This is a genomic window from Niveispirillum sp. KHB5.9, from assembly GCF_048066115.1.
In the GTDB taxonomy this organism is placed as follows: Bacteria; Pseudomonadota; Alphaproteobacteria; order Azospirillales; family Azospirillaceae; genus Niveispirillum.
The window spans coordinates 54,805-170,147 of sequence record NZ_JBLTYX010000016.1 but is presented as its reverse complement, the minus strand read 5'-3'; the positions used below and the strand labels follow the sequence as shown (position 1 = coordinate 170,147).

Below are 115,343 nucleotides of genomic sequence, written 5' to 3'. Positions count from 1 at the left end.
TGTTCCACCGGCTTCAGCACGTCGGGCGCCTTCAGCAGGCGCGGCGGCTCCGCCGACACCGACCCGCAGGCGGTCAGCAGCAGGCTGGCGCCCAGCAATGCGCCACCACGGCAGCGCCAATTCCGGTTGCGTCCCATCCCCATCCCCTCTCTCTATCCTGGGTGCGGATGGTACTATGACCAAACATTTGTGACGGTCGCAACCGCAATCATTGAGAGAAGATATTTCTGATTTATACGCGCGGAGCGTCCAGGGCTTCCGCAGCATCCCCCGGCACGACCAGCCCGCCGGACACCACCATCTTCAACCCATCCTCCACGCTCATCCGCAGCGGCTTCACCGACGCCCGTGGCACGAAGATCAGATAGCCGGAGGTGGGGTTGGGCGTGGTGGGGACGAAGACATTGACCATGTCATCGGCCGCCTCCCCGGCCAGCACCCTGGCCACCTCGCCCCGCGCGGCCCCGGTGACAAACGCGATGGACCAGGCGCCGGGATGGGGGAACTGCACCAGCACCACCTCGCGGAACGCGTCCGACTTCTGGGCCAGCAGGGTTTCGAATATCTGCTTGGTGGCGGAATAGATGCCGCGCAGCACCGGCATGCGGCCCACCACCGCCTCGCCGAGTCGCACCATCAGGCTGCCCACCATGCCGGCCGACACCATGCCGACCAGGATCAGGAAGACCAGCAGCAGCAGCAATCCCAGGCCCGGCAGGGTGAAGGGCAGCAGCTGGTCCGGGTGGAAGGATTGCGGCAACACATTATCGACCAGCCGGTCCACCCCATCCACCACCAGCCAGGCGAGATAAAGGGTGATGGAAATCGGTGCGGTGACCAGGATGCCGGTGAACAGATAGGCCTTCAGCCGCGCCGCCAGCGTCAAATGCAGGCCCGCGAACAGCGCCAGTCCCCGTCGCTTCCCGCCCCCATCCGTGCCGCCCATCATGCACCCCCGTCACCGTCGCTGGAAAAACAATGGCATAACCGTAGCGGTTTGCAGCGGGCGGGCCTAGATATACATTCCATTAACGACCACCCACCCCGGATGGAAGACGTGAGCGACGCCCATAACGCCAATCTCGACCGGATCGACCTGTTGCAGAGCCTGACGGCGGAGGAGCGGGTGTCCATCGCCCGCCAATGCAGCTGGCGGCATTTCCATCCCCAGGAACAGATTGTCGACCGCTCGTCCGACAGCCGCGATGTCTGCCTGATCGTGGAAGGCCGGGTGCGGGTGGTGAATTATTCCCTGTCGGGCCGGGAGATCACCTTTGATGATATCGAGGCCGGGGGATACCTGGGGGAATTGTCGGCCATCGATGGCGGCCCGCGCTCGGCCAGCATCGTGGCGCTGACCGAAACGCTGGTGGCCTTCATGTCGCCGCGCCTGTTCCTGGAAACGGCGACCCGCCATCAGGGGGTGGCCGCCAAGGTCATGCACCGGCTGACCCAGATCGTGCGCACCTCCACCGGCCGCATCATGGACCTGTCGACGCTTGGCGCCAACAACCGCGTCCATGCCGAACTGCTGCGCCTGGCCAAGGCCGGGTTGCGCCCCGACGGCAAGGCCGACATCACCCCCATCCCCATCCATTCCGACATCGCGTCGCGCGTGTCCACCACGCGCGAGACCGTGGCCCGCGTGATGAGCGACCTGTCCCGCGACAATATCGTCATCCGCCAGGGCAACAGCCTGTTCGTGCCGGATTTCGAACGGCTGGAGGAGATGGTGGAGGAAGTAAGGGGGGATTGAGGGGGCGTCCAACCCACCCCTCGTCATCCCGGCGCAAGCCGGGATGACGGTATAAGGCCGGGATGACGGATTTATTGTGGCTCGATCCCTACCCCCGCCCCGCCATGAACCCCGCCAGCGCCGCCGCCTCCATCGGCCGGCCGAAATGCCAGCCCTGGCCGATGTCGCAGCCGATCTCCGTCAAGATCTCGGCGATGGCCGCATTCTCCACGCCTTCCGCGACCACCTCCATCTCCAGGTCATGGGCGAGATTGATGACGGCGCCCACGATATGGCGGGACCGGCGGCTGTCGGCCAGGTCGCGGATGAAGCCCTGGTCGATCTTGATCAGGTCGGCCGGCAGGTGCTTCAGATAGGAGAGCGAGGCATAGCCGGCGCCGAAATCATCGATCGCCACCTTCACCCCCGCCGCCCGCAGATGCGCCAGCACGCCGGCCGTGCGGTCCAGGTTCTCCATCACCGCCGTCTCCGTCACCTCGATCTCCAGCCGGCCGGGCGGGATGCCGGCATCGCGCACAATGTCCAGCAACCCGTCTAGCCAGACCGGATCGGCCAGTTCCTTGACCGAGGCATTGATGGAAATCACCGCATCGCGCGGCAGGCAAAGCCGGCCGTCGGACATCTGCTCCAGCGTGCGCCGCGTCACCAGCCGGTCGATATCCCCCACCAGCCCCAGACGTTCCGCTACCGGAATGAATATTGCCGGGCCGGGACCGGGCGTACCGTCAGCCCGGCGCCAGCGCACCAGCGTCTCCACCCCGCGCACGGACCCGTCCTTCAGGCGCACCTGCGGCTGGAACACGGGGTACAGCAGGCCGGCGGCCATGGCGCCCGGCAGCTCCGCCGCCACTTCCGTCCGTTCCCGGATGGCGCGGGACACATGGTCGTCATAGGTGAAGACGGGGCTGGCGCGATGTTCGGCCGTCTGCGCCGCCCAGCTGCCGCCGGCATCCTGGGCCAGGACCAGCGCCTCCCGCCCGCCGAACAGCTGGGCCTGCGGCATCACCACGAAATGCACGTCGGGCAGCATGGACAGTCCGCCCAGATCCACCCCGTCATGGAACGACGCCGCCAGCGCGTTGGTCAGATAGAGCGGCGCCTCCCCGCCCGGCGATGACACGGCATAGGCCAGTTGCCGCCGGGTCAGCCGGGCCGTCAGTTCGCAATCGCTCAGCAGCGCCTGGATGCGCCGATGCACGGCGCCCATCACCGGTGTTTCCACCTGCGGACCGAAGGTGACGGCCAGATCGTCCAGATTGCGGACATGGGCCAGCAGCACCCAGAACTCGGCACCAGCGCCCAGCATATCCTCCAGCCCCGTCTCCCACGACCGGCGGTTCAGGATATCCAGGTCGGGATCGCGATGGGCCAGGCGGTGCATCTCGATCTCCGCCTGCCGGTCCGCCGTCACGTCGCGGATCAGGGCGGTGAAATGCAGGCCCGAGGGCAGTTCCAGCCGCCCCACCGACAGCCAGGCCAGGAAGGTGGACCCGTCGGCCCGTTTCGCCACCACCTCCCGTCCCTTGCCGATGACACGGGCATGGCCCGTCTCGATATAGCTGGTCACATAGGTGACATGGCGGGCGGCGTCCGCCTCGTTCATCAGCATGGCGACGGACTGGCCCAGCATGGCGCCCACCGGATGGCCGAACAGGTCGGCGGCGGCGCGGTTGGCCTGCAGGATCGTGCCCTGGGCATCGATGGTGACGATGCCATCCACGGCCGTGTCCAGGATCGACTGCAATTCCCGCTCCCGCCGGCGCAGCGACGACAGGGCGTTGTTCAGCACCAGGGTGAAATCGCGCAGTTCCCGGATGCCGGTACCGGGCAGGGCGATGGGCTCGTCCGTGGCGCCGGCCCTTGCCACGCGGGCGGCCAGCACCCTGACCGGCCGCACGATCAGCCGCACCGACAGGAAAACCAGCAGCGCCACCAGCACCAGCAGCACGATCCCCAGCCGCAGCCCCTGGTTCAGCAGGTCGGTACGGGCCATCGCCATGGCCTGGTCGATGCGCCGGACCAGCAGCAGGTGCCCACCATTTTCACCTGTCAGCGCCCAGCAGCCGGCAACCAGCCGGTCACCATCGGCAATCACCAGCCCGTCGCCGCAGTCCCCGTCCGCCACGGCCAGCCGCAATTCCGCCGGCACCGGCCCCAGCCCGGCCAGGGCCATGTGGCGCAGGCCCTCATCACTGGCGAAGGTGATATGGCCGGCCGGATCGGTCAGCACCACCAGATCGGCGCGCGACCGCAGGCCGGCACGGGCGACGGCCCCTTCATCCGGTTCATCCGTCCCGCCGATCCGGTCGGCCATTTCCGACGCGGTGACGGCCCCGGCCTGGGCAAAGGCCAGCCGCTCCCGTTCCCGCACCTCCGCCATCAGGCCGGGATAAAGGAACAGCCAGCCGGCAAGGGCGATGACCAGCACCCCCAGCAAGGGTGGGAACAGCATCAGCACCAGAAGGGATGGATGACGCATGGCCGGTCCCTCACCGTACCGTGTGGCAAGCGGCGGCCATGGCTGCGAAATATTTCATCCCCTTCCCCCCGGCAGGTGCCTGGACGCAACCAGGACCTGTATGAATAGTACAACCGCGCGCGGCGAAGCAGAAGCGCCTTCACGTTCAGGCCGATGGATTATCCCTTCGCGACAGGGGGTTAGCCCCGATGCCGCGACCCGTCCCGCCATCACCCGGTGGACGGCCGTTGCCCACGCATCGGCATGGATGGTAGGTGGAAGCGCCCTTTCCGCCGGAACCCTGGTTTTGCTGACCGGAGACGCGTTGATGCTTGCCACCCGCCACCTTTCCGCCCGCCTGCTGGCCGGTGCCGCGCTGCTGGTCGCGGGCACGGCCGCCGCCCAGGATGCCGGCCCGCAAACCCAGGTGGCGGAGATCATCGTGACCGGGCGGCGCGACGGGGTGCCGGCCTATGAGCGCGCCTATGGTCCCACCGTGCTGGATGCCGCGACCCTGGCCACCGCCCCGCAGCGCCGGTTGGACGAGGCGTTGCGCGCCGTGCCGGGCTTCGGCCTGTTCCGCCGTTCCGGTTCACGCACCGCCAACCCGACGACACAGGGCGTCAGTCTGCGCGGCATCGGGCCCAACGGCGCCGGCCGCACCCTGGTGCTGGTGGATGGGGTACCGGTGAACGACCCGTTCGGCGGCTGGGTCTATTGGTCGCGCCTGCCCACCGCATCGGCGGAAAGTGTCACCATCACCCGTGGCGGTGGCGCCGGCCCCTGGGGCAATTCGGCGCTCGCCGGCACCATCCGGATTGAGACGAAGCAGCGCGACGGCGTCGACATGGAACTGGCCGGCGGCGGCGACGGCACCTGGATGAGCCAGGCCGCCGTGGGCGGCAGCGCCGATGGCTGGCATATGGGCCTGTCGGGCAGCGCCTTCCGTACCGACGGGGTGATGCTGGTGGAGAAATCCCGGCGCGGCCCCATCGATATCAAGGCCGATAGCGACGCCTATGCCGTCGATGGCGTGCTGGCCACGATGATCGGCGGCGTGTCGGCCACGGCCAAACTGTCGGGCTTCAAGGAAAGCCGTGGCAACGGCACCCCCTATACCAACAATGAAACCGACGCGACGGAGGCCAGCCTGCGCCTGGTCGGTGACGCCGGCAAGGTCGGGTGGGAGGCGGTGGCCTATTGGCGCGACTGGTCCTTTGCCAGCACCTTTTCCGGCGTGAACGCCACCCGCACCGCCGAAACCCCGTCGCTGGACCAGTATGACGTGCCGGCCAATGCTAAGGGCGGCATCCTGCAGATCTCCTTCACCCCCGCCACGGGCCACGAGACCGATATCGGCGCCGATCTGCGCGTGACGGACGGGCGGACGAAGGAACGCTTCACCTACACCGCCGGCCGCTATACCCGCCTGCGCGATGCCGGTGGCGAACAGCAGGTGGGCGGGGTCTTCATCGAGCATGCCTGGACCGGTGTGCCGGGTCTGACACTGTCGGCCGGCGGCCGCCTGGATGGCTGGCGCAACAAGGACGGCCATCGGCTGGAGACCGACAGCGCCACCGGCGCCGTGGTCCGCAACGACCAGTTCGCGACGCGCGACGGCACGGTGGCCAATGGCCGCGCCGGCATCGACTGGCAGGCCAACGACGTTCTCGGCCTGCGAGCCGCCGCCTATACCGGCTTCCGCTTGCCCACCCTGAATGAGCTGTATCGTCCATTCCGGGTAGGCAATGATATAACTGAAGCCAATGCCGATTTGCAGCCGGAACGGATGCGCGGCATGGAAGGCGGCATCCGTCTGACGCCCGGCGCCGGGGTCACGGCCAGCGCCACCCTGTTCCATGTGCGGCTGAAGAACGCCGTGGACAATGTCGTGATCCAGACGACGACCGGCACCAATACCGAACTGGGTGTGTTCGTGCCGGCCGGCGGCAGCCTGGCGCAGCGCCGGGGCCTGGACCGGGTCACGGTCAAGGGGGCGGAACTGGAACTGGCCTGGCAGGTGGCCCAGACGCTGCGCCTTGGCGCATCCTATCTCTACAGCGACAGCGAAATCACCGATCCCGGCAGCATCGCCGCCCTGCGCGGCAACCAGCTGGGCCAGTCGCCGCGCCATTCCGGCACGATCGATGCCACCTGGATGCCGATCCCGTCCCTGACGCTGCGCGCCCAGATCCGGGCCGCCGGCAAACAGTTCGAGGATAGCCGCAACCTGGGCACGCTGGACGCCTACATTGTGGGCGACCTCTATGCGGCGTGGAAGGTCGACACCAACCTGGAATTCTACGCCACGGCGGAGAATGTCACGGGCGCGCGGGTGGAAACCGGCCGGCGCAGCGACGGGCTGACCAATATCGGGCCGGAGCGGCAATGGCTGGCGGGGCTGCGGATCAGGCTGTAGCGCCGAACCGTTCCACCGAAAAGGCCCCCGGCCCCCTGCCCTGCCCCGTCGCCAGCCCGGCCACGATCTCCGCCGTTACCGGCCCCAGGGTCAGGCCCAGATGCTGGTGCCCGAAGGCATAGAGCAGGTTGGCGGCCATGCCCGACCGTCCGATGGCGGGCAGGTAATCGGGCAGGGTCGGCCGGCACCCGACCCATTCCGCCCCCGGCAGGGCAAACGGCAGGCTCAGGTCGCGGATACGGCCGCGCAGCCGCTCCCATTTGCCGGCGTCGGGCGGGCTGTCCTGGTGGCTGAACTCTACGAAGCTGGAGGCGCGCAGATAGTCGCGGAACCGCGTCACGATCAGCGCCCGATCCTCGAACACCAGCGGCGGCAGGCCGGCCGGCCAGGTTCCGACCTCCGCCTGCAGATGATATCCCCGCTCCGCGATCATCGGCACCACATGCCCCACGCTTTCCATCAGCGTCCGGCTGGCCACGCCCGCCGCCACGATGACGCCCTCGGGCTTCAGCTCCCCGCCGCCTTCCAGCGCCACCACGGCCCGTCCGCCGGCCACGGGCAGCCCGGCGGCCCGCCCGCGCAGCAGCACCCCGCCACGCCCCAGGAACCGGTCGCGCATGGCATCGAACAGCAGGTCGTGCCCGGCGATATGGCCGCTGCCCACGCAGCGCACCGCCCCCGCCGGCACCCGGCCCAGCAGGGCGGCCAGTGCGGCCCCCTCCCCCGGCTCCAACGCCCGGAAGCGCGCCGTGCCATGGTCGCCCGCCTGCAGCCGCCGCATCCCCCGCGCCGCACTGCCGGCAGTGTCCCAGATCACATAATGCCCGTCGCGGATCAGCAGGTCCGGCCGCGCCAGCCCCGCCACCAGCCGCTCCCAGGCGGGCATGGCATCGGCCATCAGCCCCTTCAGCGCCAGCTTGCCGGCCGCGAACCGGTCGGGCCGCGACGCCAGCGCCAGCCGCACCCCGAAGGGCAGCCAGTGCCCGACATCGCGCAGCGGCAGTGACAGCGCATCGTCGCGGGCCAGCAGCCGCGCCGGCACGCCGAACAGGGTGGCGGGGCTGGCCAGCGGTTCCACCTGTTCCACCGCGATATGGCCGGCATTGCCCCATGACGCGGGCCTGACCGAAGGCCCCTCATCCAACAGGGAGACGGATAGGCCACGATCCTGCAACGCGAGCGCGGTACAGAAACCCAGCACACCCCCGCCCACCACCAGCATTCCGCGCATCACGCCACTCCCTTCCTTCTCCGTCTATTATACGGTATACGATCCTCGGCGCAACGCGGGACTGACCAACCGGACAGCTGCACAGGCTTGCCCTTCCCGATTATGCTTTCGCCCAACAAGGGGCGGCGCGGACACGCCGCCCCCTTTACCTGTCAGGAGCGTCTTATGAGCATCGGTGGATCGACGGCAGCGGCCGAACTGGCTTCCCTTTCGGCTATCGACCACAGCAAGGCCCGCCCGCCCGCCATCCAGCCGGCCGAACATGTCGAGCGGCTGGAAAAGGCCGCCCGGCTGGCATCCGACCTGGGGGCTGGCGCCCTGCTGATCGGCGCCGGGGCCAGCCTGCGCTATTTCACCGGCGTGCCGTGGGGCGCCACCGAACGGCTGGTCGCCCTGCTGCTGCGCCGTGGCCGTCGCCCAGCGATGATCTGCCCGGCCTTCGAACTGGGGTCGCTGCGGGAAGTGCTCGCCATCGATGCCGACATCCTGTTGTGGGAAGAGGATGAGAGCCCGGCCGAACTGCTGGCCAGTGCGGTGTCCGGGTATCAGACCCTGGCGCTCGACCCGGCCGCCCCGTTCCTGCTCTACGCCCATCTGCGCGACGCCGCCCCCACCTTGAAGGTGGTGGACGCCACGCCCGTCGTCGATGGCTGCCGTGGCCGCAAATCCGCCACCGAGCTGGCCTTGCTGTCCTATGCCAAGGGCCTGACCCTGGACATCCACCGCCGCGCAGCCGCCATCCTGCGCCCCGGCATAAAAGCCAGCGAGGTCAAACGCTTCATCGACCAGGCACACCGCGCCGTGGGCGCCGACAATGGCTCCACCTTCTGCGCGGTGCAGTTCGGGCTGGCCACCGCCTTCCCGCACGGCCTGCCCGGCGACCAGGAACTGGCCGAAGGCGATATCGTCCTGGTCGATACCGGCTGCCAGATTTCCGGCTACCATTCCGACATCACCCGCACCTATGTCTATGGCGAACCCAGCGCCGAACATCGCCGCATCTGGGCCATCGAGCATGAGGCCCAGGCCGCCGCCTTCGCCGCCGCCCGCCCGGGCGAGACCTGCGAAAGCGTCGATTACGCCGCCCGCGCCGTGCTGGAACGAAACGGCCTGGGCCCCGACTACAAGCTCCCCGGCCTGCCCCACCGCACCGGCCACGGCATCGGCCTGCAGATCCATGAAGGCCCCTATCTGGTGCGTGGCGACAGGAATGTGCTGGCGCCCGGCATGTGCTTCTCCAACGAACCGATGATCGTCATCCCCGGCGCTTTCGGCATCCGTCTTGAGGACCATATGTTCATCACCGAGACGGGGGCGGAATGGTTCACGCAGCCATCGCCGTCGATCGACAAGCCGTTCGGGTGAGGGCACCAGAAATCAGGCAAAGCATCAAAAATAGGGTTGTGCAACGTTGCACAACCCTATTTTTGATGCTTAAAGGTTGACACTCAACCGTCAACATCGTTGACAACTCCCCTGCCCTGCCCCCAATTGATCCCGTGACAAAGGGAGATTGGGTCATGTCCGGCGATGCCCTGAAGGCGTTCCGCAAGCGCAAGGAACTGACGCAGGAGGCCTGCGCGCGGCACCTGAACGAGGCTTTGGGCCGTTCCTATGACAAGGCGCGGATCAGCCGCTGGGAAGGGGGCAAGGAACCTGTTCCCGATGCCGTCCTGCGTCTGATCGGCGTCGGCGCCCGGCCGGGACAGGCCCGCGTCATCGCCTGTTCCAACCAGAAGGGCGGGGTGGGCAAATCCGCCACATCCGTCAACCTAGCCGCCTGTTTCGCCCGCCTGGGCTTCCGCGTGCTGCTGGTCGATGCAGACCCGCAGGCCAGCGCCACGGCCATGGTCGGCTGCGACATCATCGAGCTGGAGGAGAAGGGCGCCACCCTGCATGCCGTGCTGGTCGATGACCGGCCCGTGGCCGACACGATCATCAGGCTGAAAAGCTTCGACGTGCTGCCGTCCGGCGTGGCCCTGGCCGAATTTGACAGTGCCGCCGGCCTGGTCGGCCGCGAAACCCGCCTGAAGGCGGCGCTGGCGGAGGTGACGGGGGATTACGACTGGATCCTGATCGACACGCCGCCCAACCTGGGCTCCATGACCATCAACGCGCTGAACGCCGCCGACCATGTGCTGATCCCCGTGGCCACGCGCCCCGTCGATCTGCTGGGCATTCCGCTGCTGTTGAAGACCATCGGCCGCGTGCGCCGCTTCACCAACCATGACCTGACGGTGCTGGGCGTGCTGCCCACCATGTATACCGACCGCCAGACCGTGGACCGGGAGGTGCTGGCCGACCTGCGCGAGCGTTTCACCGGACAGTCCGACCTGGGCCGCGTCTTCGCGCCGGTACGGATGAGCACCGGCATCAACCAGGCCGCCTATAACAATGTCATCGCGGTGGAGGCCCTGCCGCAGGACCACCCGGTACAGGCCTATATGCAATTGGCAAAGGAGATCGCCGGTGAAGCTGCAGAAGGGTAAGTCCGCCTTCGGCCGGGCCATGGACGATGTCGCCGCGCGCGGCGACGGCTCGCTGATCTCCCGCGAATTCCCCCGCCTGATCGAGGTGGAACGGGCCCATGTCCATCCGCGCGCCGACCAGCCGCGCCGCCATTTCGATGAGGATGCGCTGCGCCAGCTGGCCGACAGCATCGACAAGCAGGGCCTGCTGCAACCCATCCTGGTCCGCGCCATCGCCGACCGGAGGGGGGAGTACGAGATCGTCGCCGGCGAGCGCCGCTGGCGCGCCCTCGGCCTGCTCGGCCGTCCCACCATCCACGCCATCGTCACCAATGGCCACGCGGAAGAAATCGCACTCGTCGAGAACCTGCAGCGCGTCGACCTGTCGCCGCTGGAGGAAGCCAGCGGCATCCAGGCCCTGATGGAACGCCACGCCTATACCCAGGAGGCCGCCGCCGGCGCCCTGGGCTGGAGCCGCACCCAGGTCAATCGCGTCCTGAAACTGCTGACCCTGCCGGAGCCGGTGCTGGCCGAATGTGCAACGTTGCACCTGTCGCGCAACGCCATGGTGGAACTGGCATTGGCGAGCGGGGAGGGGGAGCGCGAGCATCTCCTGTCGCTGCTGCGCCGTGGCGCCTCGGTCAAGGCCTTGCGTGAGGCGCGGGCGGCCGGGGCAGGGCAGGGGACCCCGGTCCCCATGAAGCAGCCCGATCCGGCCGCCCCCACCGCCAAGGTCCTGTCGGGTGCCGTGGCCCGCCTGGAACCCCTGGTGACCCGCTTCGCGGCCTCACCCCAGCCGCTGAGCGACCCGCAGCGCCAGCAGCTGGAACGGCTGCGCGGAGAGATCGACCGGATTCTCTCAAGCCATTGATATGAAATAAAAATGGCCCGCTCCTGTTTGCAGGAGCGGGCCATCTGATTTCCCATACCCGGCCGGGCAGGGGGGACCTCAGCCCCCCACGGCCATGGAGATGTATTTCACCTCCAGATACTCATCCAACCCGATGCTGCTGCCCTCGCGCCCCAGCCCGGACTGTTTGACGCCGCCGAACGGCGCCACCTCGGTGGAGATCAGCCCCTCGTTCACGCCGACCATGCCGCTCTCCAGCCCCTCTGCCACGCGCCAGATCCGGCCCATGTCGCGGCTGTAGAAATAGGCGGCCAGCCCGAACTCGGTATCGTTGGCCAGCCGCAGCACCTCCTCCTCACCCTTGAAGCGCTGGATGGCGGCGACGGGCCCGAAAATCTCCTCATGCGCGATGCGCATCTCACCGGTAATGCCAGTCAGCACCGTGGGCTCATAGAAGCAGCCACCCAGCGCATGGCGCTTGCCGCCCGTGACCAGCGTGGCGCCCTTCTCCAGGGCATCGGCCACCAGTTCTTCCACCTTCTCCACCGCGGCCAGATTGATCAGCGGCCCCTGGTTGACGCCCTTCTCCACCCCGTTGCCGACCCGCAGCTTTTTTACTTCCTCGGTCAGTCGCGCCACGAAGGCATCATGGATGCCATCCTCCACGAACACCCGGTTGGCGCAGACGCAGGTCTGGCCGGAATTGCGGTACTTGGATGCCATGGCCCCGGTGACCGCCGGCCCCAGATCGGCATCGTCGAACACGATGAACGGCGCATTGCCGCCCAGTTCCAGCGACAGGCGCTTCACCGTCTCCGCACTCTGCGCCATCAGCAGGCGGCCGACACGGGTGGAGCCGGTGAAGCTGATCTTGCGCACGATGGGCGAGGCGGTCAGCGCCCCGCCGATCGCCACCGGATCGCCGGTGACGATATTGATCACGCCCGCCGGAATGCCCGCCCGCTCCGCCAGCACGGCCAGCGCCAGGGCCGACAGCGGTGTGGCCTCCGCCGGCTTCAGCACCACCGTACAGCCCGCCGCGAGCGCCGGGCCCAGTTTGCGGGTGATCATGGCGTTGGGGAAGTTCCAGGGCGTGATGGCCCCGACCACGCCCACCGCCTGCTTGATGGCGAACAGGCGCGATCCCGCCTTGTGCGTCGGGATCACATCGCCATAGGCGCGGCGCCCTTCCTCGGCAAACCAGCTGATGAAGCTGGCGCCATACACGATCTCGCCCTTGGCTTCCGCCAGCGACTTGCCCTGTTCCAGGGTCAGCAGCAGGGCCAGATCATCGGCAGCCGCAAGCATCAGATCGTTCCAGCGCTCCAGCAGCTTGGCCCGCTCCTGCGCCGTCTTGGCCCGCCAGGCGGGCAGGGCTTCATTGGCGGCCAGGATGGCACGCGCCGTCTCCGCAGCACCCATCTTCGGCACATATGCCAGCACCTCGCCCGTGGCGGGGTTCTTCACGGGGAACGTCTCCCCGCTGTCCGCACCCAGCCAGACGCCACCCACCACGCACCGGTCGCGCAGCAGATCGGCATCGGAAAGCCCCAGCGGGCGCAGCGTTTCGGCAACCATCTCACACCTTCCACAATAGGGTCCGGCGGGGTGGCCCCCCGCATCATCATGGCAACAAAGCTGGGCATGCGAACCCGCCCGGCCAAGCATCGCGGCGATCATGGCGGAAATGCCCCTTTTGCGGAACGGCAAGCTTGTCGGGAGACAATTGCCTGTTCACCTGCCGGTCAGCCGTCGGCGGAGGCAGCAGGGCACACAGTTCGGCTATTTCCGGACATCCTCCGGTCCCGGCCGGCCGACACAGTCAGTTTTTCCTTACCACCAGACGCATCAACCCGCGCATTATCCAGATTTGTAAGTTATTATTTACCTAATTATCCAAATTCCACATAAAGTAACATATTAATGACTTTTCCTTACCTATACCTCAACCAGAACCTTATACCTTACCAAATGATACAAAATCCGACTATTATGGGCCCCGTGTAACGTATCCATGACCAGCAGGAGGGTCGGTTGCGCACGGCACAGGTTCTGTTCAGGGGACAAAGGGCCGGCCTGCTGTCGGAAACGGCGGCGGGGGGCAGCCGCTTTGTCTATGACACCGGCTGGACGCAGGATATCGGCTGCGGTCTGCCGGTGTCAGCAGGAGAACATGGCTGGTCCGTCGGCCTGCACCCGTTCTTCCAGCATCTGGGGGCGGAGGGCTGGCTGCGCGAACGCCAGGCCCGCGCCGGCCGGATCGAGGATCAGGATGATTTCGGCCTGCTGCTGCGCTATGGCGGCGATTGCATCGGGGCGGTGTCGGTGCTGCCCACCGATCCAGCCGCCCAACCGGCTGCAGACCCGGCCTGGTCCGACGAAGCCCCCCCCGGCCACACCATCAGCGGGGTACAGCGCAAGCTGCTGGCCTTCCAAAATGCCAAGCACTTCCACCCCGCCACCATCGACAGCCCGGCCACCCATATCGCCAAGTTCAATCACGCCAGCAATGACAGCCTGGTGCGCAACGAATTCCTCAGCCTGTCATTGGCTGCCCATATCCTGGGCGCCGATCAGGTGACGGGTTTCCGCAACAGCTTCGTGGAAGGGTATGAGGAGCCGTGCCTGCTCGTCACCCGCTTCGACCGTACCGGTGACGGTGCCAAGCTGCGGATGGAGGATTTCGCCCAGATCCTGGCCCGCCCGCGCGGCAACGATTATCGCGGCAAATATGCGGGCAGTTATGAGGAGGTGGCCGATGCCATCACCCGCCATTCCGCCCGCCCGGTGATCGATCTCAACCGGTTCTTCCGCCAGCTGGTGATATCGGTCCTGATCGGCAATGCCGACGCGCATCTGAAGAATTTCTCGCTGCTGGAAACACCCGCCGGGATGCGCCTGTCCCCCGCCTATGACCTGTTGAACACGCTGCACTATGGTGGAAGCTACGACCGGCGCACGGCCCTGACCCTGTGCGGCGCCCACCAACCGTTGGACCGGATCGACGCTGCCCTGCTGCTGGATTTCGCCGAAGCCATCGGCCTGCCGGACCGCGCCGCCCGCCGGGCACTGCGTGACCTGGCCACCCGCGCCGCCGCCAGCCCGAAACTGGTTCCACCGGCCGGGGAGGGGGTCGACGGCTTCGTCCACCGATATGCCGACATCGTCCACGCCGCCTGTGCACGGGTAACCCCATGATCCAGCCCCTCGACTGGCCGCAACTGGTGGCCGAAACCATCCGCCGCCGCAAGCAGGAAGGCCTGACCCAGCAGGCCCATGCCGACCTGGCCGGGGTCAGCAAGCCGGTGATCATCGCCTTCGACAAGGGCGAGACGACCCTGTCGCTGGGAAGGGCGCTTTCCATCCTGAATGTGGTGGGGCTGGTGCAGGAGGGGCCTGCCCCAGGCAGCCATGCGGCCTTTATTGCGGCGGCGCGGGCACGCTGGCAGGAATTGATCGCGCCGTTGCCGCCTGATGCTCCTGCACGGCATTCGCTGGGGGGATATCAGGTGGATTACGAGATCAGAGGGGACTTACAGAAAGTTGGTGAAAAGGAACTGCTACCGCTTCTGCCGCAACTGACTGTACGGCTCACAGGCTGGGGCTCGTTCTGGGCGCCGACCAGGGACGGTATTTCGCCGCAAATCCTTGCAGACGGCATTATTGAATGTTGGATAGGGCGCCTTGGGGAGAAATTATTCCTGAATGAGCCAGCCTATACCGACTTCTGGCGCATTTCTTCCGCCGGTCAAGCCTTTCTGGAGCGGGGATTCAAGGAGGATGACTCCGACACCCCGGCTCCGGGCCGGGTTTTTGATATTCAGCTTCCGATATGGCGGCTGACGGAAGCACTGCTGCATGCCCGAAACCTTGCTGAGAACTTGACCAAAGGACAGGCGGAGATTCACTTCTCGGCTCGATATCGCGGCTTGGCGTTTAGAGAGTTGATTTCCTGGGGCGGTACTGGCTCATCCATGCCGCCAGGAACTTATCGCAGTCTCGCCGATACGGTTGATCTGTCAGTCACAGCCTCAATCACCCAAATCGTGCAGAATCTCCCCGACGTTATCCATGAACTGGTGACGCCACTCTATGAGCGATTCGACGGCTTCCGCGTGCCCAAGGAACTGGTGGACCGGGAGGTAGCGGACTTGTTGCGTCGAGTATCCTGACGACACCATTGCCTTCATGGCACTCCCGATATAGGATTAATTTCCGATTATCGAGGTGCAGATGATGCCTATTGTCCTTCCCATTCTATGCACCACCATTTTACTCCCGCTGCGCGACGTTGCGCAGCCTCGGAGTCGCCCTGGCCAAAACTCCGAATCCGCTACCCTGGCGAAATCTCCGAATTACCTCCCCCCCTGGCGCCAACTCCGAATCGTTGCCTCTGAGACCCGCGGATTTGCTGGGAGTCGCGGTGGGCTGGCCAAAACTCCGAATGGGGTGATGCACCATGGATAATCTGTTGCATGATGTTGCACATGAGCGGCTGCTGGCCGCCAGACGCCCTGGCAAAATCTCCGAACGGCGGGAATATGCCGGCCTCCGATTCGTGAAAGGAAAGTGGCGCCGAGGTGCCATTCGACCTCGCAACACCCTGTTTCAGCACCAGAACCCTGGCGAAACCTCCGAATGTGGTCCGCTGCCCACGGTAATCCGCGCCATCCCAGACCCTGGCGAAATCTCCGAATCCCTTGAAATTCCAGCCTTTCCTGAAGTTCCTAAGATTCCTAGTAAGATTCCTAAGGGCCAAATCACCCAATCATTCCAACCGTTTACACCCCCCTTTCCGGAGGTTTCGCCAGCCCTATCGGGAGGTTTCGCCAGCCCTGAAGGGGAGTTTTGGCCAGCCCCGAACCGGAGTTTTGGCCAGGGGGAGGGTGGGGAATTCGGAGTTGCCGGCCCCCAACCTCCGACCTACACTCCGCCCATGGCAGCGAAACCACCCAGCCCCGGCCCGGCCGCCCGTAAGACCCCCCTCACCCTGGTGAAGGCCACGGGGGCGGTGGAGATCAAGGCCGATGCCGACCTGACCTTGGCCGACCGCCGCCTGTTCAACCATCTGCTGGCCCATGCTTACGAAAGCCTGGGCAAGGTGGAAAGCCATTCGATCGAGCTTGCCTCCATCCGCCGCTTCGCGGCGGAGGTGCGCGACGGCACGGCCGACGTCAACAATACAAGGCTTAAGGCCAGCATCGAGACTTTGCAGAAGGTTCTCTGCCAGTTCAACTATCTGCGCTCCGACGGCACGGCCGGCTGGGAAAGCTCGCAATTGCTGGGCCCCTGCCGGATCGAGGGCGGGACGCTGACCTACACGTTCCACAATTGGGTGTCGGAGCGGCTGCGCGAGCCGGCGCTTTATTCCTATCTGTCGCTGCGCATCATCTACGAGTTCGAGAGCAAGTACGCCCTGACGCTCTACGAGGTGCTGAAGCGCTATTCCGACCGCAACGCCGCCGAGCCCTACTGGCAGACCAAGGTGGACGAGCTGCGCGGCATCCTGGGCTGCATGGACAAGCTGAAGGACTGGAAGGACCTGCGCAAATACGCGCTCGATCCGGCGCTGGAGGAGATCGGGCGGCTGGGCGAGTTCATGGCTACCCTGCATGAGATCCGCCAGGGCGGCGGGCGCGGCGGCGGGCGCGTGGTCGGCTGCGTCTTCCGCATCCATCGCAAGAATGCCGAGGATGTGGAGCGCGCGGCCAAGGAGATGGCCAAGCCCAAAACCCAGCGCCGTGGCGAGCGTCTGGCGGCACGCGAGGATGGTGTCTTCGCCGCCAAGGCCGATGCCGCGCTGCGTTTCCTGGAAGGGGCGGAAGTTTCCAAACGCCTGGACTGGGCGAAACGCGCCGAACAGCTGGGCATGACTTTGCCACCGGCGGCCAGTGCCAAGGAAAACCTGAAGAAATGGGTGCCGGCCCTGGCCGAGGTGATCGTGGAGGAGGAGCGGCTGCGCGTCCGCAGCACCCGCGCGCCAACGGTCGGGGAGGGGTGACCCGTTTCCGGCGGCGCCCCGCCATGCGGCCGAATTGGCCCCATCCGCGCCGCGATTTTAGGCACTGCTGCTTAACCAGTTGGTAAGGTTTCCCGTCTCTGTTATGGATCGTATACGAAATCCAGGGAGCTTCAATCGGACATGAAGTATCTACTGCTGGCCACGGCCGCTCTTTCCTCCACGCTGGCCTTCGCGGCCGAACCGCAATTCGATGTGAAGCGCGTATCCGACGATATCCGCGTCATGTCGGCCGATGATTTCCAGGGCCGTGGGCCCGCGACGGTGGGGGAGACCAAGACGGTCGCCTTCCTGATCGAGAAGATGACGGCGGCCGGGCTGGAACCCGGCGGTACCATCGGGGCCGATGGCAAGCGCGGCTGGACCCAGGATGTGCCGCTGCGCATGTCCGACATCGTGGGCAAGCCCGACCTGTCGCTGACCTATGGCGGCAAGACACATGCCCTGACCCAGGCCAAGGACATCGCGGTGCGCGCCGCCCTGACCGGCCAGGACAGCGTCACCATCAAGGATGCGCCGCTGCTGTTCGTCGGTTACGGCATCAAGGCGCCGGAACGCGGCTGGGATGATTTCAAGGGCCAGGACGTCAAGGGCAAGATCCTGGTCGTCCTGATCAACGACCCCGATTTCGAGGGGCCGGAGGGCAAGTTCGGCGGCAAGGCCATGACCTATTACGGCCGCTGGACCTACAAGTATGAAGAGGCGGCCCGCCTGGGTGCCGCCGGCGTGCTGATCGTGCATGAGACCGCGCCGGCCTCCTATGGCTGGGCGACGGTGGCCAGCTCCAACCCCAACACGATGTTCGACATCGTGCGCACCGATCCCAAATCGGCCCACACCGCCTTTGAAAGCTGGATCCAGCGCGACGTCGCCGTCGATCTGTTCAAGGCCGCCGGTCTGGATTTCGAAAAGCTGCGGGCCGATGCGCGCAAGGCCGATTTCCAGCCCGTGCCGCTGAAGGCCACCCTGTCGGCCGATTACAAGGTGAAGACCGAGGTCATCACCTCCAAGAACGTGCTGGGTCGCATCACCGGCACCAAGTATCCGGATGAGACGGTGGTCTATTCGGCGCACTGGGATCATATCGGCGTCGGCCAGCCCGACGCCAATGGCGACAATATCTTCAACGGTGCCTTGGACAATGCCTCGGGCACGGCGACCCTGCTGGAACTGGGCCGTGCCTTCAAGGCGGCGGGTCCGGCCGAACGCTCGGTGCTGTTCCTGGCGGTGACGGCGGAGGAAAAGGGCCTGCTGGGCTCGACCTACTACGCTTCCAACCCGGTCTATCCGCTGGGCAAGACGGTGGGCGTCATCAACATGGATGGCACCATCGGCCCCGGCCCCGCCAAGGATTTCACCATTTCCGGCACGGCCAAGCTGGGCCTGCTCGATCTGCTGATCGAAGAGGGCAAGAAGGTCGGCCGTACCTATACGCCCGATCCGCGCGTGGAAGCCGGCGGCTTCTTCCGCTCCGACCATTTCCCCATGGCCAAGGCCGGCGTGCCCGCCATCTCCTTCGGCGGCGGCCTGGATCTGGTGGATGGCGGCGTGAAGGCCGGCAAGGCCTGGCGCGATGCCTATGTGAAGGACAAGTACCACCAGCCCGACGATGAATGGTCGGCGGACTGGAACCTGGAAGGCGCCAAGCTGGATATGGGCCTGCTCTATGGCCTGGGCCGCCGTCTGGCCGACGGCCGCGACTGGCCCAACTGGAGCCAGGACAGCGAATTCCGCGCGGCGCGCGACGCGAGCGCGGCGGAGCGGAAGTAAGTGATCTGTTGTTTCCGCCCTCTCCCGTGAAGCGGGAGAGGGCGGAAGTACCCCCTGACAGCCCCGTCAAATCCCTGGACACGCCTCCCACCTTTCCCCATGATAACGCTAACAATCCGAAACGGATGGCGTTGGGGGGAACATGGTCAAGGCAGTTTGGGCGCCGCTGTTGGCGCTCGCGCTGATGCTGGGATTATCCGACGCCGGATATGCCGGTGAGGCGCGGTTCGACTGGTTCGAATATCAGGGGGCGGACCCGATTGACGCCAAGGTCATCCTGGAGCCCGGCAAGTACCGCAATCCCATCCTGGCCGGTTTCTATCCCGACCCGTCGGTCACGCGGGTCGGCGATGATTTCTATCTGGTCAATTCCAGCTTCGGCTGGCTGCCGGGCCTGCCTTTGTTCCATAGCCGCGATCTGGTCAACTGGACACAAGTCTCCAACGCCATCGACCGGCCGGGCATGGTGGATGTCGGCAAGGGCGGCCTGACCGGCGGCCTGTTCGCCCCGTCGATCAGCCACCATGACGGCCTCTACTACATCGTCAATACCTGCTTCTATTGCGGCGGCAATTACGTGATCACCGCCAAGGACCCCAAGGGTCCCTGGTTCGGCCCCGTCTGGCTTCCCGACCTGGGCCACGGCATCGACCCGTCCCTGTTCTTCGACAAGGATGGCCGTGCCTGGATCGTCAATAACGACCTGCCGGCCGGGGCCAAGGAGGATTACGAGGGCCACCGCGCCCTGTGGATCCAGGAATTCGATCCCAAGAACCTGACCACCAAAGGCCCGCGCACGATGATCGTCAATGGCGGCGTCGATATCGCCACCAAGCCCGTCTATGTCGAAGGTCCGCATCTCTACGCCAAGGATGGCTTTTATTACCTGACCGCGGCGGAGGGCGGCACCGGCCCCGCCCATGCCCAGATGATCTGGCGTTCCAAGTCCCCCACCGGCCCCTATGAACCCGGCCCCGTCAATCCGATCCTGACGCAGCGCGACCTGTCGCCGGGCCGGGCCGACCCGGTGGAGGCGGCAGGCCATGCCGATCTGGTGCAGTTGCCCAATGGCGACTGGTGGGCCGTGTTTCTGGCCGTGCGCCCCTATGCCGGGGGCGAGATGTTCAATACCGGGCGGGACACGTTCCTGCTGCCCGTGCGCTGGGTCGATGGCTGGCCGCGCATCCTGGATGCCGGCAGCGTCATCCCGCGCAAGGCTGCCAAGCCCAACCTGAAGCCGGGCAATCCGGGGCTGCCCACCACCGGCCCCATGGTGATCCGCGATGATTTCGACGGGCCATCCCTGGCGCCCTATTGGATGACCCCACGCCGGCTGGGCGGCAACTGGCACCGGCTGGCGGATGGCGCCCTCCATCTCATCCCCCGCCCCGTGGGGCTGGGCGACCGCGCCGACCCCTCGCTCTGGGCGCGGCGGCAGCAGCATATGGATGCCCGCTTCACCACCGAACTCAGCTTCACCCCCGACAGGCCCGGCGACCGCGCCGGCCTGGCCGTCATGCAGAATGATGAGCATTGGTACCGCCTGACCCTGGAGCGGGCAGCTGACGGTACCCGCGTCGTGCGTGTCGCCGTGCGGGCAGGGGAGAAGCAGGACAAGACGGGCAAGGTGCTGGCGACCCGGCCCGTGCCCGCCACCGGTCCGGTGCAGCTGCGGGTGACGGCGCGCGGCGGGGCCTATGATTTCCTGGTCTCGGCCGGCCCCGAAGGCTGGGTCCCGGTGCTGACCGGCGCCGACGGCACCATCCTGTCCACGGCCACGGCCGGCGGCTTCCTGGGCGTGCTGGCCGGGCCCTATGCGGAGGCGGGGCGGTAGATGGGGTTTGGGCTGTGAGGGTTATCAGCAATCTCCACCGTCACCCCGGCGAAGGCCGGGGCCCAGGTCGTAGAGCGAGGCGCTTGTCACTTGGGCCCCGGCCTTCGCCGGGGTGACGGTGGTAGCAGGTGGCAATGACGGTACTCCAAACAATCTGTTGAAAGACCAACAACCAACAATCAAACCGGAGGAAGACATGGGACGCATCGTTCCCGCCCTGGCGCTGCTGGCCCTGCTGGCCGCCCCCGCGGCACAGGCAGCCGATACGGCGCGCTTCGACTGGCTGGACTATCGCGGAAGCGATCCCGCCGACGCCATCGCCAGGCCGGAACCGGGCGAATATCGCAATCCCATCCTGTCGGGCTATTACCCCGATCCCTCCATCACGCAGGTGGGGGAGGATTATTATCTGGTCAATTCCACCTTCGCCTGGTTCCCCGGCATCCCGGTCTTCCATTCCCGCGATCTGGTGAACTGGACGCAAGTAGGCAATGCCATCGACCGGCCAACCCAGCTGGATTTCAAGGCGTTGGGCCTGTCGCGCGGCGTGTTCGCGCCGGCCATCGAGCATCACGACGGCACCTTCTACATCATCAATACCTGCGTGGATTGCGGCGGCAATTTCATCATCACCGCCAGGGACCCCAAGGGCCCGTGGAGCGACCCGGTCTGGCTGCCCGATCTGGAGGGCGGCATCGACCCGTCGATCTTCTTCGATACCGACGGCCGCGCCTGGATCGTCAATAACGGCCCGCCGGTGGGGGAGCCGCTGTACCAGGGCCACCGTGCCATCTGGGTGCAGGAGTTCGACGCAAAGGCCATGAAGACCATCGGCCCGCGCAGCGTGCTGGTGAATGGCGGCGTCGATATCTCGAAAAAGCCCATCTGGATCGAAGGCCCGCATCTGTTCCGCAAGGACGGCTTCGTCTATCTGATCGCGGCGGAGGGCGGGACGGCCATCAACCATTCGCAGGTGGTGCTGCGCGGCCCGTCCCCCACCGGCCCCTTCACGCCGAACCCGTCCAACCCGATCCTGACGCAGCGCGACCTGCCCGCCGACCGGCCGCATCCCGTCACGTCGGCCGGCCATGCCGATTTCGTGGTGACGCCGCAGGGCGACTGGTGGGCGACCTTCCTGGCCGTGCGCCCCTATGGTGACGATCTCTACAATACCGGGCGGGAGACGTTCCTGATGCCGGTGCGCTGGGTCGATGGCTGGCCGCGCCTGACCGATCCGGGACAGGCCATCCCCCTGACCCATGCCAAACCGACCTTACCCCCGCAACCTGCCCCGCCCATGCCCACATCCGGCCCGTTCCAGGTGCGGGACGAATTCGACGCCGCCGCCCTGCCCATGCACTGGATGACCCCGCGTAATCCCAAGGGCGATTGGTACGCGCTGGATAAGGGGGCCTTGGCGCTGAGGCTGCTGCCCGTCGGCCTGTCCGACCATGGCCACCCCGCCTTCTGGGCCCGCCGGCAGCAGCACAGGGACGCGGTGGTCGAAACCGCCTTGCGCTTCATCCCCGACCGGCCGGGGGAGCGGGCCGGGCTGGCGGCGATCCAGAGCGACGATTACTGGTTCCGCTTCACCATCGAACGCGAGGGCCATGGCATCGTCGCCCGTGTGGCCATGCGTGATGGCAAGGAAAAGCCCGCCGACGGCAAGGTGCTGGCCACACTGGCCGTGCCGCCCACCGGCCCCTACCGGCTGCGCATCACGGCCAGGGGCGGGGAATACGACTTCCACGTCGCCGGCCCCGGCCAGGACTGGCGCCCGGTGCTGACCGGGGCCGACGGCACCATCCTGTCGACGAAGAAGGCCGGCGGCTTCGTCGGCACCATGATCGGGCCATTCGCGCAAGGGGTGGGGAAGTGATGAACCGTTACGTCTCTTGTGGGCTGTGAGGGTTCCAACAATATCCGCCGGGGTGACGGTAGAGAGGGTGGCAACGATGGTGCCCAAGAGTTTCGCGGGGAAGGCACGCAAGTGCGCTTGTTGAAGCCACCACCCAAACCTTCCGCACGCGCGTCAGGTTTGCCATGATCCCCGACGGTCCCAATAATGGAGCGCCAGGAATGCGCCTGTCCCTGATCCTGGTCACGCTGCTGGCCCTTGCGGTGCCGGCCGTGGCCCAGGATGCACCCATCAACCCCATCCGCCTGAATCAGGCCGGCCTGCTGGCCAAGGGGCCGAAGCAGGCCATGGTGCCGGACGCGGCACCCAAGCCGCTGCCCTGGACCCTGCGCGATGCCAAGGGCCAAACCGTGGTCAGTGGCACGACCCGCGTCACCGGCGATGATGATGGGTCGGGCCAGCACCTGCATCTGGTGGATTTCAGCACCCAGAGCGTCACAGGCGACGGCTTCACCCTGCTGGTCGGTGACAAGACCAGCCGCCCGTTTGCCATCGGTGCCGGCCCCTACCGGCTGCTGAAGCGCGATGCGCTGGCCTATTTCTACCATAACCGTGCCGGCATCCCGATCGAGACGCGCTATGTCGGCGCCAGCTGGGCCCGGCCTGCCGGCCATCCGAAAGAGGTCGCCCCCTGTTTCGGCGGGCAGGACAAGGCGGGTAATGACTGGCCGGCCTGTACCCATAGCCTGAACGTCACCGGCGGCTGGTACGATGCCGGCGACCACGGCAAATACGTGGTCAATGGCGGCATCTCGCTCTGGACCCTGCTGAACCTCTATGAGCGCCAGGCATTGCGCGGCAAGGGTCATGCCTTTCCCGACGGGTCCGCCGCCATTCCCGAAGCCGGCAATGGCGTCAACGACCTGCTGGACGAGGCGCGCTGGCAGATGGAGTTCATGCTGTCGATGCAGGCGCCAGCCGGGGCCCGCATGGCCCTGCCGCTGGGGGCGCAGAACCCCAAATCCAAGCTGGTCTTCACCCCCGATATCGACGTGTCGGGCATGGCCCATCACAAGGTGGCGGATGAGCGCTGGACCGGCCTGCCGCTGGCCCCGCACCAGGATACCGAACGCCGCTTCCTCTATCCGCCCAGCACGGCCGCCACCTTGAACCTGGCCGCGACGGCGGCGCAGGCGGCGCGCATCTGGAAAGCCATCGACCCGGCCTTCGCCGAACGCTGCCTGAAGGCGTCGGTGCGCGCCTGGCAGGCCGCACTGCGCGTGCCCGACGCCCTGGCGCTCGGTGATTTCAACGGCAGCGGCGGCTATGGCGATGGTGATGTGTCGGACGAGTTCTTCTGGGCCGCATCCGAACTGCTGGCCACCACCCGCCAGCCCCTGTTCATGGAGGTGGTGACCAAGTCCACGCACTTCCAGAAGGAGGCCCTGGTCGAACCCTCCTGGGGCCAGACGGCACCCCTGGGCGCCCTGACCCTGGCGCTGTACCCCGAGATACTGTCCAGCCCCGATACCAGCCGCCTGCGCAGCATGATCCTGCGCGGCGCCGGCGGTTTCCTGAAGGAAGCGCAGGCATCCGGTTACCGCCAGCCCCTGGCGCCACGCGCCTATGGCTGGGGATCGAATTCCACCTTGATGAACCGGGCGATGATCCTGGCCTATGCCCGCGACCTGACGGGGGAGGGGAAGTATCGCGACGGGGTGGTGGATGTCGCCTCCTACCTGCTGGGCCGCAACCCGCTGGACATCTCCTACATCACCGGTTACGGCGCGCGGTCGATGCAGCATCCCCATCACCGGTTCTGGGCCCGGGTTCTGGACCCGGCATTCCCGCCCCCGCCACCGGGCGTGGTGTCGGGCGGCCCCAACATCACCAGCCTGGGCGAGGACGCCCGCAAGCGTATCGGCGTCTGCGCGCCGCAGACCTGCTGGAAGGACGATATCGACCTGTTCACGGTGAACGAGGTCACCATCAACTGGAACGCGCCGCTGGTCTGGCTGGCGGCGTGGCTGGACGAGGGGTGAGATTGCAGCCCCTTCGCGAAACTCTTGGGCACCATCGTTGCCACCCTCTCCACCGTCACCCCGGCGCAGGCCGGGGCCCAAGTGACAAGCGCTTCGCTCTACGATTTGGGCCCCGGCCTTCGCCGGGGTGACGGTAGATATTATCGGAACCCTCACAGCACAGACTTGCGCGGTTTAAGCACGGTGTTGCAGAGGGGTGATCCCCCACCCATCGCCCCCAACCGTCACCCATCGCACGCCCACCCCCACCCATCGCCCCACCCCGCACCATGGCCCATCGCAACCCGATGGAGGCAACCATGGTGCTGACCGCGACATTGTCCGAAACTCCCGATCCGGCGAAAGCCGGCCGCTTTCTGGCGCGGGCGGGTGCCCTGTGGCTGGGTGTGGCCATCGCGGGGCAGCTGATTTTCGCCGCCTATATCGCCGCCATCTATGCCGGCGGCACCGCCGGCTGGAACCGGTCGCCGGCCGAGGGGTATGAGGCGGGAGATGTCATTGGCAACCTGATGTTCGGTCTGCATGTGCTGTTCGCCTTCATCATCATCCTGGGCGGGGCGGCGCAGCTGGTGCCGGCCTTGCGGCGGCGCATGCCGGCTTTCCACCGCTGGACGGGCCGGGCCTATATGCTGTCGGCCACCATCCTGGCCCTGGGTGGCATCGGGCTGGTCGCCTGGCGGGGGGCGGTGGGCAATGCTGTGATGCATGCTGGCACGCTTTCCAATGCCGGGGCCATCCTGCTCTGTGCCGGTTTCGCCTGGACCCATGCGCGCGGCCGCCGTTTCGACCTGCATCGCCGCTGGGCGCTGCGCCTGTTCCTGTGCGTTTCCGGTGTCTGGTTCTTCCGGGTCGGGTTGATGCTGTGGCTGCTGGTGTTCAAGGCGCCGGTCGGCTTCGACCCCAGGAGTTTCACCGGCCCCTTCCTGGAATTCCTGTCCTTCGCGCAGTACCTGCTGCCGCTGGCGGTGCTGGAGCTTTACTTCCAGGCCCGCGACCGGGGCGGGGCCGTCGCACGCCATGCGGTGGCGGGGTTGCTGTGCGTGCTGTCGCTGGCCACGGCGGGTGGTATCTTCGGGGCGACCATGGGCATGTGGCTGCCAAGGATATAAACCGGATCCCGGCGGGATCCGGTTCGGCGGCGACTGCCGCCGCGCCGCACGTGCGGCGTAGCCAAGCCCACGGATGTGGGCGCCGGCGACTGAGGCCCGGTGATCGGTTACGATCAGCGGGAACGGCATGAATCAACAGGAAGGCGATGACGGAGGAGCGGACATTCGGGCAAAGGCTGCTGGCCATCGTGCATTGGCGCCGGCTGCGGGCGGCCGCGATCATGGCCGGGCTGTTCAGCCTGCTGCTGATGGCCAGCTGGGATGCCAGCAAATGGGTGCTGCTGTTCCGGCTGTTCATCCTGTGCCTGATGTGCGTGCTGGCCTTCGGTTTCTGGGAACAGTTCCCCCGCCGCCTGCCGCGCTGGATCGCGCGCTGGGTTCTGCAGGTGGTGGCCGTGGCCCTGACCATCCCGCCTACCATGATCGTGATCTATGTCCTGTCCACGCCCGACGGCGCCCCGCCCCTGTGGCAGGATCGGGAGCGGTTGCAGGGCCTGGCCTTTTTCATGGTCAGCGGTCTGTTGATCGGCCCCTGGGTGGCGCTTGGCGCCCTGGTCCGGCAGAAGGACGCCCTCGCCCGCACCCAGGCCTTGTCCTTTGCACTGGAACGCAGTGAGTTGGAACGCCGCGCCACCGATGCCCGCCTGGCCCTGATGCAGGCGCAGGTGCAGCCGCATTTCCTGTTCAACACGCTCGCCAATGTCCGGGCCCTGGTGGAGACGGGATCGCCCCAGGCCTTGCCCGTGCTGGACAGCCTGATCGCCTATCTGCGTGCCGCCGTGCCCCGCCTCAACGCCGCCAGCGCCACCATGGCGGATGAGCTGGCCCTGGTCCGGGCCTATCTGGACATCATGCGCATGCGCATTCCCGACCGCCTGTCCTTCCGTATCGATGCCGACCCGGCGACCCTGGCGCTGCCCTGTCCGCCCATGGCCGTGCTGACCCTGGTGGAAAACGCCGTGCGCCATGGCATCGACCCGGCGGAGGAGGGTGGGGAGATCGCGGTGGTGGTCGGCCTGGAGGGTGGGGTTTGCCATGTCCGTGTCGATGATGGCGGCCTGGGCCTGCGCCCCGGCACCGGCGGGCTGGGCACCGGCCTCACCACCCTGCGCCAGCGTCTGGCCCTGGCCTTCGGTCCCACCGCCAGCCTGTCGCTGGTGGAACGGGAAAGCGGTGGGGTCAGCGCCCGCCTGTCCTGGCCGGTGAAGGAAGCCGCCGCATGACCCGCCCCACCGCTTTGGTCGCCGAAGACGAACCCCTGCTGCGCGAAACCCTGATCCGCCAGCTTGGGCTGGCCTGGCCGGAACTGGAGATCGTGGCAGAGGCCCGCAACGGCCGTCAGGCGGTGGAATTGTTCGAGGCCCACCGCCCCACCATCTGCTTCCTGGACGTCCATATGCCCGGCCTGTCGGGGGTGGAGGCGGCGCGGGCCATCGGCAGGCGTGCGCATCTGGTCTTCGTCACTGCCTTCGACCGCTACGCGGTGGAGGCGTTTGCCCAGGGTGCCTTGGATTATCTGGTGAAGCCGGTGGCCGCCGAACGGCTGGCCGACACGGTGGAACGGCTGAAACAGCGCCTGCGCGCCGCCGAGCCGGCGGCCCTGCCGGATGAGTTGCTGGCCAGGCTGGCGGCGCAACTGCGCCCCGTCACCGCCCCGCGCCTGACCTGGCTGCGCGCCTCGGTCGGCCCCGTGGTGCGGATGATCGCGGCCGAGGATGTGGATTTCCTGCTGGCCGGCGACAAATACACCCATGTTGGCTGGCGCGGAGAGGGTGGGACCCCGCAGGAGGCGGTGATCCGCACCCCCATCAAGGATCTGGCCGAACAACTGGACCCCGACGGCTTCCGCCAGGTCCATCGCGGCGCCATCGTCAACCTGCGCGCCGTCAGCCATGTGGTGCGCGCGGAGAACGAGACGGCGACCATCCATCTGAAGGGAAGAGGGGAGACGATCCCGGTCAGCCGGGCCTATCTGCACCTGTTCCGGCAGATGTGATGGGTGGCTGGAGGTCATTGCCGGCCGTGGCCTTGCGGTGCATCATGGCGGATATCCGCAACCGGACGCGTATCATGGACAAGCCCGTCGAACCCGCCACCGGATGTTCTGACCTTTCTTAAGCCGCCACCACCACCCGGTTGCGTCCGGCGGCCTTGGCGGCGTAGAGCGCGCTGTCGGTGCGGTTGAACAGGCTGGTCTGGGTTTCCCGCTGCGGGTCGGCCTGGGCCAGGCCGATGCTGACCGTCACCCGGATATTGACCCCGTCCAGCACCACCGGCGCGCCGCCCACGGCGGTACGGATGCGTTCCGCCGCGATCTGGGCGGCGCTGGCATCGGTATGCGACGTCAGCACCACGAATTCCTCTCCACCATAGCGGGCCAGAAGGTCGGTGCCGCGCAGGGCATCCTGCGCGCGATGCGCCACCTCGCGCAGCACCGTGTCGCCCACAAGGTGGCCGTAGGTGTCGTTGACCTCCTTGAAATGGTCCAGGTCCAGCATCAGCACGCAGAAGGGTTGGCCGTGGCGCAGGGCGGCACTCCATTCCTGGTCCAGCCGTTCCATGAAGGCGCGGCGGTTATGGATGCCGGTCAGCGGGTCGCGGGTGGCTTGTTCGGCCAGACGTTCATTGGCGTCGCGCAGGCTGGCGGTGCGTTCGGCGACCTTGGCTTCCAGGTCGCGGGTGGCGCCGCTCAGCTTCTCGATGCGGGCGCGTTCCAGCAGCATGACGATGCCCGCCCCCGCCGACAGTGCCAGCACCACGCCCAGGAAGCGCACCCAGGCCCATTCGTACCAGAGATGGGGCACGGCCACGCCCACCACGCGTTCCGCCACCACGGCACCGGCGGGGTCCAGGGCGCGCAGGCGCAGGGCATAATGGCCGGGCGGCAGGTTGGTATAGGCGGCGACCCGCCTTTCCCCCTCCGGTTCCACCCAGTCGGTATCGAACCCGTCCAGCCGGTAGGTGTAATGCACCATGCCGGTGACGGCGAAATCCAGCAGGGCGAATTCCACCGTCAGGCGACGGTTGCCGGGCGGCAGGCGGATATCCGGGACCGCACCGGGCAGGTTCAGGGCGCTGGCATTGGCCGGTTGCCCGCCCGCCAGCACCCGCGTCACCGCCAGCGCGTCCAGATAGGCATGGGCGCGGATGTGGGAGGGCTGGACCAGCGTGATGCCGTTGGTGCCGCCGAACACCAGCCCGCCATCGGGCAGGGTGGTGACCGATCCCGGCAGATAGGAGGAGACATTGTGTGCCGCACCGGGCACCAGCCGCGACACGCTGAAATCATCGGGATCGATGGCGGCCAGGCCATTGTCGGTCGATGCCCAGATGCGCCCGTCCGACCCCAGCGCCAGGCTGGCGATGGTGTTGGACGGCATGCCGTTCTGGCGCGACACGGTGCGGAAGGTTGGACCTGCCCCCGGCACCAACGGTTCGCGCATCAGCGCCACGCCGCCGCCCACCGTGCCCAGCCACAGCCGCCCCTGCCGGTCCAGCGTCAGGGCCGAGACGTAATCATGCGGCAGGCTGTCGGGCTGGTCGGCCTCGCGATGGAAATGCCGGAAGGTCCCGTCTGGTGAAAGGAAATTCAGGCCATTGGCCGTGCCCACCCAGGCCGACCCGTCCGGGCGCGGCAGCACGGCCCAGACCTCGTTGTTGGACAGGCTGTCGGGCCTGGCCGGATCGGCGGTGAACAGGCTGGCCTGCCCGTCGGCCAGCGATTGCCGCACCAGGCCATAATAGGTGCCGACCCACAGATGCCGCTCGCCCATGCGCATGGTGGTGACGTCGCGGGTCTGGGTGCCGGGCAGGGGGGTGGCCTGTGGTGTGCGCTGGCCCGATGCGGGGTGCAGCCGGGCCAGCCCCGCCGTACCGACCCAAAGGTCGCCACCAGTACCCTGGATGGCATAGACGGGCGTGCCGGCCAGGGCACCCGGCGCCACGCCGCGTCCGAAGGGGATGATATGGCCGCTGGACAGGTCCAGCCGGTCCAGTCCGCCATCATCCTGGCCCAGCCACAGCCCGCCATCGGGGGCTGTCCACAGGCTCCAGGCGTCACGGCCGGAAAAGCCGCGCGACTGGCCCAGCGCCACGCTGGCGATGCCCGAGGGCACGGAATTGTGCCAGGCCACGCCCATGTTGGTGGCGACCCAGACCACGCCGCCCCGGTCCTTCAGGATGCCACGGGTGAAATTGCCCTTCAGCGCGCCGGGCACGTTGGGGTCGGCCCGGAACAGGCGCATGCGGTCCTGGCCGATGTCATATTCCGCCACCCCGCCGCCGAACAGCGAGATCCACAGCACGCCCGGCCGTTCCTCCACGATGCCGCGCACCGTGGCCCGGCCCAGCGGTGTGTCGCGCCCGGTCAGGCGCGGATGGGACCGCGCCTGGTCGTCATCTGGCCCGACGGAGACGATGCCGCCGCCATTGCTGCCGATCCAGACCCGGCCTTCCGGATCCTCGTAGAAACTCCAGATGCCGGTGGACAGCGCATAGGTGCTGTCCCCGTCCCCGCCGCGCAGCACCTGCCAGCGGCCGGTGCCGGCGGCGCGGCGGGCCACGCCCTTCTCCGTGCCGGCCCACAAGGTTCCCCGGCTGTCGCGGAAGATGGAAAAAACATAGCCGGCGGGGAAGCCCTGGTCGCCGGGCCGCACGCGTTCGCGCACCGTCAGGTCACGGCCGACATGGTCCAGCCCGGCCACGGTGGCAACCCACACCCCGTCCTGCCCGTCGGGTGCCAGGGCATAGACCTGGACATGGCCCAGCCCGTCCGGCCCCGCGCCCAGTGTGGCGAACCGGCCGGTGCGCGGATCGTAATAGGCGACGCCCGCCGTATGCGTGCCCAGCCACATGCCGCCATCGCTGGTGGGCTGCAACGCCCGCACGAAGCCGTTGGGCAGCGATCCGGGGTCGTGGGGATCATGGTCGAAGCTGCGGGTGGCATAGCCGTCGAAGCGGTTCAGCCCCCCCAGCGTGCCGACCCAGATGAAGCCCGTGGCATCCTGGGCCAGCGCCATGACGGTGTTGTTGGACAGGCCGTTGGCCGTGGACAGGCTTTCGAACCCCACCTCCGCCCGTTCGGCAAGCACCGCGGAGGGATCGGCGGCCAGCACCGGCAGGGAGGAAAAGATGGTTAAGACAAGGACGAAGCAAAGCCACCCGGCCCGGCAGGCGGCCCCCAGGACAAGCACAGTCGAACCGGCCGGCGGCATCCTGCCGTGACGGCTGTCACGCACGTATCGTTACCCCGTTTCGTCAGATGACATATCATCGTATCTCAACTTTCTAGGTAAATCTCAAGGGCAGGTTGAGAGACAAGGCCGGGTTTATGGCCGATGGTTCTGTTGTGCCGTCAGGGGTGGTGTGTCCGGTGTGGGCGCTCAACCCTGCCTGAACCGCTTGCGCACCTTCTCCAGCCCGCTCGACACGGTGGCGCACGTCTGTGCCGAGACGCCGAACGCGCTGGCAATCTTCTGCCACTGTCCGACGGCTTCCAATACTTGTTCGATTGCCGTCTGAGCCTCGCCCTTGGCGATGCCTGTGCTCGTCGCCAGCCGCAGCAGGTCGGTTCTTCCGGGTTGACGGGCCTCGCCGGCGATATCCATCTGGTGTTCGCCGCCCGGACCGGCAGCGAAGGTCAGGTCGTAAGCGGGGGTGAGACGCCACCGGCCCGACCGGTCCATGGCGAAGGCATGCTGTTTGGAGTGGTCGTCACGGTTATGGGCCAGGACATTGAAGGCAGCGCGCCGGAAAGCTTCCCCCATCTCTGTCGCGTCGCCCGTAACCTGCTTTGTGGCTTGCAGGAACTGCCGATACCCGATGGAGGTCGGCCCTGGTGGAGCCTCCAGGATGGCGCAGAGGCTTTGCACATGGAGGCGGCGCATTCCGTCGCGATCGAAGCGGCGCACCGCGAAGAAGCCCGGCCCCTCGGGGGCGGGGATCAGCCTGGAGGCGGGCACATACAGGCCCGCCAGTGACGCCATCTCCATATAGGCGGCCTCGACAGGGCCGATATCGGCGAAATCCTCCCGAGATCGGAATTTCACCATCCAATGCGTGTAGCCGGCGGGCAGCTCACCTTCGCCGTGGGTAAGGCCGCCCTTGCCATCCAGGCCCACCAGCACCTTTGGCCGGGCACCGCCGGGAGAACCACCGATACGCTGCAGCACCCGCAAGGATGCCGTCTCCCCACCATCCAGGATGCGCAAGGCATCTTCGGCCAATGTGGGCAGGTCGATACTGCCCGGTTCCGGCCCCTCCGGCGTGGTCGCGGGTTGATAGGTCAGCGCCCCGATGCCGACCTTGCCGACGCAGGCCAGCCGGTCCAGCGCCGTGATGGCGGAGACGGAAAGCCCCAGTCGGCCCGCACTGCGGTCCAGCAGCAGGCGTCCCCAACTGTCGGGGAGGCTGTCCGCGAAGACCCCGTGCAGGCCGCCGAAATAATCGGTCTGCGCACGCGCCGTGCCGCGCATGGGCGGATAGCTGCCCGCCGACGCATCGATGCCGGCGGCAAGATAGGCGGTGTCCGCCTCGAACAGTGCGCGGCCACGGTCGAAGGCCATCCGGCCGACAGGCAGGATATCGCCATCCCCGAAATCGAGAGTGACCACCAGGGCCGTGCCGGGCTCAAGCAGCCGCATGGCGCACCCGTGACGGCCGCTTCTGACGGCGCAGCACCTCGTCCAGGGATGGGGGCTCATCCTCCGGCCGGAAAAGGATCTGGAAGGCGTGGCCGGCATTCAGCAGGTCGGCGACCTTGACGAAATTCTCCAGGCTGCCGGCCCCCCTCCGTTCCATCATCCGGTAGGTGGACAGGGGGATGCCGGACCGGTCGGCGACATCCTGCTGGCGCAGCTTGCGCTGGATGCGCAGGTCCCGCAGCCGGCCGCCGATCGCCGTACAGATCTCCGATGGGGTTTCGTTGAGGATCAGCATTTCATCACTTAACGGCAAGTTTTGTCGTTAATAAATATCATATTATCACTTAAGTGAAAAGCGATGATGCCAGGATCTTCTTTGTGGCTAGCAAAGCCTGTCAAGAACTCTTGACAGAATCGTCCCATCGCATGTAAAGAGTTCTTTACAAGTGATGAGGGCGGAGCCTTGCTGAACCATCTGAAGGACATGCGCGAGGCCAGGGGCTGGAGCCAGGGGGAGCTGGCGCGGCGGCTGGGCGTCTCGCGCCAGACCATCAATGCGGTGGAGACGGACAAATATGATCCGAGCCTGCCGCTGGCCCTGCGGATGGCCAAGCTGTTCGGTGTCGCCGTACCGGAACTGTTCATCGACAATTGGGAACCGGGGGAGGAATAATGACCATGGTCGCGGACAAGCACTTGCCGAAAGGCCGCAATTTCCTGATCTGGAGCGCCATCGGGGCGGTGGTCTGTACGATCGCCATCCTGGGCATGTCGTCGCTGAACGGCCAGGGCCTGTCGGGCACTATTTTCCGGTCGCCAACCGTGACCGCACAGGTTGGCCTGGCCCTGGTGCTGGCGGCCTCGTTCGTCGGGATGGTCATGCGCAAGGCGCCGGTCACCAGGCCGGCCATTGCCCGGTTCCTGGCGGGGAATGTCGCGGCCATCGCCCTGTTCATGGTGCTGTCATGGGGCTTCAGCACCCTGGCCGCCACCGCCGTTCCCGGCACGATCGGCGCCTCGGAAAAGGCGGCGCTGGCCACGGGGGCCGTGTTTTTCGTGCTGGGGGTGCTGACCATGGGTGTCTGTGCCAGCATCCGCTTCATGGCGGCGGACAAGGCGGAGGATCTGCGCCTGCAACGGCGAGAATTGATCTATGCCGCCGCCACCATGGTGGCCTGGGGAACGGCGCTGGTCCTGCTGGCGCTTTCCGGGCCGGTGGGCATCGTGCGGCCCATGGTGGCCCTGCCGGTCGCCCTGGCCCTGTACGCGACGGGCGGCGTGCTGGGCTTTGCCCAATGGCGGGCGATGGACGAGCTGAAGCGCCTGCTGTCGCAGGAGAGCGGCAACTGGACCTTCTATCTGCTGACAGTGGTCGGCGGGGGATGGGCGATCCTGGCCCATCTCGGCTTCGTGGCCGGGCCGGTGCCGCTGGACTGGCTGACCATGTTCTCCGCCCTGATGCTGGTGGCGTCGTTCATCGCCATCGGGCGGCGGGGGTTGCTGGTCCAGCCGCATTAATCCAGCGTCTGCCGATAGCGTTTTACCGCCAGCACCGACACGGCCAGCAGGAAGACCAGCATGGGCCACAGGTCGGGCCAGACCTGGGGGAAGCCGCTGGCCTTCAGCATCACGCCGCGCACCACGCGCAGGAAATGGGTGAGCGGCAGCGCCTCCCCGATGAACTGGGCCCAATCGGGCATGCCCCGGAAGGGGAACATGAAGCCCGACATCAGGATCGAGGGCAGGAAGAAGAAGAAGCTCATCTGCATGGCCTGCAGCTGGCTGCGGGCGAGCGTGGAGAACAGGAAGCCCATGGCCAGGTTGGCGGTGATGAAGATGATCATGCCGACACCAAGGGCGGCCGGATTGCCCAGCATGGGCACGCCGAACAGCAGGCGCGCGGCGGTCATGATCACCGCCACCTGCACCGCCCCCACCAGGATGAAGGGGGCCAGCTTGCCCAGCATCACCTCCGTCGGGCGTACGGGCATGGCCAGCAGGTTTTCCATGGTCCCGCGCTCGCGTTCCCGGGTCACGGCCATGGCGGTCATGATGATCATGGTCATGGTCAGAATGGTACCCATCAGGCCTGGCACGATATTGTGCTGGGTCAGGCCCTCGGGGTTGTAACGGCGCTGCACCCGCAGATCGACGGGGCCCGGCACCGGCGCCAGGGGGGAGAGCGCGCCCGTCAGGGTCGCGGTCATCACATTGTCCAGGATGCGCTGAAGCGCCCCCACGGCATTGCCCGTCGCGGCCGGGTCGGTGGCATCGGCCATGACCAGCAGGGCCGGCCGTTCGCCGCGCATCAGGTCGGTGCCGAACCCGGCCGGGATCTCCACCGCGAACTGCACCCGGCCCTGGTCCAGCATCAGGTCCAGCTGCTGCGGGTCCTCCGCCGTCACCGACAGGTCGAAATAATTGCTGGTCTGCAGGGCCGAGACGATGGCGCGGCTGAACTCGCTGTTGTCATGGGACAGCACGGCCGTGGGCAGGTGCTTGGGGTCGGCATTGATGGCGAAGCCGAACAGCATCAGCTGGATCAGCGGAATGCCGACCATCATGGCGAAGGTCAGCCGGTCCCGCTTCATCTGGATGAATTCCTTGATGACCAGGGCCACCAGCCGGGCGGGGCAGAAGCGGGGGGAAAGATCGCTCATGCCGCACCCGCCGGGCGGAAATTGTCCGGGGTCTGGCCCATCAGATGGATGAAGGCATCCTCCAAGGTCGGATCACCACGCCGCCAGTCCAGGCCGGTTTCGGCCTGCAAGGAGGCGACGGCCGCGTCCAGGGCGTTTGCATCCGGACCGCTGACATGCAGGGTGGCCCCGAAGGGTGCGACCATGGTGACGCCGGCCCGGCCCGACAGGGTGCGGGCCAAGCCAGCGATGCGGTCGGGCGGGCCGGAGACGTGCCAGGTGGACAGGCCCGATCCGGCCACCACCTCCTCCACCGTGCCGTCGGCCAGCAGCTTGCCATAGGCGAGATAGGCGATGCGGTGGCAGCGTTCCGCCTCGTCCATGTAATGGGTACTGACCAGCACGGTCATGCCCTCGGCCGCCAGGGCATGGATCTCGTCCCAGAATTCGCGCCGTGCCTTGGGGTCGACACCGGCCGTCGGCTCATCCAGCAGCAGCAGGGAAGGGTCGTGCAGGATGCAGGCGGCGAGCGCCAGGCGCTGTTTCCAGCCGCCCGACAGGGTGCCCGCCAGCTGGTCCTTGCGATGCGACAGGCCCAGCCTGTCCAGGGCGGCCGCCACGCGGGCGGGCCTTTCGGCGATGGCATAGAGCCTTGCCACGAAATCCAGGTTCTCCCGGATGGTCAGATCCTCATAGAGGCTGAATTTCTGGGTCATGTAGCCGACGCGCTGCTTGATGGCCCAGCTGTCGCGGCGGATATCGAAGCCCAGGCAGGTGCCTTCGCCCGCATCGGGCACCAGCAACCCGCACAGCATGCGGATGGTGGTGGTCTTGCCGCTTCCATTGGGGCCCAGGAAGCCATGGATGCGGCCGCGCCCCACGCGCAGGGAGACATTGTCGACCACCGTCCGGTCGCCGAACCGCTTGGTCAGGCCGCGCACATCGATGGCGATGCCGGCGCTGATGTCGGCCGGGCTCACGGTGCCGGCTCCGCCGAGACGGGCTGGCCGGGATGGAGTGCGGCCGGATCGGGGGTCAGTGCCGCTTCCACCCGGTAGACCAGCTTGGCGCGGGTCTCCCGGCTATAGATCACCGGCGGGGTATATTCGGCGTCGGATGCGATGCGGGTGACCTGGGCCGTCAGGCCGGGCTTGCAGCCGTCGCAGGTGACGGCAAGCTTGGCGCCCGGCGCCAGCCCCGCGCGGCGCGTCTGCGGCACGAACAGCACCAGCTTCACATGGTCGGGCGGCAGCAGGCTGACCACCACGCCGCCGGCCGGCGCCCATTCACCGGGGCGGCGCACGATGTCATCGACCAGGGCATCGGCCGGGCTGTCGATATGGCGCTGCGACAGGCGCCATTCCGCCTGGGCCACGCTGGCGCGGGCGGCCTCCACCGTGGCCTCGGCGGCGGCCAGCTGGTCCGGCCGGGCGGGCAGGCGGGCGGTGGCCAGCTGCGCCGTCACCTGCTCCAGCCGGGCGGCGGCCTGCGATGCGGTGGCCTGCGCCTGTTCCAGCCGCGCCCGCGCCGCCACGCTCTCCGCTGCCAGGGATTTCTGCCGATCCAGGTCCTGGCGGGCCAGTTTCAGGGCGGCATCGGCCTCCCGCCGCTGTGCCTCGAACCCCTTGATCTCTTCCGCCCTGGCACCCAGCCGCCGGTCGGCCAAGGCGGCTTCGGCCTGGGCCAGCCCGGCCTTCGCTTCCGCCAGGGCGGCGACGGCGGCGGTATCGTCCAGGGTGAACAGGCGCTGGCCCTTCTTCACCACGGTGCCTTCCGTTAGGGGCACCTCGCCGATCCAGGCGGCTTCCGGGGCGGCGATGCGTAGATAGTCGCCCTCCACATAGCCCTGCAGGGTGTTTCCATCATTGGACGGACCGCAGGAAGCCAGCGGCAGCAGCAGGGCAAGCGGGATCAGTTTACGGATCATGCGGCACCTCCCGTGCCTTGCTCGGCCGCGATCGACCGGATGAACAGGTCGGCATGGGTGGACAGCAGCGTTTCCACGGGCAGCGGCGTCTCATCCGTCGCGGCGAAGCCGGCCTGCCAAAGGGCCGCCATCAGCACCGGGGCCATGAACAGCCGGGCGGTGACCGCCGGGTCGGGCAGGGGCCGGAATTCGCCTGCCGCGATACCGTTGCGGATCAGGCCGGTCATCAGGCGCAGGCCGCGTTCCACCACCTCCCGCCGGTAGAAGCGGGCCATGTCGGGGAAGTTCCCCGCCTCCGACAGCACCAGCTTGGGGATCGCCACCAGCCTGGGATTGCCGATCACCGGCGCCAGCCCGGCCAGGATGGCGCGCAGCCGGGCGGATGCACTGCCGCCCCCGGCCTGCCCCACCCTTTCCAGCGCTTCCAGCCTTGGCAGGATGTTCTCGCGCACCAGCGCCTCGAACACCGCCTCCTTGGACGGGAAATAAAGATAGAAGGTGCCCTTGGCCACGCCGGCCCGGCGCGCGATGTCGTCCATGCGGGTGGCGGCAAAGCCCTTTTCCGCAAAGCAATCCAGGGCGGCGGCCAGCAGCTCCGCCGGCCGCGCCTCCTTGCGGCGGGAGCGGGGGCGGATGGGGGTGTCGTCGGTCATGGTGTCCACTTAATGACTGAACGGTCATTTATTAGCGAAACCCATGCCCAGGGTCAAGCAGGTGATGATTTGGTGACGGAACCATTAGTCTCTCAACCGTCTCCAATGTTACCGGTGTCCATTGGGCGGTTACCGATGTAATCACCGACTTTGATCACACCTGCTACGATTCATTGTGGTAATCGTTGGCGCCTAAAGTAGTTTAGCCGTCGTTCAAGAGCCGCGCGACCAAGCGGAAGCCTAAGGAAAACAGGGGAGTTGATCTTGGAACAGAGTGCCGCCGACTGGGAAGAACGCCTTGCCTTCGTGGGTATCGACGCGCAGGTGCGCGCGGTGCTGGCGGATGTGCGTCCCCGGATCGCCGCCGCCCTGCCGGGCATCATCGATGCGTTCTATGCGGACCTGAAGCGCTGGCCGTCGATGGTGGCGATGTTCCGCAACGAGGCGGCGATGCGCCATGCGCGCGAGAAGCAGCTTGAACATTGGCTGAACCTGTTCTCCGGCCGCTTCGATCAGTCCTATTTCGACGGGGTGAAGGCCATTGGCCGGGTGCATTCGGTGCTGGGGCTGGAACCGCGCTGGTACATGGGCGGCTATGCCATCACCCTGTCGCGCCTGTACAAGGCGCTGGTCACCGGGTCGGGCAGCCGCTGGAACAAGGCGGCGGCGGAAGCGGCACTGGCCGATGTGCTGCGCGCTGTCAACCTGGCGGTGATGCTGGACATGGATCTGGTCATCTCCGTCTATCTGGAGGAAAACGCCGCCCGCCATTCCGCCAAGCTGGATGAAATGGCGGCCCGGCTGGACGACCATGTACGCGGCATGGTGGATGGGGTGGCCCAGGCGGCATCGCAGCTGGATGGCAGTGCCGGCCAGATGCGCCGGTCGGTGGCCGACACCACCGGCATGGCCCGGTCCGCCCATATCGCCGCCGACCGTGCCGCCGACAATGTCGCCACCGTGGCGTCCGCGACGGAGGAACTGTCCGCCTCGATCGGGGAGATCGTGTCCCAGGTCGGGCGGTCGACGGCGGTGGCGCGCGAGGCGGTGGTGGAGGCCGGCAATGCCGAGGGCACGATCGGCGCCCTGGCGGAGGCGGCGGGACGCATCAACCAGGTGGTCGACCTGATCGCCGACATTGCCGAACAGACCAACCTGCTGGCGCTGAACGCCACGATCGAGGCGGCACGGGCCGGTGAGGCTGGCAAGGGCTTCGCCGTCGTGGCCGGCGAGGTCAAGCAGCTGGCCAACCAGACCGCCCGCGCCACGCAGGATATCGCCGCCCAGGTGGCGGAGATGCAGGCCCGCATGGGCAAGGCAGTGGACGCCATCACCACCATCGAGCGCACGATCCGCGAGATGGACCAGATTTCCGGCACCATCGCGGCGGCGGTGGAACAGCAGGGTGCCGCTACGGCGGAAATCGCCCGCAATGTGCAGATGGCCGCCATGGCCACGACGGAAGTGGGAGAGAATGTCTCCGGTGTCGCCGGTGCCGCCGACGCGGTCGGTACGGCCGCCGGCGAGGTAGGGGCGGCCTCGGCCGACCTGTCGCGTCAGGCGGATGGTCTGCGCAAAGGCTTCGACAGCTTCATCGGGGAATTGCGGGCGGCGAGGTAATGTAGAGCGCCTTTGCCCCCTTTTTGGGACTTCCTCGAAAGTCTGGGCTGTGAGGGTTCCAGCAATATCCATCGTCACCCCGGCGGAGAGAGTGGTAGCGAAGGTGCCCAAGAGTTTTGTGGGTGATCCCTACCTACAGCAGCAACCCGATCGGGTCCTCCAGCCGCCTGCCCAGGGCAGCCAGGAATTTCGCCCCCAGCGCCCCGTCAACGGCACGGTGATCACAGGACAGAGTCAGCGACATGACCGAGGCGAAGGCGACCCCGCCATCCGGCCGTTCCCGCGCCTCCCGCCTTGTCGTGCCGACGGCCAGGATGGCGCCTTGGGGCGGGTTGATGATGGCCTGGAACTGGCGGATGCCGAACATGCCCAGGTTGGAGAGGGTGAAGGTGCCGCCGCTGATCTCCTCCCTGGTCAGCGTGCGCTTGCGCGCCCGGTCGGCCAGGTCGGACGCTTTGGCGGAAATCGCCCAGGGGTCCAGCACCTCCGCCCCCTTGACAACCGGCGTCAGCAGCCCGCCCTCGATCGCCACGGCGACGGAGATATCGGCGGACCGGAAACGGCGGATACCGTCATCGGCCCAATGGACATTGACGTCGGGCACCTCCATCAGCGCGCACGCTGCTGCCTTCACCAGCAGGTCGTTGACCGACAGCCGGCAAGGGCTGTTGGGCCTGGCGTTCAGCTGTTCGCGGAAGGACAGCAGCGCATCCATGGTGACGTCGGCCGTCAGATAGAAATGCGGCACCGTCTGCTTGGCATTGACCAGGGCCGTGGCGATCGCCTTGCGCATAGGGGTCAGGGGCAGCAGGTCGTACGCCGCCGGGGCCACCGGGGCGGATGCCCGGTCCGCCGCGTCGCGCACATCCTGCTTGGTGGCGTGGCCCTTGGGGCCGGTGGGGGTGACATTGCACAGGTCGATGCCCAGGTCACCCGCCAGCTTGCGCGCGGCGGGGCCGGCCGCCGGCGGGGGTGGGGAGAGGGGTGCGGGAGGTGGGAGCAGGCCGCGGGCCCTGGCTGTCGTCTGCACATCGACCAGACTGACGCGGCCGCGTGCACCCGTGCCGATGATGCCGTGCAGGCTCATGCCAATCTTGCGGGCCAGCTTCTGGGCGATGGGGCTGGCATGGGGTTCGGGGCCGGTGGGGATGGGGGCTGGTGTCACTGCCGGGCGCGTGGCGGCGGCCCTTTCCACATCCTCCTGGCTGATGCGGCCCTTCTGGCCGGTGCCGGCGAGCGTGGAAAGATCGACGCCCAGCCTGTTGGCCAGCCGCCGCGCCAGCGGGCTGGCATATGCTGCTTCGTTGCGGGCGGAAAGGATGGCGGGGTCTACCCTTCCCGCCTCTCCACCGTCATCCTGGCTTTCGCCGGGATGACGGTTGGAAGGGGCGGGGGCGTTACTGCCCCCCTCCTTCGGCTCGAACGACACATCGATCGCCCGATACCCTTTCACGAACGCGTCGATCGCACTTTCCGGCACCGACGCGTCGGCCAGCACCGCGATCAGGGCGCCCACGGGCAGTGTGTCGCCGGGCCGGGCCAGTTGCCGGCGCAGGGTGCCACCAACCTCCAGGTCGAGGGTGTTGACGATCTTCTCCGTCTCGATATCGACCAGTTCGGCACCCTTCTCCGCCGTGGCGCCTAGGGCCAGGTGCCAGGCGGAAAGCGTGCCTTCCGACATTTCGATGCCCCATTTGGGCAGGGTGATGGGGTGGATCTCAGCCATCGGCCAGCACCTTGGCGATTGCGGCCTCGATCTGGGCGGGGCCGGGCACATAGGCCCGTTCCAGTTCCCGCGCGAACGGCACCGGCGTGTGCGGGGCGGTCACCAGTTCGATCGGGGCTTTCAGGTCGCGGAAGCCCTTCTGCGCTACGATGGCGGCGATGTCGGACGCCACCGAACAGCGCGGCGGGCTTTCATCCACCACCACCAGCCTTCCGGTATTGGACACGCTTTCCAGGATGGTTTCCTCATCCAGCGGGCTGGTGGTGCGCGGGTCGATCAGGTCGCAGGTGATGCCCTCGGCCGCCAGCTTGTCCACCGCCTTCTCCGCGAACGGCACCATGCGGCCAAGCGCCACGACGGTGACATGGTCGCCCTCGCGCACCAAAGCCGCCTCCCCGAACGGGATGGCGTAATCGCCCTCGGGCACCTCGCCCTTGCGGCTGTACAAGGCCTTGTGTTCGAAGAACACCACCGGATCATCGTCGCGGATGGCGGTCAGCATCAGGCCCTTGGCATCGTAGGGCGTGGACGGCACCACCACCTTCAGGCCCGGCACGGCGGTCATGAAGGGATAGATCGTCTGCGAATGCTGGGCCGCACAGTTCATGCCGGCGCCGAACGACATGCGGATGACCAGCGGCGTGCGCGCCTTGCCGCCGAACATGTAGCGGAATTTGGCGGCCTGGTTGAAAATCTGGTCCATGGCCACGCCGACGAAATCGGCGAACATCAGCTCGGCCACGGGGCGCAATCCCGCCAGCGCCGCGCCATTGGCGGCGCCGATGATGCAGCTTTCGGAAATGGGCGTGTCGATGACCCGGCCGTCGCCGAACTTGTGGATCAGGCCCTTGGTGACGCCGAAGATGCCGCCGGCGGCATCGCGCTGGCCGGACGTTCCCCCGGCCCCACCGGACACATCCTCCCCCAGCACGATGACGCGGGGGTCGCGTTCCATTTCAAGATGCAAGGCCTCGTTCAGGGCCTCGCGCATGGTGATGACGGGCATTCATCCTCTCCCGTTCAATAGCTGATATAGACGTCGGTCAGCACATCGGCCGGCACCGGCGGGGCCGCCGCCTTGGCCGCAACCGTCGCCGCATCGATCTGCGCCAGCACCTCGGCATCAATGGCGTCCAGCGTGGCCGCATCCAGCAGCCCCGCCTCGGTGACGCGGGCGCGGAAGCCCTTCAGGCAGTCGCTTTCCTCGCGGAACCGCTCCACCTCGCCCTTGGCGCGGTAAAGCTGGGGATCGCCCTCGAAATGGCCGAAATAGCGGGTGCAGGTGGCATAGACCGCCGCCGGCCCACCACCCTTGCGCGACACGTCCAGTGCCTGGCGCATCGCCTCGTACACGGAGAAGAAATCGAAACCGTCGGCGCGGAACACCGGGATGCCGAACCCTTCCACCCGCCGGCCCAGATCCTGGCCGGCCAGGGAATAGGCTGATCCCGTATGCTCCGAATAACCATTATTCTCGAACACGAAGATCTTCGGCACCTTCAGCACGGCGGCCATGTTGAGGGCCTCCAGCACCGTGCCCTGGTTGGACCCGCCATCGCCGGTGAAGCTGACGGCGACATGGCCTTCGCCCGCCAGCTTGGCGGCGATGGCGGCCCCCACGGCGATGGGCGGGCCGCCGCCGACGATGGCGTTGGCGCCCAGCATGCCCTTGTCCAGATCGGCGATATGCATGGACCCGCCCTTGCCCTTGCACAGGCCGTCGGCACGTCCATAGATCTCCTTCATCATCCCGTCGACGTCACAGCCCTTGGCGATGCAATGGCCATGGCCGCGATGGGTGGATGCGATCCAGTCCTTGTCGGTCAGGTGTTCGCATACACCGACGGCCACGGCCTCCTGTCCCGCATAGAGGTGGGTGAAGCCGGCGATCTCCCCGGTGCGGTTCTCGATATGAAGCCGCTCCTCGAATTCGCGGATGGTCCGCATGCGGCGGTACGCCTGAAGCAGTTCGTCGCGGTTGAGCTGCATGGTTGGTTCCTTGGGAAGGACGAGCGGGAAAGGCAGTGATCAACCCACGCCGCCGGGGCCACCCGCCGCCCCATAGACGTAATCGTCGATCACCTTGTGGAAATGCCGGATGCGCAGTTCCTGGTCGCCCAGCCACAGGCCCGGAAAGCCTTCCGACTGCATGCCAAGCTGCACGCCGGGCAGATTGTAGGCGTCCTGGTCCAGCACCTGGCCCAGCGACTTCTCCCCATGGCGGTAGAAGCGGTGTTCGGGCCGTTCCGGCTTTTCCTCCCCCGCCTTCAGCAGGCGGAAATTCTGGAGGTCGTAATACATCTTGTTGGGATCGGTCGGGTGCGGGCGCTGGCGGAACAGCATCAGATCATCCGCATGCACGTTCATCGTCAGGTTGGGGAAGATCAGATAGTGATAGTCGTCGGTCAGCTGGTCATTGTTCAGGTCTGAATAATCATGGCCCAGTGACGCGCCATTCTCCCGCTTCCATTTCTGCACGGCCAGCCGCACCTCCCGCGTCTTGCCATCAAAATCGGCCGGGTCCATGCCGGCCTGCTTCATGATCAGGCGGATCAGTGGCGGGATGTCGGAGGTTTCCTTGACCCGCGGGCTGGTGGTGGCGAACGGCACCAGGTAACGGCTGTGCCGTTCGTAACAGTCGATCTGGATGTCCAGGTCATCCAGGTAATAGAGCAGCTGCGGGTGGATGCCCTGCACATGATAGCTCTCGTTGAACGCATCGACGGACGCTTTCCAATTGCAGTCCCATTCGATGGTCCAATCCCGCGTCATCGCCATGCGGTCGAAATGATACGGGTCCAGATGTTCCGGGATGACACCCAGGAAGTCGCGCAGCGGCTCCGCGTCCTTGTTCAGGTTGAACCAGACGAAGCTGCCCCAGGTGTCGCACGGCACTTCCGGCAATCCCCGGCAGGGCGTGCCCTGCGGGAACGTCTCCTTGTCCGGGATGCGCACGAAATCGCCATGCAGGCCGTATTCCCAATGGTGATAGGCGCATTTGAAGCTGTTCAGGTGGCCGATGCCGGGCGGGACCAGCCGGTTGCCGCGATGCTGGCAGACATTATAGAAGGCGCGGATCGACATGTCCGTCTGGCGGACGATCAGGATCGCCTCCCGCCCGATCTCCGTGCAGACATAATCGCCCGGCTCTGGAATATCGTCCTCGCGGCAGCCCATCAGCCAGCTGCGTTTCCACATCCGTTCCCATTCCAGCTTCATGAAATCGGGGGAGGTGTAGCGTTCCTTGGCGATGATGGCGTGGCCCAGGTCGGGATCGGGGGCCTTCTCGATGGGGGTGCGGGTGAAATCGCCCGGCTGGACCCGTTTGATCGGCATGACCACGTCCTCCGGATCAGAAATGCACGCCCTTGGTATATCCGCCATCGACGATCAGGTGGGTGCCGTTGACCCAGCCGGCCGCCGGGCTGGCCAGGAAGGCCACGGCCTTGGCCACCTCCTCCGCCGTGCCCATGCGGCCGAACGGATGGGCGGCGATGGTGGCGTTGTAAAAGTCCGGCTGCGAGGTCCGGATCATGTCCCAGGCGCCGCCCTCCACGAAGATCGGGCCCGGCGACAGGGCGTTGAAACGGATGCGCCGCTTGCCATGGAACTGGCCCAGCTGCTTGGCATAGGTGATCAGGCTGGCCTTCAGCGCATTATATGCCATGGGGGCCGCGAATGTTTCGATGGCGTTGGTCGACACGATGAACACCACCGACCCTTCGCCGGATTTCTTCAGGAACGGCACGGCGGTTTCCACCGCGCGCACCGCGCCCATCACATCCACCTCGAAATTGCGCTGCCAGTTCTTCTCGCTGTCCATGCCGGCACCACCGGACACGTTGGGCACCAGGATGTCGATGCCGCCCAGCTGTTCGCCAGCCTTCGCGATCCAGGCTTTATAGGCGTCGCCATCGCGGACATTCACCGCCTCGCCCACGGCATTGACGCCCTTGGCGCGCAGGGCAGCCACCGTCTCCGCCACCTCGTCCCCGGAACGGGCGCAGAGTGCGATGTCGCAGCCCTCATCGGCCAGGACCTCCACGATCTTGCGGCCGATGCCCTTGGTGGCGCCGGTGACGATGGCCTTCCTGCCCTTCAGACCCAGATCCATCCTGTTTTCCTCCCCTTTGTCACGGGCTGTGCCGCCCTTTTCCCCATGGTCCGCCGGAACCGGGGGATGCGCAAGCCTGCACCTGCGCTGGTTTTCAATCCTGATGGGCTTTATATCAGCATCGGCGTTTTTCTGTATACAAAAAACTGTCTCTGCGTATAGATATGGAAAGCGACCAGCGCGCGACAGGCGCCGCAGGCCCGTGCGAATTCAGCGCGCCGCCGCTTTCCGATCATCAAGAACAAGGCGGGCCGGCAGGATGGGGAGGGATAAGGACCCATGGATTTCCAAATGACCGAGGCGCAGCGGGAGCTGCGGGATGCCGCGCGCCGCTTCGCGCAGGAACAGTTGCGTCCGCTGGCCAAGCATCTGGATCAGATGGGGGAGCCCTGCCCCAAGGACTGGGTACGCCGTTATGCGGAACAGGGGTTCCTGGGTATAAATATACCGGTCGAATATGGCGGCATGGGCCTGGGCAATCTGGAGGCCCTGGTGGTGCTGGAGGAACTGGCCAAGATCAGCTCCGCCGTCGCCTTCCCGGTATTCGAAAGCTGTGTGGGCCCGGTGCGGGCCATCGAACATTTCGGCACCAAGGCGCTGCGCGAACGGGTGGTGCCCGCCGTCTGCAAGGGTGAGATGATCGTGGCCATCGCCATGTCGGAACCGGAAGCCGGATCGGCCCTGACCGACCTGACCAGCCGGGTGAGCGAACGGGGTGGCAAGCTGTACCTGAACGGCACCAAGCGCTGGTGCTCCGGCGGTGGCCATGCCGACGGCTATGTCGTCTATGTGCGCATGTCGGACGATGCGGGGGCCAAGGGCATCGGCGCGGTCTTTGTCGAAAAGGGCATGAAGGGGCTCAGCTTCGGGGCCAATGAGCAGCTGATGGGCTTTCGCGGCATCCCCAGTTCCGACATCTATTTCGACGATGTCGAAATCCCGGCCGACAATGTCATTGTCGGCGCCGGCGGCTTCAAGAAGATGATGGAGGCGTTCGACCTGGAACGCTGCGGCAATGCCACCATGTCGCTGGCCCAGGCATCGGGGGCCTTGGAGGAGGTCACGGACTACGTCCAGGAACGCAAGCAGTTCGGCCGCGCCATCGTGGAATTCCAGGCGGTGCAGATCAAGCTGGCGGAAATGAAGATGAAGGTGGAGGCGGCCCGGCTGCTGATCCATCGCGCGGCCAGCAATGCCCAGGACGGTATGCCGAGCCTGATCGAAAGCTCCGTCGCGAAGTGTTTCGCGAATGAGATATCGCGCGAGGTGACGGGGGCGGCGGTGCAGCTCATGGGCGGCTACGGCTATTCCCATGAATACGGCATGGAGCGCCGCCTGCGCGACAGCTGGGGCTGGGGCATTGCCGGCGGGGCCGTGGACATCCAGAAGATCAACATCGCCGCCGCCATGGTCGGCCGCCGCTTTGACCAGCGGCGGTCATGAATCCACCGATCATTGATATGATCGGTGGATTCCGGCGGCGACTGCCGCCGCGCGCCCCATGGCGCGTAGCCAAGCCCACGGATGTGGGCGCCGGCGATTGAGGAACATGAGGTAGCCATGGTGACGGCTTTTGATGTCTGTGCCCTGTCCGATCTGGTCGACGGGGACAAGCGCCTGGTCCATGCCGGCGGGGAGGATATCCTGCTCTGCCGCACGGGCGTGGACATCAGGGCCGTGCGCAACATGTGCACCCATGCCGCCAGTGGTCTGGAGGAGGGGCGGCTGCGCGGGGGCGTCCTGGTCTGCCCCCTGCATGGCGCGCGCTTCGACCTGAACGAGGGCGGGCGTTGCCTGGGCGGGGCGGGGTACCGGCCGCTGATGATGTTCGAGACGAAGGTGGAGGGGGGACGGGTGTGGGTGGTGGTGGAGGTGTGAGTTTGCCTTCACATTCCATCACTCCGGTTTCCCCGTGAAAGTCTGGGCTGTGAGGGTCTCTGCAATCTCTACCGTCACCCTGGCGAAGGCCGGGGCCCAGATGACAGGCGCTTTGCTCTATGATTTGGGCCCCGGCCTTCGCCGGGGTGACGGTGGAGGGGGCTGCAACGACGGTGCACCCCCCTCAATCCTCCGGCGCCAACGTCACCCGCAGCCCGTCCAGCCGATCGGTCACCCTGATCTGGCATGACAGCCGCGATACCCCATCGCGGAAATGCGCACTGTCCTGCACCAGTTCCCGTTCATCCATGGCCTGCGGATCCAAGGCCCCCAGCCAATCCGCATCGACATAGACATGGCAGGTGGCGCATGAACAGCAGCCGCCACAGATGGCCGCCACATCCAGATCATTGTCCCGCAGGTTTTCCATCAGCGAGAGGCCGGCCTTGGCCGCCAGCGCATGTTCCTGCCCGTCGCGGTCCGTGGCGATGATGGTGGGCATGGTTCCTCCCCGGATCAAATTCATTGATGCCGCTAAAAATATACAAAATAAATCGACAGGAATACAGAAATTTGCCCATACTGATACAAGAGGCAAGAAACGAAGGGAGGGGAAGCGGCATGGCCTGGCGCTTCTGGGAGGATATAATGGTGGGGGAGCGGACCGAAAGCCGGGCGCTGACCGTGACGGCGGCGGCGATGAAGGAATTCGCCGACAAGTACGACCCGCAATATTTCCACACCGATATCGAGCTTGCCGCGCAATCCCCCTTTGGGGCGCTGATCGCCAGCGGGCTCTATAATTGCGCTCTTTGGCGGCTGCTGGATCATGAGGAAAATGGTGATATCGCCTGGGTCTGCGGCATCGCCTGGGACGATGTGCGCTGGGCCGCCCCGTTGCGGGCGGGTGATCGTGTGCGGGCCCGTTCCCACGTCCTGTCCAAGCGCGCCTCATCCAAGCGCGACGATGCCGGGATCGTGACCATCCATCATGAGCTGGTGAACCAGGACGACGCGGTGGTGATCCGTTTCGACAGCACGTCCTTCGTGCGCACCCGTGCCACCGGCAGCCCGGCACCCGATCCCACGCCGTCGCCGTCGCGCACCTTTCCGGAGGGCGGGGCATGAGCCGGCTGTTCGGACCGATCATGCAGAACGGCTTCGTCGTCCGCGACCTGGAGGCGGCGATGCGCCATTGGGTGGGGCTGGGCGTGGGGCCGTTCTTCGTGCTGCCGCGCGTGGAGTTTGCCGAGGTCACCTATCGCGGCCGGCCGACCCAGGTGGAAATGGCGGTAGCCACTTCCTATAGCGGGTCCTTGCAGATCGAACTGGTGCAGCAACTGAACGACGCGCCCAGCATCTATCAGGAATTCCTGGATCAGGGGCGGGCGGGGCTGCACCATGTCGGCGTGGCCACAACGGATTACGCCGCCGACCTGGCGCGGGTGATGGCGTCGGGCCTGGATGTCGCCATGGGCGGCAGCACGGCGGCCGGCACCGGCTTTGCCTATTTCGACAGTGCGGGTGATTTCCAGGGCAGCATGGTCGAACTGTTCGAGGCCACCCCCGGCCTGATGAAATTCTTCGCCAAGGTGGAGGCGGCCAGCCGCGGCTGGGACGGGACGGACCCGATCCGCCGGCCACGGGGGTAGGGGGTGCTATCGCTGAGGTGTGGGCACCGCCATCTCCGCAGTTACGACCGTCACCCCGGCGAAGGCCGGGGCCCAAGTGACAAGCGCTTCGCTCTACGACTTGGGCCCCGGCCTTCGCCGGGGTGACGGTAGAGTGGGTGGAAAACAAGGCGCTCCGGGCTGCGAAAGGGTGAAATCACCATGTCGAAACCAATCGATGTCTGCCTGATCGCCGGCGGCAAGTACCATGATATCGACTTCGCCCGGCTGGAGCTGCTGAAGCTGCTGGGCGAGCATGAGCGGCTGCGGGTCAGGGTGTTGAACGATTTCGGCGATGCGGCAAGTATCCGCGATGCCGACCTGCTGATCACCTATACATGCGACATCGTTCCCGATGCCGCCGGGCTGGCGGCGCTGCGCCATTTCCTGGGGCGGGGGCGGCGCTGGTTCGCTCTGCACGGCACCAACTCCATCCTGAATTTCCTTGCTGACGGCAAGGTGGATTGCCCCGACTGCGCGCCGGATTTCATGGAGATGCTGGGCAGCCAGTTCCAGGCCCACCCGCCCATCGGCCGGTTCAAGGTGAAGGTGGCCGACAAGACCCACGAACTGACCCGCGACCTGCGCGATTTCGTGGTGGAGGATGAGCAGTATCTGTGCGACTTCAGGCCCGGCAACCACGCGCTGCTGACCACGCGCTTCGCTGGAGCCACCCCGGAATTCATCCGTGACGACTGGCCGGACGGGGAGCATATGGTGATGTATACCCGCGCCAGCCATGGCGGTGAGGTGCTGTACCTGACGCTCGGCCATTGCCGGGGCCGGTACGATCTGCGGCCGCTGGCCGATTTCTACCCATATGTGGAGCGCTGCGCCTGGCAGCATCCGGTCTATCATGAGCTGCTGCGGCGGGGGATAAGGTGGGGGATGGGGGTGTAGCTCCACCCACCCATGTCCGATGCTCAAGGCAGCCCCCCACGGTCCATACCCGGAAAGGGGACATCCATTTCGGGCCAAAAGCTATCGATATCAGGCCATATCGGCCCGCAATGATCCGCCGGCAGGACCGATTTTCCCAGGAAACGCCTGCCTTTCCGCACCCTGTCGCCCTATCCCCTGGCACATATTGCATCGCAGCTTCGTTTTAAATAAGAATCATTATTATCTTGCGAACGATTATCAATATCCCTATTCGCACCGCGACATCGTTCAGCACCGGGGATGCACAAGATGAAGTGGAAAGTCGCAATGATGCTGGGTGGCGCCGTCGCCGCCTATGCCATGCCCGCCAGCGCGCAGGAAGCGGCAACCGCCGCCGCCGACCAGATCGAAGAGATCGTGGTGATCGGCACCTATACGCTGCCCGACAAGATCGACACGGCCACCGGCCTGGGCCTGACGGTGCGCGAGACGCCGCAATCGGTCAGCATCATCACGGCACAGCGCATCCTGGACCAGAATCTGGTCTCCATCTCCGATGTGATCGACAATGCCGTGGGCGTGACGTCGGAAGAGGTCGATGACGTCCGCAACCAGTTCTATGCGCGCGGTTTCGAGATCCGCAATTATCAGGTCGATGGCGTGCCGCTGGCCTGGACGTTGGCCGGCGGTGCCGGTGAGACCATCGCCGACGTGTCGATCTATGAGCGGGTGGAGGTGGTGCGCGGCGCCACCGGCCTGCTGTCGGGTGCCGGTGAGCCGTCGGCCTCGGTCAATCTGGTACGCAAGCATGCCGACCGCAAGGACTGGGGCGGCTATGCCAGTGCCAGCTATGGCCGCTGGAACACCTGGCGCACATCGGCCGATATCGGCGGTGCGGTGACCGAGAGCGGCAATGTCCGCGTGCGCGGCGTCGTGCGGTACGAGGAGGGCGAAAGCTATATCGACCTCTATGAGAACCAGAAGCTGGTCGCCTATGGCACGGTCGATGTCGACGTGACGGAGAACACGCTGCTGCGCGCCGGTTTCAGCCATCAGCGCGGCAAGCCCGACGCCCCGGCCTGGGGTGCGCTGCCCACCTTCTATTCCGACGGCACCACCACCAACTGGGACCGGTCCAAGACGGCGTCTGCCGACTGGAGCTATTGGAACACCACCAACCAGAACCTGTTCGCCTCGCTGAAGCATGATTTCAGCGACCGCTGGAGCCTGGTGGCCAATTACAACCGTCTGCGCAACGCCCAGCAGACCGAGCTGCTGTATCTGTCCGGTACGGTCAGCAAGGCCAATGGCGATATCCAGTACAGCTATCCGTACAAGGATGATGGCGAGAGCATCCAGAACAGCTATGACGCCCAGGTCAAGGGCCTGATCCCGGCCTTCGGCCGCGATCATGAGCTGGTGTTCGGCGCCCTGCATTCCGTGCAGCAGCGCGACACGACCACCTTCGGCGCCCTGACCTTCCCGCCGGGCACGAATTACGAGAACTGGAACGGTGCCGCCTATCCCTATCCGGGCTTCTCCACCACCGGCACCCTGGGCGTGGATGAGCGGGTGGAACAGACCGGCTATTACGGTGCCGTGCGCCTGAACCTGACGGACGAGTTCAAGCTGATCGGCGGCGGCCGCCTGTCCAGCTGGGAACAGAAGGGCGTTTCCTTCGGCGTGACCAGCGATTATGGCGATGACGATGTGTTCATCCCCTATGTCGGCGCGCTGTACGACATCACCCCGCAGCACCGCGTCTATGCCAGCTTCACCAAGATCTTCCAGCCGCAATCCAGCCTGGATCGCAACCTGAACCAGCTGGACCCGCTGGACGGCAAGGCGTACGAGATCGGCCTGAAGTCCGCCTATTTCGACGACGCGCTGCAGACCACCCTGGCCCTGTTCCGCACCAAGCAGGACAATGTCGCCACGGCCGACATCATGGTCACCCCGCCCGGCGGCGGCCTGCCGCAGCAGACCTACATCGCCGGCAAGGGCACGGTTTCCAAGGGCTTCGAGGTCGAGGTCACGGGCAAGCCGGTCGAAGGCTGGAACATCTCGCTGGGCTACAGCCAGTTCGAGGCCGAGGATGCCAACGGCAACGACGTGATCACCGACCAGCCGCGCAAGCTCTTGAAGCTGTTCACCACCTACAATTTCCCGGGCTTCGAGGCGCTGACCATCGGCGGCGGTGCGAATTATCGCAGCAAGGCCTATTCGGTGGGCTCCAACCCGGTGACGGGTGGCGCCTATCGCTTCCAGCAGGACAGCTACGTGCTGGTCAGCCTGATGGCGCGGTACGCGGTGTCGGAGCAGCTCCAGCTGCAGGCCAATGTCGAGAATGCCCTGGACAAGACCTATTACAGCCAGACCGGCTTCTACAGCCAGTACCGCTACGGTTCCCCGCGTAACTACACGCTGAGCGCCACGTACCAGTTCTGATGTGATCGATTAGAAGGGCCGGGTCCGCATGCCTTCGGGTGTGCGGGCCCGGCCTTTGTTTTTAGCCCTGCATCCGCCTACGGACCAGGATTTCGCCCGTCTGCCGGTTCCACAGGATCGCCTCGCGCAGCTCGCCATGGATGGTCCGATGCCGGAAAAGGTCCCCGCCGCCGACAAGGCTCCGGTATTCCTGGCTGATATAGGGGTAGTGGAGCTGCACCAGATAAAGCACGCCCAGCCAGGGTTTCAGCTCGCGGGCAATATCCGGCGGCACAAACTTGGTCAGGTTGCGTTCCGGCTTGTCGAACGCCGGTGTGCCACGCAAGACCAGATACCAGAAGACCTGTTCGGACCCTTGGGCGATGACACTCTGGTACGGCAGTGGCGGTGAATGCTTGGGCTCGATCGCATAGCTGAAGGTTGTATTGCCGGGATGGTACTGGATGCTGTTGGGGCTGTGCACCGGGTCGATGGCGAACAGGCTGTCACCCGCGAACGGCCCGATGCCAGTCCTGGCCACGATGGCTTCAGCCTTGGCCTGCAGGTCGAAGCTGGTCAGGAACGCGTCCTGTTGCACGACCCCCATCTCCTCCAGGGTTTCGTAAAGGCGTTTGATGTCGGTGGTCTGAAGGCCGGGCGGCAGGCTGGTGGGGGAGCCGGGGAAGACTGTCAGGCCGTCCACTTCCTGCGGCGCGATATCCTTTACCAGGGGATCGGGTTGCGGTACCGGCGTGCCGGAAGGAAGCAGCCAATCCAGTGCCGACCGGGCCCTGTCCATGATGGAAGGGGAGGGGGGAGCCGGCGGCGGGGCATCCTGTGTCGCCGGTTCCGGTGCATTGCCCTGCAACTGTTCGATGCGCGCGTTCAGCGCCTCGATTTCGGCTTTCATCTCCATCCGGTCATAGGCCAGCCACGCGGCCAGCCCGCCCAGGACCAGCGCCGCCAGGCCAAGGACCCCGGAATTCCCGCCCCGTTCCACCACCGCCATCCGGTTTCCCCTGTCCCGACGCAATTGAATGCCGGATGGAAATTACCCGCGATGGCAAGGGGATGCCAGCGCCGGGTTGGGATCGTGCGTTATGGTTCCGGCTCAATGCCGCCCCTCACCCTCCAGCAGCTTCCACACCCCGTCCACGCCCGCCACGGGCTTGTCGCCCAAGCTCAGCAGGCCGCGCGCATAGATAAGGCTGCGGCCCGACCGCAGGATCTCGCCGCGCGCCTCGATGAAATCACCCACACGGGCGGCACCGATGAATTGCAGGTTCATCTGGATGGTGGCGCAGGGGCGGCGGTCCACGCTGTCCCAGACGATCAGGCCGATCGCATGGTCGGCCATGGTGGCGATCATGCCGCCATGGATGGTGCCGCGATCGTTGCGGTGCTTGCCCTCGCACAGCAGGCCGTAGGCGCGGTACGCCCCTTCCTGCCGCTGCCAGAAGGGGCCGACAAGGCCGGCGTAATCCGCCCATTCCTCCGGTTGCCAGCCCTGGGCCAGCAGTTCCGCGCGCGTCACCATCCCATCCCCCGCGTGTTCCCTTTTGTGGCCTAGTATATACGTGAATGTTGTCATCCGTATAAATAAATCGTATCCGTTGCATGGAAAGGGCCGGTGGCCCGTAAGGGAACGGAGGAGGAGGGGATGGACCTGCAGGGTCGCGTGGTGATCAGCGGTGGCGGATCGGGCCTGGGGGCCGCGACGGCGCCGGCCCGGCACATCGTGGGGAACGCGATGCTGAACGGGGAGACCATCCGCCTGGACGGCGCACTGCGCACGCCATCGAAGTGACGGGGCTGAGCCATGTCGGATGCCGTGATTGTCGAGCGTGACGGGCCGGTGGCCCTGGTCCGCCTGAACCTGCCTTCCAAGCGCAACGCCCTGGTGCCCGAGCTGGTGATGGCGCTGACCGCGGTGCTGGATGCTCTGGCTGTCGACCGTTGCGTGCGCGCCCTCGTGCTGACCGGCAATGGCGGGGCCTTCTGTGCCGGGGGTGACATGGGGTCGATGGACGGGGACGATCCGCTGGGCGTGACGGCCATGATGCGGGCCTGCCAGGGCATCGTGCGCCGGCTGGTTTCGTTGCCCAAGCCTGTGGTGGCGGCGGTGGAGGGGGCGGCCTTCGGGGCGGGCTTCTCCATTGCGCTGGCCTGCGACCTGGTGGTGGTGGAACCGGGCAGCCGCTTCTGTGCCGCCTTCGGCAAGGTGGGGCTGATGCCCGATCTGGGCCTGCTCTGGTCGCTGCCGCAGCGTGTGCCGATGGGAAGGGCGCGCGAACTGCTGATGCTGTGCGAGGTGCTGGGCGGGGAGGCGGCTTTGGCGGAACGCGTGGCCGACATCCTGGCCCCGGAGGGCGGGGTGCTGGCCGCGGCGATGGCGCGGGCCATGCGGCTGGCCGACGCGTCACCGGGCACGGTGGCGGCGGTGAAGTCGGCGCTGGCCGCCTGGCCGCAGGGGCTCGGCGAGCTGCTGCGGGCGGAGGAGGTGGGCCAGGCGATGCTGATGGCGACGGCCGATCATGGCGCCGCGCGGGCGGCCTTCTTCGCCAAGGGCACGGTGCGGTTCGAGGGGCGGTAAGGGCTCACGCCACCGCCAGCAGCCATTCCCGGAACGCCACCAGCGGCCCATAACCCTCCCGGTCGGCGGGATAGACCAGGTGATAGCCGCCATCGGTGGTCAGCTCGCTGCCGGGCAGGGGCACCAGCTCGCCCGCCGCCAACTCCTCCCGCACCAGGAAGGACGGTACCAGTGCCGCCCCCAGCCCGGCCACGGCGGCGCGGATGACCAGCAGGAACTGTTCGAACACCAGCGGCTGTTCGCGGCCCCGCGCCAGGCCATGGGCCGCGAACCAGCGGTCCCAGCTGTCGGGCCGGGTCTCCTGCTGCAACAGCGGCAGGGCGGCGACATCGACGGGGTTGCTGACCGGCGTCGTACGCAGCAGGGACGGGGCGGCCACGGCCAGCAGCACCTCCCCCATGAAGCGATGACTGGTCAGGCCGGGCAGGGGTGGCGGGGCGGCCATGATGGCGGCATCAATGCCTTCGGCACGCGGGTCGAAGGGGCGGACGCGGGTGGAGAAATTGATGGTGACGTCGCGGTGCCGGGCGAAGAAATCGCCCATGCGCGGGATCAGCCAGCGCGCCCCGAAGGTGGGCAGGATGGCCAGGTCGAGCGTGCCGCCATCGCCGTCGAACGCGATGGTGCGGGCGGCGGCAAGGCCGAGCCGGCCCAGCAGGTCGCGGGCTTGGTCGGCGAAATAGCGTCCGGCCGGGGTCAATGCCACACGCTGGCGCACGCGCGTGAACAAGGCGACGCCCAACTGCGCCTCCAGCTGCGCCACCTGGCGGGAAATCGCGCCCTGGGTCTGGTTCAGCTCCGAAGCGGCGGCGGTGAATCCGCCCAGCCGTGCTGCCGCCTCGAACGCGACCAGGGATGCGGTACTGGGGATCAGGCGGCGGGCGAACATGGGGGACCTTATGCGGAAATCTGCGGCAATCATGCCCCGATACTGCAAAACCCGCCATAGTTCACTCCATTTCCTCATCAAGTTGGTGACGAAACATGGTTTGCACCCTTGCGCCCGCCGGCGTATCGCTAGGGTCCTTTCTTCACGCGACGGGGTTTCGATCATGGCTGGTCTGGCCGGGTTCCAATGGGATGATGCTTTCCTGCTGAACGACCAGCTGACGGAGGAGGAGCGCCTGATCCGTGACAGCGCCCATGCCTACGCCCAGGAAAAGCTGCAGCCCCGCGTGCAGCAGGCGTTCGAGAAGGAGCATACCGACCCGGCCATCTTCCGCGAGATGGGGGAGATGGGCCTGCTGGGGGTCACCGTGGCGCCGGAATATGGCGGGGCCGGCGTCGGCTATGTCGCCTATGGGCTGGTGGCGCGCGAGGTGGAGCGGGTGGATAGCGGCTACCGCTCGATGATGAGCGTGCAATCCTCCCTGGTCATGTATCCGATCGAGGCCTATGGCAGCGAGGCGCAGAAGAAGAAGTACCTGCCCAAGCTGGCGTCCGGTGAATGGATCGGCTGTTTCGGCCTGACGGAACCCGATGCCGGGTCCGATCCGGGCGGCATGCGCACGCGGGCCGAGAAGGTGGCGGACGGTTACCGCCTGACCGGATCGAAGATGTGGATCACCAATTCCCCCATCGCCGATGTGTTCGTCGTCTGGGCCAAGTCCGAGGCGCATGACGGCGCCATCCGCGGCTTCGTCCTGGAAAAGGGCATGAAGGGCCTGTCGGCACCGAAGATCGAGGGCAAGCTGAGCCTGCGCGCCTCGATCACCGGGGAGATCGTCATGGATGGCGTGGTGGTGGGCGAGGATGCACTGCTGCCCAACGTGTCGGGTTTGAAGGGGCCGTTCGGCTGTCTGAACCGGGCGCGGTACGGCATTTCCTGGGGCGCCATGGGGGCGGCGGAGGCATGCTTCCATGCGGCCCGCACCTATACGCTGGATCGCAAGCAGTTCGGCAAGCCGCTGGCCGGCACGCAGCTGGTGCAGAAGAAGCTGGCCGACATGCTGACCGACATCAGCCTGGGTTTGCAGGGGTCCTTGCGCGTCGGCCGGCTGTTCGAGGCGGGCCAAGTGGCGCCGGAGATGATCTCCATCATGAAGCGCAACAATTGCGGCAAGGCGCTGGACATCGCCCGCCAGGCCCGCGACATGCATGGCGGCAACGGCATCTCCGGCGAATTCAACGTCATCCGCCACATGGTGAACCTGGAAACGGTCAACACCTATGAGGGCACGCATGACGTCCACGCCTTGATCCTGGGCCGGGCGATCACCGGGCTGCAGGCTTTCTTTTAAGTGTTCCCTCAGGCGCCGGGCGCCGACATCCGTCGGCTTGGCTTACGGCGCACGTGCGCCGGGCCGGCAGTCGCCGGCCTTGTTCGTGTTCCCTCAGGCGCCGGGCGCCGACATCCGTCGGCTTGGCTCACGCCGCACGTGCGGCGGGCCGGCGGTCGCCGGCCTGGGTGGCAGTTCTGGAGCGTTTGATCATGGCAGCGCTTGACGGCATCCGCGTCCTCGACCTTTCCCGCATCCTGGCGGGACCCTGGGCCACGCAGATGCTGGGGGATTTCGGGGCGGAGATCATCAAGGTGGAACGGCCGGGGGAGGGGGATGATACCCGCCGCTGGGGCCCCCCGTTCGTCGACGGGCCGGACAGCCCGTCCGCCTATTTCCTGACCGCCAACCGCAACAAGCGCTCCGTCGCCGTCGATTTCACCAGTGCGGAGGGGCAGCAGATCATCCGCGACCTGGCAGCGAAATCGGATGTGCTGGTGGAGAATTACAAGGTCGGGGGCCTGGCCAAGTACGGGCTGGATTATGACAGCCTGGCCGCACTCAACCCGCGCCTGGTCTATTGCTCCATCACCGGCTTCGGCCAGGACGGGCCCTATGCGCAGCGGCTGGGGTACGACTTCCTGATCCAGGGCATGAGCGGCCTGATGAGCGTGACGGGTGCGGCCGATGGCGGGCCGGCCAAGGCCGGTGTGGCGCTGGCCGACATCATCACCGGGCTTTATGCCGGCAATGCCATCCTGGCGGCGCTGCAGCACCGGGAACGCACGGGGCGGGGCCAGCGCATCGATGTGGCGCTGCTGGACTGCATGCTGGCCGCCATGGCCAACCAGTCGCTGAACGTGCTGGTCTCCGGCCGTGACCCGAAGCGGCTGGGCAATGGCCATCCCAGCATCGTGCCCTATGACACGTTCGCCGTGGGTGACGGCCATATCAACCTGGCCGTCGGCAATGACCGGCAGTTCCAGCGGCTGTGCGCGGTGCTGGGCGTGGATGACCTGGGCAGCGACGAACGCTTCGCCACCAACCGGGCGCGTGTGGCCAACCGGGTGGAACTGACCGGCCTGCTGACCACGCGCCTGATGACGCGGGCCGGGGCGGAGTGGCTGGAAGCACTGGAGGCGGCCGACGTGCCGGCGGGCCCCATCAACAGCCTGTCGGCGGCCTTCGCCGACCCGCAGGTGGTGCATCGCGGCATGGCGCTGACCATGCCGCATGCAGGGGTGGGCACCGTGCCGGGCGTGGCCAATCCGGTGAAGTTCAGCCTGTCGCCCAATGTGGACAGCCAGGCGCCACCCGACCTGGGGGCGGACACCGGATCGGTGCTGGCCGATCTGCTGGGCCTGGATGCCGACGCCATCGCGGCGCTGAAGGGGGCGGGCGTGGTGGCGTGACCGGCAAGGCTGGTCAGCGGTCAATGAAAAGTGGTACCCATCACAATATCGGCAACCCGCCGATGAGGAGGATGGATGACCATGACCTTTGCGCCGCCGAACATGCCGGATGGGGCCTTCTATGAGACGGACCTGTTCATCCCGCAATACCGGTTGGCGACAGCGGGCAATGGCTGGCGGCTGAAGGCGGCGGCCCTGTCCACCAGCGTCGGATACTGGACGCCGGCCCGCCTGGTGCGGGACATGATCGCCCTGATACGCAACGGCGATACCTGGATGTCCACCGCCCCCATGGAACTGGAAAGCCAGGAGATCGGTATCCGGCTGGCGCACGGGCATGTGCTGATCGGTGGCATGGGCATGGGCTGGTGCGCCCTGAATTGCGCGCTCTCCCCCCGGGTGACGCGGGTCACGGTGGTGGAACTGGACCCCGACATTCTGGAACTGCACCGCGCACTGGACCTGGCGGCACAGTTGCCCGACGAGGCGCGGGCCAAGCTGAACATCGTGCAAGGCGACGCTTACACCTATATGCCAGACCGACCGGTCGATCTATTGATGCCCGACATCTGGCTGCCCCTGATGAATGACGGCCGGGTGGAGGAGGTGCGGGGCATGCAGGCCAATGCCAGGGCCCGCGAGATCTATTTCTGGGGACAGGAGCTGGAGATCGCCCGCCATGCGGTGGCCTGGGGCCATGGGCTGGACGGGGCCGGGATCGCGGCCACCATCGCCCGGATGGACCTGCCCCTGATCGGGCCGGAAATGCCGGATTATCCGGACAAGTTGCGGGCGGCCGCCCGCCAGCACATGCGCGGCCGCTGGCTGCCGGGGACGGAGGCGCCGAAGGGGCTGTGAGCGGGGGGCGGCGCCTGAGGGAACACAAATAATACTATACCACGCCCATCCCGGCCCAGCCTGCCATCTCGTCGCGCACCTTGTCGATGCCAGCGGCCAGCAGCACGGTCAGCAGCAGCCGCGCCTTGCGGCCGTCCAGGCTGCCGGCATCGATCAGGCCGTTGGCCAGCAGCCAGGCGGCCGTTCCCTCGCCCTGATAGGTGCCGTGGCCGTCGGTGTCGCCCTGCGGGCAGCGGCTGACCAGCAGCACGGGCCGGGTCGCCGCGATGGCGGCAAGCGGGGCCGCCAGGGCCACCGGCACATGGCCCGACCCCATCGCCTCCACCACCAGCCCGTCCCAGGCGGGGTCGGCATAGGGTGTTACGGACAAGGGATCGGCGTCCATGGCGACGGTCAGCAGGCCGACGCGGGCGGCGGCGGTGCCATTGGCCCATGGATAGGGGCCGGGGGCGGGCAGGGGGCTCATGCCCAGGCGGACGCGGCCGGTGATGATGCTGCCCACGGGGCCCCAGCCGGGGCTGCCGAAGGCGGCGATGCGACCTGAATCCATCTTGCGCACCAGCCGCGCGTCATGCAGTTCACCCGCGATGCAGACCAGCACGCCCGGCCGCTTGCCCGACAGGGCGCGGGCGGCGATCAATGCGTCGCGCAGGTTGCCCGGCCCCTCCGCCCCCGGCGCGTCGGCGGTGCGCATGGAACCGGTCATGATGATGGTGGCATCCGACGGGGCCAGCAAGGACAACAGGAAGGAGGTTTCCTCCATCGTGTCCGTCCCCTGGGCCACGACGAAGGCGCGCACGCCTTGCGCATGGCGGGCGGTGATCTCCGCGGCCAGATGGCGGATGTCGGACAGGGTCAGGTTCTGGCTGCCCACGCTGCGCAGCGGCCGCACCGTCACCGGCCCGCCGGTATTGATGCCGGCGGCGCGCAGCAAGGCGGCGCTGTCGGCTGCATCGGCCTTGCCGGCCAGCGCCAGGATGGTGCCGCCCAGCAGGTAGAGGAAGGTCATGTCGGCCATGGTTCTGCACACCGTCAGCAAGGGCAATGGCGCCATATGGGGCAAGGGGCGGCCGGGCCGCCAATGCCGATTTGGCGACCCGGCCCGGACATCGCGCGGGGCGGGGGCCGAAAAAAGTCACCGGCGATCCGGATGAAAGCCGGGGCGGCGACGTTCTACTGAGCATGACCCGTGTGAGCCCACGCCCCGAACCCGCTTCCATCCTTCCGGTCCGCACCCCGCGCGACCCGCGGATCGACCTGTTCCGGGGGGCGGCGCTGCTGGCCATCTTCATCAACCATATTCCCGCCAATCCGGCCCGGTTCCTGACCTGGAGCTGGCTGGGTTTCTCCGATGCGGCGGAACTGTTCATGCTGCTGGCCGGCCTGTCGCTGGCCCTGGGATATTGGGGTTTCCAGCAGCGCCATGGCTGGCTGCGGCTGGCGCTGCGGCTGGGTAGCCGGGCCTTCCGGCTCTACCGTGCCTATCTGCTGCTGGCGCTGGCGCTGTCGGCGGGCGGGGCGGCGGCGTTCGCCGCCACCGGCGATCGCTCCATCCTCTGGCATCTGGGCATCGAACCGCTGCTGGAGGATACGGTGGCGGCCCTGCCGGCCCTGTTCGCGCTGGAATATCTGCCGGGTTACGCGGACATCCTGGCCACATATGTGCCGCTGATGGTGGCCAGCGCCCTGTTGCTGCCGCTGGCGGCGCGGGGCCTGTGGCTGGTGCTGTTGCCGTCCGGCCTTCTCTGGGGCTTCGTGCAGCTGACGGGCGCCAACCTGTCCGCTGGGTTCCAGGGCGAGAAATGGATGTTCAACCCGCTGGCCTGGCAGTTCCTGTTCTGCATCGGCCTGTGCATGGGCGTGGGCGCCAAGCGCGGGCTGTCCTGGCCGCGCTCCGCCTACCTGGATGGTGCCGCCATCGCCTGGCTGCTGATTGGCCTGGTCGTGCTGGAACCCTGGCGCCAACTGGGCTTCGGCCCGCCGTTGCCGGCATCGCTGACCATGGCGCAGGGCGCCAAGGACGCGCTCGGCTGGCAAAGGCTGCTGCACATCCTGGCGCTGACCCATCTGGTGGTGTGCTTCCTGCCGGCCGGTACGGCGGCGCTGCGCAGCGCCTGGCTGGCCCCCCTGCGTCTGGCGGGGCGGCAGCCGCTGCCCGTCTTCGCCCTGGGTGCCGTTCTCAGTTTCGCGGGCCATTACGCCTTGATGGTCTGGCCCGATCCCACTTGGGCGCGCGTCGCCCTCATCAATGCCGGCGGAATCTCTGCCCTGCTGCTTCTGGCCGCCCTGCTGGAGTGGCAAGCCGCCGGCATGCCACGGCCCGACATGCCCCTTCGCGGGCCGTGGCACCCCTTTCCCCCGCGCGCCCTGTCGCGCGACTGATCCACCCCTATCATCAGCATGATCATGGACCTGCCCCTTTCCACCCCTGTCCGTCCCGGTATCGGCGAACCCGCCCCGTGGTTCGCGGCCCCCAGCGGCGACGTCGCGCAATTCCACTTTGCCAGCCTGGGTGGGCGCAATGTGGTGCTGTGCTTCCACGGCACCGATATCACGGAGGCGGAGGCCGCCACCGACCTGCTGACCGCCTGGGCGGAGGGGATGAACGAGCGGCACGTGGTCAGCTTCGCCGTGGTGACGAACGACCGTGGCATCGCCGCGCGTTTCCGCTGGCCCCGGCTGCGCCTGTTCCGCGACGACCCGTCGGGCAGCATCGCGCAGGCCTATGGCATCGGCCCGGAAGGCGGCTGGGTGGTGGTGGACACGCTGATGCGGGTGCTGATGCGCGCACCCCTGTCGGCGGGGGCGGCGGTGCTGGTGCGTGTGGCCACCCTGCCGCCGGCCGGCCTGATGGCGTCCATGGATGCGCCTGCCCCGGTGCTGGCCGTGCCCGGCATCTTCGAGCCGGAATTCTGCCGCCAGCTGATCGCGCTCTACCAGGCGCACGGGGGTGCCGATTCCGGCTTCATGCGGGAAAAGGAGGGCCGGACCGTCGGCACCATCGATCATGGGTTCAAGCGCCGCCGCGACATGATCATCAATGACCAGGCCGTCATCGCCGCCGCCCGCACCCGGATCGAACGCCGGTTGCTGCCCATGATCATCCGCGCCCTGCAATTCCGCACCACGCGGATGGAACGCTATATCGTCGCCTGCTATGACGCGGCCGAACAGGGGTTCTTCCGTGCCCATCGCGACAATACCACGCGCGGCACGGCCCATCGCCGCCTCGCCGTCTCCATCAACCTGAACGCGGAGGAGTTCGAGGGCGGGGAACTGTGCTTCCCGGAATTCAGTCCCCGCACCTACCGCCCCACCACGGGCGGCGCCGTGGTCTTCTCCTGCTCCATGCTGCACGAGGCGCAGCCGGTGACACGCGGCACGCGCTATGCCTTCCTGCCGTTCCTCTATGACGAGGCGGGGGCGAAGCTGCGCGAGGCGAACGCGCGTTTCCTGACCGGTGAGACGGAGATTATCGGACCGTCAGCCAGCGCACATCATAGGTGACGGCGACCGGCCGGGTCGCCTCCAGCAGGCGCATGGCCCGGCGCAGGGTCGGGGCCGGCAGCCGCCCCGGCGCATAATCCGCCCCGATGCCGCGCAGGGAATGGAGGAAATGGCGGGCATCGCCATGATGCTCGACGAAATCCTGCCGCTCCACCCGCCCGCCCGGCCTCAGCCAGCGTGACAAGGTAGCCCCGTCCGGATAGGCGGGTCCGGCCCCCACGGCGCCGGCCGCCGCCAGTGCCCTACGCCATTCGGCAAACGTATCCACCCCCAGCGTGGCCACGCACAGGCCCCCGCCCGGCGCCAGCATGCCGCGCCAGCGCCCCAGCGCCCCGGCGGCATCGGGAAACCATTGCAGGGCCAGGCTGGAACAGATCAGGTCGAAGGGACCTTCCACCGCCGGCATCTCCCCATCCATGGCCATTACCGACAGTCGCGGGTCCCCCGCCAGCCGGCGGCGGCAGGCATCGGCCATGGATGGTGCGATGTCGGTGGCCAGCCACGATCCCACATGCGGCAACCGGGACAGGGCGGCCGCCGTCAGCAGCCCCGTGCCGCAGCCGATCTCCAGAACCCGCGCACCGGGGGCCAGGTTCAGCGCCGCCAGCCGTTCGGCCAGGGCATGGGCGATGCGGGCCTGCACCCGGGCCGAGGCGTCGTAGCGCCCGGCGGCGGCGGCGAAACGACCGGCCACCGCGCGCTTGTCCATCACCGTCAGCATCGTGCCGCCAGCTCCAGGATATGGCGGGCGCAAAGGTCGGGCCGCACAAGCGGCAGGGCATGACCGACCCCATCCACCATCACGGGATCGGGAAAGCAGGCCTGCGCATGGGCCGGCGGAACGATGGCATCATCGGTGCCGGCGAGTGCCAGATGGGGTCTGGCAAAAACTCCGAAAGCCCCGCGCGCGTCGATATTGGCCAGCAGGTCCAGTCCTTGGGCAAGCTCTCCCGCCCCGGCCGGATCGTCCGCCAGGGCTAGCCCGGCCCGGCCATGGAACTCCGCCAGCACGGCAGGCGCATCGGCCAGCAGCCGGCGCCGCATCTGGGCCAGGACGCGGGGATGGGTGCCGGGGAAACCGGGGGCGGCGCTGAAGCGGGTGAAGCCGTTCAGGCTGATGAGGCCCGACAGTTTGGGACCATAGGCCAGCAACCAGGCGGCACCCAGGGAATGGCCGATGCCGATGAGGGGACGCCCTTCTTCGCCCTCTCCCGCTTCACGGGAGAGGGCAGGTGCGATGCGTATAATGTCAGCAGCATCCACACCCGCAGCCGCCATCCGCGCACAAACCCCATCCCACAGGCGGGGCGTGCCGGCCCAGCCATGCACGAACAGGAACAGGGGGCGGGTCATGGAAGCAGGCCCAGTCCCGGCGGCGGCAGGCAGGACAGGATGGTCAGCAGCTGCCCCGCGACATGATCGTCCAGAGCGGCCGACAGCGACAGGCGCAGGCGCGCGGTGCCCGCCGGCACCGTCGGCGGCCGGATGGCCACGGCCAGGAACCCGGCATTCTCCAGCATGGCCTGCAGGCCGAGGGCGGCCTGTTCCTCCCCGGCGATGACGGGGATGATCTGGGTGGCGCTGGCCCCGGTGTCATATCCCGCCCCGCGCACCGCCATGCGTACGGCGTCGGCCATGCTGGCCAGCCGCATGCGCTCCAGGTCCAGCGACGGGATGACGTCCAGCGCCGCATCCAGCGCCCCCAGCACGGATGGGGGCGGGGCGGTGGTGTAAAGGAACCCGGCGCAGCGGTTGGTCAGGTAATCGATCAGCAGGCGCGAGCCCGCGACATAGGCGCCGAAGCCGCCGAACGCCTTTCCCAGCGTGCCCATGGTGACGGCAACCCGGCCCGGCAGGTATGCCGCCAGCCCCCGCCCCTCCGGCCCCAGCACGCCGATGGCATGCGCCTCATCCAGATAGACGGGCGCGCCATAGCGTTCGGCCAGATCGACGGTGGCGGCCAGATCGGCCATGTCGCCATCCATGCTGAACACGCTCTCGGTTACCACCAGCCGCGGGCCGGTGGCATCCTTCAGCAAATCCTCCAGATGGTTCAGGTCGTTATGGCGGAACCGCCGGGCCTTGACCCCCTGGGCGAAGGCGCCGTTCAGGATGCTGGCATGGGAAAGCCTGTCCACCAGCAGTTCCGCCTCCGCCCCCAGCAGTTCGGCCAGCGCCGGCAGCAGGGTGGAATTGGCCTGGAACCCCGTGCCGAACAGCAGGGCCGCCTCGGTGCCCAGGAAGGCGGCCAGCTTCTCCTCCACCTCCCGGTGGGCGGTCAGCGTGCCGCAGACCAGACGGGACGCGCCGCTGCCGGCCCCGAACCGGGCGGTATATTCGGCGGCCCGGTCGATGATGCCGGGGTCCTGGGCCAGGCCCAGATAATCGTTCGACGCCACATCAATCAGCACCCGCCCGTCGGGCAGGCGCAGGCGGATGCCGTCGCGGTCGAAATCGCGCAAGGTCCGGCGGCGCCCGCCCATGTCCAGCGCGTCCAGCGCCTGGGCCGCCAGCATGTCCAGCCAGCCGCCGCTGCCGCTCATGGAACGCTCCGCTGAAGCACCCGGGTGATGGCCCCCGTCAGATGCATCACATCCTCCTGCGACGCCGTGAAGGCCGGCGTGAGGTATAGAATATCGCGAAAGGGCCGAACCCACACCCCCTCAGCTACCAAAAGTCGTTTCAGGCCTGTTAAGTTATTGATCCTATCCATTTGCACCACGCCGATGGCGCCCAGGGTCCGCACATCGCGCACACCCGGTAGATCGCGGCAGGGCTCCAGCCCCGTTTTCAGCCAGCCATTGATCGCCGCCACCTGCGCCAGACGGGGTTCCGTCTCGAACAGGTCCAGCGACGCATTGGCCACGGCGCAGGCCAGGGCATTGCCCATATAGGTCGGCCCGTGCATCAGGGCTGCCTGCGGATCGTCGGACCAGAAGGCGTCGAACACATGTCGCCGGGCCACCGTTGCCGACAGCGGCAGCGTCCCGCCGGTCAGCGCCTTGGACAGGGTGACGATGTCGGGCACCACGCCCGCCGCCTGGCACGCGAACATGGTTCCCGTGCGCCCGAACCCGGTGAAAATCTCATCGAAGATCAGCAGGATGCCGTACCGGTCGGCCAGATCACGCAAGGTGCGTAGCACCGACGCGTCATGCAGCACCATGCCGCCTGCACCCTGCACCAGCGGTTCCACCAGGATGGCCGCGATCTCCCCGCCCCGGCTTTCCAGGAAGGCCTCCAGATCGGCCAGGCTTTCGCCATCGCGCGGCAGGGGGCGCACATGGTGCTCCGGCAGCAGGCCGGTGAACAGGGCATGCATGCCCTCATCGGGATCGCAGACGGCCATGGTGGCGATGGTGTCGCCATGATAGCCGCCGGTGAAGGACAGCAGCTTGGTCCGCCCCCGCTCGCCTTTGTTCAGCCAGTACTGGATCGCCATCTTCATGGCGACCTCCACCGCGACCGACCCGCTTTCGGCGAAGAATACCCGCTCCAGATCGCCGGGCAGAACCTCCGCCAGCCGCTTGGCCAGCGTCAGCGCCGGTTCATGCGACAGGCCGCCGAACATCACATGCGGCATGCGCGCCGCCTGTTGGGCCAGCGCCTGGCGCAGATGCGGGTGGTTATAGCCGTGGCACGCCGTCCACCAGCTGGCGATCCCGTCGATCAGCACGCGGCCATCGGCCAGATGGATGCGCGTGCCCTCCGTCGCCACCACGGGCAATGGCGGGTCGGCCAGCTTCATCTGGCTGTAGGGCAGCCAGACATGCCGCATGCCGTCATTCAGCCAGCCGGGGCTGCCCGTCATTCGCAGGCGTCCGCTTCCACCTCGACCTGCATCGACCGCAGGCCCAGCTTCTTGAACAGGTTGGTGTCGCGCTGCTGCGCCGGGTTCGGCGTGGTCAGCAGACGCTCGCCATAGAAGATGGAATTGGCACCGGCGGCAAAGCACAGGGCCTGCATCTCGTCCGTCATGTCCTCACGCCCCGCTGACAGGCGGACGACGCTGGCCGGCATGGTGATGCGGGCGACCGCGATGGTGCGCACGAATTCGATCGGGTCCACCGCCTCAGCCTCGTCCAGCGGCGTGCCCTCCACCTTGACCAGCAGGTTGATCGGCACGCTGTCGGGATGCTGGGGCAGGGTGGCGAGCGTGCGGATCAGGCTGGCGCGGTCGGCACGGCCCTCACCCAGGCCCATGATGCCGCCGCAGCAGACATTGATGCCGGCCGACCGCACGGCGTCCAGCGTGTCCAGACGGTCCTGATAGGTGCGGGTGGTGATGACGTTTCCGTAATGCTCTTCGGACGTATCGAGATTGTGGTTGTAGTAATCCAGCCCGGCATCCTTCAGCCGCAGGGCCTGGTCCGGGCGCAGCATGCCCAGGGTGACGCAGGTCTCCATGCCCATGGCCTTCACGCCCTCCACCATGGCGCAGACCGTCTCCAGGTCGCGATCCTTGGGCGAACGCCAGGCGGCACCCATGCAGAAGCGGGACGCCCCCTGTGCCTTGGCGGCCCGCGCCTCCGCCAGGACCTTTTCCACCTGCATCAGCTTGGATGCCTTCAGGCCCGTGTCGAACTGCTGCGACTGCGGGCAGTAGTTGCAATCCTCCGGGCAGCCGCCGGTCTTGATCGACAAGAGCGTGGAGATCTGCACCTCGTTGGGATCGAAGAACTGGCGGTGCAGGGTCTGGGCCTGATAGAGCAGGTCCATGAAGGGCAGGTTGAACAGGGCCTCCACCTCTGCTTGCGTCCAATCGGTGCGGATCGGATTGCCGGCGATCGCGGCGTGCCCAATGGTGGAGGCGATGCTCATTTCTCATCCCTTCGACAGGAAAGCGGACTGTTCGGGTAGTGGTATAAAACCTGTTACGCGGCCCTGTCAGGACCCAAATGCAGGCCAGACGTCCCCGTTGCGCATGGGGGGGTTGATGGAAAGGGGGGTGGTGGAATGGCAGCTTCCCCCTACGGAAGGGAAATTGACCATGGGTGCGTATTTCGTCACCTCGACAGGCACCGATATCGGCAAGACGTTCGTCTCATCCTGTCTGCTGCGCCATTGGCGCCGCCAGGAACTGACCCCCGACGCGTTCAAGCCGCTGGTCAGCGGCATCGATCCCGATGATGCGCGCGGCAGCGACCCCGCCGCCCTGATCGACGCGCTGGGGCTGGATCTGACGCAGGACAATCTCGACCGCCTGTCCCCCTGGCGCTTCAAGGCCCCCCTGGCGCCCAACATGGCGGCCCGGCTGGAGGGGCGGCTGGTCCCCTATGCGGCGATGCTGGATGCCTGCCGCCGCAAGGTGGCCAATGCCCAGGGCCCGTTGCTGGTGGAGGGTGTGGGTGGGGTGATGGCGCCGGTGGATGATGGGCGCACCGTGCTGGACTGGATGGGCGACCTGGGCCTGCCGGCCATCCTGGTGGCCGGCACCTATCTGGGCACGATCAGCCATATCCTGACCGCGCATGCCGTGCTGGCCTCACGGGGCCTGCGGGTGGCGGCCCTGGTCCTGTCAGAGACGCCGGATGCCACGGTGCCGCCGGCCGACACGGTGGCGGCCCTGGGCCCCTTCCTGCCGGGGCTGCCCGTCCTGCATCTGCCGCGCCTGCCCGCCGGCGTGCATGACCATCCGGCCATCACCGAACTGGCAACGATCCTGGAGGCGGGAAACTGATGCGGAATTTTCTCTACCTGGCCGTCGCCATCCTGGCGGAGGTCGCGGCCACCCTGTCCTTGAAGGCATCGGACAATTTCACCCGGCCACTGGCATCGACCATAACGGTCGTGGGCTATGGCGTGGCCTTCTATTGCCTGTCGCTGGCGCTGCGCACCATCCCCACCGGCATCGCCTATGCCATCTGGTCGGGCGTGGGCATCGTCCTGGTCTCGGCCATCAGCTGGATCTGGTTCAAGCAGACACTGGACCTTGCCGCCATCGCCGGCCTGGCCCTGATCGTGGCGGGCGTGCTGGTCATCAATCTGTTTTCCAAGTCCATCGCGCACTGACGGTTTCCTAGCCCCCTGGATATCTATCGCTGGTGCAAGAATTCGGCGCAAATGCCATACAGATGGATGAGTTGACGACGGTTCGCACCGTCGCGCGCCAGGGGCTTTCGACTTGCTGATACAAGACCGCACCAAGGAAGGCGGACCCCGTCCGCGCACCATCCTGCTGATGACGGCAGTCCTGATCCTGATGGTGCTGGCCACGGCCTTCGTGGCGGGCCGTGAGCAGCGCGAGCATGATCAGACGGAAATGGATGTGCGGCTGCGCACCCTGGTCCTGCAGCGCACCGCCATCCTGTCGCGGGCGCTGGAGGATATGCGGACCCAGGCGCGTTTCCTGTCGCTGACCCCGCCCGTGGCGGGTCTGGCGCGGGCCGAGGCCGGTGGCGGATATGATGCGGCGGAGAAGACCGACGCCGTGCTGTGGCACCGGCGGCTGGAGACGATCTTCACCGGCTATGCCCTGTCGCAGCCGGGGGTGGAGCGGCTGGCGCTGCTGTCCGCGCGCGACCATGCGTCCATCGTCGCCGTGGAGAACCGTGATGGCCAGCCGCGCGTCGGCGGCAATGATGCCGGCCGCCATCCCGACCTGGACCTTCTGGACCTGCTGGCCCAGCGCTCGGCCAGCGACACGCTGTTCTCCGGCCCGGATGTGGAGCATGAGGACGGCGTCGCACGCCCGCTGCTGCGGCTGGCGGTGCCGGTACCGACGATGGAGGGCAGGCGCTTCGGGGCGCTGACCCTGACGATGGACGCGCGGGGACTGCTGGCCGACCTGACCAACGACATCAACCCGATCTTCCATCTCTATTTGCTGGATGCGCAGGAGAATTTCCTGCTGCACCCCGACCCCTCGCGCAGTTTCACCGGCACCCGGCCCGGCCGCTGGAGCCAGGAGTTCCGGCCGCCGGACGGGGAGGCGCGCAGCGGCGGCGTCCAGACCGTCCAGGGGCCGGACGGCATGGTGCATGCGCTGCGTCAGCGCGTGATGCTGGATGCCGACAATGGCGGACACCATCTGGTCATCGTGGCCACCGTGCCGGACAGCATCGTGGACGCCAATGCCGGCAAGGTACGGCTGTGGGTGGCGGGGCTGGGCCTGCCGCTGGTGGGACTGCTGGTGCTGGTGCTGGTGTTCTTCCGCCTGGCCAGCCGCCGGGACCGCGCGCTGATGGCCAGCGACGCCTGGCTGGGCGCCATCGTCGACAGCGCCAGCGATGCCATCATCGGCCTGTCGAACGAAGGCCGCATCACCAGCTGGAACGGTGCGGCCGCCCGCATGTTCGGCCGCACGGCCGATGACGCGGTCGGCTGTGCCACCAGGGCCCTGATCGTGCCGCCAGGCCTGGAGATCCAGGAGGACGAGCTGCTGGCCCGCGTGGCGCGCGGGGAGAATGTGCTGAACCTGCGCACCCGCCGCCTGCATGCCCATAACCGCCCCATCGACGTGTCGATCACGGCCACGCCCGTGCGCGGCGCCGACGGTACGGTGGGGGCCGCCATGATCATCCGCGACATCACCGACCAGATGGCGGCCGAGGCCGGCATCCGCGACCTGAACAGCCGTCTGGAACAGCAGGTGCGCGAGCGCACGATGGAGATCGAGGCGCTGGCCGCCTTGCGCAACGCCATCCTGCACTGCGCCGGTTCCGCCATCATCGCCTGCGACCGGTCGGGCACCATCACCCTGTTCAACCCGGCGGCCGAAGTGATGCTGGGCTATGACCCGGAAGAGATGGTGGGCAAGGCCACGCCGGCCCTGTTCCACGACCCGGCGGAGCTGGGACGGCGCGGCGACGCCATCCAGGCCGAACGCGGCCAGCCCATCCTGTCGGCCATGGATGTGCTGGCGGAGGGGACCCGCGACGGCGGGGTGGAGATGCGGGAATGGACCTATCTGCGCAAGGACGGCACCCACCTGCCCGTGCTGCTGGCCGTCACCACCCTGGCGGAGCGTGGCGGCGGCATCGGCGGCTATCTGATCATCGCCACCGACATTTCCACCCAGGTGCGCGACGCCGCCCGCCTGCGCGAGGCGCTGGCGGGGGCGGAGGCGTCCAGCCGGGCCAAGTCCGCCTTCCTGGCCAATATGGGTCATGAGATCCGCACGCCGCTGAACGGCATCATCGGGTCGGCGCATCTGGTGCTGGACGACCCGCTGACCGGCAGCCAGCGCACCCATGTCGACAGCATCCGCCGCGCGGCATCGGCCCTGCTGGCCATCATCAACGACATCCTGGATTATTCGCGCATCGATGCCGGGCAGCTGGTGCTGGAACCCGCCCCCTTCCTTCTGTCCGATCCGGTGACGGCCGTGGCCGACCTTTATGCGCCGGTGGTGCGCACGCGCCACGTGTCGCTGGATGTATCCATCGATCCGGTGCTTCCCGACTGGGTAATGGGCGATGCCGGGCGGCTGCGCCAAGTGCTGGACAATCTGGTGGGCAATGCCGTCAAGTTCACGCCGTCCGGCGCCATCGGCGTCATGCTGCGCCGGCAGGGGCAGCGGCCCGACGGGCGCGTGGACCTGTCGATCACCGTCACCGATACCGGCATCGGCATGCCGCCCGACCAGGTGGCCCGCCTGTTCCAGCCCTTCACGCAAGGGGATGAGAGCCACCGCCGCCTGCATGGCGGCACCGGCCTGGGCCTGGCCCTGACCCACCGGCTGGTGACCATGATGGGCGGGACCATCCGCGCCGAAAGCACGCAAGGCCAGGGCAGCCGGTTCATCGTCGATCTCAGCCTGGATGAGGCGGCGGCCCCCGCCCGCCCGCCGCTGCCCGCCGTGCCGCCACCACCGCAGGCGGGCGAGGCGTCCAGTCTGCACGGTGCCCGCATCCTGCTGGTGGAGGATAACGAGCTGAACCAGGTGATCGCCCGCAGCTTCCTGGACCGGGCCGGCGCCGTCACCGTGCTGGCCGGCAACGGGGAGGAGGCGATCGCGGCGGTACAGCGCGAAAGTTTCGATCTGGTGCTGATGGATCTGCAGATGCCGGTGATGGACGGGCTGGAGGCGACGCGCGCCATTCGCGCGCTGCCGGATGGTCGCGACCTGCCCATCCTGGCCCTGACCGCCGCCGGCCATGCGGAGGATCTGAAATCCTGCCTGGAGGCGGGGATGGACGATCATATCGACAAGCCCTTCGTGCCGGCCCTGTTCCTGGCCACGCTGCGCCGGTGGCTGACCGGCACGCAGGCGGCCCCGCCACCGGCCCCGGTGACGCCGCCGCCCGTGCTGGCCCGGCCGGACCCGATCCCCGGTATCGACCTGGACCAGGCCATGGGCCGGGTGCTGGGCAACCGCGCGCTGCTGGAGACGATCCTGGACCAGTTCGTGGCCCGGTTCGACGGGCTGGGCACGCGACTGGCCAAAAGGCTGGCGGCGGGTGAGACCGCCATGGCCGTGCGCAAGCTGCATGAGCTGCGCGGGGCCGCCGGCAATATTTCCGCCCTGGTGGTGACGGAACTGGCGACGGACCTGGAACGTGCCGTGCGCGCCGACGCCACCGCCGACCATTCCACGGCCCTGGCCGGGCTGGAGACGGCGCTGGACGGGCTGGTGGCCGCCATCCGCGCCCGCGCCCGCCCGCATCCGGCCGACACCGCTCCCGTGGCCCCGCCGCCCGCTTCCCTGGCCGCCGCCATCCCGCCGCCCGATCTGGCGGAACTGCGCGGGGCATTGCGCACCCGCCGCCTGACAGCGCTGGACGTGCTGGCCGATCGCAAAGGTGACTTGACCCGGCGGCTGGGGACGGACAAGTTCCGGAACCTTTCCACCCTGGTGGAGGCCCTGCGCTACGAGGATGCGCTGGCGCTTCTGGAGGCGGAGTTCCCCGCGTGACCACCGGCTTTCCCTTCGTCCCGGCCCCCGTCCAGGCGCGGATCCTGATCGTCGATGACGACGTGGCCACCATCCGCGTGCTGGCGCAGGTGGTGCAGAGCCAGGGCGACGTGGTGTTCGCCACCGGCGGGGCCGACGCGCTGGCCGCGGCAAGGGCCGAACGGCCCGACCTGGTGCTGCTGGACGCGGAGATGGAGGGGATGGACGGGTTTCAGACCTGCGCCGCCCTGCGCACCCTGCCCGGCATGGGCGACGTGCCCATCCTGTTCGTCACCTCCCATCGCGGGGTGGAGGCGGAGGTACGGGCCCTGGCCGCCGGGGCCGTGGATTTCATCACCAAGCCCTTCCACCCCCATATCGTGGAAGCGCGGGTGCGCACGCACCTGACCCTGAAGCAGCGCACCGATGCGCTGCTGCGCATGGCCACGCTGGACGGGCTGACCGGCATCGCCAACCGCCGCGCCCTGGATACCGGCCTGGCGCATGAACTGCGCCGCCTGACCCAGCCGGGGGCGTCGCCCCTGTCGCTGGTCCTGGCCGATGTCGACCATTTCAAGCGGTACAACGATTTCTACGGCCATCAGGCCGGCGACGATTGCCTGCGCGCCGTGGCGGGCGCCCTGGCCGGCTCCGTGCGCCGTGCCGGCGATCTGGCCGCCCGTTTCGGCGGGGAGGAGTTCGCCATCCTGCTGCCCGGCGCCGATGCCGATGCCGCGCGGACGGTGGCGGAAAAGCTGCGCCGGACGGTGGTTTCACTCGCCCTGCCGCACGCGGCCCGGCCCGATGCCGATCTGGTCACGATCAGCGCCGGTGCGGCCACCCTGCCGCCATCGCCCGGCGGCGATGTCGATGCCCTGTTGGTATCCCTGGTCGCTGCCGCCGACCAGGCCCTCTACCGCGCCAAAGCCGATGGCCGCAACCGCGTGGCGGTTGCGGGCCGGGATGCCGGCTGACCCACGGTCCGATCCAACCCGATCGAATGATGATGCGGCCGGTCAGCATTTCTGACCGGCAACGCGCGGCGGCGCGCACGCGCCGGCTGCCCATTGACATTTCTCGTCCATATACATAAAGATATCCTTATATGTAGATATCATGATGTATGAGGATGAGATGGAGACGGGATCGATCCTGGGCTTCGTGCTGGCGTCGGTGGCATTGCTGGGATCGCCGGGACCGGCGATCGCGGCCCTGGTGGCGGTGGGGCGCAGTTGCGGGGCGGGACATGCCGTGCGCTATTTCCTGGCGCTCCAGGTGGGGCTGGCGCTGGCGGCGGGGTTCAGCGTGCTGGGGCTGGTGGCGTTGCTGCAGGCGTTTCCGCCGTTGCGCCTGGTCATGCTGGTGGTTTCAATCGCCTATCTGCTGGCCCTGGCCTGGTCCATCGCCACGGCCCGGCCGTCCGGCGGTGTGGGGGCGGCGGGCAACGGGGAAGGGGCCTGGCGCCTCTGGGGCGGCTTCGTGCTGGGCATCGCCAACCCCAAGGCCTATCTGGCCTTCGCCTCGCTGTTCGGCTCCTTCGTGCTGCTGGACCCGGCGCAGGGGCTGGGGGACGGGGGCCTGAAATGGGCCCTGGTGGTGCTGGTCATGGTGGCGGTGGATGCCGCCTGGCTGCTGGCCGGCCGCGCGTTGGGCCGGGTGCGGATGAGCCCCCGCGCCGAACGGGCGCTGAACATGGGCATGGGGGCCGCCATCCTGGCCGCCTGCGCGGCGGCGGTGGTGTGAGGCCGACAGCCCCCCATGCTGCCGGCCCGCGCCCCCATGGGCGCGTGAGCCCAGGGCGCGGATGCGCCCGCCCGGCGCTTGAGGGAACAGGAACAGGCCGGCGACCGCCGGCCCGCGCCCTCATGGGCGCGTGAGCCCAGGGCGCGGATGCGCCCGCCCGGCGCTTGAGGGAACAAAAATAACTACCGCACCGCCTTCACCACCCGGTCCATCTCCAGGATGGCGCAGGTGATGTGGTAGAAGCTGCTGGCCGGTGCCGGTTCGTCCGTGAACAGTCCCGCCGGCGACAGCTTGTCCCACCACAGGCCCTTCACGGGCGTGTCCAGATACAGCATCAGCCCGTCGGCGGCGCGGGCGGCCGTGGTCCAGTGCGCATCATCGCCCGTGACCTCCGCCGCCAGCACCGCGGCCTTCAGCCGTTCGGTCTGCGGCCACAGGCGGGCGCTGTGGTCATGGATGGAGAAATCGTCCAGCAGGCTGTTGAAGCCGACGCCGCGTGCCGGGTCGACGCCATGCACCTCCCCGATCTCCAGCAGGCGCAGGCCGGCCTTCACCGCGTCCTGCCGCCCGCGCGCCTTGCCCCAGCGCAGCAGCAGCCAGGCCCATTCGAACTGGTGCCCCGGTTCCATGATGCGGCCTTGCGTGCCGGGGGCGGGGCGCCAGTCGGCGTCGAAGAATTCGCGCAAGCCGCCATTGTCCTGGTCGATGAAGCGGGTCATGGCCAGACCGGCGATGCCATCGGCCATCCGGCCCCAGCCCGCGTCGCCGCCGGCCGCTTCCCAGGCCAGCGATGCCTCGAACAGGTGCATGTTGGGGTTGGACAGCAATGGCAGCGCGTCCGGCTGCAATTCCTTGAACCCGCCCTGGTCGCCGCAACGTGCGATCAGCCGGTCGCGCAGCGTGGTGGCGATGGGGTGCAGATGCTCGAAATCGTTCAGCGCCTGGGCGGCATTGCACAGGCCGAACAGGGCGAAGGCCTGATCGTAGAGATCGACATTGTCATCCAGCACCGACCCGTTCGGCGCCACCAGGGCGCGGAACAGGCCATCGTCGCGCCGGTAGCGGGACAGGTAATTGTCCAGCGCTTGACGCGCGATATCGGCGGCCGGGCCGGTCCAGCCCAATTGCGGGGCGATGGCATAGGAATAGATCTGGCGCGGCTGCACCCGGGCGCGCCGCGGCGCGTCGACGGGCTTGCCCGTCTGGTCCAGCTTCTCGTGGAAACCGCCACGCTCATGGTCGTAGCCCTGCTCCCACCAGAGCGGATAAGCATGGTCCACCGCCCAGGCGACCAGGGCGTCGCGGCGGCGGATGGCGTCGGACAGGGGGGACATGGTCATGGTTTGGAACCTTGCTTGCCGGTCAGGAGTGCCAGAGCCGTGCCGCCCCCCGCACGCCCGAGCTGTCGCCCCAGCGTGCCGGCGCGATACGGGCCCGCCAGTTGTCGCAGAACGCATGAGAGCGGATCACGGGTCCCAGCCTCTCATAAATTTCGGCGACATTCGACAGGCCGCCACCTAGCACAAAGATATCGGGATCGACAATGTTGGCGACCAGGGCCATGGCCCGGCCCAGCCGGCTTATATACCGGTCAAGTGCGGCCGAGGCGTCGGCATCGCCGTTGCGCGCCGCCTCGATGATCCATTCGCCCGGCTGGTCGTTGCCGGTGACGGCGGCATGGTCGCGGCGCAAGCCCGTGCCGGACACCCAGGTTTCCAGGCAGCCATGCAGCCCGCACCAGCAGGCGGGGCCTGGCACCTCCGTCGCGTCCGGCCAGGGCAGGGGCACATGGCCCCATTCGCCACCGATGCCGTTGGCACCCTCCACCAGCTTTCCATCCACCACCAGCCCGCCGCCACAGCCGGTGCCGATGATGATGGCGAACGCCACGCGGCACCCGGCCGCCGCCCCGTCCACCGCCTCGGACAAGGCCAGGCAGTTGGCGTCATTGGCCAGGCGCACCGGCCGGGCCAGGGCCGCCGACAGGTCGGAGCCGAAATCGCGGCCGTTCAGATAGGTGGAATTGGCATTGCGCATCAGGCCCGTGCTGGGGCTGACGCTGCCCGGCACGCCCAGGCCCACGCTTTCCGCCCGGCCCGTCGCCTGTTCCGTCCGGTCGATCAGGCCGCGCAGCGTGGCGATGGCCGCGTCATAGGTGCCGGGATTGGGCGCGCGCAGCCGCGACAGGAAGGCGCCATCATCCGCCAGGGCCGCCACCTCGATCTTGGTGCCGCCGAAATCAACCCCGATCCGAACCATCGCAAACCCTCTCCCCAATGCGCTTATGGCTGCGCTTGTCGGGACAGGTTAGCGGTCTTTGTTTAAATAGACAATTTGAAATAAGAAATCGGAGGGGCGTTGGCCTCACTCCTCCGCCGTCTTCATCAGCACCGACCGGCCCGGCAGCAGGCGCTGGTTGAAGGGCAGGATGGCGGCGCCCACGGCCGGCGCATCGGCGGCCATGGCGGCGCGGCGCAGGGGAGCCAGGATCGGCACCTGCCCGCGTTCGGCCGCCATCCGTTCATTGGTGGCCGCCGCCAGTTCATCGACCAGCGGGGCCGGCAGCCGCCCGCCGATGAAGATGGCTTGCGGGTTGATCAGGCAGGAGATGGACAGCATGGGGCCGGCCAGCAGTTCCGCCGAAAGCCCGATCCAGTCCTTCAGCGCCGCCTGGCCGCCGGCATCCAGCGACAGCAGATCGTCGGGCTGTACCAGCCTGTGGCCGCGCCCGGCCATATGGCCGAACAGGGCTGAGAGCGACACCGCATCCTCCAGCCGCCCCACCTTGATGGAGGGGTGGCGGACGGGCAGGAACCCGATCTCGCCGCTGCGGCCCTCCGCCCCGCGGAAATACTGCCCGTCCAGCACCAGCCCGCCGCCCAGCCCCCGGCTGACCAGCAGATAGAAGAAGCTGGGATGGCGCAGGCCCAGGCCGAACTGCGCCTCCCCCAGCGCCGCCGCCGTCGCGTCATTCTCCACGAACACCGGCAGGGACGGCAGCCCGTCGAACAGGGAAGGGATGTCGGTCTGGTTCCAGATGGCGTAATTGTCGGGCTGATGTGGCAGGTGGACCCTTCCCAGATCATCGGGCAGCGCCACGCCCAGCCCGACCAGCCGCTTGGCCTTGATCGCCCCCTTGGCCAGGATGGCCGACAGTTCGACCCGCGCGAATTCCGCCACCTCGTCCGGCAGGGCGAAATCCACCTCCCGCGTGGCGCGTGCCCGCACCTGGCCCAGCAGGTCCAGCACAACGAGCGTGACATGGTCACGGTCGATATTCAGCCCGACGGAGAAGCAACCATCGGGATTGATGGCCAGCTTCATGGCCGGCTGCCCCCGCTGGCCCAGCAGGCGCCCCGCCTCCAGGATCAGCCCTTCGGCCAGCAGGCGCTTGGTGATGTTGGCGATGGCAGGTGCTGTCAGCCCGGTGATCTCCGCCAGTTCCGCCCGGGTGATGGGGCCGCCGACGCGGATGGCCTGCAACGTCACCCGCTGGTTATGATCCCCCGCCCGTTCCAGGTTGGTGCCCGACAGGCTGGCCCCGACGGCGGCGGGGATGGAGGGGGAGGGGTTGGACATGGGGGCTTTCAGGCACGGGGAGGCTATCCCCGGAATACGCCTGTGGGCGGGGGAGGGCAATGGGATGGTGATGATGATCCGTTGCCGCACGGATCGCTTGACTTACACCACCCAAAAAGCGGAACCTCCAAGAACTACATAAATACTGATGTTGTTCGAGGTGCCCATGAGCGCCACGCCGCTTCCGCTTGCCCGCGAGCTTCTGCCCAAGCTGGTCACCATCCTGCGGGAGGGATACTCCCCCGCGGCCTTGCGTGCCGATGCCATCGCCGGACTGACCGTCGCCATTGTGGCATTGCCGCTGGCCATGGCCTTGGCCATCGCGTCGGGGACGACGCCGGACAAGGGGCTGGTCACCGCCGTGGTGGCGGGGTTCCTGATCTCCGCGCTGGGCGGCAGCCGGGTGCAGATCGGCGGGCCGACGGGGGCGTTCGTTGTCGTCGTGGTCGGGGTGATCAACCGGCATGGCTATGATGGCTTGGTACTGGCCACGCTGATGGCCGGGCTGATCCTGGTGGCGGCCGCCCTGCTGCGGCTTGGGCAATGGATCAAGTATATCCCGGAGCCGGTGGTCACCGGCTTCACGGCCGGCATCGCGGTCATCATCTTTTCCAGTCAGGTGAAGGATCTGCTGGGCCTGTCCATGGCGGCGGTGCCGACGGAGTTTGTCGAGAAGTGGCCGGCCTTCTGGGACGCGCGCGGGACGGTGGGCGTGGCTTCGATTGTCGGGCTGGGGGCGCTGGCGCTGATCCTGGGATTGCGGCGGGCGGCACCCAAGGTGCCGGGGTTCCTGGTGGCCGTCGTGCTGGGTTCCGTCGCGGCCTTTGCGCTGGGACTGGATGTCGAGACGATCGGGTCGCGGTTCGGCGGCATTCCCGATCATCTGCCGGCACCGGCCCTGCCCGTGATCACGCTGGAAAGGCTGCACACGCTGCTGCCGGCGGCGCTGACCATCGCCTTTCTGGCGGGGGTCGAGTCGCTGCTGTCGGCGGTGGTGGCGGACGGGATGACGGGGCGGCGGCACCGGCCCAATGCGGAGCTGCTGGCCCAGGGCGTGGCCAACAGTGCCTCGGCGCTGTTCGGCGGGCTGCCGGCCACGGGCGCCATCGCGCGCACCGTCACCAATATCCGGTCGGGCGCGCGGTCGCCGGTGTCGGGCATGCTGCATGCGGCCTTCCTGCTGCTGTTCATGCTGGCACTCAGCCCGCTGGCCGGTTTCGTGCCGCTGGCGGTGCTGGCGGCCGTGCTGGTGGTGGTGGCCTGGAACATGAGCGATGCGGGGCGCTTCCTGCATGAGCTGCGCACGGCCCCCTGGGGTGACCGGCTGGTGCTGGTCACCACGTTTGCCCTGACCATCGCCATCGACCTGACCGTGGCGATCGAGGTGGGGGTGCTGCTGGCGGCATTGCTGTTCATGCATCGCATGTCGGAAAGCGTGGCCGTGTCGGCCAGCGGGGAACGGCCGGAACTGGCGAGGGGGCTGCCCGACGGCGCCGTGCTTTACCGGATCGACGGGCCGATGTTCTTCGGCGCCGCGCGCAAGCTGCTGGATGTGCTGGATCGTACGGGTGGGGGGCCGCGCGTGCTGATCCTGGATATGACGGGGGTGCCCATGCTGGACGCCACCGGGGCGGATGCGCTGGCCACGCTGGCGGCACGCGCCGGCAAGGGCGGGGCGCATGTGGTGATGGCGGGCCTGCAACGCCAGCCGCTGGGGGTTCTGCGCCGGCTGGGCCTGCGCCACCGCAAGGGGCCGGTGGTGTTCGTGGGCGATGTGGCGCGGGCCAAGGTGGAGGCCGCACACCTGCTGGCCGAAAGTTCCGGCAAGGCCGTGGGTGGCAGCCCGGCGGCGGGGGCGGATTGACACTGCGCTGGGTTTCACCATCTATGCCCAGCATAAATCCTGAGGAAACCCTGCCCGGTTGATGATGACCAAGCTTGTCTATCTGTGCGACTGGCTGCCGCCCGATTTCGGCGCCGTCGGCCAATATGCCGTGATGCATTGCCGCGAGCGCGCGGCGCTGGGGTACGAGGTCACCCTGGTCGGCCTGACGTCCGGTCGTGAAGCGTCGATGGAGGTGGAGCAGGTCGGCCCGGGCACCGTGCGCACCCTGCGTCTGCCGGCCCCGCCGCTGGACCGCGCCAGCCTGAGCCGCCGCCTGGCCTGGACCGTGCGCACCAATGCCATGCTGATCAGCCGGGCGTGGAAATACCTGTCGGCGGCGGACGAGATCCTGTTCACCGGGTCGCCGCCCTTCCTGCTGCATTTCCTGGTGCCGCTGAACGTGGTGCTGCGCAAGAAGCTGATCTACCGCATCGCCGACTTCCATCCCGAATGCCTGATCGCGTCGCGCACCAAGCCGTCCAAGGTGCTGGATGCCGCTCTGGCCCTGACCGTCTGGTTGCGCCGCCGGGTGCAGCGTTTCGAGGCGTCGGGCGAGGATCAGGTGCGCCTGCTGCGCCATTACGGCATCCCGGCGGAAAACATCGTGCTGAAGCGCGATCCGCCGCCGGTGGAACTGACCGGGGACGAGGTGCCGCTGGCGGTGCCGGATGAACTGTCGGGGAAGAAGGTCCTGCTCTATTCCGGCAATTGGGGCGTGGCGCATGATACCGACACCTTCATCGACGCCTATATCCGCCATCACCGCCAGGGCAGCGGCACCGTCGGACTGTGGCTGAACGCCATCGGCGCCGGCGCCGATGTGGTGGAACAGCGGTTGAAAGCCGAAGGCCTGCCCGTGGCGCGCGGCCGGCCGGTGCCGTTCGGTGACCTGGGACGGCTGCTGGCGACGCCCGATGCGCATCTGATCACCCTGCGCGACGGGTTCGTGGCCTATGTCATTCCGTCCAAGACCTATGGCTGCATCGCGTCCGGCCGGGATGTGCTTTATATCGGGTCGCCTCTATCTGATGTGGACCTGATCTGCCGCGAGGGCCAGCGCGACGGGCAGCGCTATATCCGCACGGATGTCGGCGACGCCGATGCCGTGTTCAATGCGCTGGAAACGTTGGGGAACAGTGCCCGTTGATCGGGCTGCCGCAACGCGGTATGAGCAGGGTTTGGTCGCCGCTGGCGGGGCGCTTGGGCGGTTTCTTTAATGCGATGGGCCAACCATCGCCCGGAGTATGCAAGCATGTCGCGTAAGGTTGCCTTGATCACCGGCGTCACCGGCCAGGACGGTGCCTATCTCTCGGAACTGCTGCTGTCCAAGGGCTATATAGTCCATGGTCTGAAGCGCCGCTCGTCCTCGCTGAACACGGCGCGCATCGACCATCTGTACCAGGACATCCATGAGCAGGATGTCCGGTTCCAGCTGCATTATGGCGACCTGACCGACAGCACCAACCTGATCCGCATCGTCCAGGAAACCCAGCCCGACGAGATCTATAACCTGGCCGCCCAGAGCCATGTGCAGGTCAGCTTCGAGACCCCGGAATATACCGCCAATGCCGACGGCATCGGCACGCTGCGCCTGCTGGAAGCCATCCGCATCCTGAAGCTGGAGGAGAAGACCCGCTTCTACCAGGCTTCCACCTCGGAACTGTATGGTCTGGTGCAGGAAGTGCCGCAGCGGGAGACGACGCCCTTCTATCCGCGCAGCCCCTATGCCGCCGCCAAGCTCTATGCCTACTGGATCACGGTGAATTACCGCGAGGCCTATGGCATGCATGCCAGCAACGGCATCCTGTTCAACCATGAAAGCCCGATCCGCGGCGAGACGTTCGTCACCCGCAAGATCACCCGCGCCGTGGCCGCCATCCATCATGGTCAGCAGGATTGCCTCTATCTGGGCAACCTGGACGCCAAGCGCGACTGGGGCCATGCGCGCGATTATGTCGAGGGCATGTGGCGCATCCTGCAGCAGGAGAAGGCCGAGGATTTCGTGCTGGCCACGGGGGAGACGCACACGGTGCGCGAATTCGTGGAACGTGCCTTCGGCCATGTCGGCCGCACCATCGAATGGAGCGGTTATGAGGTGGACGAGATCGGCCGCGACGCCGCCAGCGGCCAGGTGCTGGTGCGCATCGACCCGCGCTATTTCCGCCCCACGGAAGTGGATCTGCTGCTGGGCGATCCGGCCAAGGCCAAGGAAAAGCTGGGCTGGACGCACACGACCTCCTTCCCCGATCTGGTGAAGGAAATGGTTGAAGCCGACGTGAAACTGCTGGCCTGACAGCGGCCCCGGAGAGCAATGATGAGCGAGCTGAAGCCCTATGACCTGACGGGCAAGCGCGTCTGGGTGGCCGGTCATCGCGGCATGGTGGGCGGCGCCGTCGTGCGCCGTCTGGCCGGCGAGGGCTGCACCGTTCTGACGGCGACCCGCGACGAATTGGACCTCACCCGCCAGAGGCAAGTCGAGGAATGGGTTGCCGCCAACAAGCCCGACGCCGTCGTCGTGGCCGCCGCCAAGGTCGGCGGCATCCTGGCCAATAACAGCTTCCCGGCCGATTTCCTCTATGACAACCTGGTCATCGAGACGAACATCGTGCAGGCCGCGTTCCGCGCCAATGTGGAAAAGCTGCTGTTCCTGGGCTCGTCCTGCATCTATCCCAAGCTGGCGCCGCAGCCGATGAGCGAGGATGCGCTGCTGACCGGTCCGCTGGAACCCACCAACGAATGGTACGCCATCGCCAAGATCGCCGGCATCAAGCTGTGCCAGGCGTTCCGCAAGCAGCATGGTTGCGATTATATCTCGGCCATGCCCACCAACCTGTACGGTATCGGCGACAATTTCCACCCCTCGGGCAGCCATGTGCTGCCGGCCCTGATGGCCCGCCTGCATGATGCCAAGCGCGACCGGCTGCCGGAAGTGGCGATCTGGGGCACGGGCAAGCCGCTGCGCGAATTCCTGTATGTGGATGATCTGGCCGACGCGCTGGTGTTCCTGCTGAAGAATTACAGTGGCTACGACCATGTCAATGTCGGCACGGGGCAGGAGGTTTCCATCCGCACCCTGGCCGAGCAGGTGGCGGCCGCGGTGGGCTGGCAGGGAAGGTTCACCTTCGACGCGTCCAAGCCGGACGGCACGCCGCGCAAGCTGATGGACAATGCCAAGCTGAAGGGCTTGGGCTGGACCGCCCGGACCAGCCTGGCCGAAGGCCTGCGCCTGACCTATGAATGGTTCCTGGAAGAGGCGGCCAAGGGCGGGCTGCGGGGGATTGGGCACTGAGGGGCGCCTTCTCAATCCCTTCCCCGTCATCCCGGCGAACGCCGGGACCCAGGGGCCACAGGATCAAGCCTCTACGCTGCCTGGATCGAAGCTGCCGATAGGGGCGGGGCGCCTGGCCCCTGGGCCCCGGCGTTCGCCGGGATGACGGTGGAGAGAAGCGGAAGCGACAGCCCCCTTCACTCCACCGGGATCGTGCTTTCCCGCTTCACCAGCTTATAGGCCAGCAGCTTCTGTTCCGGCCCGTCGCTGCTGCCGCTGCGACCGGGCTGCCAGCGGTTGCGCATGGCGGTGGCCAGCGCCACGACGGCGGCCTTGCCCATGGCGGCGATGGGCTGGCGGATGGTGGTCAGGGGCGGCCAGACGGTGGTGGCGATCAGCGTATCGTCGAAACCGGCCACGGACAGGTCATTGGGTACGTCCAGGTGCAGGCGGTGGGCAACGGAGATGGTGGCTGCCGCCATGTCGTCATTGGCTGCGAAGATCGCCGTAGGGCGCGGTTCGGCGGTCAGCAGCTTTTCCGCCGCCTCCAAACCTGACGCATAATCATATTGGCCCTGCTCGGTCAGGATATCGGCCTCGGCGATGCCGGCCTCGGCGCAGGCATCCAGGAAGCCATGCAGGCGCATGTCGGATGCCGACTGGTTCTTGTTGCCCTTGATGAAGCCCAGGCGGCGATGACCCAGGCCGATCAGATGCTCCGTCATCTGCTTGGACGCCGCGTAATTGTCGATGCGGATGGTCGGCAAATGCGGGTTGGGCCGGCCGGTGGCCACGGCCACGGCGATGACATTCGCCTCTTCCAGCATGGTGAGGATTGGCTTGGACTCACACAGTGGCGGCGGCAGGATGAAGGCGTTGACGCCGCCGGCCAGCAGGCGGGTGACGGACGCCGTGGCCTTGGCCGTGCCGGCGCATTTCTCCACCACCAGCTGATGGCCCTCGCGGCTGCTCTCATCGAGCGCGCCCACCAGGAATTCCGACAGGTAGGCGCTGGACGGATTGGAATAGAGCAGGCCGATGCGCAGCACCTCCGACCCGGCCAGCCGACGGGCGGCGGGGTTGGGGGTGTAGTTCAGCTCGCGGATGGCGGCCTCCACCATGGCGCGGGTATTCTCGTTGACCTTGTCATCCTTGTTGATGACGCGCGACACGGTCATGGAGGAGACACCGGCACGGGCCGCCACCTCACGGATGGTCACCGCCTGCGTACCACGCCGTCTCTGTCGTTCCATGATGCCCCGCCCCTGGTGTCGGAAAACGCCCCTTTATCGGCCGGCCGCCTTGCTGGCGCAACCAATTCCGCCGGGGAGGTACCCCGGCGGAATGTCATGCGGAATATCAGCCTTCCATCTGCTCCAGCTCGCGGCCCTTGGTCTCATGCACCAGGGAGCGGACGAAGAAGAAGGAGATGGCGGCGAACAGCGCGTAGAAGCCGTACGCCCCCGTCAGGCCGATGGTGGTCAGCAGGATGGGGAAGGTCATGGTGATGCCGAAATTGGCCGTCCACTGCGCCAGACCGGACACCGCCAGACCGGAGCCGCGGATCTGGTTGGGGAACATCTCACCCAGCATGACCCACATCACCGGGCCCCAGGAGAAGTTGAACAAAACCGCATAGGCATTGGCGCTGATCAGCGCGATCAGGCCGATATTGTCGGACAGATGCAGCTTGCCATCGACCAGCGAGCCCGAGGCGAAGCAGACCGCCATGATGCCGAGCGTGACGGCCATGCCGGCCGACCCGATGATCAGCAGCGGCTTGCGCCCCAGCTTGTCGACCAGTGCCATGGACGCCAGGCAGCCCAGGATGGAGAGCGAGCCCGACAGGATGTTGATGCGCAGCGCGTCGGCCTCGCTGAAGCCCACCGCCTGCCACAGCACGGCGCCGTAATAGAACACGACATTGATGCCGACCAGCTGCTGGAACACGGCCAGACCGATACCGACCCAGACGATGGGACGGACCTTGCCGGTGACCTTGTCGATCAGGTCGGACAGCTTGGGTTTGTGATGGTCGGCGGCCAGGCTCTGGCGGATTTCCACCACCTTGGCGGCACCGGCGGCGGGGCCGAACAGGCGGGACAGCACCGCCTGCGCCTCGGCCTCACGGCCCTTCACCACCAGATAGCGCGGGCTTTCCGGGATGATCAGCAGGGCACCCAGGAACAGGGTGGCCGGAATGATCTGGGCCCAGAACATCCAGCGCCAGGCCTCATAGCCCAGCCAGAACGGCTCCGTCGACCCGCCGGCGGCACCGGCGATCAGGTAATTGCCCAGGAAGGCGCCGGTCAGGCCGGAGATGATCATGATCTGCTGCACCGAGGACAGCCGACCCCGGATGGAGGCGGGGGTCACTTCGGAGATATAGGCCGGCGACAGCACCGAGGCCGCACCCACGCCCAACCCGCCGATCAGGCGGCCGATGACGAAGATGGAGGCGGAATGCGCCCCGCCGGTCAGGATGGCGCTGATGATGAACAGCAATGCCGCGATCATCATCACCTTGCGGCGGCCGATAATGTCGGCCAGCCGGGCCGCGCTGAAGGCGCCGGCGGCACAGCCCAGCAGGATCGACGCGACATTGAAGCCGGTATCGACGCTGTTGGAATTGAAGGCCTTCTTCAGACCCTCCACCGTGCCGTTGATCACGCCGCTGTCATAGCCGAACATGAAGCCACCAATGGTCGCCACCGCCACGATTGCGGCGATGAAGCCCATGTTGACCTGTTCCTCCCTGGAACCGCTCATCTTGTTCTCCTGGTTATGTCCCTGCCGCAGCCGGCTTTGCCGGTCTGCGACTCCCCCGATTAATTTCAGTGATTATGCCGCGGCGTCTCGTCCGCCACGCCGCGGTACTTCAAGGCCATCTCCAGGCAGCCACCGCTGTCCAGCTGGCCGACATTGGCGCGATACAGTTCCTGCCACGGCGTCTTCGACGCCGGGATCGGCGGGGCCGGGTCCTGGGTCCAGCGCCGCACCATCTCCGCCTCGTCCACCAGCATGTCGCAGGTGCCCTTGTTGAGGTCGAGGCGCAGCGTGTCGCCGGTGCGCAGGATGGCCAGACCGCCGCCCGCCGCCGATTCCGGGCTGGCATTCAGGATGGACGGGCTGTCCGACGTGCCGGACTGCCGCCCGTCGCCGATGGTGGGCAGGCTCTTGATGCCCTTCTTCAGCAGGGCATCGGGCGGCTGCATGTTCACCACCTCGGCCGAGCCGGGGAAGCCCAGCGGACCGGCGCCGCGCACCACCAGGATGCAGTTCTCATCGATGTCGAGTGCGGGATCGTTGATCCGGTCATGATAATCGTCCGGACCGTCGAAAACGATGGCGCGGCCCTCATACACGCCCTCATGACCGGGGCGGGAGAGATAGCGCTGTCGGAAATCATCCGAAATCACCGACGTTTTCATGATGGCGAAGTCGAACAGATTGCCCTTCAGCACCAGGAAGCCTGCCCGCTGCATCAGCGGCTTGTCATAGGCGAAGATGACCTCACGGTCCGTCGTCTCGCAACCCTGGATATTCTCGGCGATCGACTTGCCCGACACGGTCAAACATGAAGTGTCGATCTTGCCGGCACCGGCCAGTTCGCACAGCACAGACGGCACGCCGCCGGCACGGTGGAACCGCTCGCCCAGATATTTGCCGGCCGGCTGCAGGTTCACCAGCAGCGGCACGTCGTACCCGTACTGGCGCCAGTCGTCGTGGGTGATCTCCACCCCGGCATGGCGGGCCATGGCCACGATATGTGGCTGGGCGTTGGTCGACCCGCCGATGGCGGCATTGGCGACGATGGCGTTGATGAAGGCCTGACGGGTCAGAATCTTCGACGGGCGCAGATCCTCATACGCCATTTCCACGATACGCCGGCCCGTCTCATAGGCCATCTGCCCGCGTTCACGGTAGGGTGCCGGGATGGCGGCGCAGCCGGGCAGGGACAGGCCCAGCACCTCGGCAATGGCGTTCATGGTGCTGGCCGTGCCCATGGTGTTGCAATGGCCGGCGGACGGGGCCGATGCGGCGGCCAGGTCCAGGAACTGTTCCTCGGTGATCTCCCCGGCGCCCAGCCGGCGGCGGCCGCGCCAGATGACGGTGCCGGACCCGACCAGTTCGCCTTCGAACCAGCCATCCAGCATCGGCCCGCCCGACAGCACGATGGCCGGGATGTCGACCGTGCTGGCCGCCATCACGCCCGACGGCGTGGTCTTGTCGCAGCCGGTGGTCAGGACCACCGCATCGATCGGATAGCCGTGCAGCACCTCCACCAGACCCAGATAGGCCAGGTTGCGGTCAAGGGCCGCCGTGGGCCGGCGGCAATTCTCGAAAATCGGGTGGACCGGAAACTCGAACGGAATGCCACCGGCATCGCGGATGCCATCGCGGGTCCGCTTGGCCAGATCGACATGGATGCGGTTGCAGGGCGACAGGTCGGACCCGGTCTGGGCGATGCCGATGATCGGCTTGCCCGAACGCAGTTCCTTGGGCGTCAGCCCGTAATTCATGAAGCGCTCCAGATAGAGCGCCGTCATGTCGGCCCGCCCCGGCGCATCGAACCATTCGCGCGAACGGAAGCGGCGGGTGGGGCGGTTATCGTCGGTCATGCGCGCACCTTTGCGGGCGGGAGACCCGCCACCGGGCTTTGGAAACTGAACAGGCCACCGGCCAACGGCTGCTCCATCCGTTCCTGATCCGACAGGCCCTTGGAGGCCGTGGTCACATAAACAGTGCGCAGGTCCGGCCCGCCGAAGGCCAGCTTGGTGATGTTGGAAACGGGCATGGGGACGGCGCCCAGCAGCGTGCCGTCGGGCGCGTAGCGGCGGATGGATTGCCCGAAGAACAGGGCGACCCAGACGCAGCCCTCGCTGTCCACCGCCATCCCGTCGGGATAGCCGTCATTCTCGCCGATCTTCGCGAAGGTGCGACGGTTGGCGATGCTGCCGTCGGGCAGGATGTCGGCGGCATAGACAGTCTGGGCCAGCGTGTCGGTATGGTACAGGATCGTGCCATCCGGGCTGGTCGCCGGACCGTTGGTGATGCAGATACCGTCCAGGATGCGGGCGGGCTCGCCACCGGTCCAGCGGTAGAAGGCGCCGCTATCGGCCTTCTCCGCATCATCCATGCTGCCGAACCAGACACGGCCGGTGGCATCGGTGAAACCGTCATTCAGGCGGTTGCCCGTCCGGTCGGTTTCCACGGAAACCAGAGGGGCGAAGCTGCCCGTGGCCGGGTCGAACTGGTGCAACCCGTGCGGCATGCCCACCACCAGCCCGCCGCCCTGGCGCGGCAGGACGAAGCCCGGCTGGTCCGGCGCACCCCAGGTGTCGCGCGTGCCGGTATTGGGGTCCAGGCGGTGGATATACCGCTTCTTGATATCCACGAACCACAGGACCGCCCGCTCGGCATCCCAGGTCGCGCCTTCCAGCAGGATGCCCTTCAGGTCCCAGAGGCATTCCGGATTGATGGAGGAAAGATCGGTCATCGCCACCCCGCATCGACGAAGTAATTGTGCGCCGTGCACAATCTCGCATCGTCGGACGCCAGGAATAGCACCATCGCGGCGATGTCGCGCGGTTCAACACGCTGCTTCAGGCACTGCAGGCCCAGCATGCGCGCTTCTTCCTCCGGATTGTGCCACAGGCGCATCTGGCGTGGGGTCTTCACCCCGCCCGGCACGACGCAGGTGACGCGGATATTATCCTCACCCAGGTCGCGGGCCAGGGCGCGGGTCATGCCCTCGATCCCCGCCTTGGCGGTCTGGTACAGGGCGATTTCCGGCAGGGCGAGGTGCCAGGAGATGGAACCCAGATTGATGATGGCACCACCGCCGGCCGTCTTCATCGCCGGCACCACCGCCTGGGTCGCGAAGAACAGGTGGCGCAGGTTCACCGCCATGCGGTTGTCCCAATATTCCGGCGTCACCTCCGCCACCGTGTGGCGGTCGTCATTGGCGGCGTTGTTGACCAGGACATCGATACCACCCTCGGCCGTGATAATGGCATCGATGGTGGACTTCACCGCACCCAGGTCGGTCAGGTCGCATGGGGTGAAGGTGGGGGCAACCTCCGCCCCCGCGAAGCTGGTGACCAGTTCCTCGCTGTCCTGGACCGCCACATCCACGAAATGGACGCGGGCCCCCTGGCGGACGAAGGCTTCCACCATCCCGGCGCCGATGCCGGAACCGCCGCCGGTGATCAGCACCCGTTTTCCGCGCAGGCTGGGGTAAATCGCATAGGTCATGTTGGATGGTCCAGGGTGGGGCGTTGCATGGGGGAAGGTTGGGGTGGGATCAGCCGCGCAAGAGGCCACGCTTGGCCAGGTTGCGCATCAGATCGCCGATGCCGAAATTCCACGCCGGCGCCTCATGGCAACCGGCAACCTTGTTGGACAGGCTGCCAAGCCGGGGGCTGGCGATCGTGACCACGTCGCCGCCCTTATGGGTGAAACCCTTGCCCGGGGCGTCGCGATCGTCGATGGGCGCGAAAAGCGTGCCCATGAACAGCACGAAGCCGTCGGGATATTGATGGTTCTTGCCGATGGTCTGACCCACGAGGTCCAGCGGATCACGGCTGATCAGCGCCATGTTGGACTTGCCGTTCAGCACGAAACCGTCGGTGCCGGTGACATTCACCGACACTTCGGCATTGCGCACATCATCGATGCTGAACGTGCCGTCGAACAGGCGGATGAAGGGGCCCAGCGCGCAGGACGCGTTATTGTCCTTGGCCTTGGACAGCAGCAGGGCCGAACGCCCCTCGAAATCGCGCAGGTTCACGTCATTGCCCAAGGTGGCGCCATGCACGCGGCCCTTGCCATCGACGGCCAGCGCCACCTCCGGCTCCGGATTGTTCCAGTCGCTATCGGCGCGCACGCCGATATAGGCACCCCAGCCCACCGACGACAGGGTCGGGCCTTTGGTGAAAATCTCCGCATCCGGGCCGATGGCCACTTCCAGATATTGCGACCACAGCCCATCGGCGATCAGCGCCTGTTTCAGCGCGGCCGCCTCGGTCGAGCCGGGCTTGACCGCGCGCAGGTCGGTGCCGATGCGGGCCGACAGGTCGCTACGGATCTCGTTGGCCTTGGCGTAATCGCCGCGCGCCCGTTCCTCGATCACCCGTTCCAGGGCCGACACGGCGAAGGTGACGCCGGCGGCCTTGATGCACTGAAGATCGATCGGGGACAGCAGCAAAGGCGCACCGGGCAGCGCCTCGCCCCATTGCAGCGCCACCTTGATCGTGCCGGCATCGCCCAGATCCTGGCCACCGGTGGGCAGGGCGCCATCGGGCAGGTTGTTCAACAGGTCGGACACGGTGGGGGCCACACCCGACAGGTCGAACAAATGCCCGCCCTTGATCATCACCGGCGTCGGTCCCTGCCCGAAATCCAGCCGCCCCAGCAGATGCGCATCACGCCAGTCCGCGGGCAGGAAATCGGTCAGCAGGGCGGGGGACACGGGCGACGAAGACATGGGACACTCTCCCAGATAGAGGGACGACTTTAGTCGATATGGGTGAGAATTGATAGCGGTAACAGGGTAAAACCAAATGGTTTTATGCCGTAGGTCAGGTCGAGCGCAGGCGAGCCCTGACATTTCCTCGCACTGTCGCTTGTCAGGGCTCGGACTTTGTCCTCGACCTGACCTACGGCTTACTTGCTTAAACCACTTTCAATTCGACCGGCTTCAACTCGACAGAGTCGAATCCGGCGCTGATGGTGAAGATGCCGGGTTCGACCACGCGCTTCATATCCAGGTTCCAGAGCGACAGATCGTCCGGGGTCAGGGTGAAGCGCACGGTGGTGGACGCACCGGCCGCCAGCGTTACACGCTGGAACCGCTTCAGCTCCTTCACCGGCCGCGTCACCGACGCCTCCTCATCCCGGACATAGATCTGGACCACCTGATCGGCGGGGCGGGAACCGGTATTGCGGATGGTGACGGAGACATCGACGCTGTCGCCCGTGCCGATCTGGCCGCGCGACAGGACCGGCGCCTCCAGCTCGAACGTCGAATAGGTCAGACCGAAGCCGAACGGGAACAGCGGCGTGACATCATCGAACAGGTAGCCGCGCCGGGCCGACGGCTTGGCATTGTAATAGACCGGCAGCTGGCCGACGGAGCGCGGGATGGTGATGGGCAGCTTGCCGCCCGGCGAGACTTTGCCGAACAGCACGTCGGCCACGCCATTGCCCGTTTCCTGGCCCAGATACCAGCCTTCGATCAGGGCGTCGGCCTTTTCCGCCAGGCGGTTGACGGCCAGCGGCCGGCCGTTCAGCAGCAGGACGATGATTTTCTTGCCCAGCTTGAACATCTCTTCCGCCAGGTCGGACTGGCGGCCATAGAGGTCCAGGCTGGCGCGGTCGCCCAGATGCGACTTGGCCCAGGCCTCGCGGCTCAGCTGCTCATTCTCGCCCAGGACCAGCAGGATCGTGTCGGCGCTGGCGGCCTTGGCCACCGCTTCCTTGATCAGGGCGTCATTCTCCGCATCGGGAATGGGCTCGACCTTGTCCTCTTCCCACACCCGCTGACGGGTCAGGCGCACGCCTTCGGCATACTCGACCTTCAGGCCCTTGGCGGCTGCCTGCAGGCCTTCGATGACGGACACCACCTTGCGCGGCACTTCCGAATAGCCGCCGATGGGCGTGTCCTTGGCATGAGTGCCGACGACCAGCAGGGTACCAGCACCGGTCGGGTTCAGCGGCAGGGCGTTGTTCTGGTTCTTCAGCAGCACCATCGACCGGGCCGCCGCCTCGCGCGCCAAAGCAATCGCGTCCGGCGTGGCGGTCAGCTTGTCCGCCACCTTGGCATCGACATAGGGGTTCTCGAACAGCCCGGCCTCGAACTTCATGCGCAGGATGCGGCGCACGGCGTCGTTGATCTGGGCTTCCGACGCCTTGCCCTCGCGCACCAGACCGGGCAGCAGCGGGTAGCCTTCGCCATCCGGCAGCTCCACATCCACCCCGGCATTCAGCGCGCGGACCGCACCATCGGCCAGGTCACGGGTCATGTGGTGGACGGTGTTCAGCTCGCGCACGGCGAAATAATCGCTGACCAGCGCGCCCTTATAGCCCCATTCCTTGCGCAGCACCGTATCCAGCAGCCATTTGTTGGCATGGCTGGGGACGCCATCGACCTCGTTATAAGACGGCATGATGGCGCGGATGGGCAGGTTCTTCACCGCGCGTTCGAACGGCACCAGGAAGTTTTCGCGCAAGGTGCGCTCGGAAATGGGGGCGGGGCCGACATTGGTGCCGCTTTCCGGCTGGCCATGGCCGGTCATGTGCTTCAGCGTGACCAGAACCTTGTCCTTGGCCAGGGGCAGAGAGGTGCCCTGGAAGCCCTTCATCGCGGCCAGGCCCATTTCGGAGACCAGCCACGGGTCCTCGCCATAGGTTTCCTCCGTCCGGCCCCAGCGCGGGTCGCGGACGATATCGACCACGGGGGCCAGGGCCAGATGCACGCCGCGCAGGCGCATCTCCCGCGCGGCCACGCCGAAGATGCGCTCCAGCAGGGCGGGGTCCCAGCTGCTGGCCAGGGCAATCGATTGCGGGAAGCTGGTGGCGCCACGGGCCACGAAACCGTGCAGCGCTTCCTCATGGAAGATCATGGGGATGCCCAGGCGCGTCTGTTCAACGGCCCATTTCTGGGCGGCGTTGACATAGGTGGCGGCTTCCAGGCCCTCGCGGTTGATGATGTTGGCCTTGGCGCCGGCCGCGATGGGCGCGCCGTCCTTGTCCACGGCCCCGACGCGGTCGCCGGGGCGGGAAATCTGGCCCAGACCGTTGGGGAAGCTCTTGGCGGCCCTCTTGGCGTCGAAGCCGCCCTTCTCGTTATTGACCAGCTTCTTGTCCTGCCAGATGCCGATCATCTGGGCCACCTTCTCCTCCAGCGTCATGCGGGAGAGCAGGTCCTCGATACGGACATCGATGGGCAGGGACGGGTCGCGATAAGGCTCTTTCCCGCGTGCGAAGGCGACGCTGGCGGGGATGGCCGCAGCGGAGGTGAGCGCCAGCAGGCTGGCGCCGAACAGTCGGCGGGACAGCTTGGGTGTCATCGGTAATTTTCCTCCCGGTATATTCTCGCAACTGCCGCCCTCTGCCGGGGCGATGGTAGCGCTATCATTGAGGGACTGTGACACGGATGTCAATGCGGGTGTTGGAACGCGAAACGCTTCCACCTTCTCTACCGTCACCCCGGCGGAAGCCGGGGCCCAAGTGACAAGCGCTTCGCTCTACGATTTGGGCCCCGGCTTCCGCCGGGGTGACGGTAGAGAGTGCGGCAATGTTGTACTTCTGTTTCATCTGGCAAGCTGAGGAACCCTTCCTTCCCCCTCACTTCACAACCGCCTCGAACGGCCCCGCCGGCAGGCGCGCGCCGTCATAGAGGTTGCAAACCGGGCTGTCGGCCCAGCAGTAACGCACCCGTACCGCCGGACCGTTGCCCACGGGCAGGGTCACCGTGTCCCCCGACAGGGTGGCGTCGATGAAGCGGCAACTGCCCGCCGCCTCCCCGCATAGTTCGAACCCCAGCGGGCGGTGATAGCCCAGGGCCCCCAGCTTGCCGTCGATATCGGTGAAGCGCACCGACACGGTATCGCCGCTGCGCGTGACGGCGGCGGGAAGGGGGCCAGACCCCGTCACCGCCTCTCCGCGCAGCAGTTTCTGTGCGGCACGGACCAGACGCTTGGCCACGATCTGCTTGTTGGCGGGGTGGATGTCGTACCAGTCGCCCACCCCCAGCGCCACGGCCAGTCCCGCCTTGGGATCGGCGGCCACCGCCGCCCGCTGGCTTTCGCGCAAGGCCGCCCAATTGCTCTCGACCGGCTTGTCGGACGGGTAGCCCCATTCCGGCAGCTGCACCACCAAGAAGGGCAGGTCGGCCCCGAACTGCCGGCGCCAGTCGCCCATCAGGCCGGTCAGCAGCGCCTTGTATTTCTGCGGCTGGGCGGCGTTGCTTTCGCCCTGGTACCAGAGGGCGGCACGGACGCCATAGGGGCCGATGGGGGCCAGCATGGCATTGTGGATGGTGGACAGGCCGTTGACGGTGCCCCAGGGGGCCTGTGGTGCGCGGGATGTGTCCACCGGTGTGGGCTGGTACTGCCACGGTGTAGCCAGGGTCAGCAGCGAGCCGTCGGCCAGCTCCACCGCCTGGGCCTCCGCCGAGCCATAGAGCCCGCCATCGCCATAGCCGTCCAGGATGGCGATGGTGATGGTGTTGGCCCCCGCCTTCAGCGTGCCGGGCGGCAGGCGGTAACGGCGGGGATCGCCGGGGCCGTACAGGCTGCCGACGGCCGTGCCATTGACCCAGGTGATGTCCAGATCATCGATGGGACCCAGGCGCAGGGCGGCGGCCCCCTTGGCCTGTGCTTCCGTCAGGGTGATGGTGGTGCGCATCCAGACCAGGCCGTTATAGGCGGCCAGCTCGGGCACCCCCCAGCTTTCCCATGGGCGGAAGGTGGCCGGCGCCTCGCGCCAGCCTTCGCCCTGGCCGTACGTCTCCAGCCAGAGATCGCCCTTGCCCAGGGGCCGCCACCAATCCACCCAACTGTCGGTGAAGCCGCGCACCCCGTCGATGACATCGCGGTCATAGCGGGCCAGGAAGGACAGGGGCTTTTCGTAGCCGTCCTGCTTGCGCAGGGCCTCGGCCCCCGTCCAGGCCTCGATCGTGGAGCCGCCCCAGGCGCTGTTGATCAGACCGACGGGCACATCCTCCAGCTTGCGCATCTCCCGCCCGAAGAAATAGCAGACGGCCGACATGTCGCCGACATTCTTCGGCGAGATGGGCTGCCAGCTGACCGGCTTGCCGAATTGGCGCTTGGGCGTGGTGGCCGTGTCGCGTTCGACATTCAGATAGCGCATCAGCGGCTGGTTGGCGCGGGTCCCCGTCTCGTTCCAGGCATCCAGGGAGCGGCGGACCTGCATCTCCATGTTGGACTGGCCGGAACAGAGATAGACGTCACCGACCAGCACATCCGTCGCCGATTGCTCGGCGCTGGCGGTCTTCGCCGTCAGGGTGAAGGGGCCGCCGGCCTTTTGCGCCGGCAGGATGGCCTGCCAGGCGCCGTCCTTGCCGGCTTTCGCCGTGGCCTTGGCGTCGCCCAGGGTGACGGTGACGCTCTCCCCCGGTTTGGCATCGCCCCACACCTTGATCGGGGCGCCGCGCTGCAGGACGCCATGATCCTGGAACATCGGATGCAGCAGGGGGGCTTCGGCGGCGTGGGTGGGCAGGGGGGAGAGGGCGAGGAGGGTGGTGAGACCCAATATCGAAGCGTTCTTCTTCATTTTCCATCTCCCGGCGCGAAGGGGAAGCTCAGGGACTGGTAGTAGGACAGGCTCTGTGGCGGCGGTTTCTCGCCCGGCGGCAAAGGCAGGCCGTGGAAGGATTGCCAATAGGCCACGCTGGCATCGCGCCACCATTGCGCTTCCCGTTCCTGGATCGCCAGGAAGGCGGCGGTCTGGGTCCAGCGCGGCCCATCCACCTTGTCCTTCAGCCCGTCCCAGGTGCGGCGCATGCCGGACACGGTCTGGATGCCGTGACCATAGCGGTACAGCAGCTCCGCCCAGAGCGTGCGGCCGGTGGACAGTTTCTCCTGCCAGCCGACATGGTGGAACCAGAGCAGCAGTTCCGGCGGCGTGGTCTTCACCTTGTCGAACCGGTCGGCCCAGACCTTGGCATATTGATCCACGGCCCCGCTGCCCTTGCGCGTACGGTCGAAGCCGATCCCGTCCTTCGTGGCACGGTGGTAATAGACCGAGGTCCAGTCGGCACGCGGGCCGCCATCGACCCAGGGGGCCGGGCCGTAATGATGACCCCGGCCCATCAGGTGATGCAGGCCCAGCGGCGTCATATATTCCACCACCGCCTCGTGTGACGGCAGCATCATCGACAGGATGGGATCGACCAAAGCCCGGTCGGGGCCGAAGGTGGCGGCGATCCATTCGCGTGCGATGGCATCGGATGTCAGGTCATGGTTCCAGGCCAGGCGACCATAGGCGTACCAGTTGGCCTGGTCGAAGACCGATCCGGTCCAGTTGCGGTCGCTGCCGATATTGGCCACACCGGCCATGGCCGACAGCTTGTGCCCGTCCAGGCTGCCATCCACCACCTTGGCGACGGTCGCACCCTGTTTGGGCCGGAAGGTGTCTGCCGCCAGCGTTTCCTTCCACATCGGCGCCAGATAGGCCAGATGGGTGGCGAAGCCCAGATATTCCTTGGTGATCTGGAATTCCATCATCAGCGGTGTCTTGGGCATGGCGCCGAACAGCGGGTGGAAGGGCTCGCGCGGCTGGAAATCCACCGCCCCGTTCTTCACCTGCACCAGGACATTGTCGCGGAACGTGCCGTCCAGGGGCACGAATTCGCTATAGGCCTGCTTGGCGCGGTCGTCGGGCGTCTCATGGCTATAGACGAAGGCCCGCCACATGATGATGCCGCCATGGGGCGCCACGGCATCGGCCAGCATGTTGGCCCCGTCGGCATGGGTGCGGCCGTAATCCTGGGGCCCTGGCTGTCCCTCCGAATTGGCCTTGATCAGGAAGCCGCCGAAATCGGGGATGATGGAATAGACCTCATCCGCCTTGGCCTTCCACCAGGCCACCACCGCCGGGTCCAGTGGGTCGGCATTGGCCAGCCCGCCGATCTCCTTGGGTGCTGAAAACCGGGCCACCAGATAGATCTTGATGCCATAGGGCCGGAAGATATCGGCCAGCGCCTTCACCTTCTCCAGCCAGGGGCGGGTCAGGATGGTGGCGTTGGCGTTGACATTGTTCACCACGGTGCCGTTGATGCCGATCGAGGCGTTGGCGCGGGCATAGTCCTTATAGCGCGGGTCCTGCCAGTCGGGCAGCTTGTGCCAGTCGAAGATCGATTCGCCGGCGTAACCGCGCTCCACATAGCGGTCCAGATTGTCCCAATGGTTCAGGACGCGGCGGTCGATGCGCGGCACCTCCCGCACGGAAAGGGCCGTCAGCGGCCCTTGTTCCTGGGCCAGCCGCAGCAGATGGAAGGCGCCATAGAGCAGGCCGGTCTTCGTGCCGGCCGCGATCACCGTGCGGTCCTGGACGCTGCGGATGACATAGCCGTCATTGCCCAGGCCCGACAGGTCCAGCCCCAGGGACTTGATCGTCGGATCATCGGCGGTGCCGACCAGCACCTTGCCACCAGCGGCCACCGGCACGGGCCGGCCCAGCAGGCCGGTCAGGCCCCGGGTCAGTTCCGTCACGGCGGTGCTGCCGGCATCGGCTGCCGCCACGCTGCCCAGGCGTGTTTCCGCCTGGGACAGGGCATTGCCCGCCAGCGGCCGGAACCGCAGCCACAGATCATAGCCATCTTCGGCAAAGACAGGTGCCGCCAGACCAAGGGCGAGCATCAGGCCCGCCAGCAGGCGTCCAAGCATACGCATTCTTCCTCCCTGCCGCCGGCCTGTTTATGTCGGGCCGGTCATTGCATGTGCTCTTTCTTCATCATCCTGGCGACAAGCCGGGACCCAGGGGCCACAGGATCAAACCTCGAAGCTGTCTTGATCAAAGCGGCTGTAAGGTCGGGCGTTTGGCCCCTGGGTCCCGGCTTGTCGACGGGATGACGAGGTGAGCTGTCTTGCGGGAAATTATGGTAGCGCTATCAGAAATCCGCAACAGCGCTCTTGACCGTCACTGGTATGGTAGTATACATGAATGGTAACGGCAACGGCGTTGTTATGATTGCCGCCGAAACCTCGACCGGGAAATACCGGGGCCGGGGCTCGGGAATGAATATCAGGGAGTGAAGCGCTTGGAACGGGACCAGGAACGGCCCGGCCTGCGGCCGATCGATATGGACAGCACCGAACCGGTGGCGCGCCGCGTCTTCCGGGAGTTGCGCCGCGCCATCGTCCGCATGGTGTTTCTGCCGGGCCAAGCCTTGTCGGAGCAGGAGATCGCGGACCAGCTGGGCGTCAGCCGTCAGCCGGTGCGGGAGGCATTCATCAAGCTGGCGGATGCCGGCCTGTTGCAGATCAAGCCGCAGCGCGGTTCCTTCATCGTCAAGATTTCGGTCCGCCAAGTGTTCGACGCCCGTTTCGTGCGCGAAGCCGTGGAAATGGCCGTTGTTGCCCGTGCGGCGGCGGAGGCCACGCCCCGGCATATCGATGATTTCCGTGTCAACCTGAAGCAGCAGGCCCGCGCCATCGAGGAGCGCGACCATGCCCGTTTCATGGAGCTGGACGAGGCTTTCCACCGCTCCATCGCGCTGTCGGTCGGGTGCGACTATGCCTGGCGCGTGGTGGAGGAGACGAAGGCCCAGATGGACAGGGCCCGATACCTGTCCATGACCGATGCCACGCCGCTGCCGCGCCTGATCGCGCAGCATACATCCATCGTGGATGCCATCGCCGCCCATGACGCCGATACGGCGCAGGCGGCCATGCGCACCCATCTGCGGGAAATCCTGGCCTCGCTGCCGGAGCTGGAGAAGCGGTTTCCCGCCCTGTTCAACCATGACATTCCGGACCCGCCATAAGGGCAGGGGACCGGGGGAGCCGCCGTCGATGCGCATCACCAATGCCTATTGCATCGTCACCTCGCCGGGACGCAACTTCGTGACGCTGAAGATCGTCACGGATCAGGGCGTCTACGGCATCGGTGACGCAACCCTGAACGGGCGTGAACTGGCGGTGGAAAGCTATCTGACCGACCATGTCATCCCGTGCCTGATCGGCCGCGATGCCCATCAGATCGAGGATATCTGGCAGTATCTGTACAAGGGTGCCTATTGGCGCCGCGGCCCCGTCACCATGTCGGCCATCGCGGCCGTGGACATGGCGCTGTGGGACATCAAGGCCAAGGCGGCCGGCATGCCGCTCTATCAGCTGCTGGGCGGCAGGAGCCGCGAGGGCGTGATGGTCTATGCCCATGCCAATGGCCGCGACGTGCCCGAGGCGCTGGACCGCGTCGCCTATTACAAGGAGAAGGGGTTCAAGGCCATCCGCGTGCAGACCGGCGTGCCGGGCCTGGACAAGGTCTATGGCGTGCAGAAGGGGGAGGCGTATGAACCCGCCATCCGCGCCGGCACGCCCGACGAGACGCTGTGGGCGACCGAGCCCTATCTGGATTTCGCGCCCAAGCTGTTCGAGGCGGTGCGTGACAAGTTCGGCTGGGACCTGCACCTGCTGCACGACGTGCATCACCGGCTGACCCCGATCGAGGCGGCCCGGCTGGGCAAGTCGCTGGAACCCTATCGGCTGTTCTGGATGGAGGACCCGACACCGGCGGAGAACCAGGAGAGTTTCCGCCTGATCCGCCAGCACACCACCACCCCGCTGGCGGTGGGCGAGGTGTTCAATTCGATCCATGATTGCCGGGAGCTGATCCAGAACCAGCTCATCGACTATATCCGCGCCACCCTGGTCCATGCCGGCGGCATCACGCATCTGCGCCGCATCGCCACCCTGGCCGATCTGTACCAGGTGCGCACCGGCTGTCATGGCGCCACCGACCTGTCGCCCGTCTGCATGGGGGCGGCCCTGCATTTCGACAGCTGGGTGCCGAATTTCGGCATCCAGGAATACATGATCCATGCGGAAGTGACCGACGCGGTGTTCCCCCATGCCTACAGCTTCAAGGACGGGTACCTGTACCCGGGCGAAGTGCCGGGCCATGGGGTGGATATCGACGAGGAACTGGCCGCGAAATACCCCTACACGCCGGCGTACCTGCCCGTCGCCCGGTTGCGCGACGGCAGCATGTGGAATTGGTGATGATGTTACGCCCTCGCCCGCTTGCGGGAGAGGGAGCGCAGGTTAGTTAGGTAGTCCAAGCACCATATCCACCTCCCCCACCGCCGCACACCCGCGTCGGTGAACGCCCTCTCCTTGCCTTGAAGGACCCCGACGCCCATGCAGACCACCACCCGCCTTGGCCGACGTTGGATCGTCGTGGCGCTGCTGTTCGCGGCCACGGTGATCAATTATGTCGACCGGCAGATGCTGGGCCTGCTGAAGCCGATCCTGTCGGTGGAGTTCGGCTGGACGGAGACGGATTATGCCGACATCGTCTTCACCTTCCAGGCCGCGTATGCCGTCTTCTATCTGCTGTTCGGGCGCTTCATCGATGTGATCGGGGCCCGCTGGGGCTATGCGCTGGCCTTCACCGTGTGGAACTTCGCCCATATCGCCCATGCCGCCGCATCCACCCTGGCGCAGTTCATGGCGGCCCGGCTGTTCTTAGGCGCCGGTGAGGCGGGCAACTTCCCGGCCGGGCTGAAGGCCGTGGCCGACTGGTTCCCCAAGAAGGAACGTGCCCTGGCCGTGGGTCTGTTCAATGCCGGGGCCAATATCGGCGCCATCATCACGCCGCTGATCGTGCCGGTGATCACGCTGACCTGGGGCTGGCAGGCGGCGTTCGTGGTCACGGGCCTGTTGTCCTTCGTCTGGCTGGGGGCGTGGTTGGCCTTCTACCGCACGCCGGAGACGCACAAGACCATTTCGGCGGAAGAACTGGCCCATATCCGGTCGGATGCCGAACCGCCGCTGACCCATCGCATCGGCTGGTCGGTGCTGCTGAAGCGGCGGGAGACCTGGGCCTATGCGGGGGCCAAGTTCCTGACCGATCCGGTCTGGTGGCTGTTCCTGTTCTGGCTGCCCGACTTCCTGTCGCGCACCTATGGGCTGGACCTGAAAGGCTTCGGGCCGCCGCTGGTCGCCATCTACATCCTGTCCGATGTCGGGTCGGTGGCGGGCGGCTGGTTCTCGTCGCGCCTGATGAAGGGCGGGATGGGCGTCAATGGTGCCCGCAAGTTCGCCATGCTGGCCTGTGCCGCCTTCGTGCTGCCCGTGGTGCTCGCCACCTCGGTCTCGAACCTGTGGGTGGCGGTGCTGATCCTGGGGCTGGCCACGGCCGGGCACCAGGGTTTCTCCGCCAACCTGCTGACCCTGCCATCCGACCTGTTCCCCCGCGCCGCCGTAGCGTCGGTGGTGGGGATCGGCGGCATGGCCGGGGCCGTGGGCGGCATGCTGATGTCCAAGTTCACGGGATGGGTGCTGGATACAACCGGCAGCTACACCCCCATCCTGCTGGTGGCGGCCGGCGCCTATCCGCTGGCCCTGCTGTTGCTGCATCTGCTGTCGCCGCGTCTGGCGCCGGCGGTGGTTGAGGAACCGTCGCCGTAACGGATCGGACCTGACATCCAGGCCCATGTTACGGCACCGGCTGCGTTTAAAATTGTTAGCGGTATCAACGTTCTGAACCCAAAGCCGCACGAACGGCGGCATCAAAGGGAGGGAGTGAACATGACCAAGATTGCAAACCGTTCCAACCAACGGCCGGCCAAGGCCCTGCTGCTGGCGGCCAGTTGCCTGGCGGCGGGCTTCGCCCTGCCCGGTCAGGCGCAGAGCGTATCCGGCGGCAGCGGCGCCGACACGCTGGAAGAGATCGTGGTGACCGGCTTCCGGTCGAGCCTGGCCAATTCCACCAATGACAAGCGCAACGCCACCGGCTTCCAGGACAGCATCTTCGCCGAGGATATCGGCAAGTTCCCCGACACCAACATCGCCGAGAGCTTCAACCGCGTTCCCGGCATCACCATCAGCCGCGAAGTCTCGGGCGAAGGGTTGAGCATCGCCATCCGCGGCCTGGGCACCAATTTCACCAAGGTTCTGCTGAACGGCGCGCCCGTCGCCGTGGCCTCCACCGGCCGCACCGACGCGCAGAGCACGAACCGCGAGGTCGATCTGGACCTGTTCCCCACGGAGCTGTTCTCGCAGCTGACCGTGTCGAAGAGCCCGAATGCCGGGATGCTGGAGGGCGGGGCCGCCGGTACCGTGAACATGCGCAGCGCCCGTCCGTTCGACAGCGAGGGCCCGCGCGTCAGCTATTCTATGCAGGGCACCAAGAACAGCGAGGCCGACAAGTGGGGCGGCCGCGCCTCTGCGCTGGCCAGCAATACCTGGGGCAATTTCGGCGCCCTGATCGGCGTGGCCGCCGTGCGCAATCAGGTCAGCACGCCGGGCTTCGAGACCATCGGCTGGACCAATGCCAGCCTGACGGCGGCACAGTGCGGCGGGGCTTCCCATTGCGCCGTCAACGTCCCCGGCGTCACCAGCACCAGCATCGGGGGCAACAACTGGTCCCTGCCCGGCACCATTCCCGCCAATGCCGGCAACGGGCTGACCACGGGTGCCACCCTGGATCGCGCAGCCCTGCTGGCGCTGAACCCCGGCCTGACCCTCCAGCAGATCGACAATGCCCTCATCCCGCGCCTGGGCCGCCCGGCGGAGATTTTCGGCACCCGCGACCGGATCAACGCCATCGCCGCGTTCGAGCTGCAGGCCACCGAGGACCTGCATTTCTATGTCGACAGCATGTACGGCAAGAAAAAGAACGATCTGGAACGCGTGGACATGAACTGGATCGGCCGTAACGGCGCCATGATCCCGATCAACATGAAGGTGGACCGCACCGACTGCTCCGCCGGCTGCGTGGTGACGGAGGCGACCTTCGCCAATGCCCAGTTCTTCCTGGAATATCGTCCGTTCCTGGAAGACACCGAGTTTTATGGCGTCAATCCCGGCTTCGACTATCAGATCACCGAGGATCTGAAGTTCGACATGCAGGCGAACTACACCAAGTCCACCTTCCATCGTGAATCGCCCACCGTCGGCCCGCTGACGCCGGCCAGCTCCGGCGTGACCGTCACCTACAAGAACGGTGGCGGCGTTCCCGACATCTCCACCAATATCGACCTGAACGATCCCAAGCAGTTCGGCTGGGCCGGTGGCCGCGTCAACATGCAGGATGAACGCCGCGAGACCGAAACCAAGGGTGCCCGCGCCAACCTGACCTGGGGTGACGATGCCCTGAATGTGAAGGTCGGCGGTGCCTATGACGACGTCTCCCGCCGCATCACCGCCTATGACAATACCCAGGCCTGGCAGAACGCCGTCTGCGGCAACAACCCGTCGATCTTTGTGCCCAACCCGAACAGCCAGCCGCCCTGCTCCGGCCTGAACCAGCCGGGCGCGGCGCCTGCCGGCTACCCCACCTATCCGGGCTATGGCACGAACTATACGGCCGGCCAGACCGGTGGCGTCACCTATGGCGGCTCGCTGATCCCCAGCGCGTCGCTGGCAAACTATCTGAAGCCGGGCAAGTTCGGCTTCCTTACCGTGGACTGGGACAAGTTCAAGGCTGACAGCAAGTATGACCAGTTCCACGATGCTTCGCCGGAGGCGGGTTCATCCAATACCGGTGCGTCGGGCGGTTTCATCGGGGAGAAGACCCTGGGCGCCTATGGCGAAGTGAACGGCGTGCAGCAGGTCGATGGCAACGATCTGCGCTTCAATGTCGGCCTGCGCTGGGTCCAGACCGACCAGAAGGTCGGCGGTCGCGTGTCCGTGACCGATCCGCGCAACGATCGCAAGGACTTGCCTGGTGGCACCCTGCCCGATGGCGGCCGCTATCCGAATGTCGTGAACTTCGTCTATGTCAGCAACAAATACGACAACTGGCTGCCGTCCGCCTCGGCCGCCTATAACGTCGCCGACAATGCCGTCGTCCGCGTGGCCGCCTCCAGGACCATGACCCGACCCGACCCGAATGCGCAGTTGCCGGGCCTGAACTTCTCCTCGCCATCGGCGGATGTGGGGACGGTGGGCAATTCGGGACTGGCGCCCTATCTCTCGGACAATATCGACCTGGGCTTTGAATATTACACGGGCCGGGAGGGCTATATCGGCGTGGCGGCCTTCCGCAAGTCGATTGAGGGATTCACGGTTCTGCGTACCGTCGACACGCCTTTCTCGGCGCTGGCGACCTATGGCGTGACCTTTGAAAGCCTGAGTCCGACACAGCAGGCCGCCATCAATTCCCGCGGTGGTCCGGCTTCAGCCATTGTCGGGTTGCAACAGCAAGTCAATGCCGAAGGCCGCCTGACGGTCAACGGCTTGGAATTCAACTGGGTGCAGCCGCTGGACTTCCTGCTGGAAGATATCGTGCCGGGCCTGGGCTTCCTGGCCAATGCGACCATCATCGACCAGAAGGGCAAGGGGGCGGCCCCGGCCGTGGCCATCGGCGTGGCGGAATATACCTACAACGTCACCGGCTATTACGAGCATGGCGGCATTTCGGCCCGCGTGTCGCAGACCTTCACCAAAGGGTCGCAGACCAGTGGCTTGAACCAGAACGGCATCGCCGCCGCCGCCTTGTTCAGCGACGATTATCGGCAGTGGGACTTCTCCTCCAGCCTCGACCTGAACGAGATCCTGAAGCGTGAAGGTCTGCCGCAGATCACCTTTGACGTGACCAACTTCACCAACGCGAAGCAGCGCAGCTACTTCCAGTTCGAGAATGCCACCTTCACCCAGTACACGCCCGGCCGGACCTTCATGATCGGCCTGCGCGGCCGGCTCTGATACGGCGTTTGATACCTCCCTCAAGGGACGGCCTGTCTCCCCGATAGCCGGCCCAACTGGCGGTCCGTGTGAACGGGCCGCCCTTTCTTATTCCGTGTAACTGCCCTCTCCCGCCAAGCGGGCGAGGGCATCAGCGATGCGACCCGAAATGCGTCTCTGCACGTCCGGAAAAATAGTAATATTAATCATAATATATTCGCCCAAGAGGAAACGATTACAAGTTCAACGTCGCCTATGTCGATCCCTGGACGTCCAAGACGGACCAGAACAGCCGGGGCCATGGCGGCCTGATCATCCAGGTGGGGCCGGATGAGTTCTACATCGCCGGTTCCGGCCTGACCGTGACCTTCGAGCCCGTAACGCCGGGAGCCCCCATCGCCGGCATCGAAAGCGCCTGGGAAGGGCATTTCGACAATGGAAAATGGGTGGCCGGCCGCCTGATGAATGGCGACCAGACCCACCAGGGCCGGCATATCCGTTTGCCGCCGGGGGATTTCACCGTGCAGCGGGTGCGGCTGTACCGGTATCGGTGAGGGTGCCTGCGTTACCGCACTTTGCTTAGGCGTGGTGCGTTGACGGCATTTGCGATACATGTATCGCAAGGAATTGGAGAACACCCCATGCCTGTCAGCATTCGCCTTGACGCAGATATCGAAAGCCGGCTGGACGCCTTGGCCAAGGCGACGGGCCGCTCGAAAGCCTTCTACATCCGTGAAGCAATCGAGAAGCACATGGAGGATATGGAGGACGCCTATCTTGCCCAGGCCGAGCTGGAGGCCGTTCGGGCGGGCCGCAGTACCACCACGTCCCTGGAAGAACTGATGCGCCGCTATGGCGCCGATCCTGAATGAAAACGGTGCGTTGGGTGTTTGCGGGGCTCCCCCGCAGGCTTTGACCGGGCGTTGTTGAAGGGGGCTCGTCATGGCCTGGAATATCACGCTGTCAGCCGCTGCGGAGAAGGAGCTGCAAAAGCTGGGCACCGCGGAAGCGCGGCGTATTCTGAAGTTCCTTTTTCAACGGGTACAGCCGTTGGAAGACCCTCGCAGCATCGGCGAAGCTTTGCGCAGCCCGCTGGGTGAGTTTTGGAAATACCGGGTCGGCGATTATCGGATCATCGCCGAGATCGATGACCGCCAAGTTCGTATCCTGATTGTGCGCATCGGCAATCGCCGGGATATCTACCGGCACTGATTGTCGAACGTTCGGCAATGGTGTGTTGCTGTATCGGTGAGGGTGTGGACGCGGGGGAATTGGGTTTCCCGTCCGTCCATATCCTGATATGATACCGCTAACAATAATCACACCCTGGGAGATGCCCGATGAACCCCCACCTGACCCGTCGCCAGGTCCTGACCCGCGCGCTCGCCGTTTCTGCCGCCGCATCGTTGCCAGCGCTGGCCACCGCGCCCGGTCCCTCGCTGAACGATCTGGCCCAGGCCAAGGGACGGCGGTTCGGATCGACCGTGGGCACGGGCAAGCCCGGTACCCTGACCGGGTCCTTCGCCGACGTCGCCTATCGCGACCTGCTGGTGGCCGAATGCGGGCTGCTGGTGCCGGAGAACGAGCTGAAATGGGGGGCGCTGCGGCCCTCGGCCGATGTCTATAATTTCGAGGCGGCGGAGCGGCTGCTGGCTTTCGCCAAGGAGAAGGGACTGGCTTTCCGCGGCCACACGCTGCTGTGGCATCATCCGCGCTGGCTGCCCGCCTGGCTGGACAAGCATGATTTCGGGGCCAAGCCGGCGCAGGCCGTGGAGAAGATGATCGCCGACCATATCGCCATGGTCGCCGGGTCCTACAAGGACCGTATCACCAGTTGGGACGTGGTGAACGAGGCGGTGGATGCCGATACGGGCGGCCTGCGCGACACGCCGTTTACCCGCCATGTGCCGGCGGAGAGGATCCTGGATCTCAGTTTCCACAAGGCGCGCGAGGTGCTGCCCCAGGGCCAACTGATCTATAACGACTATATGAGTTGGGAACCCGGGCACGAGAAGCACCGCGACGGCGTGCTGCGCCTGCTGGAAGGGTTCCGCAAGCGCGGCACCCCGGTCGATGCCCTGGGCGTGCAGTCGCATATCATGGTGGTGGAAGGCGGGCCGAAATATGACGAGGCCGCCTGGCGCCGCTTCCTGGACGAGGTGGTGGGCATGGGCTACGGCCTGCTGATCACCGAATTCGACGTCAACGACAAGGGCCTGCCCACCGACATCGCCCTGCGCGACAAGGGTGTCGCCGATTACAGCCGCGCCTACCTGGACCTGATGCTGTCGTACAAGCAGATGGGCGATGTGCTGGTCTGGGGCATGGTGGACAAGTTCTCCTGGCTGCAGGGCCTGACCCCCCGCGCCGACAAGCAGCCCTTCCGCTGCTGCCCCTATGGCAGCGACTTCCAGCCCCACCCGCTGCGAGACGCCATTGCCGGGGCGCTGAAAGGGGCGGTGGCGAAGGGTTAAACCGAAGCCAGCTCCTTCAACTGCACCGCCGGGTCGGCGGCGCGGGCGGTATCCACCTTGGTACCGCCCGTGATCAACGCCTTGGCCTGGATGAAGTCGCGCGGGCTGTTCAGGCAATCGATGGCCGCCAGACGCCCGCCGCGCAGATAGAGCACGGAGAAGCCGGCACCCGCCGGATCGCCGCGCAACACCAGCTGGTCGTAATCGATCGCCAGCCCCACCGCCTGCATCTTCACCTGATACTGGTCGGACCAGAACCAGGGCAGGGCGGTGTAGGGCTTTTCCAGTCCCAGCAGCGTGTCGGCGGCGCACTTGCCCTGGTCCACGGCGTTCTGTACCGATTCCAGCCGGATCGCCCGGCCGGCGAATGCGTTGGGATGCAGGGCGCAATCGCCGATGGCCAGGATGTCCGGATCATCCGTGTGGCACAGCGCATCCACCGCCACCCCGTTGGGGCAGGGCAGACCAGCCGCAGCCAGCACTTCGACATTGGGCAGGATGCCGATGCCGACAATGACGATATCGGCCGGAATTTCGGTGCCGTCTGAGAGACTGACCCCCGTCACCCGCCCGTCGCCCAGCAGTGCCGCCACCTGGGCCGACAGGCGCAGATCGACACCCTGGCCCCGGTGCAGCCCGGCGAAAAAGGCGGAGACGGGCGGGGAGGTGACACGGGCCAGCAGCCGTTCCTGTGCCTCCAGCACCGTCACCGCATAATCCAGGCCCCGCAGCACCGCCGCCGTTTCCAGCCCGATATAGCCGCCACCGATGATCACCACCCTGGCACCGGGTACCAGATCGGCCTTCAGCCCGTCGATATCGGCGATGGAGCGGATGGCATGCACGCCGGCCAGCCCGGCACCGGGGCACGACAGGGGGCGCGGCCGCCCGCCGGTGGCCCAGACCAGCTTGCCGTAACCGACCTGCCCGCCATCGGCCAGGGTCAGGCTGTGTGCCGCGCGGTCCAGCCCGATGATCCGGCGGCCGGTCAGCAGGGCCACGCCCTTGTCTGTCCAATAGTCCGGCTTGCGCAACAGCAGGCGCGCCGCCTCGCGCTTGCCGGCCAGATATTCCTTGGACAAGGGCGGGCGCTCGTACGGCCCGCAATCCTCATCCCCGATCAGGGCGATGGTACCGGTGAAGCCACCCTGGCGAAGGGATTGCGCGCATTGCGCCGCCGCCTGTCCGGCCCCGGCGATGACGATGTCGTAACGGTCGGCCTGTTCCATCCCGGTCCCATCCCCCGTGCCATGCCTATCGGCGAAGACACATGTTTCCCATACCCGGCACGGCACGGTGCCGGGCTGATCGCATTGTTTGTCTTCGGCCTATTCCGCGGCCCGCTGTCCGGTCAGCGAGATATATTCAGCGAAGATGTCACCCTGGATCGTCGTGTGCTGGCGCAGGCGGCGATAGGCGACCTCCGGGTCGCCCTGCTGCACGGCGTCCAGGATCGCGGCATGGTCGCGCAGATTCTCCTCCGCCCGGCCGGGATAGTTCAGCTGGTACCGGCGATAGGGGACCAGCTGCAAGGCAAGCTTGTCCGTCATCTCCACCAGCACGTCATTATGGCTGCCCCAGACCAGCAACTGGTGGAACTTGCGGCTGGTGGCGTAATATTCATCCTGCCGGCCGGCATTATAATGTTCCTCGGAAAGCTTGTGCACCTCGGCCAGCTTGGCCTTTTCCTCCGGTGACATGCGGCGGGCCGACAGCTTGGCGCACAGCCCTTCCAGTTCCGACATGACCTCGAACATGTGGATCATGCGGCGGATATCCATGCTGGCCACCACCGCCCCCTGGCGCGGCCGCTTCTCCACCAGCCCGCTTTCCACCAGTTGCAGCACCGCCTCGCGCACGGGCGTGCGCGAAACGCCGAAGCGGCTGGCGATCATTTCCTCATCCAGGCGGGAACCGGGACGCAGGCGGCCCATGAAAATGTCCTGTTCCAGGGACACGCGTACATGTTCGGCATGCGTTACGTGTGTGGGCTTGCTCATCCGACCTCCAACGCGCGCCCGCGCGTTTCCCTTGAAACCTGGCTGCAACAGCTGCCAACCATCCGTATGCCGGATGGCGGCACCAATGTCATGTATCGGTCATGCCCGCCGGCAAGTCAAGCTGTCGAGGGGATATCTGGATACAGAGAATGGCATATACAAATACACAGATATCACAACATGTATCCAAACCACGAATTCCGCTTCTGCGGGGGTCACGACATAGAAGGGGTGAAAAACCACGCTAAGCGGACAAATGGAGAACATCATGGCGTGAGGCATTCGGATGGCGTTCTCAGCATCCGGTCAACTGGTTCAGCGCAACAGCTATCGGGAGCGGAACTGGGAGACGCGGACCGGTACGGTGGAACGGCGCATTCCCAAGCTGCGTAAGGCAGCTGTTTCCCAGGCTTCCTGGAACCTCACCGTATGGTCATCAGCGCACCGTTTGACGGGTGTACAGTATCCAGTACTCCGTTTCCTCCCGTACCATGAAGTGCTTCTGCAGATAGGGGGCGAACCGCTTTTGGGCGGCCCTGGTCAGGGCCGGTGCGGAGGAGAATTTAGTGGGAACCAGCACGTAGTCGGCATCCCCCAGCATCTCCTCCACCGGTCGGGGAGGAGCGGTGGGTTCCCAGAACACATCACCACCATGCGGCGGCGGAAAACCCAGCATGAAAGGCAGCGGATTGACGCGGTCGACCACCCGTATCCTGCCGGGCGGATGCCGGTCCGGTGCGAAAAGCGACGCCGCGTCCAACACGCTGGCGAGATAGACAGTCTGTGACCGCAGGTCATTCTCGCCTTCGGCCCGCAACGGCACGGCGATGCCGCGCGCCTGGGCGACCTCGGCGATCAACAGCCTGTCGGATGGAACCGCCAAGATGAAATAGCTGGCGATGGTACCTGCCGCCGCCAGGGCCGTCATGGCCGGCATCACCAGCAACACCGCTGGAACCACCCACCCCGATGGGTTGCGAAGGGGGGGCAGCGCGCCGTAAAGGAGGAACAGGGTAACAACCCCAAGCGGCAAGCCCATTTCCTGCGTATTCTGCGAGAACAGTATGATGGCCGCGCCGATCAGGAACAGCATGGCCACGGGCAGTGCCGCCGTCGCCCGTCCTTGCTGCCATAGCCAGGTCGCAACGATCAGTCCGCAGCCGTAGATGGAAAGTTCGGCGCCGTTCCGCAGCACGCTCACCAGCAGCCGCCTGAGACCCGTGCGCGGCAGGTCGGAAAGGATCGCCCAATGGATGTCGGCCAGGTAACCATGGCTGTGGGGGGCAATGGCGTTGCCCAAGGCCAGCAGCACCATGACGCTCCATGCCCGCCAACGCACCCGCACATGGCTGCTGATCAGCAAAGCCAGGACGAGTGCGCCGATTCCAACCAGGAAATAGGTGATCTTCAAATAGAACATCACCAGCAACAGCAGCAATGCGCAGCCCATATCGACCACGTCACCAGCCCTCGACGGGCGGGGCTGGATGAACAGTATCAAGCAGAGGATGCTGATAGCACTCCAGCCGTAGCGATTATAGGCCATGGCAAAGGTGAAAGCGTTCAAAGGCTGACCGACATTCGTCGGCATCATCGCCAGCAATGTCACGAACAGGACGAACACCACCGACGCTGCCAGAGGCAAACGCCGGTACGCCGCAGCCGTGGCCACCCCGAACAGGACCATTGCGATCAATAACTGTCCGACCAGGAAGGCCGATGCCTTGAAACCGACGATCTGGAAGCCGGCCAGGGTCAGCAGGAAGTTCAACGGCCCGATGGCGTCATGAAAATCCACATGCTGGACACGGCCGGACTGGAATTGCCAGGCACCAGACAGGTTGAACAAAAGGTCGAGGACATTGTGATCCGACAGCACGATGTCCGGTGCCAGCAGCGCCCAGCCCGCCAACAGCAGCGGCAGCCCGGCCAACAGAATGAGCGTCCCTGGGGAAGAGGACAAGTAGGGCGGGCGCGCCGTCAGGCCGATCTGCGCCTTATCATCCACGGTAACCTCTCACCCCCGCGGTGCCACACGGGCGTACAATATCCATGAATCCGCTTCCTCGCGTATCGGAAAATGCGCCGTCAGATAAGGGGTGAACCGTTCCGAGGCGACCCTGGTCAGCCGCGGCGAGGAGAAAGATTTCGTGGGAACCAGCACATAGTCGGCATCACCCAGTATCTCTTCCGCTGGACGGGGCGGGGATCCCCGGTCCCAGAACAGGTCCCCACCCCGCGGTGGCGGGAAGCCCAGGATGAAGGGCAGCGGATTGATGCGGTCGATCACCACAATCCTGCCCGACGGGTAGCGTGCAGGGGAGAACAATGATGCCGCCTCCAGCAAGCTGCTGAAATACGTGGCCCGCTCCAGTGGAGAGGCGGGCATGTCGGACGGCAGTGGCATGGCAAGATCACGCGTATCGTTGACCCGTGAGATCAACAGCCTTTCGGACCGGGGCGTGGTGATGACATAGTCGGCGATTGTGTACATCGCTGTCAGGGCCGTTACAGCCGGCATCGCCAGCAGCAGCACGGGAACCACCCATCCCGACGGCCCCCGAAAGGGCAACAGCGCGCCATACAGAAGGAATGGGATGACCGCCCCCAGCGGCAGGCCACGCAGCTGCATGGTCTGCGCGAACAGCAGAATGGCGGCGACAATCAGGAACAATGTGGTCAGGGGCAGCGCCATCGTTACCCGCCCCTGCCGCCAAAGCCAGATCGCGGTGATCAGGCCGGCGCCATGGATCGAAAGCTCGGTAGCGTTGCCCAGCACGCCCGCGACCAGCAGGCGCTTCACCCCCATCCGGTCCGGTTGGGAAACAAACGCGCCCTGGATATCGGTCAGATAGGCGTGGCCGTACGCGGTGGCGGCATTGGCCAGGACCAGCAACCCCACGGCGGCCCACGCCCACCATCGCGCCCGCGCATGGCCGCTGATCCAAAGGGCCAGCACCAACGCGCAGATCCCGGCCAAGCAATAGGCGATGTCCAGATAGAACATGGCCAGCAGCAGCAGCAATCCACAGGCGATATCGACCATGTCGCCCGCCTTCGAAGGGCGGGGTGGGGCGAACAGGATCAGGCAGAGAATGCTGATGGCACTCCAGCCATGGCGGTTATAGGCGGCGGCAAAAGTGAATGAGTCGGGATAGTTGCCGACATTCGTCGGCATCATCGCCAGCAGTGTCACGTATAGGACGAAGACCACTGAGGGCCCCAGGGGCAAGCGCCGGCCCACCACCATGACCGCCATGGCGGAGAGAAGCAGCGCCATCAGCATCTGCCCAACCAGGAAGGCCGACGCCTTGAAGCCGACGATCTGGAAGCCGGCCAGGCTCATCAGGAAATTCAGTGATCCTACGGCAGCATGAAAATCAACATGCTGACGATGGCCGGAATTCAGGTGCCAAGCGCCGGACAGGTTGAGCAGAACGTCCGACGCGAACTGGTCCGACAATACGATATCCCGTGACAGCAGCGCCAAGCCCGCCAGCAGCAGGGGCAGCCCGCAAAGCAACAGCAGCGCGCCCGTTGAGGCATGACGATGCAGCAGCCAGGTCTCCATACCCTTTCCTGTCGCGTGCACAGCCATCATCGCCTCTTCACTTGCGGTCACCACGCCATGCCCACAGGCATGGGCTATCCTCAATTGGTCCCTTCAATCCAGGCGACATAGGCGCCGACATGCAACGCCTCCTGCAGCATCACCTGCAGGTGGAGGTGCTTGGCCTCGGCCGCTTCGGCATTCGCTGGCCAATCGGCGATCAGCCGTTCAAGCCTGTCCAGATCGATGAGACGGCTGGCCGTCGGTGATCGCCGCAAACGGTCCAACTGCGCCGGCAAGGACGGGCGTGCACGGCTCAGATGGGCGAACCACTCTGGATGCTGGTATCCCCGGCGTCGGTTCTCCGTGATCACAGCCGGCACACCAGCGGCACGCAGCAGCCGACGTGACAGCCAACGGGTGGTGCCGTTGCGCAGATACTGGTCATCCGGAATGGCAAGACAGAACTCGATCAGCCGCAGATCGGCCAACGGCGCGCTGTTGTCGATCCCCTGGAACGTGCGCAGGCTGTTCATGCCGTCCGGCCGGCGCCCGCGGTTGCGGCAAATGGCGGCGATGCGGAAGCGTCGGCTGTCCGACGACAGGATGTACCGGGGGTCGCTGCTCCGCTGCCGCAGCCGATCCGCCATGCCGTACTGCCGCAGCACCGCCGGGTTGAGGGCACAGGTGGGCAACAGATCCTCTTCGCTGAACCGATGTCCGCCCAGCAGCGGCTGGAACAGGCTGTACCATGTCAGGCTGGCCAGCCGGCGCGGATGTCCCCGGGATGTCAACGCCAGTTCCCAGGCCAACCGCAGCCAGCGTCCGTGCCTGAACATGTTTGGCAACCCGCGCAGTCCGTCCCAGGTCAGGGTAAGGTTACCAACCGCCCCGGTCAGATAGAGGGTGGCCCCCAGAGCTGCCGCCCGGCGGGCCGGCTCGTTCAGCCAGGCGACATGGGTGGCCATCCGATAGGGGGTGACGCCGGCGGACATCAGGGACCAGTTCTCCGGAGTCCAGTCGGCCCCTGGGGGCGGCGGCAGGAACTCCGTCCGCAGGCCGGGGAAGGCTGCCGCCAGCGCCTCGACATAGGGCCGTTCGTCGACATAACCATCGGTCGGCGCGGTGGGCAGCCCAGGCTCCGGCACCGCCGTCAGGAAAGGCACCGTGGGCGCATGGCGCAGGACCGAAACCGCCAGACAGGCGCTGTCCAGACCGCCGCTGCCGGTGATCGCGACATTCTGCCCCCGCATGCGGTCGGCCACTGCCTGGTCCAGCAACTCGCGGGCGCGGTCGACATAGTCCTCATCGTTGGACAGATAGACGCGGCGTTCGGGGTCGAAACGATGGAACTCACGACGGTCGGTACCCTGTGCGGTCAGCAGCACGCTGGTACCGGGCCAGACCTTGCGGATATCGCGATAGAAGGTGGCGTCGCCATCACCGTAATTCATGGCCATATGGTCGGCCACGAACAGTTCATCGATCACCCGCGGCACATCCGGCATGGCCAGCAAATCACGCAGGCTGGTCGCGAACAGCACGCGGTCAGGGCCGCGCCAGTAATAGACGGTGCGCATGGACATGGCATCGCCGGTCAGCATCAGCCGGCGTTCGCCGCCGTGCCAGACGGCCAGCGCGTAGTCGCCCAGCAGGCGGCCCGGGACATCCACGCCCCATCGTTCCACCGCCCGCGCCACAAGCTCGATGTCGGTAAACCCATGGCCCGGGGACAGGTCCAGGCCGGATGCCAGCGTCTGTCGGCCGTCCAGCCTTCCCGCGAACGCCACGCCCACCCGCCCGCCCTGGATAGGCAGGAAACCTGCGGGCATACCGCCATCATCATGGCGGAAAACCACTTGGCCCGCGAAGCCGTTCATGAGGCCCCGGCCGCCATCGCGGCACCATGGGTAGCCGAACCCAATCGACCAGGCCGTCTCCGCAGGCAAAAATTCTCAGACAATCCGTGTCCGGAATGACCGTGCATGGGTGACGACAATCGGGACGAAGCCCTCAACTGGTTGAGCCGGAGCCGTCGGAAACAGAACCCGATGTTGCGACGGTACCCGATTCCACATCCAGGATGGTGAAGGTGGGCCGCTTCCAGGCCGGTGCCTCGGACAGATCGGCGGGGAGAGCGACGATGGCGCTTTCCTGATTGTTCATGAGGTTCTCCCGTATAGCGACACTGAATGGATAGCGCCTGCCAGGGGCAAACGCCAATGAATTCCTTCGTGATCACATCAGGAAAGGGGCGCATCCGGGGCAATGCCGGCGCCCCTGCAACCGGCCCCCTATTACCGCGATGGTGGCGGGGGCAGGCGACTGTAGACGATCCAACTGGCGGTTTCCATGCGATGGGGGAAATTGGCTTCGATATAGGGCAGGTAGCGGGCGTGGATGCCGGCCGGCAGCAGGCGTGCCGGCTTCTTTGCCAGGACCACGTGATCGGCATCACCGAGGATTTCTGCCGGCGGACGAAGCGGGAAGTCGGAATCCCACCAGAGGTCACCGCCCCGCGGCGGCGGCTCGCCCAGCATGAATGGCAGCGGATTGACGCGGTCTATGAGTTGGATCCGTCCGGCCGCCCCCGTTGCGGCAAACAGATCGGTGATCTCGATCAGCGAAGAGATGTAGCGCGATTGCGTCGGGTTGAAGGCGACCGCACCGGACAAGGCCAGATCGCGCAGATTGGAACGTTCGACAGGCCACAATGCGGCCGGTTGTGAGGCCAGCCGCCAATAACCTGCCAGGCTCAGAGCGATCGTGCCGCTTGCCATCGCGGGTGTCAGCAACAGCGCCAGCAGCACCGGCGTGGCCGGTATGACCCGGCCCGGCCCGATCTGGCCGGCTATCGCGACATAGAGCACAAACAAGCCGACCACCCCCAGCGGCAGGCCCTGGACCTGGGTATTCAGCGACAGCAGGGCGAGGCCGGCAACGGGCAGGGTGCCCATCGCGACCGGCACCCGTAAGGGCACCAGGCCATGGCGCCACAGCATCAGTGCGGTGACCGCCATCATGCCGTAGAGGCTGCATTCCGGCCCGT

94 protein-coding genes and 1 pseudogene (2 of these 95 only partly in view) are annotated in these 115,343 nt (G+C 66.5%); 49 read left to right on the top strand and 46 right to left on the bottom strand.

The window, feature by feature from the left end; genetic code table 11:
* Both ACM9HJ_RS22800 and ACM9HJ_RS22795 read right to left on the bottom strand, forming a co-directional pair.
* Nucleotides 1-137, bottom strand: partial view of a multicopper oxidase family protein gene (locus tag ACM9HJ_RS22800; RefSeq protein ID WP_416574069.1) — the start only. It extends 1,822 nt beyond the left edge of the window; only the first 137 of its 1,959 coding nucleotides appear in the window; its start codon is at nt 135-137; the stop codon falls past the left edge of the window.
* A gap of 95 nt (nt 138-232) precedes the next feature.
* On the bottom strand, nt 233-949 hold the full coding sequence (locus ACM9HJ_RS22795) for a DUF502 domain-containing protein (RefSeq protein WP_416574068.1): 717 nt from the start codon (nt 947-949) through the stop codon (nt 233-235).
* Between the two features lie 108 nt (nt 950-1,057).
* On the opposite strand from ACM9HJ_RS22795, the gene ACM9HJ_RS22790 reads away from it, so the two are divergent.
* Nucleotides 1,058-1,756: a Crp/Fnr family transcriptional regulator gene (locus ACM9HJ_RS22790; protein WP_416574067.1), complete on the top strand. Its 699-nt coding sequence runs from the start codon at nt 1,058-1,060 to the stop codon at nt 1,754-1,756.
* An 88-nt stretch (nt 1,757-1,844) separates the two neighbouring features.
* On the opposite strand, the gene ACM9HJ_RS22785 is transcribed toward ACM9HJ_RS22790, so the two are convergent.
* Nucleotides 1,845-4,235, bottom strand: a complete 2,391-nt coding sequence (locus tag ACM9HJ_RS22785) for a putative bifunctional diguanylate cyclase/phosphodiesterase (protein WP_416574066.1) — start codon at nt 4,233-4,235, stop codon at nt 1,845-1,847.
* 307 nt (nt 4,236-4,542) lie between these two features.
* On the opposite strand from ACM9HJ_RS22785, the gene ACM9HJ_RS22780 reads away from it, so the two are divergent.
* A complete protein-coding gene (locus tag ACM9HJ_RS22780; protein ID WP_416574065.1) occupies nt 4,543-6,633 on the top strand; it encodes a TonB-dependent receptor in 2,091 nt (696 codons plus the stop codon).
* Here ACM9HJ_RS22780 and ACM9HJ_RS22775 read toward each other — a convergent pair.
* Complete coding sequence (locus ACM9HJ_RS22775) at nt 6,623-7,864, bottom strand: NAD(P)/FAD-dependent oxidoreductase (RefSeq protein WP_416574064.1); 1,242 nt, start codon at nt 7,862-7,864, stop codon at nt 6,623-6,625. The genes ACM9HJ_RS22780 and ACM9HJ_RS22775 overlap by 11 nt on opposite strands.
* A 165-nt stretch (nt 7,865-8,029) precedes the next feature.
* Between ACM9HJ_RS22775 and ACM9HJ_RS22770 the strand changes: the two genes are divergently transcribed.
* The 3 genes from ACM9HJ_RS22770 to ACM9HJ_RS22760 all read left to right on the top strand — a co-directional run bounded on the left by ACM9HJ_RS22770 (nt 8,030) and on the right by ACM9HJ_RS22760 (nt 11,203).
* A complete protein-coding gene (locus tag ACM9HJ_RS22770) occupies nt 8,030-9,229 on the top strand; it encodes a M24 family metallopeptidase (RefSeq protein ID WP_416574063.1) in 1,200 nt (399 codons plus the stop codon).
* Nucleotides 9,230-9,384: 155 nt separating this feature from the next.
* Nucleotides 9,385-10,353: an AAA family ATPase gene (locus ACM9HJ_RS22765; protein ID WP_416574062.1), complete on the top strand. Its 969-nt coding sequence runs from the start codon at nt 9,385-9,387 to the stop codon at nt 10,351-10,353.
* Nucleotides 10,334-11,203 (top strand): ParB/RepB/Spo0J family partition protein, encoded by an 870-nt coding sequence (locus tag ACM9HJ_RS22760; protein ID WP_416574061.1) that lies wholly within the window; start codon nt 10,334-10,336, stop codon nt 11,201-11,203. Before ACM9HJ_RS22765 ends, ACM9HJ_RS22760 begins: the two co-directional genes overlap by 20 nt.
* 78 nt (nt 11,204-11,281) lie before the next feature.
* On the opposite strand, the gene ACM9HJ_RS22755 is transcribed toward ACM9HJ_RS22760, so the two are convergent.
* Nucleotides 11,282-12,760, bottom strand: a complete 1,479-nt coding sequence (locus ACM9HJ_RS22755) for an NAD-dependent succinate-semialdehyde dehydrogenase (RefSeq protein ID WP_416574060.1) — start codon at nt 12,758-12,760, stop codon at nt 11,282-11,284.
* Between the two features lie 456 nt (nt 12,761-13,216).
* Here ACM9HJ_RS22755 and ACM9HJ_RS22750 point away from each other — a divergent pair, with 456 nt between their 5' ends.
* The 10 genes from ACM9HJ_RS22750 (at nt 13,217) to ACM9HJ_RS22705 (ending at nt 27,810) form a co-directional block, all read left to right on the top strand.
* The gene (locus ACM9HJ_RS22750; RefSeq protein WP_416574059.1) at nt 13,217-14,380 is read left to right on the top strand and encodes a type II toxin-antitoxin system HipA family toxin; all 1,164 of its coding nucleotides are present in this window, start codon (nt 13,217-13,219) and stop codon (nt 14,378-14,380) included.
* Nucleotides 14,377-15,354, top strand: coding sequence for a hypothetical protein (locus ACM9HJ_RS22745; RefSeq protein ID WP_416574058.1), 978 nt, complete (start codon nt 14,377-14,379; stop codon nt 15,352-15,354). The genes ACM9HJ_RS22750 and ACM9HJ_RS22745 overlap by 4 nt, the downstream gene beginning before the upstream one ends.
* A gap of 764 nt (nt 15,355-16,118) precedes the next feature.
* Nucleotides 16,119-17,183, top strand: a complete 1,065-nt coding sequence (locus ACM9HJ_RS22740; protein ID WP_416574057.1) for a replication initiation protein — start codon at nt 16,119-16,121, stop codon at nt 17,181-17,183.
* Nucleotides 17,184-17,324: 141 nt separating this feature from the next.
* On the top strand, nt 17,325-18,971 hold the full coding sequence (locus ACM9HJ_RS22735) for a M28 family metallopeptidase (protein WP_416574056.1): 1,647 nt from the start codon (nt 17,325-17,327) through the stop codon (nt 18,969-18,971).
* A gap of 142 nt (nt 18,972-19,113) precedes the next feature.
* Complete coding sequence (locus tag ACM9HJ_RS22730) at nt 19,114-20,805, top strand: glycoside hydrolase family 43 protein (RefSeq protein WP_416574055.1); 1,692 nt, start codon at nt 19,114-19,116, stop codon at nt 20,803-20,805.
* A gap of 196 nt (nt 20,806-21,001) precedes the next feature.
* Nucleotides 21,002-22,684 carry a glycoside hydrolase family 43 protein gene (locus ACM9HJ_RS22725; RefSeq protein ID WP_416574054.1) on the top strand — a complete coding sequence of 561 codons (1,683 nt, stop codon included), beginning with the start codon at nt 21,002-21,004 and terminating at the stop codon, nt 22,682-22,684.
* A 200-nt stretch (nt 22,685-22,884) separates the two neighbouring features.
* Entirely contained in the window at nt 22,885-24,705 is a 1,821-nt protein-coding gene (locus ACM9HJ_RS22720; RefSeq protein WP_416574053.1) for a glycoside hydrolase family 9 protein, read from the top strand.
* Nucleotides 24,706-25,004: 299 nt separating this feature from the next.
* Entirely contained in the window at nt 25,005-25,814 is an 810-nt protein-coding gene (locus ACM9HJ_RS22715) for a DUF2306 domain-containing protein (protein WP_416574052.1), read from the top strand.
* A gap of 146 nt (nt 25,815-25,960) precedes the next feature.
* On the top strand, nt 25,961-27,037 hold the full coding sequence (locus ACM9HJ_RS22710; protein ID WP_416574051.1) for a sensor histidine kinase: 1,077 nt from the start codon (nt 25,961-25,963) through the stop codon (nt 27,035-27,037).
* Nucleotides 27,034-27,810, top strand: coding sequence for a LytR/AlgR family response regulator transcription factor (locus tag ACM9HJ_RS22705; RefSeq protein WP_416574050.1), 777 nt, complete (start codon nt 27,034-27,036; stop codon nt 27,808-27,810). The genes ACM9HJ_RS22710 and ACM9HJ_RS22705 overlap by 4 nt, the downstream gene beginning before the upstream one ends.
* Nucleotides 27,811-27,928: 118 nt before the next feature.
* On the opposite strand, the gene ACM9HJ_RS22700 is transcribed toward ACM9HJ_RS22705, so the two are convergent.
* The 3 genes from ACM9HJ_RS22700 to ACM9HJ_RS22690 all read right to left on the bottom strand — a co-directional run bounded on the left by ACM9HJ_RS22700 (nt 27,929) and on the right by ACM9HJ_RS22690 (nt 32,750).
* Entirely contained in the window at nt 27,929-31,051 is a 3,123-nt protein-coding gene (locus tag ACM9HJ_RS22700) for a diguanylate cyclase (protein WP_416574049.1), read from the bottom strand.
* 144 nt (nt 31,052-31,195) lie between these two features.
* On the bottom strand, nt 31,196-32,455 hold the full coding sequence (locus tag ACM9HJ_RS22695; RefSeq protein WP_416574048.1) for a type II toxin-antitoxin system HipA family toxin: 1,260 nt from the start codon (nt 32,453-32,455) through the stop codon (nt 31,196-31,198).
* Nucleotides 32,442-32,750, bottom strand: coding sequence for a helix-turn-helix domain-containing protein (locus ACM9HJ_RS22690; protein WP_416574047.1), 309 nt, complete (start codon nt 32,748-32,750; stop codon nt 32,442-32,444). Before ACM9HJ_RS22690 ends, ACM9HJ_RS22695 begins: the two co-directional genes overlap by 14 nt.
* Before the next feature lie 168 nt (nt 32,751-32,918).
* Here ACM9HJ_RS22690 and ACM9HJ_RS22685 point away from each other — a divergent pair, with 168 nt between their 5' ends.
* Both ACM9HJ_RS22685 and ACM9HJ_RS22680 read left to right on the top strand, forming a co-directional pair.
* Nucleotides 32,919-33,128, top strand: a complete 210-nt coding sequence (locus ACM9HJ_RS22685; RefSeq protein WP_416574046.1) for a helix-turn-helix transcriptional regulator — start codon at nt 32,919-32,921, stop codon at nt 33,126-33,128.
* Nucleotides 33,128-33,973 carry a hypothetical protein gene (locus ACM9HJ_RS22680; protein WP_416574045.1) on the top strand — a complete coding sequence of 282 codons (846 nt, stop codon included), beginning with the start codon at nt 33,128-33,130 and terminating at the stop codon, nt 33,971-33,973. Before ACM9HJ_RS22685 ends, ACM9HJ_RS22680 begins: the two co-directional genes overlap by 1 nt.
* Here the strand turns inward: ACM9HJ_RS22680 and ACM9HJ_RS22675 are convergent.
* The 4 genes from ACM9HJ_RS22675 to ACM9HJ_RS22660 are packed head-to-tail and all read right to left on the bottom strand — an operon-like array spanning nt 33,970 to nt 37,674.
* A complete protein-coding gene (locus ACM9HJ_RS22675) occupies nt 33,970-35,115 on the bottom strand; it encodes an ABC transporter permease (protein ID WP_416574044.1) in 1,146 nt (381 codons plus the stop codon). The genes ACM9HJ_RS22680 and ACM9HJ_RS22675 overlap by 4 nt on opposite strands.
* Complete coding sequence (locus ACM9HJ_RS22670) at nt 35,112-36,059, bottom strand: ABC transporter ATP-binding protein (RefSeq protein ID WP_416574074.1); 948 nt, start codon at nt 36,057-36,059, stop codon at nt 35,112-35,114. Before ACM9HJ_RS22670 ends, ACM9HJ_RS22675 begins: the two co-directional genes overlap by 4 nt.
* Nucleotides 36,060-36,070: 11 nt before the next feature.
* Nucleotides 36,071-37,021: an HlyD family secretion protein gene (locus ACM9HJ_RS22665; protein ID WP_416574043.1), complete on the bottom strand. Its 951-nt coding sequence runs from the start codon at nt 37,019-37,021 to the stop codon at nt 36,071-36,073.
* A complete protein-coding gene (locus ACM9HJ_RS22660; RefSeq protein ID WP_416574042.1) occupies nt 37,018-37,674 on the bottom strand; it encodes a TetR/AcrR family transcriptional regulator in 657 nt (218 codons plus the stop codon). The genes ACM9HJ_RS22665 and ACM9HJ_RS22660 overlap by 4 nt, the downstream gene beginning before the upstream one ends.
* 264 nt (nt 37,675-37,938) lie before the next feature.
* On the opposite strand from ACM9HJ_RS22660, the gene ACM9HJ_RS22655 reads away from it, so the two are divergent.
* On the top strand, nt 37,939-39,294 hold the full coding sequence (locus ACM9HJ_RS22655; RefSeq protein ID WP_416574041.1) for a protoglobin domain-containing protein: 1,356 nt from the start codon (nt 37,939-37,941) through the stop codon (nt 39,292-39,294).
* Nucleotides 39,295-39,427: 133 nt separating this feature from the next.
* On the opposite strand, the gene ACM9HJ_RS22650 is transcribed toward ACM9HJ_RS22655, so the two are convergent.
* Genes ACM9HJ_RS22650 through ACM9HJ_RS22630 form a run of 5 tightly spaced genes read right to left on the bottom strand, consistent with a single transcriptional unit; the run spans nt 39,428 to nt 45,134 of the window.
* On the bottom strand, nt 39,428-41,020 hold the full coding sequence (locus ACM9HJ_RS22650; RefSeq protein WP_416574040.1) for a 2-oxo acid dehydrogenase subunit E2: 1,593 nt from the start codon (nt 41,018-41,020) through the stop codon (nt 39,428-39,430).
* Nucleotides 41,013-42,026 carry an alpha-ketoacid dehydrogenase subunit beta gene (locus ACM9HJ_RS22645; protein ID WP_416574039.1) on the bottom strand — a complete coding sequence of 338 codons (1,014 nt, stop codon included), beginning with the start codon at nt 42,024-42,026 and terminating at the stop codon, nt 41,013-41,015. The genes ACM9HJ_RS22650 and ACM9HJ_RS22645 overlap by 8 nt, the downstream gene beginning before the upstream one ends.
* A gap of 14 nt (nt 42,027-42,040) precedes the next feature.
* Nucleotides 42,041-43,009, bottom strand: a complete 969-nt coding sequence (locus tag ACM9HJ_RS22640) for a thiamine pyrophosphate-dependent dehydrogenase E1 component subunit alpha (RefSeq protein ID WP_416574038.1) — start codon at nt 43,007-43,009, stop codon at nt 42,041-42,043.
* Between the two features lie 39 nt (nt 43,010-43,048).
* The gene (locus tag ACM9HJ_RS22635) at nt 43,049-44,356 is read right to left on the bottom strand and encodes an aromatic ring-hydroxylating oxygenase subunit alpha (protein WP_416574037.1); all 1,308 of its coding nucleotides are present in this window, start codon (nt 44,354-44,356) and stop codon (nt 43,049-43,051) included.
* Between the two features lie 16 nt (nt 44,357-44,372).
* The gene (locus ACM9HJ_RS22630) at nt 44,373-45,134 is read right to left on the bottom strand and encodes an SDR family NAD(P)-dependent oxidoreductase (protein WP_416574036.1); all 762 of its coding nucleotides are present in this window, start codon (nt 45,132-45,134) and stop codon (nt 44,373-44,375) included.
* 279 nt (nt 45,135-45,413) lie between these two features.
* Between ACM9HJ_RS22630 and ACM9HJ_RS22625 the strand changes: the two genes are divergently transcribed.
* A complete protein-coding gene (locus tag ACM9HJ_RS22625; protein WP_416574035.1) occupies nt 45,414-46,577 on the top strand; it encodes an acyl-CoA dehydrogenase family protein in 1,164 nt (387 codons plus the stop codon).
* A 117-nt stretch (nt 46,578-46,694) separates the two neighbouring features.
* Nucleotides 46,695-47,012 carry a Rieske (2Fe-2S) protein gene (locus ACM9HJ_RS22620; RefSeq protein ID WP_416574034.1) on the top strand — a complete coding sequence of 106 codons (318 nt, stop codon included), beginning with the start codon at nt 46,695-46,697 and terminating at the stop codon, nt 47,010-47,012.
* A gap of 184 nt (nt 47,013-47,196) precedes the next feature.
* Here ACM9HJ_RS22620 and ACM9HJ_RS22615 read toward each other — a convergent pair whose 3' ends face one another.
* On the bottom strand, nt 47,197-47,514 hold the full coding sequence (locus tag ACM9HJ_RS22615; RefSeq protein WP_416574033.1) for a 2Fe-2S iron-sulfur cluster-binding protein: 318 nt from the start codon (nt 47,512-47,514) through the stop codon (nt 47,197-47,199).
* Nucleotides 47,515-47,633: 119 nt separating this feature from the next.
* On the opposite strand from ACM9HJ_RS22615, the gene ACM9HJ_RS22610 reads away from it, so the two are divergent.
* From ACM9HJ_RS22610 to ACM9HJ_RS22595, 4 genes are all read left to right on the top strand, one after another.
* A complete protein-coding gene (locus ACM9HJ_RS22610) occupies nt 47,634-48,140 on the top strand; it encodes a MaoC/PaaZ C-terminal domain-containing protein (protein ID WP_416574032.1) in 507 nt (168 codons plus the stop codon).
* On the top strand, nt 48,137-48,664 hold the full coding sequence (locus tag ACM9HJ_RS22605) for a VOC family protein (protein ID WP_416574031.1): 528 nt from the start codon (nt 48,137-48,139) through the stop codon (nt 48,662-48,664). The genes ACM9HJ_RS22610 and ACM9HJ_RS22605 overlap by 4 nt, the downstream gene beginning before the upstream one ends.
* Nucleotides 48,665-48,844: 180 nt before the next feature.
* On the top strand, nt 48,845-49,582 hold the full coding sequence (locus tag ACM9HJ_RS22600; protein WP_416574030.1) for a ThuA domain-containing protein: 738 nt from the start codon (nt 48,845-48,847) through the stop codon (nt 49,580-49,582).
* 291 nt (nt 49,583-49,873) lie between these two features.
* The gene (locus ACM9HJ_RS22595) at nt 49,874-52,012 is read left to right on the top strand and encodes a TonB-dependent siderophore receptor (protein WP_416574029.1); all 2,139 of its coding nucleotides are present in this window, start codon (nt 49,874-49,876) and stop codon (nt 52,010-52,012) included.
* A gap of 61 nt (nt 52,013-52,073) precedes the next feature.
* Here ACM9HJ_RS22595 and ACM9HJ_RS22590 read toward each other — a convergent pair whose 3' ends face one another.
* Nucleotides 52,074-53,000, bottom strand: a complete 927-nt coding sequence (locus ACM9HJ_RS22590) for a hypothetical protein (RefSeq protein ID WP_416574028.1) — start codon at nt 52,998-53,000, stop codon at nt 52,074-52,076.
* A gap of 102 nt (nt 53,001-53,102) precedes the next feature.
* Nucleotides 53,103-53,528: a PaaI family thioesterase gene (locus ACM9HJ_RS22585; RefSeq protein ID WP_416574027.1), complete on the bottom strand. Its 426-nt coding sequence runs from the start codon at nt 53,526-53,528 to the stop codon at nt 53,103-53,105.
* Nucleotides 53,529-53,621: 93 nt separating this feature from the next.
* Between ACM9HJ_RS22585 and ACM9HJ_RS22580 the strand changes: the two genes are divergently transcribed.
* Nucleotides 53,622-53,798: a hypothetical protein gene (locus ACM9HJ_RS22580; RefSeq protein ID WP_416574026.1), complete on the top strand. Its 177-nt coding sequence runs from the start codon at nt 53,622-53,624 to the stop codon at nt 53,796-53,798.
* 12 nt (nt 53,799-53,810) lie between these two features.
* A complete protein-coding gene (locus ACM9HJ_RS22575; RefSeq protein WP_416574025.1) occupies nt 53,811-54,584 on the top strand; it encodes an enoyl-CoA hydratase/isomerase family protein in 774 nt (257 codons plus the stop codon).
* Nucleotides 54,585-54,588: 4 nt separating this feature from the next.
* On the opposite strand, the gene ACM9HJ_RS22570 is transcribed toward ACM9HJ_RS22575, so the two are convergent.
* Nucleotides 54,589-55,473: a LysR family transcriptional regulator gene (locus tag ACM9HJ_RS22570; RefSeq protein ID WP_416574024.1), complete on the bottom strand. Its 885-nt coding sequence runs from the start codon at nt 55,471-55,473 to the stop codon at nt 54,589-54,591.
* Between the two features lie 163 nt (nt 55,474-55,636).
* On the opposite strand from ACM9HJ_RS22570, the gene ACM9HJ_RS22565 reads away from it, so the two are divergent.
* From ACM9HJ_RS22565 to ACM9HJ_RS22555, 3 genes are all read left to right on the top strand, one after another.
* Complete coding sequence (locus tag ACM9HJ_RS22565; RefSeq protein WP_416574023.1) at nt 55,637-56,824, top strand: acyl-CoA dehydrogenase; 1,188 nt, start codon at nt 55,637-55,639, stop codon at nt 56,822-56,824.
* A 188-nt stretch (nt 56,825-57,012) separates the two neighbouring features.
* A complete protein-coding gene (locus ACM9HJ_RS22560) occupies nt 57,013-58,215 on the top strand; it encodes a CaiB/BaiF CoA transferase family protein (protein WP_416574073.1) in 1,203 nt (400 codons plus the stop codon).
* A 75-nt stretch (nt 58,216-58,290) separates the two neighbouring features.
* Nucleotides 58,291-59,073 (top strand): hypothetical protein, encoded by a 783-nt coding sequence (locus ACM9HJ_RS22555; RefSeq protein ID WP_416574022.1) that lies wholly within the window; start codon nt 58,291-58,293, stop codon nt 59,071-59,073.
* A 34-nt stretch (nt 59,074-59,107) separates the two neighbouring features.
* On the opposite strand, the gene ACM9HJ_RS22550 is transcribed toward ACM9HJ_RS22555, so the two are convergent.
* Nucleotides 59,108-60,091: an asparaginase gene (locus ACM9HJ_RS22550; RefSeq protein ID WP_416574021.1), complete on the bottom strand. Its 984-nt coding sequence runs from the start codon at nt 60,089-60,091 to the stop codon at nt 59,108-59,110.
* 173 nt (nt 60,092-60,264) lie between these two features.
* On the opposite strand from ACM9HJ_RS22550, the gene ACM9HJ_RS22545 reads away from it, so the two are divergent.
* Complete coding sequence (locus ACM9HJ_RS22545) at nt 60,265-61,455, top strand: OpgC family protein (protein WP_416574020.1); 1,191 nt, start codon at nt 60,265-60,267, stop codon at nt 61,453-61,455.
* A 24-nt stretch (nt 61,456-61,479) separates the two neighbouring features.
* Nucleotides 61,480-62,580, top strand: coding sequence for a 2OG-Fe(II) oxygenase (locus ACM9HJ_RS22540; RefSeq protein ID WP_416574019.1), 1,101 nt, complete (start codon nt 61,480-61,482; stop codon nt 62,578-62,580).
* Here the strand turns inward: ACM9HJ_RS22540 and ACM9HJ_RS22535 are convergent.
* From ACM9HJ_RS22535 to bioB, 5 genes are read right to left on the bottom strand one after another with little or no spacing between them, the layout of a single operon-like run.
* On the bottom strand, nt 62,546-63,301 hold the full coding sequence (locus ACM9HJ_RS22535) for a methyltransferase (protein ID WP_416574018.1): 756 nt from the start codon (nt 63,299-63,301) through the stop codon (nt 62,546-62,548). The two genes, ACM9HJ_RS22540 and ACM9HJ_RS22535, sit on opposite strands and share 35 nt — an antisense overlap.
* Entirely contained in the window at nt 63,295-63,933 is a 639-nt protein-coding gene (locus ACM9HJ_RS22530; protein WP_416574017.1) for an alpha/beta fold hydrolase, read from the bottom strand. Before ACM9HJ_RS22530 ends, ACM9HJ_RS22535 begins: the two co-directional genes overlap by 7 nt.
* On the bottom strand, nt 63,930-65,123 hold the full coding sequence (locus ACM9HJ_RS22525) for an aminotransferase class I/II-fold pyridoxal phosphate-dependent enzyme (RefSeq protein ID WP_416574016.1): 1,194 nt from the start codon (nt 65,121-65,123) through the stop codon (nt 63,930-63,932). The genes ACM9HJ_RS22530 and ACM9HJ_RS22525 overlap by 4 nt, the downstream gene beginning before the upstream one ends.
* Nucleotides 65,120-66,391 carry an adenosylmethionine--8-amino-7-oxononanoate transaminase gene (locus ACM9HJ_RS22520; RefSeq protein WP_416574015.1) on the bottom strand — a complete coding sequence of 424 codons (1,272 nt, stop codon included), beginning with the start codon at nt 66,389-66,391 and terminating at the stop codon, nt 65,120-65,122. The genes ACM9HJ_RS22525 and ACM9HJ_RS22520 overlap by 4 nt, the downstream gene beginning before the upstream one ends.
* Entirely contained in the window at nt 66,388-67,401 is a 1,014-nt protein-coding gene (gene bioB / locus ACM9HJ_RS22515; protein ID WP_416574014.1) for a biotin synthase BioB, read from the bottom strand. Before bioB ends, ACM9HJ_RS22520 begins: the two co-directional genes overlap by 4 nt.
* A gap of 169 nt (nt 67,402-67,570) precedes the next feature.
* On the opposite strand from bioB, the gene bioD reads away from it, so the two are divergent.
* The 5 genes from bioD (at nt 67,571) to ACM9HJ_RS22490 (ending at nt 74,158) form a co-directional block, all read left to right on the top strand.
* A complete protein-coding gene (gene bioD / locus ACM9HJ_RS22510; RefSeq protein ID WP_416574013.1) occupies nt 67,571-68,260 on the top strand; it encodes a dethiobiotin synthase in 690 nt (229 codons plus the stop codon).
* A complete protein-coding gene (locus tag ACM9HJ_RS22505; protein WP_416574012.1) occupies nt 68,260-68,592 on the top strand; it encodes a DMT family transporter in 333 nt (110 codons plus the stop codon). The genes bioD and ACM9HJ_RS22505 overlap by 1 nt, the downstream gene beginning before the upstream one ends.
* 112 nt (nt 68,593-68,704) lie before the next feature.
* Entirely contained in the window at nt 68,705-72,436 is a 3,732-nt protein-coding gene (locus ACM9HJ_RS22500; protein WP_416574011.1) for a PAS domain S-box protein, read from the top strand.
* The gene (locus ACM9HJ_RS22495; protein ID WP_416574010.1) at nt 72,433-73,389 is read left to right on the top strand and encodes a diguanylate cyclase domain-containing protein; all 957 of its coding nucleotides are present in this window, start codon (nt 72,433-72,435) and stop codon (nt 73,387-73,389) included. The genes ACM9HJ_RS22500 and ACM9HJ_RS22495 overlap by 4 nt, the downstream gene beginning before the upstream one ends.
* Before the next feature lie 142 nt (nt 73,390-73,531).
* Complete coding sequence (locus ACM9HJ_RS22490; RefSeq protein ID WP_416574009.1) at nt 73,532-74,158, top strand: LysE family translocator; 627 nt, start codon at nt 73,532-73,534, stop codon at nt 74,156-74,158.
* Nucleotides 74,159-74,340: 182 nt separating this feature from the next.
* Here the strand turns inward: ACM9HJ_RS22490 and ACM9HJ_RS22485 are convergent, their stop codons facing one another.
* From ACM9HJ_RS22485 to ACM9HJ_RS22475, 3 genes are all read right to left on the bottom strand, one after another.
* Nucleotides 74,341-75,498 carry an AGE family epimerase/isomerase gene (locus tag ACM9HJ_RS22485; RefSeq protein WP_416574008.1) on the bottom strand — a complete coding sequence of 386 codons (1,158 nt, stop codon included), beginning with the start codon at nt 75,496-75,498 and terminating at the stop codon, nt 74,341-74,343.
* A gap of 22 nt (nt 75,499-75,520) precedes the next feature.
* The gene (locus tag ACM9HJ_RS22480) at nt 75,521-76,417 is read right to left on the bottom strand and encodes an ROK family protein (RefSeq protein WP_416574007.1); all 897 of its coding nucleotides are present in this window, start codon (nt 76,415-76,417) and stop codon (nt 75,521-75,523) included.
* 105 nt (nt 76,418-76,522) lie between these two features.
* On the bottom strand, nt 76,523-77,737 hold the full coding sequence (locus ACM9HJ_RS22475) for an ROK family transcriptional regulator (protein ID WP_416574006.1): 1,215 nt from the start codon (nt 77,735-77,737) through the stop codon (nt 76,523-76,525).
* A gap of 166 nt (nt 77,738-77,903) precedes the next feature.
* Here ACM9HJ_RS22475 and ACM9HJ_RS22470 point away from each other — a divergent pair, with 166 nt between their 5' ends.
* The 4 genes from ACM9HJ_RS22470 to fcl all read left to right on the top strand — a co-directional run bounded on the left by ACM9HJ_RS22470 (nt 77,904) and on the right by fcl (nt 82,911).
* Nucleotides 77,904-79,601 carry a SulP family inorganic anion transporter gene (locus ACM9HJ_RS22470; protein WP_416574005.1) on the top strand — a complete coding sequence of 566 codons (1,698 nt, stop codon included), beginning with the start codon at nt 77,904-77,906 and terminating at the stop codon, nt 79,599-79,601.
* 61 nt (nt 79,602-79,662) lie between these two features.
* Nucleotides 79,663-80,769 carry a hypothetical protein gene (locus ACM9HJ_RS22465; protein WP_416574004.1) on the top strand — a complete coding sequence of 369 codons (1,107 nt, stop codon included), beginning with the start codon at nt 79,663-79,665 and terminating at the stop codon, nt 80,767-80,769.
* A 105-nt stretch (nt 80,770-80,874) separates the two neighbouring features.
* On the top strand, nt 80,875-81,915 hold the full coding sequence (gene gmd / locus ACM9HJ_RS22460) for a GDP-mannose 4,6-dehydratase (protein ID WP_416574003.1): 1,041 nt from the start codon (nt 80,875-80,877) through the stop codon (nt 81,913-81,915).
* Between the two features lie 21 nt (nt 81,916-81,936).
* Nucleotides 81,937-82,911: a GDP-L-fucose synthase gene (gene fcl / locus ACM9HJ_RS22455; protein ID WP_416574002.1), complete on the top strand. Its 975-nt coding sequence runs from the start codon at nt 81,937-81,939 to the stop codon at nt 82,909-82,911.
* Nucleotides 82,912-83,087: 176 nt separating this feature from the next.
* On the opposite strand, the gene ACM9HJ_RS22450 is transcribed toward fcl, so the two are convergent.
* The 9 genes from ACM9HJ_RS22450 to ACM9HJ_RS22410 all read right to left on the bottom strand — a co-directional run bounded on the left by ACM9HJ_RS22450 (nt 83,088) and on the right by ACM9HJ_RS22410 (nt 97,310).
* Complete coding sequence (locus ACM9HJ_RS22450; protein WP_416574001.1) at nt 83,088-84,143, bottom strand: LacI family DNA-binding transcriptional regulator; 1,056 nt, start codon at nt 84,141-84,143, stop codon at nt 83,088-83,090.
* Nucleotides 84,144-84,249: 106 nt separating this feature from the next.
* Nucleotides 84,250-85,659 (bottom strand): sugar porter family MFS transporter, encoded by a 1,410-nt coding sequence (locus ACM9HJ_RS22445; protein WP_416574000.1) that lies wholly within the window; start codon nt 85,657-85,659, stop codon nt 84,250-84,252.
* A 65-nt stretch (nt 85,660-85,724) separates the two neighbouring features.
* Complete coding sequence (locus ACM9HJ_RS22440; protein WP_416573999.1) at nt 85,725-87,512, bottom strand: IlvD/Edd family dehydratase; 1,788 nt, start codon at nt 87,510-87,512, stop codon at nt 85,725-85,727.
* Nucleotides 87,509-88,390 (bottom strand): SMP-30/gluconolactonase/LRE family protein, encoded by an 882-nt coding sequence (locus ACM9HJ_RS22435; protein WP_416573998.1) that lies wholly within the window; start codon nt 88,388-88,390, stop codon nt 87,509-87,511. The genes ACM9HJ_RS22440 and ACM9HJ_RS22435 overlap by 4 nt, the downstream gene beginning before the upstream one ends.
* On the bottom strand, nt 88,387-89,148 hold the full coding sequence (locus tag ACM9HJ_RS22430) for an SDR family NAD(P)-dependent oxidoreductase (RefSeq protein ID WP_416573997.1): 762 nt from the start codon (nt 89,146-89,148) through the stop codon (nt 88,387-88,389). Before ACM9HJ_RS22430 ends, ACM9HJ_RS22435 begins: the two co-directional genes overlap by 4 nt.
* 49 nt (nt 89,149-89,197) lie before the next feature.
* On the bottom strand, nt 89,198-90,379 hold the full coding sequence (locus tag ACM9HJ_RS22425) for a fumarylacetoacetate hydrolase family protein (RefSeq protein WP_416573996.1): 1,182 nt from the start codon (nt 90,377-90,379) through the stop codon (nt 89,198-89,200).
* Between the two features lie 187 nt (nt 90,380-90,566).
* Nucleotides 90,567-92,963, bottom strand: a complete 2,397-nt coding sequence (locus tag ACM9HJ_RS22420; RefSeq protein WP_416573995.1) for a glycoside hydrolase family 3 N-terminal domain-containing protein — start codon at nt 92,961-92,963, stop codon at nt 90,567-90,569.
* Nucleotides 92,964-93,240: 277 nt separating this feature from the next.
* A complete protein-coding gene (locus tag ACM9HJ_RS22415; protein ID WP_416573994.1) occupies nt 93,241-95,190 on the bottom strand; it encodes a sialate O-acetylesterase in 1,950 nt (649 codons plus the stop codon).
* A complete protein-coding gene (locus tag ACM9HJ_RS22410; protein WP_416573993.1) occupies nt 95,187-97,310 on the bottom strand; it encodes an alpha-glucuronidase family glycosyl hydrolase in 2,124 nt (707 codons plus the stop codon). Before ACM9HJ_RS22410 ends, ACM9HJ_RS22415 begins: the two co-directional genes overlap by 4 nt.
* 368 nt (nt 97,311-97,678) lie before the next feature.
* On the opposite strand from ACM9HJ_RS22410, the gene ACM9HJ_RS22405 reads away from it, so the two are divergent.
* The 8 genes from ACM9HJ_RS22405 (at nt 97,679) to ACM9HJ_RS22370 (ending at nt 106,744) form a co-directional block, all read left to right on the top strand.
* Entirely contained in the window at nt 97,679-98,404 is a 726-nt protein-coding gene (locus tag ACM9HJ_RS22405) for a GntR family transcriptional regulator (protein WP_416573992.1), read from the top strand.
* 28 nt (nt 98,405-98,432) lie between these two features.
* Nucleotides 98,433-99,641 carry a D-mannonate dehydratase ManD gene (manD, locus tag ACM9HJ_RS22400; protein ID WP_416573991.1) on the top strand — a complete coding sequence of 403 codons (1,209 nt, stop codon included), beginning with the start codon at nt 98,433-98,435 and terminating at the stop codon, nt 99,639-99,641.
* Between the two features lie 138 nt (nt 99,642-99,779).
* A complete protein-coding gene (locus ACM9HJ_RS22395; protein ID WP_416573990.1) occupies nt 99,780-101,051 on the top strand; it encodes an MFS transporter in 1,272 nt (423 codons plus the stop codon).
* Nucleotides 101,052-101,171: 120 nt separating this feature from the next.
* A complete protein-coding gene (locus tag ACM9HJ_RS22390) occupies nt 101,172-104,291 on the top strand; it encodes a TonB-dependent receptor (RefSeq protein ID WP_416573989.1) in 3,120 nt (1,039 codons plus the stop codon).
* 194 nt (nt 104,292-104,485) lie between these two features.
* Complete coding sequence (locus tag ACM9HJ_RS22385) at nt 104,486-104,824, top strand: DUF5597 domain-containing protein (protein ID WP_416574072.1); 339 nt, start codon at nt 104,486-104,488, stop codon at nt 104,822-104,824.
* An 87-nt stretch (nt 104,825-104,911) separates the two neighbouring features.
* The gene (locus ACM9HJ_RS22380; protein WP_416573988.1) at nt 104,912-105,142 is read left to right on the top strand and encodes a DUF6290 family protein; all 231 of its coding nucleotides are present in this window, start codon (nt 104,912-104,914) and stop codon (nt 105,140-105,142) included.
* Nucleotides 105,143-105,212: 70 nt separating this feature from the next.
* Nucleotides 105,213-105,482, top strand: coding sequence for a type II toxin-antitoxin system RelE family toxin (locus tag ACM9HJ_RS22375; RefSeq protein ID WP_416573987.1), 270 nt, complete (start codon nt 105,213-105,215; stop codon nt 105,480-105,482).
* Between the two features lie 128 nt (nt 105,483-105,610).
* Nucleotides 105,611-106,744, top strand: a complete 1,134-nt coding sequence (locus ACM9HJ_RS22370; protein WP_416573986.1) for an endo-1,4-beta-xylanase — start codon at nt 105,611-105,613, stop codon at nt 106,742-106,744.
* Here the strand turns inward: ACM9HJ_RS22370 and ACM9HJ_RS22365 are convergent.
* Together ACM9HJ_RS22365 and ACM9HJ_RS22360 are read right to left on the bottom strand one after the other, a co-directional pair.
* Nucleotides 106,741-107,973 carry an NAD(P)/FAD-dependent oxidoreductase gene (locus tag ACM9HJ_RS22365; protein WP_416573985.1) on the bottom strand — a complete coding sequence of 411 codons (1,233 nt, stop codon included), beginning with the start codon at nt 107,971-107,973 and terminating at the stop codon, nt 106,741-106,743. The two genes, ACM9HJ_RS22370 and ACM9HJ_RS22365, sit on opposite strands and share 4 nt — an antisense overlap.
* Nucleotides 107,974-108,072: 99 nt before the next feature.
* The gene (locus tag ACM9HJ_RS22360; protein ID WP_416573984.1) at nt 108,073-108,744 is read right to left on the bottom strand and encodes a GntR family transcriptional regulator; all 672 of its coding nucleotides are present in this window, start codon (nt 108,742-108,744) and stop codon (nt 108,073-108,075) included.
* 307 nt (nt 108,745-109,051) lie between these two features.
* Here ACM9HJ_RS22360 and ACM9HJ_RS22355 point away from each other — a divergent pair.
* Nucleotides 109,052-109,188: pseudogene (locus tag ACM9HJ_RS22355) on the top strand (transposase); the annotation flags it as partial.
* Here the strand turns inward: ACM9HJ_RS22355 and ACM9HJ_RS22350 are convergent.
* The 5 genes from ACM9HJ_RS22350 to ACM9HJ_RS22330 form a co-directional block, all read right to left on the bottom strand.
* The gene (locus ACM9HJ_RS22350) at nt 109,181-110,752 is read right to left on the bottom strand and encodes a hypothetical protein (RefSeq protein WP_416573983.1); all 1,572 of its coding nucleotides are present in this window, start codon (nt 110,750-110,752) and stop codon (nt 109,181-109,183) included. The pseudogene ACM9HJ_RS22355 and the gene ACM9HJ_RS22350 sit on opposite strands and share 8 nt — an antisense overlap.
* A 9-nt stretch (nt 110,753-110,761) precedes the next feature.
* Complete coding sequence (locus ACM9HJ_RS22345; RefSeq protein WP_416573982.1) at nt 110,762-112,315, bottom strand: hypothetical protein; 1,554 nt, start codon at nt 112,313-112,315, stop codon at nt 110,762-110,764.
* An 80-nt stretch (nt 112,316-112,395) separates the two neighbouring features.
* Nucleotides 112,396-114,126, bottom strand: a complete 1,731-nt coding sequence (locus ACM9HJ_RS22340; RefSeq protein WP_416573981.1) for an asparagine synthase-related protein — start codon at nt 114,124-114,126, stop codon at nt 112,396-112,398.
* 181 nt (nt 114,127-114,307) lie between these two features.
* Complete coding sequence (locus ACM9HJ_RS22335) at nt 114,308-114,460, bottom strand: hypothetical protein (protein WP_416573980.1); 153 nt, start codon at nt 114,458-114,460, stop codon at nt 114,308-114,310.
* Between the two features lie 131 nt (nt 114,461-114,591).
* A protein-coding gene (locus ACM9HJ_RS22330; protein WP_416573979.1) for a hypothetical protein crosses the window boundary here: on the bottom strand, nt 114,592-115,343 show its final stretch. It continues 847 nt past the right edge of the window; 752 of the gene's 1,599 nt are visible here — the last part of the coding sequence; its start codon lies off the right edge, out of view; the stop codon is at nt 114,592-114,594.

Excerpts from the sequence above, each read along its gene's own strand:
- ACM9HJ_RS22795 (WP_416574068.1), bottom strand. The coding sequence starts at position 949 with ATGATGGGCGGCACGGATGGGGGCGGGAAGCGACGGGGACTGGCGCTG.
- ACM9HJ_RS22785 (WP_416574066.1), bottom strand. The coding sequence starts at position 4,235 with ATGCGTCATCCATCCCTTCTGGTGCTGATGCTGTTCCCACCCTTGCTG.
- ACM9HJ_RS22780 (WP_416574065.1), top strand. The coding sequence starts at position 4,543 with ATGCTTGCCACCCGCCACCTTTCCGCCCGCCTGCTGGCCGGTGCCGCG.
- ACM9HJ_RS22775 (WP_416574064.1), bottom strand. The coding sequence starts at position 7,864 with ATGCGCGGAATGCTGGTGGTGGGCGGGGGTGTGCTGGGTTTCTGTACC.
- ACM9HJ_RS22770 (WP_416574063.1), top strand. The coding sequence starts at position 8,030 with ATGAGCATCGGTGGATCGACGGCAGCGGCCGAACTGGCTTCCCTTTCG.
- ACM9HJ_RS22765 (WP_416574062.1), top strand. The coding sequence starts at position 9,385 with ATGTCCGGCGATGCCCTGAAGGCGTTCCGCAAGCGCAAGGAACTGACG.
- ACM9HJ_RS22755 (WP_416574060.1), bottom strand. The coding sequence starts at position 12,760 with ATGGTTGCCGAAACGCTGCGCCCGCTGGGGCTTTCCGATGCCGATCTG.
- ACM9HJ_RS22745 (WP_416574058.1), top strand. The coding sequence starts at position 14,377 with ATGATCCAGCCCCTCGACTGGCCGCAACTGGTGGCCGAAACCATCCGC.
- ACM9HJ_RS22740 (WP_416574057.1), top strand. The coding sequence starts at position 16,119 with ATGGCAGCGAAACCACCCAGCCCCGGCCCGGCCGCCCGTAAGACCCCC.
- ACM9HJ_RS22735 (WP_416574056.1), top strand. The coding sequence starts at position 17,325 with ATGAAGTATCTACTGCTGGCCACGGCCGCTCTTTCCTCCACGCTGGCC.
- ACM9HJ_RS22730 (WP_416574055.1), top strand. The coding sequence starts at position 19,114 with ATGGTCAAGGCAGTTTGGGCGCCGCTGTTGGCGCTCGCGCTGATGCTG.
- ACM9HJ_RS22725 (WP_416574054.1), top strand. The coding sequence starts at position 21,002 with ATGGGACGCATCGTTCCCGCCCTGGCGCTGCTGGCCCTGCTGGCCGCC.
- ACM9HJ_RS22720 (WP_416574053.1), top strand. The coding sequence starts at position 22,885 with ATGCGCCTGTCCCTGATCCTGGTCACGCTGCTGGCCCTTGCGGTGCCG.
- ACM9HJ_RS22715 (WP_416574052.1), top strand. The coding sequence starts at position 25,005 with ATGGTGCTGACCGCGACATTGTCCGAAACTCCCGATCCGGCGAAAGCC.
- ACM9HJ_RS22710 (WP_416574051.1), top strand. The coding sequence starts at position 25,961 with ATGACGGAGGAGCGGACATTCGGGCAAAGGCTGCTGGCCATCGTGCAT.
- ACM9HJ_RS22705 (WP_416574050.1), top strand. The coding sequence starts at position 27,034 with ATGACCCGCCCCACCGCTTTGGTCGCCGAAGACGAACCCCTGCTGCGC.
- ACM9HJ_RS22695 (WP_416574048.1), bottom strand. The coding sequence starts at position 32,455 with ATGCGGCTGCTTGAGCCCGGCACGGCCCTGGTGGTCACTCTCGATTTC.
- ACM9HJ_RS22690 (WP_416574047.1), bottom strand. The coding sequence starts at position 32,750 with ATGCTGATCCTCAACGAAACCCCATCGGAGATCTGTACGGCGATCGGC.
- ACM9HJ_RS22680 (WP_416574045.1), top strand. The coding sequence starts at position 33,128 with ATGACCATGGTCGCGGACAAGCACTTGCCGAAAGGCCGCAATTTCCTG.
- ACM9HJ_RS22675 (WP_416574044.1), bottom strand. The coding sequence starts at position 35,115 with ATGAGCGATCTTTCCCCCCGCTTCTGCCCCGCCCGGCTGGTGGCCCTG.
- ACM9HJ_RS22665 (WP_416574043.1), bottom strand. The coding sequence starts at position 37,021 with ATGATCCGTAAACTGATCCCGCTTGCCCTGCTGCTGCCGCTGGCTTCC.
- ACM9HJ_RS22660 (WP_416574042.1), bottom strand. The coding sequence starts at position 37,674 with ATGACCGACGACACCCCCATCCGCCCCCGCTCCCGCCGCAAGGAGGCG.
- ACM9HJ_RS22650 (WP_416574040.1), bottom strand. The coding sequence starts at position 41,020 with ATGGCTGAGATCCACCCCATCACCCTGCCCAAATGGGGCATCGAAATG.
- ACM9HJ_RS22645 (WP_416574039.1), bottom strand. The coding sequence starts at position 42,026 with ATGCCCGTCATCACCATGCGCGAGGCCCTGAACGAGGCCTTGCATCTT.
- ACM9HJ_RS22640 (WP_416574038.1), bottom strand. The coding sequence starts at position 43,009 with ATGCAGCTCAACCGCGACGAACTGCTTCAGGCGTACCGCCGCATGCGG.
- ACM9HJ_RS22635 (WP_416574037.1), bottom strand. The coding sequence starts at position 44,356 with ATGCCGATCAAACGGGTCCAGCCGGGCGATTTCACCCGCACCCCCATC.
- ACM9HJ_RS22630 (WP_416574036.1), bottom strand. The coding sequence starts at position 45,134 with ATGGATCTGGGTCTGAAGGGCAGGAAGGCCATCGTCACCGGCGCCACC.
- ACM9HJ_RS22625 (WP_416574035.1), top strand. The coding sequence starts at position 45,414 with ATGGATTTCCAAATGACCGAGGCGCAGCGGGAGCTGCGGGATGCCGCG.
- ACM9HJ_RS22620 (WP_416574034.1), top strand. The coding sequence starts at position 46,695 with ATGGTGACGGCTTTTGATGTCTGTGCCCTGTCCGATCTGGTCGACGGG.
- ACM9HJ_RS22615 (WP_416574033.1), bottom strand. The coding sequence starts at position 47,514 with ATGCCCACCATCATCGCCACGGACCGCGACGGGCAGGAACATGCGCTG.
- ACM9HJ_RS22610 (WP_416574032.1), top strand. The coding sequence starts at position 47,634 with ATGGCCTGGCGCTTCTGGGAGGATATAATGGTGGGGGAGCGGACCGAA.
- ACM9HJ_RS22605 (WP_416574031.1), top strand. The coding sequence starts at position 48,137 with ATGAGCCGGCTGTTCGGACCGATCATGCAGAACGGCTTCGTCGTCCGC.
- ACM9HJ_RS22600 (WP_416574030.1), top strand. The coding sequence starts at position 48,845 with ATGTCGAAACCAATCGATGTCTGCCTGATCGCCGGCGGCAAGTACCAT.
- ACM9HJ_RS22595 (WP_416574029.1), top strand. The coding sequence starts at position 49,874 with ATGAAGTGGAAAGTCGCAATGATGCTGGGTGGCGCCGTCGCCGCCTAT.
- ACM9HJ_RS22590 (WP_416574028.1), bottom strand. The coding sequence starts at position 53,000 with ATGGCGGTGGTGGAACGGGGCGGGAATTCCGGGGTCCTTGGCCTGGCG.
- ACM9HJ_RS22585 (WP_416574027.1), bottom strand. The coding sequence starts at position 53,528 with ATGGTGACGCGCGCGGAACTGCTGGCCCAGGGCTGGCAACCGGAGGAA.
- ACM9HJ_RS22575 (WP_416574025.1), top strand. The coding sequence starts at position 53,811 with ATGTCGGATGCCGTGATTGTCGAGCGTGACGGGCCGGTGGCCCTGGTC.
- ACM9HJ_RS22570 (WP_416574024.1), bottom strand. The coding sequence starts at position 55,473 with ATGTTCGCCCGCCGCCTGATCCCCAGTACCGCATCCCTGGTCGCGTTC.
- ACM9HJ_RS22565 (WP_416574023.1), top strand. The coding sequence starts at position 55,637 with ATGGCTGGTCTGGCCGGGTTCCAATGGGATGATGCTTTCCTGCTGAAC.
- ACM9HJ_RS22555 (WP_416574022.1), top strand. The coding sequence starts at position 58,291 with ATGACCATGACCTTTGCGCCGCCGAACATGCCGGATGGGGCCTTCTAT.
- ACM9HJ_RS22550 (WP_416574021.1), bottom strand. The coding sequence starts at position 60,091 with ATGGCCGACATGACCTTCCTCTACCTGCTGGGCGGCACCATCCTGGCG.
- ACM9HJ_RS22540 (WP_416574019.1), top strand. The coding sequence starts at position 61,480 with ATGGACCTGCCCCTTTCCACCCCTGTCCGTCCCGGTATCGGCGAACCC.
- ACM9HJ_RS22535 (WP_416574018.1), bottom strand. The coding sequence starts at position 63,301 with ATGCTGACGGTGATGGACAAGCGCGCGGTGGCCGGTCGTTTCGCCGCC.
- ACM9HJ_RS22530 (WP_416574017.1), bottom strand. The coding sequence starts at position 63,933 with ATGACCCGCCCCCTGTTCCTGTTCGTGCATGGCTGGGCCGGCACGCCC.
- ACM9HJ_RS22525 (WP_416574016.1), bottom strand. The coding sequence starts at position 65,123 with ATGAGCGGCAGCGGCGGCTGGCTGGACATGCTGGCGGCCCAGGCGCTG.
- ACM9HJ_RS22520 (WP_416574015.1), bottom strand. The coding sequence starts at position 66,391 with ATGACGGGCAGCCCCGGCTGGCTGAATGACGGCATGCGGCATGTCTGG.
- bioB (WP_416574014.1), bottom strand. The coding sequence starts at position 67,401 with ATGAGCATCGCCTCCACCATTGGGCACGCCGCGATCGCCGGCAATCCG.
- bioD (WP_416574013.1), top strand. The coding sequence starts at position 67,571 with ATGGGTGCGTATTTCGTCACCTCGACAGGCACCGATATCGGCAAGACG.
- ACM9HJ_RS22505 (WP_416574012.1), top strand. The coding sequence starts at position 68,260 with ATGCGGAATTTTCTCTACCTGGCCGTCGCCATCCTGGCGGAGGTCGCG.
- ACM9HJ_RS22490 (WP_416574009.1), top strand. The coding sequence starts at position 73,532 with ATGATGTATGAGGATGAGATGGAGACGGGATCGATCCTGGGCTTCGTG.
- ACM9HJ_RS22485 (WP_416574008.1), bottom strand. The coding sequence starts at position 75,498 with ATGACCATGTCCCCCCTGTCCGACGCCATCCGCCGCCGCGACGCCCTG.
- ACM9HJ_RS22480 (WP_416574007.1), bottom strand. The coding sequence starts at position 76,417 with ATGGTTCGGATCGGGGTTGATTTCGGCGGCACCAAGATCGAGGTGGCG.
- ACM9HJ_RS22475 (WP_416574006.1), bottom strand. The coding sequence starts at position 77,737 with ATGTCCAACCCCTCCCCCTCCATCCCCGCCGCCGTCGGGGCCAGCCTG.
- ACM9HJ_RS22470 (WP_416574005.1), top strand. The coding sequence starts at position 77,904 with ATGAGCGCCACGCCGCTTCCGCTTGCCCGCGAGCTTCTGCCCAAGCTG.
- ACM9HJ_RS22465 (WP_416574004.1), top strand. The coding sequence starts at position 79,663 with ATGATGACCAAGCTTGTCTATCTGTGCGACTGGCTGCCGCCCGATTTC.
- gmd (WP_416574003.1), top strand. The coding sequence starts at position 80,875 with ATGTCGCGTAAGGTTGCCTTGATCACCGGCGTCACCGGCCAGGACGGT.
- fcl (WP_416574002.1), top strand. The coding sequence starts at position 81,937 with ATGAGCGAGCTGAAGCCCTATGACCTGACGGGCAAGCGCGTCTGGGTG.
- ACM9HJ_RS22450 (WP_416574001.1), bottom strand. The coding sequence starts at position 84,143 with ATGGAACGACAGAGACGGCGTGGTACGCAGGCGGTGACCATCCGTGAG.
- ACM9HJ_RS22445 (WP_416574000.1), bottom strand. The coding sequence starts at position 85,659 with ATGAGCGGTTCCAGGGAGGAACAGGTCAACATGGGCTTCATCGCCGCA.
- ACM9HJ_RS22440 (WP_416573999.1), bottom strand. The coding sequence starts at position 87,512 with ATGACCGACGATAACCGCCCCACCCGCCGCTTCCGTTCGCGCGAATGG.
- ACM9HJ_RS22435 (WP_416573998.1), bottom strand. The coding sequence starts at position 88,390 with ATGACCGATCTTTCCTCCATCAATCCGGAATGCCTCTGGGACCTGAAG.
- ACM9HJ_RS22430 (WP_416573997.1), bottom strand. The coding sequence starts at position 89,148 with ATGACCTATGCGATTTACCCCAGCCTGCGCGGAAAACGGGTGCTGATC.
- ACM9HJ_RS22425 (WP_416573996.1), bottom strand. The coding sequence starts at position 90,379 with ATGTCTTCGTCGCCCGTGTCCCCCGCCCTGCTGACCGATTTCCTGCCC.
- ACM9HJ_RS22420 (WP_416573995.1), bottom strand. The coding sequence starts at position 92,963 with ATGACACCCAAGCTGTCCCGCCGACTGTTCGGCGCCAGCCTGCTGGCG.
- ACM9HJ_RS22415 (WP_416573994.1), bottom strand. The coding sequence starts at position 95,190 with ATGAAGAAGAACGCTTCGATATTGGGTCTCACCACCCTCCTCGCCCTC.
- ACM9HJ_RS22410 (WP_416573993.1), bottom strand. The coding sequence starts at position 97,310 with ATGCGTATGCTTGGACGCCTGCTGGCGGGCCTGATGCTCGCCCTTGGT.
- manD (WP_416573991.1), top strand. The coding sequence starts at position 98,433 with ATGCGCATCACCAATGCCTATTGCATCGTCACCTCGCCGGGACGCAAC.
- ACM9HJ_RS22395 (WP_416573990.1), top strand. The coding sequence starts at position 99,780 with ATGCAGACCACCACCCGCCTTGGCCGACGTTGGATCGTCGTGGCGCTG.
- ACM9HJ_RS22390 (WP_416573989.1), top strand. The coding sequence starts at position 101,172 with ATGACCAAGATTGCAAACCGTTCCAACCAACGGCCGGCCAAGGCCCTG.
- ACM9HJ_RS22380 (WP_416573988.1), top strand. The coding sequence starts at position 104,912 with ATGCCTGTCAGCATTCGCCTTGACGCAGATATCGAAAGCCGGCTGGAC.
- ACM9HJ_RS22375 (WP_416573987.1), top strand. The coding sequence starts at position 105,213 with ATGGCCTGGAATATCACGCTGTCAGCCGCTGCGGAGAAGGAGCTGCAA.
- ACM9HJ_RS22370 (WP_416573986.1), top strand. The coding sequence starts at position 105,611 with ATGAACCCCCACCTGACCCGTCGCCAGGTCCTGACCCGCGCGCTCGCC.
- ACM9HJ_RS22365 (WP_416573985.1), bottom strand. The coding sequence starts at position 107,973 with ATGGAACAGGCCGACCGTTACGACATCGTCATCGCCGGGGCCGGACAG.
- ACM9HJ_RS22360 (WP_416573984.1), bottom strand. The coding sequence starts at position 108,744 with ATGAGCAAGCCCACACACGTAACGCATGCCGAACATGTACGCGTGTCC.
- ACM9HJ_RS22345 (WP_416573982.1), bottom strand. The coding sequence starts at position 112,315 with ATGGAGACCTGGCTGCTGCATCGTCATGCCTCAACGGGCGCGCTGCTG.
- ACM9HJ_RS22340 (WP_416573981.1), bottom strand. The coding sequence starts at position 114,126 with ATGCCCGCAGGTTTCCTGCCTATCCAGGGCGGGCGGGTGGGCGTGGCG.
- ACM9HJ_RS22335 (WP_416573980.1), bottom strand. The coding sequence starts at position 114,460 with ATGAACAATCAGGAAAGCGCCATCGTCGCTCTCCCCGCCGATCTGTCC.